The sequence below is a fragment of the Telluria sp. AIW5 genome, from assembly GCF_056680575.1.
The window spans coordinates 2,287,717-2,403,059 of record NZ_CM155289.1 but is presented as its reverse complement, the minus strand read 5'-3'; the positions used below and the strand labels follow the sequence as shown (position 1 = coordinate 2,403,059).

General features: G+C 64.8%; 96 protein-coding genes and 1 pseudogene (2 of these 97 only partly in view). 38 read left to right on the top strand and 59 right to left on the bottom strand.

All coding sequences use genetic code 11. The features are described 5' to 3' along the window. From AC1MEM_RS10540 to AC1MEM_RS10475, 14 genes are all read right to left on the bottom strand, one after another. Positions 1-219 carry the 5' portion of a hypothetical protein gene (locus AC1MEM_RS10540; protein ID WP_499477110.1) on the bottom strand. The gene continues 57 nt to the left of window position 1, outside the view, so only the first 219 of its 276 coding nucleotides appear in the window; its start codon is at positions 217-219; its stop codon lies beyond the left edge, outside the window. 129 nt (positions 220-348) lie between these two features. Next, complete coding sequence (locus tag AC1MEM_RS10535; RefSeq protein ID WP_499477108.1) at positions 349-624, bottom strand: hypothetical protein; 276 nt, start codon at positions 622-624, stop codon at positions 349-351. A 117-nt stretch (positions 625-741) separates the two neighbouring features. Then, positions 742-1,539 (bottom strand): tryptophan synthase subunit alpha, encoded by a 798-nt coding sequence (trpA, locus tag AC1MEM_RS10530; RefSeq protein WP_499477107.1) that lies wholly within the window; start codon positions 1,537-1,539, stop codon positions 742-744. A gap of 108 nt (positions 1,540-1,647) precedes the next feature. Beyond that, complete coding sequence (trpB, locus tag AC1MEM_RS10525; protein WP_499477106.1) at positions 1,648-2,925, bottom strand: tryptophan synthase subunit beta; 1,278 nt, start codon at positions 2,923-2,925, stop codon at positions 1,648-1,650. Further along, positions 2,876-3,601: a phosphoribosylanthranilate isomerase gene (locus AC1MEM_RS10520; protein ID WP_499477105.1), complete on the bottom strand. Its 726-nt coding sequence runs from the start codon at positions 3,599-3,601 to the stop codon at positions 2,876-2,878. Before AC1MEM_RS10520 ends, trpB begins: the two co-directional genes overlap by 50 nt. A 10-nt stretch (positions 3,602-3,611) precedes the next feature. Next, on the bottom strand, positions 3,612-4,412 hold the full coding sequence (gene truA, locus AC1MEM_RS10515; protein ID WP_499477104.1) for a tRNA pseudouridine(38-40) synthase TruA: 801 nt from the start codon (positions 4,410-4,412) through the stop codon (positions 3,612-3,614). Further along, positions 4,409-7,492 carry a motility hub landmark protein FimV gene (locus AC1MEM_RS10510; RefSeq protein ID WP_499477103.1) on the bottom strand — a complete coding sequence of 1,028 codons (3,084 nt, stop codon included), beginning with the start codon at positions 7,490-7,492 and terminating at the stop codon, positions 4,409-4,411. Before AC1MEM_RS10510 ends, truA begins: the two co-directional genes overlap by 4 nt. 381 nt (positions 7,493-7,873) lie before the next feature. Then, positions 7,874-9,001 (bottom strand): aspartate-semialdehyde dehydrogenase, encoded by a 1,128-nt coding sequence (gene asd / locus AC1MEM_RS10505; protein WP_499477102.1) that lies wholly within the window; start codon positions 8,999-9,001, stop codon positions 7,874-7,876. A 25-nt stretch (positions 9,002-9,026) separates the two neighbouring features. Further along, positions 9,027-10,112 (bottom strand): 3-isopropylmalate dehydrogenase, encoded by a 1,086-nt coding sequence (gene leuB / locus AC1MEM_RS10500; protein ID WP_499477101.1) that lies wholly within the window; start codon positions 10,110-10,112, stop codon positions 9,027-9,029. A gap of 13 nt (positions 10,113-10,125) precedes the next feature. Beyond that, the gene (gene leuD, locus AC1MEM_RS10495) at positions 10,126-10,773 is read right to left on the bottom strand and encodes a 3-isopropylmalate dehydratase small subunit (protein WP_499477099.1); all 648 of its coding nucleotides are present in this window, start codon (positions 10,771-10,773) and stop codon (positions 10,126-10,128) included. 40 nt (positions 10,774-10,813) lie between these two features. Then, complete coding sequence (locus tag AC1MEM_RS10490; RefSeq protein ID WP_499477098.1) at positions 10,814-10,936, bottom strand: hypothetical protein; 123 nt, start codon at positions 10,934-10,936, stop codon at positions 10,814-10,816. A 30-nt stretch (positions 10,937-10,966) separates the two neighbouring features. Further along, positions 10,967-12,367: a 3-isopropylmalate dehydratase large subunit gene (gene leuC / locus AC1MEM_RS10485; RefSeq protein WP_499477096.1), complete on the bottom strand. Its 1,401-nt coding sequence runs from the start codon at positions 12,365-12,367 to the stop codon at positions 10,967-10,969. A gap of 231 nt (positions 12,368-12,598) precedes the next feature. After that, positions 12,599-14,485: a chemotaxis protein CheA gene (locus AC1MEM_RS10480; protein ID WP_499477095.1), complete on the bottom strand. Its 1,887-nt coding sequence runs from the start codon at positions 14,483-14,485 to the stop codon at positions 12,599-12,601. Further along, the gene (locus tag AC1MEM_RS10475) at positions 14,485-15,360 is read right to left on the bottom strand and encodes a protein phosphatase CheZ (protein WP_499477093.1); all 876 of its coding nucleotides are present in this window, start codon (positions 15,358-15,360) and stop codon (positions 14,485-14,487) included. Before AC1MEM_RS10475 ends, AC1MEM_RS10480 begins: the two co-directional genes overlap by 1 nt. 384 nt (positions 15,361-15,744) lie before the next feature. Between AC1MEM_RS10475 and AC1MEM_RS10470 the strand changes: the two genes are divergently transcribed. The 3 genes from AC1MEM_RS10470 to AC1MEM_RS10460 all read left to right on the top strand — a co-directional run bounded on the left by AC1MEM_RS10470 (position 15,745) and on the right by AC1MEM_RS10460 (position 18,183). Next, complete coding sequence (locus tag AC1MEM_RS10470; RefSeq protein ID WP_499477092.1) at positions 15,745-16,212, top strand: universal stress protein; 468 nt, start codon at positions 15,745-15,747, stop codon at positions 16,210-16,212. 79 nt (positions 16,213-16,291) lie between these two features. Next, positions 16,292-16,936 (top strand): response regulator, encoded by a 645-nt coding sequence (locus AC1MEM_RS10465; protein WP_499477090.1) that lies wholly within the window; start codon positions 16,292-16,294, stop codon positions 16,934-16,936. 449 nt (positions 16,937-17,385) lie between these two features. After that, on the top strand, positions 17,386-18,183 hold the full coding sequence (locus AC1MEM_RS10460; RefSeq protein ID WP_499477625.1) for a Crp/Fnr family transcriptional regulator: 798 nt from the start codon (positions 17,386-17,388) through the stop codon (positions 18,181-18,183). Between the two features lie 235 nt (positions 18,184-18,418). Here the strand turns inward: AC1MEM_RS10460 and AC1MEM_RS10455 are convergent, their stop codons facing one another. From AC1MEM_RS10455 to ahpC, 8 genes are all read right to left on the bottom strand, one after another. Beyond that, positions 18,419-19,522, bottom strand: coding sequence for an outer membrane lipoprotein (locus AC1MEM_RS10455; RefSeq protein ID WP_499477088.1), 1,104 nt, complete (start codon positions 19,520-19,522; stop codon positions 18,419-18,421). Positions 19,523-19,602: 80 nt separating this feature from the next. Further along, on the bottom strand, positions 19,603-20,277 hold the full coding sequence (pdeM, locus tag AC1MEM_RS10450) for a ligase-associated DNA damage response endonuclease PdeM (protein WP_499477087.1): 675 nt from the start codon (positions 20,275-20,277) through the stop codon (positions 19,603-19,605). Further along, the gene (locus AC1MEM_RS10445) at positions 20,274-22,754 is read right to left on the bottom strand and encodes a ligase-associated DNA damage response DEXH box helicase (protein WP_499477085.1); all 2,481 of its coding nucleotides are present in this window, start codon (positions 22,752-22,754) and stop codon (positions 20,274-20,276) included. Before AC1MEM_RS10445 ends, pdeM begins: the two co-directional genes overlap by 4 nt. Next, on the bottom strand, positions 22,751-24,385 hold the full coding sequence (locus AC1MEM_RS10440) for an ATP-dependent DNA ligase (RefSeq protein WP_499477084.1): 1,635 nt from the start codon (positions 24,383-24,385) through the stop codon (positions 22,751-22,753). The genes AC1MEM_RS10445 and AC1MEM_RS10440 overlap by 4 nt, the downstream gene beginning before the upstream one ends. Further along, a complete protein-coding gene (locus AC1MEM_RS10435; protein ID WP_499477082.1) occupies positions 24,378-25,445 on the bottom strand; it encodes a ligase-associated DNA damage response exonuclease in 1,068 nt (355 codons plus the stop codon). Before AC1MEM_RS10435 ends, AC1MEM_RS10440 begins: the two co-directional genes overlap by 8 nt. 17 nt (positions 25,446-25,462) lie before the next feature. Beyond that, complete coding sequence (locus AC1MEM_RS10430) at positions 25,463-27,169, bottom strand: RecQ family ATP-dependent DNA helicase (RefSeq protein ID WP_499477081.1); 1,707 nt, start codon at positions 27,167-27,169, stop codon at positions 25,463-25,465. A gap of 618 nt (positions 27,170-27,787) precedes the next feature. Further along, a complete protein-coding gene (gene ahpF / locus AC1MEM_RS10425) occupies positions 27,788-29,380 on the bottom strand; it encodes an alkyl hydroperoxide reductase subunit F (RefSeq protein ID WP_499477080.1) in 1,593 nt (530 codons plus the stop codon). A gap of 79 nt (positions 29,381-29,459) precedes the next feature. Further along, positions 29,460-30,023 carry an alkyl hydroperoxide reductase subunit C gene (gene ahpC, locus AC1MEM_RS10420; RefSeq protein ID WP_499477079.1) on the bottom strand — a complete coding sequence of 188 codons (564 nt, stop codon included), beginning with the start codon at positions 30,021-30,023 and terminating at the stop codon, positions 29,460-29,462. Positions 30,024-30,362: 339 nt separating this feature from the next. Between ahpC and AC1MEM_RS10415 the strand changes: the two are divergent. Further along, positions 30,363-31,930, top strand: a pseudogene (locus AC1MEM_RS10415) (IS3 family transposase). 86 nt (positions 31,931-32,016) lie between these two features. Here AC1MEM_RS10415 and AC1MEM_RS10410 read toward each other — a convergent pair. The 5 genes from AC1MEM_RS10410 to uvrA all read right to left on the bottom strand — a co-directional run bounded on the left by AC1MEM_RS10410 (position 32,017) and on the right by uvrA (position 40,874). Beyond that, positions 32,017-33,231, bottom strand: a complete 1,215-nt coding sequence (locus tag AC1MEM_RS10410) for a hybrid sensor histidine kinase/response regulator (RefSeq protein WP_499477077.1) — start codon at positions 33,229-33,231, stop codon at positions 32,017-32,019. After that, complete coding sequence (locus tag AC1MEM_RS10405) at positions 33,228-33,863, bottom strand: chemotaxis protein CheB (protein ID WP_499477076.1); 636 nt, start codon at positions 33,861-33,863, stop codon at positions 33,228-33,230. The genes AC1MEM_RS10410 and AC1MEM_RS10405 overlap by 4 nt, the downstream gene beginning before the upstream one ends. Next, the gene (locus AC1MEM_RS10400) at positions 33,860-34,690 is read right to left on the bottom strand and encodes a CheR family methyltransferase (RefSeq protein ID WP_499477623.1); all 831 of its coding nucleotides are present in this window, start codon (positions 34,688-34,690) and stop codon (positions 33,860-33,862) included. Before AC1MEM_RS10400 ends, AC1MEM_RS10405 begins: the two co-directional genes overlap by 4 nt. Positions 34,691-34,710: 20 nt before the next feature. Continuing rightward, the gene (locus AC1MEM_RS10395; protein WP_499477074.1) at positions 34,711-38,178 is read right to left on the bottom strand and encodes a response regulator; all 3,468 of its coding nucleotides are present in this window, start codon (positions 38,176-38,178) and stop codon (positions 34,711-34,713) included. 122 nt (positions 38,179-38,300) lie between these two features. Next, positions 38,301-40,874 (bottom strand): excinuclease ABC subunit UvrA, encoded by a 2,574-nt coding sequence (uvrA, locus tag AC1MEM_RS10390; RefSeq protein WP_499477073.1) that lies wholly within the window; start codon positions 40,872-40,874, stop codon positions 38,301-38,303. A gap of 144 nt (positions 40,875-41,018) precedes the next feature. Between uvrA and AC1MEM_RS10385 the strand changes: the two genes are divergently transcribed. Both AC1MEM_RS10385 and AC1MEM_RS10380 read left to right on the top strand, forming a co-directional pair. Further along, on the top strand, positions 41,019-41,504 hold the full coding sequence (locus tag AC1MEM_RS10385) for a MarR family winged helix-turn-helix transcriptional regulator (RefSeq protein ID WP_499477072.1): 486 nt from the start codon (positions 41,019-41,021) through the stop codon (positions 41,502-41,504). Continuing rightward, positions 41,501-42,367 (top strand): CPBP family intramembrane glutamic endopeptidase, encoded by an 867-nt coding sequence (locus tag AC1MEM_RS10380; protein ID WP_499477071.1) that lies wholly within the window; start codon positions 41,501-41,503, stop codon positions 42,365-42,367. The genes AC1MEM_RS10385 and AC1MEM_RS10380 overlap by 4 nt, the downstream gene beginning before the upstream one ends. Positions 42,368-42,671: 304 nt before the next feature. Here AC1MEM_RS10380 and AC1MEM_RS10375 read toward each other — a convergent pair whose 3' ends face one another. The 6 genes from AC1MEM_RS10375 to AC1MEM_RS10350 form a co-directional block, all read right to left on the bottom strand. Then, complete coding sequence (locus tag AC1MEM_RS10375; protein ID WP_499477070.1) at positions 42,672-43,946, bottom strand: glycosyltransferase; 1,275 nt, start codon at positions 43,944-43,946, stop codon at positions 42,672-42,674. Positions 43,947-43,968: 22 nt separating this feature from the next. After that, complete coding sequence (locus AC1MEM_RS10370) at positions 43,969-45,036, bottom strand: SDR family oxidoreductase (protein ID WP_499477068.1); 1,068 nt, start codon at positions 45,034-45,036, stop codon at positions 43,969-43,971. A gap of 100 nt (positions 45,037-45,136) precedes the next feature. Then, the gene (locus AC1MEM_RS10365; protein WP_499477067.1) at positions 45,137-45,523 is read right to left on the bottom strand and encodes a VOC family protein; all 387 of its coding nucleotides are present in this window, start codon (positions 45,521-45,523) and stop codon (positions 45,137-45,139) included. Next, a complete protein-coding gene (locus tag AC1MEM_RS10360; RefSeq protein WP_499477066.1) occupies positions 45,520-45,942 on the bottom strand; it encodes a GFA family protein in 423 nt (140 codons plus the stop codon). The genes AC1MEM_RS10365 and AC1MEM_RS10360 overlap by 4 nt, the downstream gene beginning before the upstream one ends. Before the next feature lie 254 nt (positions 45,943-46,196). After that, on the bottom strand, positions 46,197-46,664 hold the full coding sequence (locus AC1MEM_RS10355) for a cyanophycin metabolism-associated DUF1854 family protein (RefSeq protein ID WP_499477065.1): 468 nt from the start codon (positions 46,662-46,664) through the stop codon (positions 46,197-46,199). 1 nt (position 46,665) lies between these two features. Next, a complete protein-coding gene (locus AC1MEM_RS10350; protein ID WP_499477063.1) occupies positions 46,666-48,948 on the bottom strand; it encodes a cyanophycin metabolism-associated ABC transporter in 2,283 nt (760 codons plus the stop codon). 284 nt (positions 48,949-49,232) lie between these two features. Here AC1MEM_RS10350 and AC1MEM_RS10345 point away from each other — a divergent pair, with 284 nt between their 5' ends. The 3 genes from AC1MEM_RS10345 (at position 49,233) to AC1MEM_RS10335 (ending at position 54,851) form a co-directional block, all read left to right on the top strand. Next, positions 49,233-51,404: a cyanophycin synthetase gene (locus tag AC1MEM_RS10345; protein ID WP_499477061.1), complete on the top strand. Its 2,172-nt coding sequence runs from the start codon at positions 49,233-49,235 to the stop codon at positions 51,402-51,404. A 105-nt stretch (positions 51,405-51,509) separates the two neighbouring features. Beyond that, positions 51,510-54,092: a cyanophycin synthetase gene (gene cphA, locus AC1MEM_RS10340; RefSeq protein WP_499477060.1), complete on the top strand. Its 2,583-nt coding sequence runs from the start codon at positions 51,510-51,512 to the stop codon at positions 54,090-54,092. Between the two features lie 135 nt (positions 54,093-54,227). After that, entirely contained in the window at positions 54,228-54,851 is a 624-nt protein-coding gene (locus AC1MEM_RS10335) for a LysE family translocator (RefSeq protein ID WP_499477059.1), read from the top strand. 24 nt (positions 54,852-54,875) lie between these two features. Here the strand turns inward: AC1MEM_RS10335 and AC1MEM_RS10330 are convergent, their stop codons facing one another. Together AC1MEM_RS10330 and AC1MEM_RS10325 are read right to left on the bottom strand one after the other, a co-directional pair. Next, positions 54,876-55,508, bottom strand: a complete 633-nt coding sequence (locus AC1MEM_RS10330; RefSeq protein WP_499477058.1) for a PEP-CTERM sorting domain-containing protein — start codon at positions 55,506-55,508, stop codon at positions 54,876-54,878. Between the two features lie 424 nt (positions 55,509-55,932). Then, positions 55,933-56,313 carry a response regulator gene (locus AC1MEM_RS10325; protein ID WP_499477057.1) on the bottom strand — a complete coding sequence of 127 codons (381 nt, stop codon included), beginning with the start codon at positions 56,311-56,313 and terminating at the stop codon, positions 55,933-55,935. 315 nt (positions 56,314-56,628) lie between these two features. On the opposite strand from AC1MEM_RS10325, the gene AC1MEM_RS10320 reads away from it, so the two are divergent. The 3 genes from AC1MEM_RS10320 to AC1MEM_RS10310 all read left to right on the top strand — a co-directional run bounded on the left by AC1MEM_RS10320 (position 56,629) and on the right by AC1MEM_RS10310 (position 60,857). Then, positions 56,629-57,081, top strand: coding sequence for a response regulator (locus AC1MEM_RS10320; RefSeq protein ID WP_499477056.1), 453 nt, complete (start codon positions 56,629-56,631; stop codon positions 57,079-57,081). A 135-nt stretch (positions 57,082-57,216) separates the two neighbouring features. Further along, entirely contained in the window at positions 57,217-59,889 is a 2,673-nt protein-coding gene (gene mutS, locus AC1MEM_RS10315; protein WP_499477055.1) for a DNA mismatch repair protein MutS, read from the top strand. Then, entirely contained in the window at positions 59,889-60,857 is a 969-nt protein-coding gene (locus tag AC1MEM_RS10310; protein ID WP_499477053.1) for a hypothetical protein, read from the top strand. The genes mutS and AC1MEM_RS10310 overlap by 1 nt, the downstream gene beginning before the upstream one ends. Before the next feature lie 213 nt (positions 60,858-61,070). On the opposite strand, the gene AC1MEM_RS10305 is transcribed toward AC1MEM_RS10310, so the two are convergent. Next, on the bottom strand, positions 61,071-61,613 hold the full coding sequence (locus AC1MEM_RS10305; protein ID WP_499477051.1) for an FKBP-type peptidyl-prolyl cis-trans isomerase: 543 nt from the start codon (positions 61,611-61,613) through the stop codon (positions 61,071-61,073). 101 nt (positions 61,614-61,714) lie between these two features. Here AC1MEM_RS10305 and AC1MEM_RS10300 point away from each other — a divergent pair, with 101 nt between their 5' ends. From AC1MEM_RS10300 to AC1MEM_RS10290, 3 genes are all read left to right on the top strand, one after another. Next, the gene (locus AC1MEM_RS10300) at positions 61,715-62,836 is read left to right on the top strand and encodes a ribosomal protein uL16 3-hydroxylase (RefSeq protein WP_499477050.1); all 1,122 of its coding nucleotides are present in this window, start codon (positions 61,715-61,717) and stop codon (positions 62,834-62,836) included. 3 nt (positions 62,837-62,839) lie between these two features. Further along, on the top strand, positions 62,840-63,319 hold the full coding sequence (locus AC1MEM_RS10295) for a DUF7931 domain-containing protein (protein WP_499477049.1): 480 nt from the start codon (positions 62,840-62,842) through the stop codon (positions 63,317-63,319). 267 nt (positions 63,320-63,586) lie between these two features. Beyond that, complete coding sequence (locus AC1MEM_RS10290) at positions 63,587-63,883, top strand: hypothetical protein (protein WP_499477048.1); 297 nt, start codon at positions 63,587-63,589, stop codon at positions 63,881-63,883. Between the two features lie 247 nt (positions 63,884-64,130). On the opposite strand, the gene bamC is transcribed toward AC1MEM_RS10290, so the two are convergent. The 8 genes from bamC to AC1MEM_RS10250 form a co-directional block, all read right to left on the bottom strand. Continuing rightward, positions 64,131-65,306, bottom strand: a complete 1,176-nt coding sequence (bamC, locus tag AC1MEM_RS10285; RefSeq protein ID WP_499477047.1) for an NlpB/DapX family lipoprotein — start codon at positions 65,304-65,306, stop codon at positions 64,131-64,133. Between the two features lie 42 nt (positions 65,307-65,348). After that, positions 65,349-66,233 (bottom strand): 4-hydroxy-tetrahydrodipicolinate synthase, encoded by an 885-nt coding sequence (gene dapA / locus AC1MEM_RS10280; RefSeq protein WP_499477046.1) that lies wholly within the window; start codon positions 66,231-66,233, stop codon positions 65,349-65,351. 61 nt (positions 66,234-66,294) lie between these two features. After that, on the bottom strand, positions 66,295-66,864 hold the full coding sequence (locus AC1MEM_RS10275) for a class I SAM-dependent methyltransferase (RefSeq protein WP_499477044.1): 570 nt from the start codon (positions 66,862-66,864) through the stop codon (positions 66,295-66,297). Further along, positions 66,864-67,517: a site-2 protease family protein gene (locus AC1MEM_RS10270; protein ID WP_499477042.1), complete on the bottom strand. Its 654-nt coding sequence runs from the start codon at positions 67,515-67,517 to the stop codon at positions 66,864-66,866. The genes AC1MEM_RS10275 and AC1MEM_RS10270 overlap by 1 nt, the downstream gene beginning before the upstream one ends. 63 nt (positions 67,518-67,580) lie before the next feature. Further along, on the bottom strand, positions 67,581-68,204 hold the full coding sequence (locus AC1MEM_RS10265; RefSeq protein ID WP_499477041.1) for an L-threonylcarbamoyladenylate synthase: 624 nt from the start codon (positions 68,202-68,204) through the stop codon (positions 67,581-67,583). Continuing rightward, on the bottom strand, positions 68,201-69,094 hold the full coding sequence (htpX, locus tag AC1MEM_RS10260; RefSeq protein ID WP_499477039.1) for a protease HtpX: 894 nt from the start codon (positions 69,092-69,094) through the stop codon (positions 68,201-68,203). The genes AC1MEM_RS10265 and htpX overlap by 4 nt, the downstream gene beginning before the upstream one ends. A gap of 295 nt (positions 69,095-69,389) precedes the next feature. Then, positions 69,390-70,223 carry a 3',5'-nucleoside bisphosphate phosphatase gene (locus AC1MEM_RS10255; protein WP_499477038.1) on the bottom strand — a complete coding sequence of 278 codons (834 nt, stop codon included), beginning with the start codon at positions 70,221-70,223 and terminating at the stop codon, positions 69,390-69,392. Between the two features lie 347 nt (positions 70,224-70,570). Next, on the bottom strand, positions 70,571-71,449 hold the full coding sequence (locus AC1MEM_RS10250) for an alpha/beta fold hydrolase (protein WP_499477037.1): 879 nt from the start codon (positions 71,447-71,449) through the stop codon (positions 70,571-70,573). A 158-nt stretch (positions 71,450-71,607) separates the two neighbouring features. Between AC1MEM_RS10250 and AC1MEM_RS10245 the strand changes: the two genes are divergently transcribed. The 4 genes from AC1MEM_RS10245 to AC1MEM_RS10230 all read left to right on the top strand — a co-directional run bounded on the left by AC1MEM_RS10245 (position 71,608) and on the right by AC1MEM_RS10230 (position 74,176). After that, on the top strand, positions 71,608-72,132 hold the full coding sequence (locus AC1MEM_RS10245) for a gamma carbonic anhydrase family protein (RefSeq protein WP_499477036.1): 525 nt from the start codon (positions 71,608-71,610) through the stop codon (positions 72,130-72,132). A gap of 3 nt (positions 72,133-72,135) precedes the next feature. Continuing rightward, positions 72,136-73,092: an Hsp33 family molecular chaperone HslO gene (hslO, locus tag AC1MEM_RS10240; protein WP_499477035.1), complete on the top strand. Its 957-nt coding sequence runs from the start codon at positions 72,136-72,138 to the stop codon at positions 73,090-73,092. 18 nt (positions 73,093-73,110) lie between these two features. Then, positions 73,111-73,536, top strand: a complete 426-nt coding sequence (locus AC1MEM_RS10235; protein ID WP_499477034.1) for an acyl-CoA thioesterase — start codon at positions 73,111-73,113, stop codon at positions 73,534-73,536. Positions 73,537-73,669: 133 nt separating this feature from the next. Next, on the top strand, positions 73,670-74,176 hold the full coding sequence (locus AC1MEM_RS10230) for a Dps family protein (protein ID WP_499477033.1): 507 nt from the start codon (positions 73,670-73,672) through the stop codon (positions 74,174-74,176). Positions 74,177-74,301: 125 nt separating this feature from the next. Here the strand turns inward: AC1MEM_RS10230 and AC1MEM_RS10225 are convergent, their stop codons facing one another. Next, positions 74,302-75,927, bottom strand: coding sequence for a methyl-accepting chemotaxis protein (locus AC1MEM_RS10225; protein WP_499477032.1), 1,626 nt, complete (start codon positions 75,925-75,927; stop codon positions 74,302-74,304). Between the two features lie 296 nt (positions 75,928-76,223). On the opposite strand from AC1MEM_RS10225, the gene AC1MEM_RS10220 reads away from it, so the two are divergent. Then, entirely contained in the window at positions 76,224-76,691 is a 468-nt protein-coding gene (locus AC1MEM_RS10220; RefSeq protein ID WP_499477030.1) for an SRPBCC family protein, read from the top strand. Further along, entirely contained in the window at positions 76,678-77,031 is a 354-nt protein-coding gene (locus tag AC1MEM_RS10215) for an ArsR/SmtB family transcription factor (protein ID WP_499477029.1), read from the top strand. Before AC1MEM_RS10220 ends, AC1MEM_RS10215 begins: the two co-directional genes overlap by 14 nt. On the opposite strand, the gene AC1MEM_RS10210 is transcribed toward AC1MEM_RS10215, so the two are convergent. Both AC1MEM_RS10210 and AC1MEM_RS10205 read right to left on the bottom strand, forming a co-directional pair. Beyond that, positions 77,020-77,685 (bottom strand): glutathione S-transferase family protein, encoded by a 666-nt coding sequence (locus AC1MEM_RS10210; protein ID WP_499477027.1) that lies wholly within the window; start codon positions 77,683-77,685, stop codon positions 77,020-77,022. The genes AC1MEM_RS10215 and AC1MEM_RS10210 overlap by 12 nt on opposite strands. 8 nt (positions 77,686-77,693) lie before the next feature. Beyond that, positions 77,694-78,098 (bottom strand): DUF3224 domain-containing protein, encoded by a 405-nt coding sequence (locus AC1MEM_RS10205; RefSeq protein ID WP_499477026.1) that lies wholly within the window; start codon positions 78,096-78,098, stop codon positions 77,694-77,696. Between the two features lie 128 nt (positions 78,099-78,226). On the opposite strand from AC1MEM_RS10205, the gene AC1MEM_RS10200 reads away from it, so the two are divergent. Next, a complete protein-coding gene (locus AC1MEM_RS10200; RefSeq protein ID WP_499477024.1) occupies positions 78,227-78,991 on the top strand; it encodes a DUF3108 domain-containing protein in 765 nt (254 codons plus the stop codon). Between the two features lie 181 nt (positions 78,992-79,172). On the opposite strand, the gene AC1MEM_RS10195 is transcribed toward AC1MEM_RS10200, so the two are convergent. The 5 genes from AC1MEM_RS10195 to pyrG form a co-directional block, all read right to left on the bottom strand. Beyond that, complete coding sequence (locus AC1MEM_RS10195; RefSeq protein WP_499477023.1) at positions 79,173-79,460, bottom strand: hypothetical protein; 288 nt, start codon at positions 79,458-79,460, stop codon at positions 79,173-79,175. Positions 79,461-79,463: 3 nt separating this feature from the next. After that, the gene (gene ftsB / locus AC1MEM_RS10190; RefSeq protein ID WP_499477022.1) at positions 79,464-79,826 is read right to left on the bottom strand and encodes a cell division protein FtsB; all 363 of its coding nucleotides are present in this window, start codon (positions 79,824-79,826) and stop codon (positions 79,464-79,466) included. A 60-nt stretch (positions 79,827-79,886) separates the two neighbouring features. After that, on the bottom strand, positions 79,887-81,170 hold the full coding sequence (gene eno / locus AC1MEM_RS10185; protein WP_499477021.1) for a phosphopyruvate hydratase: 1,284 nt from the start codon (positions 81,168-81,170) through the stop codon (positions 79,887-79,889). A gap of 89 nt (positions 81,171-81,259) precedes the next feature. Then, positions 81,260-82,117 (bottom strand): 3-deoxy-8-phosphooctulonate synthase, encoded by an 858-nt coding sequence (kdsA, locus tag AC1MEM_RS10180; RefSeq protein WP_499477019.1) that lies wholly within the window; start codon positions 82,115-82,117, stop codon positions 81,260-81,262. Continuing rightward, the gene (gene pyrG, locus AC1MEM_RS10175; RefSeq protein WP_499477017.1) at positions 82,114-83,799 is read right to left on the bottom strand and encodes a CTP synthase; all 1,686 of its coding nucleotides are present in this window, start codon (positions 83,797-83,799) and stop codon (positions 82,114-82,116) included. Before pyrG ends, kdsA begins: the two co-directional genes overlap by 4 nt. A gap of 265 nt (positions 83,800-84,064) precedes the next feature. On the opposite strand from pyrG, the gene AC1MEM_RS10170 reads away from it, so the two are divergent. Further along, positions 84,065-85,768 carry a methyl-accepting chemotaxis protein gene (locus tag AC1MEM_RS10170; protein ID WP_499477016.1) on the top strand — a complete coding sequence of 568 codons (1,704 nt, stop codon included), beginning with the start codon at positions 84,065-84,067 and terminating at the stop codon, positions 85,766-85,768. Positions 85,769-85,946: 178 nt separating this feature from the next. Beyond that, a complete protein-coding gene (locus tag AC1MEM_RS10165) occupies positions 85,947-87,638 on the top strand; it encodes a methyl-accepting chemotaxis protein (protein ID WP_499477015.1) in 1,692 nt (563 codons plus the stop codon). 237 nt (positions 87,639-87,875) lie between these two features. Here AC1MEM_RS10165 and AC1MEM_RS10160 read toward each other — a convergent pair whose 3' ends face one another. After that, positions 87,876-89,219, bottom strand: a complete 1,344-nt coding sequence (locus AC1MEM_RS10160; protein ID WP_499477014.1) for an amidohydrolase — start codon at positions 89,217-89,219, stop codon at positions 87,876-87,878. A gap of 299 nt (positions 89,220-89,518) precedes the next feature. On the opposite strand from AC1MEM_RS10160, the gene AC1MEM_RS10155 reads away from it, so the two are divergent. The 3 genes from AC1MEM_RS10155 (at position 89,519) to AC1MEM_RS10145 (ending at position 92,929) form a co-directional block, all read left to right on the top strand. Then, the gene (locus AC1MEM_RS10155; RefSeq protein WP_499477013.1) at positions 89,519-91,243 is read left to right on the top strand and encodes a methyl-accepting chemotaxis protein; all 1,725 of its coding nucleotides are present in this window, start codon (positions 89,519-89,521) and stop codon (positions 91,241-91,243) included. A 657-nt stretch (positions 91,244-91,900) separates the two neighbouring features. Next, positions 91,901-92,506: a caspase family protein gene (locus AC1MEM_RS10150; protein ID WP_499477012.1), complete on the top strand. Its 606-nt coding sequence runs from the start codon at positions 91,901-91,903 to the stop codon at positions 92,504-92,506. A gap of 165 nt (positions 92,507-92,671) precedes the next feature. Continuing rightward, entirely contained in the window at positions 92,672-92,929 is a 258-nt protein-coding gene (locus AC1MEM_RS10145; protein WP_499477010.1) for a hypothetical protein, read from the top strand. A gap of 44 nt (positions 92,930-92,973) precedes the next feature. Here the strand turns inward: AC1MEM_RS10145 and AC1MEM_RS10140 are convergent, their stop codons facing one another. Further along, positions 92,974-93,351, bottom strand: coding sequence for a COG4315 family predicted lipoprotein (locus AC1MEM_RS10140; RefSeq protein ID WP_499477009.1), 378 nt, complete (start codon positions 93,349-93,351; stop codon positions 92,974-92,976). Between the two features lie 225 nt (positions 93,352-93,576). Here AC1MEM_RS10140 and AC1MEM_RS10135 point away from each other — a divergent pair, with 225 nt between their 5' ends. The 5 genes from AC1MEM_RS10135 to AC1MEM_RS10115 all read left to right on the top strand — a co-directional run bounded on the left by AC1MEM_RS10135 (position 93,577) and on the right by AC1MEM_RS10115 (position 98,209). Then, positions 93,577-94,479 (top strand): alpha/beta fold hydrolase, encoded by a 903-nt coding sequence (locus AC1MEM_RS10135; RefSeq protein ID WP_499477007.1) that lies wholly within the window; start codon positions 93,577-93,579, stop codon positions 94,477-94,479. 65 nt (positions 94,480-94,544) lie between these two features. Then, positions 94,545-95,522: a CE1 family esterase gene (locus AC1MEM_RS10130; RefSeq protein ID WP_499477006.1), complete on the top strand. Its 978-nt coding sequence runs from the start codon at positions 94,545-94,547 to the stop codon at positions 95,520-95,522. A 115-nt stretch (positions 95,523-95,637) separates the two neighbouring features. After that, a complete protein-coding gene (locus tag AC1MEM_RS10125; RefSeq protein WP_499477004.1) occupies positions 95,638-96,486 on the top strand; it encodes an oxygenase MpaB family protein in 849 nt (282 codons plus the stop codon). A gap of 79 nt (positions 96,487-96,565) precedes the next feature. Next, a complete protein-coding gene (hisC, locus tag AC1MEM_RS10120) occupies positions 96,566-97,624 on the top strand; it encodes a histidinol-phosphate transaminase (protein WP_499477002.1) in 1,059 nt (352 codons plus the stop codon). Between the two features lie 81 nt (positions 97,625-97,705). Beyond that, positions 97,706-98,209: a LysR substrate-binding domain-containing protein gene (locus AC1MEM_RS10115; RefSeq protein ID WP_499477001.1), complete on the top strand. Its 504-nt coding sequence runs from the start codon at positions 97,706-97,708 to the stop codon at positions 98,207-98,209. 49 nt (positions 98,210-98,258) lie between these two features. On the opposite strand, the gene AC1MEM_RS10110 is transcribed toward AC1MEM_RS10115, so the two are convergent. Further along, positions 98,259-101,447, bottom strand: coding sequence for an error-prone DNA polymerase (locus tag AC1MEM_RS10110; RefSeq protein ID WP_499477000.1), 3,189 nt, complete (start codon positions 101,445-101,447; stop codon positions 98,259-98,261). Between the two features lie 84 nt (positions 101,448-101,531). Between AC1MEM_RS10110 and AC1MEM_RS10105 the strand changes: the two genes are divergently transcribed. Together AC1MEM_RS10105 and AC1MEM_RS10100 are read left to right on the top strand one after the other, a co-directional pair. Then, positions 101,532-102,320, top strand: a complete 789-nt coding sequence (locus tag AC1MEM_RS10105; protein ID WP_499476998.1) for a PhzF family phenazine biosynthesis protein — start codon at positions 101,532-101,534, stop codon at positions 102,318-102,320. A gap of 37 nt (positions 102,321-102,357) precedes the next feature. Next, positions 102,358-103,326, top strand: coding sequence for a Bug family tripartite tricarboxylate transporter substrate binding protein (locus AC1MEM_RS10100; RefSeq protein WP_499476997.1), 969 nt, complete (start codon positions 102,358-102,360; stop codon positions 103,324-103,326). 39 nt (positions 103,327-103,365) lie between these two features. Here the strand turns inward: AC1MEM_RS10100 and AC1MEM_RS10095 are convergent, their stop codons facing one another. Continuing rightward, a complete protein-coding gene (locus AC1MEM_RS10095; protein ID WP_499476995.1) occupies positions 103,366-104,292 on the bottom strand; it encodes a LysR family transcriptional regulator in 927 nt (308 codons plus the stop codon). A gap of 106 nt (positions 104,293-104,398) precedes the next feature. On the opposite strand from AC1MEM_RS10095, the gene metE reads away from it, so the two are divergent. From metE to AC1MEM_RS10080, 3 genes are all read left to right on the top strand, one after another. Beyond that, the gene (metE, locus tag AC1MEM_RS10090) at positions 104,399-106,732 is read left to right on the top strand and encodes a 5-methyltetrahydropteroyltriglutamate--homocysteine S-methyltransferase (RefSeq protein WP_499476994.1); all 2,334 of its coding nucleotides are present in this window, start codon (positions 104,399-104,401) and stop codon (positions 106,730-106,732) included. 125 nt (positions 106,733-106,857) lie between these two features. Continuing rightward, a complete protein-coding gene (locus AC1MEM_RS10085; RefSeq protein ID WP_499476992.1) occupies positions 106,858-109,251 on the top strand; it encodes a TonB-dependent receptor plug domain-containing protein in 2,394 nt (797 codons plus the stop codon). A gap of 344 nt (positions 109,252-109,595) precedes the next feature. After that, a complete protein-coding gene (locus tag AC1MEM_RS10080) occupies positions 109,596-110,888 on the top strand; it encodes a YihY/virulence factor BrkB family protein (RefSeq protein ID WP_499476991.1) in 1,293 nt (430 codons plus the stop codon). Positions 110,889-110,971: 83 nt separating this feature from the next. On the opposite strand, the gene AC1MEM_RS10075 is transcribed toward AC1MEM_RS10080, so the two are convergent. After that, a complete protein-coding gene (locus tag AC1MEM_RS10075) occupies positions 110,972-112,120 on the bottom strand; it encodes an extracellular catalytic domain type 2 short-chain-length polyhydroxyalkanoate depolymerase (RefSeq protein WP_499476990.1) in 1,149 nt (382 codons plus the stop codon). A 323-nt stretch (positions 112,121-112,443) separates the two neighbouring features. Next, entirely contained in the window at positions 112,444-112,842 is a 399-nt protein-coding gene (locus AC1MEM_RS10070) for a VOC family protein (RefSeq protein ID WP_499476988.1), read from the bottom strand. A gap of 258 nt (positions 112,843-113,100) precedes the next feature. On the opposite strand from AC1MEM_RS10070, the gene AC1MEM_RS10065 reads away from it, so the two are divergent. Next, positions 113,101-114,072, top strand: coding sequence for a Bug family tripartite tricarboxylate transporter substrate binding protein (locus AC1MEM_RS10065; protein ID WP_499476987.1), 972 nt, complete (start codon positions 113,101-113,103; stop codon positions 114,070-114,072). A gap of 166 nt (positions 114,073-114,238) precedes the next feature. On the opposite strand, the gene AC1MEM_RS10060 is transcribed toward AC1MEM_RS10065, so the two are convergent. Then, positions 114,239-115,343 carry the 3' portion of an ATP-binding protein gene (locus AC1MEM_RS10060; protein WP_499476986.1) on the bottom strand. The gene runs 245 nt beyond the window's last position, so the window shows 1,105 of its 1,350 coding nt (coding positions 246-1,350); its start codon lies off the right edge, out of view; its stop codon occupies positions 114,239-114,241.

Genomic DNA, 115,343 nt, shown 5'->3' with positions numbered 1-115,343 from the left:
CACGTTATACACCCATGCGCCGAACAGGGTGAGCACGAATCCGAACACAGTGTAGAGCAATGGCATGAGCACTATTGCCAGCAGGGAAGCGCCCGCGCCCTGGACCATCAGGGTGGGAATGGTCATCAACACCACGAGCGGAATGGAAATGACGAAGTACAGGGCCGCCATCACCTTGGCGTTCTGGAGGATGGCGACGCGGACGATTTGCTTCTTCAAGAATGTCTTCCCGTGCAAGATTAAGTAGGGTAAATGTACCGTATAAAATTGCAAGAAGACAAGTAAAAATGCCGGCAGTGGCCTGTGCCAGCTGCCGGCATGGTGCCGTTGCGCGATTGCGCAGCCGGGTCAGCCTTGCGTGACTTCGGCGGTCGTAAATTCAAACCCACCGACACGTTTTGCCACCAGATTGTAGAACCAGGCTGCGAGGAGCGTGCCGAGATAAGCTGCGCCGCCATATACCAATGGAAATACAACCAGGACGGCGACCGCTCCGCCGGTCTGCCCCGCCCGCGCAATATAGAGGGCAAAGACGGCCGCCATCGGCATCGACATGGCCAGGTAAAGCGCGGCCATCATCTTGGCGTTCTGCGATAACGAAACGCTGGTGATCTGTTTCTTCATGCAATGACTCCAGAAAATGTTGAGGTACGGAAATGCAATGTACCCCGACCTGGAGCGACGCCATATGCACGGGCCGGACGTCCCTGCTTGACCGGCCTCAGGAAATGCCCTTGTTGATCAGCTGTCGAGCGCTGCGCGAATGCCGGCGCAGAAGGCCCGTACCGCCTCCGGCCCCGCTTCCTTCGGCGTATTCTCCAGTTCCTGGATGATCCGGCTGCCGATCACGACCGCATCGGCCACCGAAGCGACCGCTTTGGCCGTCTCCGCGTCGCGGATGCCGAAACCGACGCCGATCGGCAGGCTGACGTGTTCGCGGATGGCGGCGACGCGGCGCGCCACGTCTTCGGTATCGATGCTGCCGGCGCCGGTGACGCCTTTCAGCGAGACGTAATAGCTGAAGCCGCTGCCGTAGCGCGCCACCTGCCTGATGCGCTCTTCGGTGGAAGTCGGCGCCAGCAGGAAGATCAGGTCGAGGTCGCTGGCGCGCATGGCGTCGGCAAAGGCTTCGCATTCTTCCGGCGGATAGTCGACGACGATGGCGCCGTCCGCGCCCGCGTCTTTCGCGTTGCGGATGAAGTTGTCGGGACCGATGCGCTCGATCGGGTTGGCGTAGCCCATCAGGACGACCGGGGTATCGGGGTCGGTCTTGCGGAACTCGCGCACGTAGTTGAAGACATCGTTCAGGCCGATGCCGAATTTCAATGCGCGCTCGCAGGCGCGCTGGATGACCGGGCCTTCGGCCATCGGGTCGGAAAAGGGAACGCCCAGTTCCAGGACGTCGGCGCCGCCCGCCACCAGGGCGTGCATCAGCGGGACGGTCATCTCGGGGCCGGGATCGCCGGCGGTGATGAAGGTGACGAGGCCGGTTTTGTTTTGCGCGCGCAGGGCGGCGAAGGTAGATGCGATTCGGGACATGGTGTTTTTTCGTTTGGGTTGGCGGTTGCAGTCGGGTGTGCAGCGGTTCGTCGAACGCGTGGACGGCCGAGCCGCCCACGCGTTCAACGCACGCATGCGTGGCGCGGATCAGCTGAAATCCAGCCCCATCCGCTGCGCTACCGTATGCATGTCCTTGTCCCCGCGCCCCGACAGATTCACCAGGATCAGCTGGTCCTTCGGCAGCGTCGCCGCCAGCTTCACGCCATAGGCGATCGCATGCGAGGATTCCAGCGCCGGGATGATGCCCTCGATGCGGCAGCAGTCGTGGAAGGCCTGCAGCGCCTCGTCGTCGGTGATCGACACATACTCGGCCCGCGCCGAATCCTTGAGCCAGGCGTGTTCCGGTCCGACACCCGGATAATCCAGGCCGGCCGAGACCGAGTGCGTCTCGATGATCTGGCCGTTCGCATCCTGCAGCAAATACGTGCGGTTGCCGTGCAGCACGCCCGGGAACCCCGCGGACAGCGAGGCCGCATGCTTGCCCGAATCGAGCCCCTCGCCCGCCGCCTCGACGCCGACCAATTTGACGCCCGGCTCGTCGATGTACGGATAGAAAATACCCATCGCATTCGAACCGCCGCCGATGCAGGCGACCACGTAATCCGGCTGGCGCCCGGTCATTTCCGGCATCTGCACCCGGCATTCCTCGCCGATCACCGACTGGAAATCGCGCACCATCATCGGGTACGGGTGCGGGCCGGCCACGGTGCCGATGATGTAGAAGGTGTTTTCGATGTTGGTGACCCAGTCGCGCATCGCTTCGTTGAGCGCATCCTTGAGGGTCTTGCTGCCCGACTCGACGGGAACGACGGTCGCGCCCAGCAGCTTCATCCGATAAACGTTCTGGGCCTGGCGCTTGACGTCTTCGCTGCCCATGTAGACCACGCATTCGAGACCGAAACGCGCGCAGATGGTCGCGGTGGCGACGCCATGCTGGCCGGCGCCGGTCTCGGCGATGATGCGTTTCTTGCCCATGCGGCGCGCCAGCAGCGCCTGGCCGATCACGTTGTTGATCTTGTGGGCGCCGGTATGGTTCAGGTCTTCACGCTTGAAGAATACCTGCGCGCCGCCTGCCAGTTCCGACCAGCGCCTGGCGTGGTAGACGGGCGAGGGACGGCCGACGAAATGGGCCAGCTCGTAGCGGAACTCTTCGAGGAATTCAGGATCGTGCGAATAGCGCGCGTAGGCTTCGTTGAGTTCGGCCAGCGCGTGGGTCAGCGTCTCGGCAACGAACGAGCCGCCGTAGGGACCGAAGTGGCCGCGCGCGTCGGGAAATTGATAGTCGGTGGTCTGGAACAGCGCGCCGGGGTGGCGTTCAGCTGCCGCTTCCTGGCTCTCGAGGACTGCTTCCGGGATGGTTTTCATGGGGGTGTTCGCTTTCAATGGTGGCATCGGCGGCCCGCACCGCGGCAATAAAAGCCGCGATCTTGCGGGCGTCCTTGATCCCCTTGCTGGCTTCGACACCACTGCTGATGTCGACCGCCCAAGGGCGTACGCGTGCGACCGCGTCAGTCGCGTTTTGCACGCTCAAGCCACCACTCAAAACGACCCGAGGCGCGAGCTCTTTTGGGATAAGAGACCAATCGAAGACCTTTCCAGCGCCGCCGTAGGCGTCCACGTAGGCATCGAGCAGAAGGCTCGAAAACCAGGGACTGGCGGCGCGGTATGCGAGTTCGCATTCTAGCAAATCGGCGTGCCTTGTGTCCGGCTTGACGCGGTAGGCATGCACGAAGGGCCGCTTCACCGCGTCGGCGATGTGCGCGCACTCTTCCATGGTCTCGTCGCCATGAAATTGCAGCAGAGACACCGGCCCGGCCCCGACCACCGCCCTCACCTCGTCCAGGCTGGCGTTGACGAACAGCGCGACCGAGCTGATGTAGGGCGGCAAGCCCTTTGCCAGCGACGCAAACTGCGCAGGGCTCACGTAGCGCGGGCTCTTCGGGTAGAACACGAAGCCGAGCGCGTCGGCGCCGCTGGATACGGCGGCGCGCAGGTCTTCCTCGCGCGTGATGCCGCAAATTTTGATTCGGGTACGGTGCATGTTCAAAACCTCAAAGCCAGGGGAGCGGAGAGAGGATCTCCTGCGGCAATCCCCACTTCGGATCGTAATCGATTTTCGCGAAGTACAGGCCGTCCGGCATGAAGGTCGGCGCGGCGGCGTCGCGGTTGCGCGCGGCCAGCACCTCGGCCATCCAGTCCGGCTCGTTGCGGCCAAGGCCGACATAGATCAGCGCGCCCACCAGGTTGCGCACCATGTGGTGCAGGAAGGCGCTGGCGCGCACGGTGAAGACGATGATGTCGCCGCGCCGTTCGATCCTGATTTCCTGCATGTCCTTGATCGGCGTGTTCGCCTGGCAGCCCGAGGCACGGAAGGAGGAAAAGTCGTGCAGGCCGATCAGGTGGCGTGCGGCAAGCTGCATGCGCTCGACATCGAGCGGACGGAATACCCAGCCCGCGCGGCCGGCCAGCAGCGCCGAGGGGTGCGGGTTGTTGTACAGCACGTAGTGATAGGTACGCGAGCGCGCCGAGTAGCGGGCGTGGAAGTCCTGGCCTTCGGCATCGGGCGGCACTTCCGCCGCCCAGCGCACCGCGATCGAATCGGGCAGGAAGGTATTCGTGCCGCGCACCCAGCTTTGCATCGGCCGGTCGAGTTCGGTGTCGAAGTGGACGACCTGCTCGACCGCGTGCACGCCGGCGTCGGTACGGCCGGCGCAGGTGGTGGAGAACTTCGTACGGCCGAACTTTTCGAGGGCGATCTCGAGTGCATCCTGGATGGTGTCACGGCTCGGCTGTTTCTGGTATCCATTCCAGCCGGTGCCGACGTACTGGAGTCCGAGTGCGATGCGCCTCACGCCAACTGTGCGCGCATGGCACTGGCGCGGCTGGACTGTTCGACGTTGCCGCCCTTGATGACTTCGTCGAGCAATTCGCGCGCACCTTCCTTGTCGCCGATCTCCTGGTAGGCGACTGCGAGATCGAGCTTGGTTTCCATTTCCATCTGCGCCGCGGTCAGCTCGAGGCCGCTCTCGGCCGGCGCCCCGGGCTCGGCCGGCGCCAACTCGCCGGCGGGCAGGTCGAGGTCGAGACCGGACATGTCGAAACGCGGCACCGGGGTGCCCGGATTCGGGATCGCCGGCACATCGTTCATGGCGAAGGGATCGTCCTGCGGCGCGGCCGGGGCGGCCGGCTGGCCGAAGTCCATCATGTCGAGGTCGAACAGCGGATCTTTCGCCGCTGCCGGCGCTGCGACCATCTCCTGTGCAGGCTCGGCCGTCGGCGGAGTCAGGTCGAAGTCGGTCGAGCCGAAATCGAACACGGGTTCCTGGCGCGCGCCCACCGGGGTGACCGGGGCGGCATCGGAGAGACCGAAGTCCATCGCGTCGAGGTCGAACAGCGGATCCTTCAGGTCCGAGGCCGACGCCGTGGCGGGCACGTCCGGCAGCGGCGGCAGCTCGTCCACGTCGCTCAGTTCAAATTCGCGTGCGAGCTGGGCCATGTCGATGTCGGTGTTCGGGCCGTTCTTGCTGAGGTCGAGCACGAAGGCATCGTCCTCGTCCCTGTCCTCGTCCGCGCGTGACGCCGGCCGGCTGGCCGCCGGCGCGTCGAAATTCATGTCGAAGGACAGGTCGTCGAGGCTCTCGCCGCTGTCGACGGCCGGGGTGGCGGACGCCGGCTCGAGCGGCGCGAACGGCTCCATGTCGAATTCCAGGTCGGGCACGGCGGTGGCGTCGTCGTGCACGGCATTCATGCTGCCGGGGGCGGCGACCGGTTCGAAGGAGAGGCCGCCGAGGTCGAAATCGAGCAGGTTGTCGTTCGCCTTGTCGTCCGCCCTGGCAGCGGCCGGCGTCGCATCGGTGCCGCCCGGCTGCGGCAGCGCGGTGGCGTCGTGGTCGAGGCCCAGGCTGTCGAGATCGAAACCGCTGTCGAGCGGCGCGCCGGTGGCGGCGTCCACGGTCGAGGCCGGCTCGATGACCTCGAGCGGTTCGCCGCGGTTGCGGAAGGCTTGCTCGAGCTGCTGCGACAGCATGGTTTGCGGCCCGGCATCGTCGGCAAGGCTCGCTGCAGCCATCCCTGCGCCTGCTGCGCCCGCCGCGGCGCCAAGGGCTGCGCCGGCGCCCTGGGCATACATCGGATTGGCCGGGTCGAGCGTATGGCCGAGCGCGGCGGCTTGCGCCCACTCGCCACCCTTGCCGCCGGTGAGGCTATAGAGCTCGGTTGCCTGGGTCTCGAAGGCGCGCACGTCCTTGCGCGCCGCATAGATCTCGAGCAGTTTCAGGCGCACCGGATGGCGGTACGGGTCGTTGCGCAGCGCTTCCTTGAGGATGTCCTCGGCCTGGGTGTCGAAGTTGTACGCCAGATACAGCTCGGCTTCGGCGAGCGGGTCGACTTCATTGGTGTCGAGCTGGCTGGCCGAGGGAGCGAAGCTGGAATTGAAGACGCTGTCGTGGGTGTCGACGCTCTGCCCGCCCGTTTCCGCGAACATCGCCTGCGCCGGCTGGGCCGCGCTGCCGAGGATGGTCGGGGTGGCGGGCGTGGTCTCGACGATGACCTTGCGCTTGCGGCGCTGCGACAGGCCGAGCGCGGCCAGCAGCAGCACGGCGGCGCCCGCACCGAGGTACAGGATATTGTCCATCAGCGTGTCGGCCAGGCTCCGCTCGACCGGTGCCGGCGGGGTGACGGCCTTTGGCGCGGTCTTGATCTTCGGTGCCGGTTTTGGCTGGACGTCGGCCTGGGCGACGACTGTGGGCGCGACCGGGGTCGCAGCCGGTGCGCCGGCGGCGCGCTGGGTCGCGGCGGCGCCGGTCTGGCTCTTCACCGTGATCAGCTTCTCGAGGTCGTTGACGTTCTTTTCCAGCTCCTTGACGCGGGTCTGGGCGTCGTTCAATTCCTTTTCCTTCGCCACCACATCTTCCGCGTTGGCGGTGGCGGCGCCGCTGCTCGCGCGCGGCGGCAATGCTTTCGACAGGCGCAGCTGGTCTTGCGATTCGTTGGCGGCGGTCGGGCGTTCCTCGACCTTGGCCGTGATGCGGCCGGTCGCGCTCTGCCCTGCTGCCGACTCGCGCGCCGGGGCGCTGGTGGCGACCTGGCCGGCCAGCTTGGCGCGGTAGGCGTTGAAGTCGGCCGCGTGCGCGACGACGGTGCCGTGCGCCTCGCCGGCATCGAGCCCGCGCATGCTGTCGGCCTCGGGCACGGACAGGATCTGGCCCGACTTCAGGCGGTTCATGTTGTTGCCGATGAAGGCGTCCGGGTTGGCGCGGTACAGGGCGACCAGCATCATGTCGAGCGAGACGTCGACCGGTTTCAATTTGCCGGCGATGCGGCCGAGCGTGTCGCCCGCCTTGACGCGGTAGCGCGAGGCAGCCGCGGCGCTGCGCATGCCGGGCTCGCCCGCGGTTTCTTCGGCGCGTGCGTGCCGTTGCGGGCGCGCGGCCGGCGCCGGGCCAGATTCGGCGGCCTGGCCCGGTGCGGCCGCGGTGCCGCGTGCGGCACGGGCGTTCGATGCGGGCGGCGCACTCGCTGCCACCTGTGCCGACTGGGTCGCGCGCAGTTCCGCCGGGTCGAGCAGGAAGGTGTATTCGCGCACCAGGCGGCCGTTATTCCAGGACAGTTCCAGCAGCAGGTCGACGAAGGGTTCGTTCAACGGCTGCGGCGAGGTGATGCGCACGAACTGGCGGCCAGCGCGCTGCTCGACGGCGAAGCGCAGCGACAGCAGGGCCGGATTGAATTCGACGTTGGCGGCGCGGTAAGCGTCGGCCGACGCGAGTTTCGCGACCAGGCCGGCGGCCTCTTCGTTCGAGACCGCCGTCAGTTCGATCTCGGCGCGCAGCGGCTGGCCCAATGCCGAGAGGACAGTCAGCTTGCCCAGTCCCGCTGCGTTTGCCACCGAAGACAACAGCACTGCACTGGCGACCGCGGCGGTAAGCGTTTTCAACGCGGACGACATGATCTGAGGGCGGCGGTTCAGTGGCATAGAGTTGGACGATGCGAGATGGTTGGCAGGAGGGAAAGGACGGTTTCCCGGAAGTCTCAACATATCATCATGCACTGGAGCATGCAAGCGCTGCGGGGCGTAGGAGGGGCAATCTGTGGGATGGATGAGTGATCGATAATGTTTATATATCGTCTCATGCGGCGCGGGATTATCGGGGGGTTAACAGGTCTGGTCGAATCGCCAAGAACTCGTAGGGTGGGCGCCGCCCACGCGGTGATACGCACGGGCTCCGGTTTCGTGCCGGATGATCTCGCTGCCATGTATCACCGCGTGGGCGGAGCCCACCCTACGTAAAACAAGGCCCGCTGAGCGGGCCTTGTTTTACTTGTCCAGCACGATGCGCAGCATGCGCCGCAGCGGCTCGGCCGCGCCCCACAGCAGCTGGTCGCCCACCGTGAACGCCGACAGGTAATCCGGCCCCATCGACATCTTGCGCAAACGCCCCACCGGAATCGCCAGGCTGCCCGTCACGGCGGCCGGCGACAGGTCGCGCATCGACGCTTCACGCGTATTCGGCACCACCTTCACCCACTGGTTGTGCGAAGCGATGATGTCGTTGATCTCATCTAAGGGCACGTCCTTCGTCATCTTGATCGTCAGCGCTTGCGAGTGGCAGCGCATCGCGCCGATGCGCACGCACAGGCCGTCCACAGGAATCGCGCTGGTACCAAAACCTTCGCCGCGGCCCAGGATCTTGTTGGTCTCGGCGCCCGCCTTCCACTCTTCCTTCGACTGGCCGTTGCCCAGGTCCTTGTCGATCCACGGGATCAGGTTGCCGGCCAGCGGCACGCCAAATTGTTTGGTCTCGTCAGCGGAAAGACCATGCTGGGTCGCCAGCACCGCGCGGTCGATCTCGAGGATGGCGGACGCAGGGTCGTCGAGCAGCGGCTTCACCGCGCCGTTGATCGTGCCGAACTGGGTCAGCAGTTCGCGCATGTGCTGGGCGCCGCCGCCGGAGGCCGCCTGGTAGGTCATGGAGGTCATCCACTCGACCAGGCCCTGCTCGAACAGGCCGCCCAGGCCCATCAGCATGCAGGACACGGTGCAGTTGCCGCCGACGTAGTTCTTCACGCCGCGCGACAGCGCATTCTTGATGACGTCGAGGTTCACCGGATCGAGCACGATGACGGCGTCGTCCTTCATGCGCAGGGTCGAAGCGGCATCGATCCAGTAGCCGTTCCAGCCGCTGGCGCGCAGCTGCGGGAAGACGTCGGACGTGTAGTCGCCGCCCTGGCAGGAGATGATGATCTCGCATTTCGACAGCTCGGCGATGTCGTGCGCGCTCTTGAGCGTGGTTTCGTTCTTCGCCATTGAAGGCGCGGCGCCGCCCGCATTCGAGGTGGTGAAGAACACCGGCTCGATGTGGTCGAAATCGCCCTCGTCCCGCATGCGCTGCATCAGGACCGAACCCACCATGCCACGCCAACCTACCAGGCCTACCAGTTTCATTTTATTCCCCGTTGTTTTGTATAAATTACCCGAGCGCGCGCACCACGGCGTCGCCCATCTGTTGCGTACTGACGCGCTGCGTGCCGTCCTCGTAGATATCCGCCGTGCGCAGGCCTTGCTGGAGGACGCGCTTGACGGCGGCCTCGATGCGGTCGGCCTGTTCGGGCTTGCCGAGCGAGAAGCGCAGCATCATCGCGGCCGACAACATCGTCGCCAGCGGATTGGCGATGCCCTTGCCCGCGATATCCGGCGCCGAACCGTGCGACGGCTCGTACAGCCCTTTGTTGTTGGCATCGAGCGAAGCCGAAGGCAGCATGCCGATCGAACCGGTCAGCATCGCGGCCGCGTCGGACAGGATGTCGCCGAACATGTTGCCGGTGACGATGACGTCGAATTTCTTCGGCGCGCGCACCAGCTGCATGGCCGCGTTATCGACGTACATGTGTTCGAGTTCGATGTCCGGATACTCTTTATGCACGTCGGTGACGATGTCGCGCCAGAACTGGAAGGTTTCCAGCACGTTGGCCTTGTCGACGCTGGTCACGCGCTTGTCGCGCTTCTGTGCTGCCTGGAAGGCGACGTGGGCGATGCGGCGGATCTCGCCTTCGGCATAGCGCATCGTGTCGAAGCCTTCGCGCTGGCCTTTGAAAGGACCGTCGGGGCATTCGCGCACGCCGCGCGGCTTGCCGAAATAGATGTCGCCGGTCAGTTCGCGGATGATCAGGATGTCGAGGCCCGACACCACCTCCGGCTTCAGGGTCGAGGCGCCGGCCAGTTCCGGGTACAGGATCGCCGGACGCAGGTTGGCGAACAGGCCCAGTTCCTTGCGCAGGCCGAGAATGGCCTGTTCAGGGCGCAGTGCGCGCTCGAGCGTGTCATATTGATAGTCGCCGACCGCGCCGAACAGCACCGCGTCCGCTTCCTTCGCCAGTTTCAGGGTCGATTCCGGCAACGGATGGCCGTGCGCGGCATAGCCGGCGCCGCCCACTTCGGCGCGTTCCATCTCGAAGGATTCGCCGAGCGCGTCCAGCACGCGGACGGCTTGCTCCATGATTTCGGGGCCGATGCCGTCACCCGGCAGGATTGCGATTTTGTTCAGATGCGTCGTCATGCTCGTTTTCTTTTTAAATCGTGTTGGCCAGCCAGGGCTGGCGTGCCAGGTGGCGTTCTTCGAAGGCGCGGATCTCGTCGGCGTGGCGCAGCGTCAGGCCGATGTCGTCCAGGCCATTCAACAGGCAGTACTTGCGGAAATCGTCGATCGCGAATTCGAAGCCGATGCGGCCGTCCGCGCTGCGCAGCACCTGGTTCTCGAGGTCCACGACGAGCCTGAAACCGCTGGCTGCTTTCACTTCATTAAACAGCTGGTCGACCTGTGCTTCGGTGAGCACGATCGGCAGCAGGCCGCTCTTGTAGCAGTTATTGAAAAAGATGTCGGCGAAGCTCGGCGCCACGATTGCCCGGAAGCCGTACTGCTGCAGCGCCCAGGGCGCATGCTCGCGTGAGGAGCCGCAGCCGAAGTTTTTACGTGTCAGCAGGATCGAGGCGCCCTGGTAACGCTGCTGGTTCAGCACGAAGTCCGGATTGAGCGGACGATTGGTATTGTCCTGCCCCGGCTCGCCGTGGTCCAGGTAGCGCCATTCGTCGAACAGGTTCGGGCCGAAGCCCGTTTTCCGGATCGATTTCAGGAACTGCTTCGGGATGATGGCGTCGGTGTCGACATTGGCGCGGTCGAGCGGCGCCACCAGGCCTTCGTGTACGGTGAATTTATCCATGTCCTCTTTCCGATTCGCGAAAAAACGCTTTATATGGCGATTACCTGCCGCCGGCGCCGGTGACGACCTGGCCGACCTTCTGCACGTCGCGGCCGATGCCGGAAATCGTGTTGCAGCCCGCGAGGACGAGGGCAACGAGGGAAAGGGCGAATACTTTTTTCATGGTGGTCCTGTGATTCGGTATGTTGATTTCTTAGAGTGCGCGCACGTCGACGAAGTGACCGGCGATACCTGCCGCCGCGGCCATGGCCGGCGACACCAGGTGGGTGCGTCCGCCCTGCCCCTGGCGTCCCTCGAAATTGCGGTTCGAGGTCGAGGCGCAGCGTTCGCCCGGCTCCAGGCGGTCGGCATTCATCGCCAGGCACATCGAGCAGCCCGGCTCGCGCCATTCGAAGCCGGCGGCCTTGAAGATCTGGTCGAGGCCTTCGCGTTCGGCCTGCTCTTTGACGAGGCCCGAACCCGGCACCACCATCGCCAGCTTCACGTTGGACGCCCGCTGGCGTCCGCGCACCACCGCTGCGGCCGCGCGCAAGTCCTCGATGCGCGAATTCGTGCACGAACCGATGAAGACCTTGTCGATGCGGATGTTCGCGATCGGCGTGTTCGGCGTCAAGGCCATGTAGACCAGCGCTTTTTCCATCGCGTCGCGCCGGACGGCATCCTTTTCCTGGTCGGGATCGGGCACGCGGCCGTCGATCGAGGTCACCATCTCGGGCGAGGTGCCCCAGGTGACCTGCGGGCGGACCTGCGCCGCGTCGAGCGTGACGACCATGTCGAACTTCGCGCCCGGGTCCGTGTGCAGCGTGCGCCAGTAGGACACGGCCTGCTCCCATTGCGGACCGGCCGGCGAATACGGGCGGCCTTTCACATACTCGATCGTGGTGTCGTCGACCGCCACCATGCCGGCGCGCGCGCCCGCTTCGATCGCCATGTTACAGACCGTCATGCGCCCTTCCATCGACAGCGCGCGGATCGTCGAACCGCCGAATTCGATGGCGTAACCGGTGCCGCCGGCGGTGCCGATCTTGCCGATCACGGCCAGCACGATGTCCTTCGCGGTCACGCCGGCAGGCAATGCGCCGTCGACCTGCACCAGCATCGATTTCGATTTCTTGGCCAGCAGCGTCTGCGTCGCCAGCACGTGCTCGACTTCCGAGGTGCCGATGCCGTGCGCCAGGCAGCCGAAGGCGCCGTGGGTCGAGGTATGCGAGTCGCCGCAGACCACGGTCATGCCGGGCAGCGTCGCGCCCTGCTCCGGCCCGATCACGTGGACGATGCCCTGGCGCTTGTCGTTCATGTTGAAATAGGTGAGCCCGAAGCTCTTCGCGTTCGCGTCCAGCGTCTCGACCTGCAGGCGCGAGGTCGGGTCGGCGATGCCTTCGCGGCGGTCGGTGGTCGGCACGTTGTGGTCGGCCACGGCCAGGTTGGCGGCGTTGCGCCACAGGCCGCGGTTCGCTTCGCGCAGGCCTTCGAAGGCCTGGGGACTGGTCACCTCGTGCACCAGGTGGCGATCGATGTAGAGCACGGTCGTGCCATCGGTGTCGGCACGCACGACGTGCGATTCCCAGAGTTTGTCGTAGAGCGTTTTTAACATGCTTGTGTCCTGTCGAACCTGCCCGCTGGCATAGTGGATTTTGATTATGCCATATTTGTGCACTGCGGCAGTAACAGGGCAATTTTGCATTATTCTGCTAATTATTTTGCGCCAAGGCAAACAACATTTGCACCCTATGCCCCGCATGCAAATAAAAAAAGCCTGCACAGGGAATGTGCAGGCTTTTATTGCAAGGGCATATTCCGCCCTTTTTCACTCGTTCAGTGCAAATTATGCTGCCATGCGCACCGTACTGCGGCAGCCGTCCATCAGGAAGGACAGGCCCACGACCAGCACCAGCTCGCCTTCAGCCGAACGCGCGGTGCCGGTGATGCCTTCCACCGTCAGCGCCGTCATCGGCTTGATGACCAGGTCGGCCGTGCCGTCCACCGCTTCCACCGCCAGGATATACGGCTGCGGCGCGTTGATGACGATACCGACGCGCTCCACTGCTTCCTCGTAGCCGAGCGAACCGGCGAGCGAGCGCACCGGCAGCGGACGGCCCTGGTCTTTCAGCACCGGGGCGCCGCCGACCATCGAGAAGGTTTCCGGCAGCTCGACCACGCGCTCGACCACCGCCATCGGCAGCGCCAGCGAGGCGCCCGAGGTGGAGACCAGCATGGTCGGCACGATCGACAGTTCGATCGGCAGGCGGATGGCGAACTTGGTGCCGTGGCCGAGCGAGGAATCGATGCGGATCGCGCCGCGGTTCTTTTCCACCGCCGTTTTCACGACGTCCATGCCCACGCCGCGGCCCGAGACCGACGAGGCCACTTCCTTGGTCGAGAAGCCCGGCAGGAACACGAGTTGATACGCATCCTCGTCGGTCTGGGCGCCGTTCTCGCCGATCAGGCCCTTGTCGATGGCCTTGCGACGCAGCTTGATCGGGTCCATGCCCTTGCCGTCGTCCTGCAGCACAATCATGACGCTGTTCGCTTCCTGCCAGGCTTTGAGCAAAATAAAGGCCTTGGCCGGCTTGCCGGCGGCGACACGTTCCTGGGGCGACTCGACACCGTGGTCGAGCGCGTTACGCAACATGTGCACCAGCGGATCGTACAGGCTGTCGACGACGACGCGGTCGACTTCGGTCTCGGCGCCTTCGATGGTCAGCTCGACGTCCTTGCCCAGGTCTTTCGCCAGTTCGCGCACCAGGCGCGGGAACTTCTGGAACAGGCGGCCGACCGGCTGCATGCGGGTTGCCAGCGTGGCGCGCTGCAGTTCGGCCGAATAGCGCGAAGCGCGTTCCAGCGTCTCCGTCAGCGTGGCCATCAGGGTGGCCGCCTGGCCTTCGAACTTGAACTGCGCCAGGCGTTCCAGCAACACGGCAGCCTGGTTGGCGGCCTGCACGGATTCGCCGGCCACTTCCAGCAGCGCGTCGAGTTTGACGGCGTCGATACGGATGCTTTCGTCTTTCGCTGGCGCGCTGGCGGCTGCCTTGGCGTCGCTGCGGCGGTCGACGCCGTCCCAGCTGGCCTTGGCGGCCGCCGGTGCTGCTGCGGCGGCGACTTCGTTTTGTGCGGCAGGCGCGGCAGCTGCAGCGACCGGAGCAGCGGCGGCGACTGGCGCGGCCGCGACGGCGGCGCTGGCCGGCACGACGGCGTTGTACATCGCAGGCCAGTCGAGTCCGTCTTCACCCGGCGCCGAAGCGGCCGGCGCGGCAACAACCGCAGGGGTCGCCGCAGCGGCGGGCGCGGCCGGTGCAGGTGCCGGCGCTGCTGCTGGCGCAGCTTGCGTCTTGCCTTCGATCGCGTCCGTCAGGATGCGTTCGAGGTCCTGGGGCATGGGCGCGAGCTGTTCCGGCGTCGCGCCATTGTTCAGGTCGTTCAACTGGTCGGCGACAAAACCCGAGGCCTGCAGCGCCGCCTCGATCGAGAGCGGCGTGACGGGTGCGGCGCCCGTGCGCAGCGCGTCGAACAGGTTTTCGGTCAGGTGGCAGGCCGCGACCAGCGCGGGCAAGCCCATGAAGCCGGCACCGCCCTTGATCGTGTGGAAGGAACGAAACACCGCATTCAGTGTTTCCTTGTTCTCCGGATCGCGTTCGAGGCGCAGGAGGTGCTCTTCTACATTGACTGCCAGATCCATCGCCTCGACGACGAAGTCCTTGAGCATATCGTCCATTAGAATCCCAGATCGGCAAGAAGGTCGTCGACGTTATCCTGGTCCAGCGCCGCGGACGGCATGGACGGGCCCGACATCAGTTGCACCGGTACGGCTTCTTTTTCGGCCAGCTTGGCGCGCGTTTCCGGCGGAGCGTTGTCGCGCAGCAGCTGGGCGAGTTCGTTTTCCACCGTCTTGGTGATCACGACCACTTTCTTGATCAGCTGGCCGGTGATGTCCTGGAAGTCCTGGGCCATCATGATTTCCAGCAGGCGCGCCTTTTCCGCCTCGGTCGCTTCCGACACGGCAGCGGCGAACTGGCGCGAGTCGCCGGCCAGGGCCTTGAACTCGTCCAGGCTCAGCTTGCCCGCGAACAGGGCGGCCCAGCGGCCTTCCATGTCCTGGGCCTGCTTCGAGAGCTTGTCCTGCGCCGGCATGCCTTCGTCCAGGGTATTCAATACCTTGTTCGCGGCCTGTTCGGTCAGCGTGGCGACGTATTCGAGGCGGTCCTGGGCGTCGTTGATCTGCGAGGACGCCTCGGTCAGCGCGCGGTCGTAGCCCAGTTCGCGCAGCGAGTCGTGCAGCAGGCGCACGATGCCGCCGAGGCGCTCGTACATGTTCTTGTCGCTCTCGGCGCCTTCGCCGGCGGCGACGGAGGGCATGCCGACGCTCGCCACCCCGGCGGTGGCAAGGGCGGAGCCCGCCGCGTTGCCGGTGTCGAGGGCCGCCGCTTCGGCCGGGCGGGTGGAAGCGACCTGGTCGAACAGGGCGTCCAGGTCGTCTTCGTCGGCAGCGGCAGGCGCCACTGCCGCCGCCGGAGCGGGCGCAGGGGCGCTGGCGCGCTGGGCTGCCACTTCGTCGAATAGGGCGTCGAAATCGTCGGCGGCGTCGGTCATAATTCCTGCTTCTCCATGATATGAATGTGTCGCAATCTGCTTGCTTCGGTCCGGTGGACGCGGACTTCCGCGCGCGTCATGCAGTCGCTGGAAGCCCCAAAATCTAGTGAGCGAGTGTAGCAGCGTAGTTGCCGTAGGTAAATCTCTCAAAAAGCAATACGCAGAAATGGACAAGGAATCTTAATTCCAGGACAATAAATCCGTGCATTCCTGAATATTTTCGCAAGTGTGGTGTTGTTTTGTGGTCGCGTCGATTGTGCACCGTTTTTCGAGGCGTTCCGGCGGAGGCGAGCTCGTGTTTGAGCAAAGTCAACAGGTTGCGCTATCGCAAGCCCGGAACGCGAAGCAACAGCCACAATAGCGTGGCATTTCAAGGGGCTCATCATGTACCGGAAAATCCTGATTACCACTGACGGTTCGGCCGTGTCCCAGCACACGGCCTGTGCCGGCGTCAAGTTCGCGCACCAGATGGGGGCCGAGGTGCTGGCCCTGTTCGTCGCCCCGGAATACCAGTATCCGGTGTACGTCGAGATCATTCCCCCCTCCTATCCCAGCGAGGACGAATACATCGCCCAGATGCGGCGGACCGGCGAAGACTACATGGGCAAGATCATGCGCTCATGCGAACAGGCCGGGCTCGTCCACCGCTGCCTGACCGTGTTTTCGGATGCCACCGCCGTCAAAATCGTCGATGTCGCCGAACAGGAGGGTTGCGACCTGATCTTCATGGGTTCGCACGGGCGCAGCGGCTGGGGCCAGATCCTGCTGGGCAGCGTCACGAACAAAGTGTTGTCGCACACGACCAGACCGGTGCTGGTGCACCGGCTGATCAACGAGCCAGCCACAGCCTGACGGCGGCGCCGGCACGCCGCTTGCGGCGTGCACTATATAGAGCAGCCGCGGTGCGCCGCGGCGCGGGGGGATTACATCCATGATTAGAATCGTCATTGCAGATGATCATACGATCATGCGCGAGGGCCTCAAGCGCATCCTCGACGGTGCGCTCGACGTCGAGATCGTCGGCGAAGCCACCAACGGCTTCGAGGTGCTGTCGCTGGTGCGCCAGGGTGGATTCGACCTGCTGCTGCTCGACTTGTCGATGCCCGGGCGCAGCGGCGTCGACCTGATCCGCCAGGTGCGCAGCGAGGCGCCCAAGCTGTCGATCCTGATCCTCACCATGCACGAGGAAGAGCAATATGCGGTGCGGGCGATCCGCGCCGGCGCCCAGGGTTATCTCACCAAGGAAAGCGCGGGCACCCAGTTGGTGGGCGCCATCCGCAAGGTGGCCTCGGGCCGTCCGTATATCAGTACCGAGGTGGCCGAGCAGCTGGCGCTGAACATCATGGCGCCGAACGAGCAACTGCTGCACAAACAATTGTCCGACCGCGAGTTCGAGGTGTTTTCGCTGCTTGTCGGGGGCAAGTCGATCACCGAGATCGCCAACAACCTGCACCTGTCGGTGAAAACCGTCAGCACGCATAAAACGCGCATCATGCAGAAGATGGGCATGACCTCGCTGTCGGAAATGGTGCAGTACGCCGTTGCGCACCGCCTGCTGGCCCCTCTCAAGGCCTGAGCCGTACTCCAGAGGCAACGCCGGGGGCGGTTCTCTTCGGGCTTAAGAGTATTTGACAGCGGCTCGCGTTCGTTTGTGCCATGTGCGCCACGCGCCGCCCCTGGCGCCATGCCGCCGGAAGAAACAGTCATGGCGGGCGCCCATCCGGTGACGCCCCGTAGCAGTAAGAATATTCCTACAGTCCCGCCACCACTCCTACCTACACATTCAGCCCTTGCTGATACCAATGCCGAACTCGTGTTGGCATACTGAATTCAGCGTATCGACTTGCTTGCGATCTAATTTCTCTCCGTAAGCCAAGCCTGCCGCTTGACGAATCCTATTGAAGCACCCGGTGGCGGCACCCGATTCAGACCGCGCCAGCTTGAATTCTTCACTGGAGAAAAAGCATGCAGTCCCCGCAAACGCCAGAACAACGCAACGCCTCGTCGACCATGCATTCCACGCCAATGGAAGCTGGCCGCCAACGCCAGGGCCGCCTGTGGTCCAACCTGAAAGAAGTCTGCGACCTGCTGCACATTCCGGCCGCTGTTTCAATCAATTCCGAAGAATTGCTGTTCCAGCACGTACAGTTCAAGACCGGCCAGCGCGTCCACACCATCGGCCAGGCCTTCGACACCCTGTACATCGTCAACTCCGGCTTCCTGAAAACGGTGCTGATCGACGAGTTCGGCAACGAACAGGTGCTGAGCTTCCCGATGAAGGGCGACATGCTCGGCGTCGACGGCATCCACACCCGCCACTACGCCTCGGAGGCCGTGGCCCTGTCCGACTGCGACCTGATCCTGCTGCCGTTCAAGAAGCTGACCGCCCTGGGCCGCGTGCACATGGAGCTGGAAAACCTGATGTACGGCGTCATGAGCCGCGAACTGGTGCGCGAACAGGCCATGATCGGCATGCTCGGCGCCCTCTCCGCCGAGGCCCGCGTGGCCCGCTTCCTGGTCTCCCTGGCCGACCGCTTCGCCGCCATGGGCTACTCGAGCAAGCTGTTCAACCTGCGCATGACGCGCCACGAGATCGGCAGCTACCTGGGCCTGACCCTGGAAACGGTGAGCCGCACCCTGTCGGCCTTTAACGAAATCGGCCTGATCACGGTCGACCAGCGCACCATCGGCATCAAGGATCCGGAAGCCCTGAAAACCCTGCGCCGCCTGCCACCTTCGCGCTCGCGCACCAAGGCCGCCGGCGCCAAGCAGAAGGCCGAGCTGGATGCCGCTGGGGATGACCAGGTGCTGGCAGCGGTGTGATGCCTGGTATTGCCGGCTGATCCGGCGATGGAAAAGCGGCTTCGACATGGTGGTCTCCTGGTGAAACCTGCATGTCGGAGCCGTTTTGTTTATGAGGCCGCCGGTAGGGTGGGCGCCCCGTGCCCACCGTGATTTGTCCAATGACCAGCGCAAGGCGCGTAGGGTGGCGTATCAAGTCTGCCAACACTGCCCCCGTTCCGCGTGGGCACGGGGCGCCCACCCTACCGCTCTTGGGTCATTGATCCCGCGACAACACCCCATTGTTCACCCGCACCGCATCGCCTGCGCGGAAACCCGGGTCGTTCTCGTACTGCAGGGTCTGCGTCGCGCCGTTGCCCGCATAGCGCACCACGACTTCATAGCGCTGCGAACGGCGCTGGTTGCGCTCGATGTTGTTTCCTACCATCGCGCCGCCGACCGCACCTGCCACCGTGGCCACCTTGCGGCCATTGCCGCCGCCGACCTGGTTGCCCAGCAGGCCGCCGACCACGGCGCCGCCGACCGTGCCGAGATAATTGCCCTGGCCGCTGACCTCAACCACGTTCACCGCTTCCACAGTGGCGCAATTGGTGCAGTAGCGCGCGGTGCGCGGGGCGCTTGTTGCGGCGATCGGACGCTGGGCGCCGGCCAGCAACGGGCGGCCCAGGACTTGCGAGGTGTAGCGGCCGTTGGCGCGGATCGTTGCCGTCACGCGGCTGTCGGGGGCGATACGGTCGTCGCGGCGGATCGTGTAGTCGGCCGCGTATTCGCCCTGGCGCACTTCCGGCAGGAAGAACACGCCGCGCGCACCGGTAATCGTCAGTTCGACCCGCGCGCCTGGCGTGCCGAACACGGTAAAGCCGACCTCGTTGCCTGGGCCCAGGTCTTCGCTGCCGCGCACTTCGAAGCGTTCGATGCGCGGCACGGTGGCGAGATCGCCGCGGCGGTTCGGGCGCTGGGCGCCGTCGCGCACCACCGATTCGGCCAGCACGTCCGTCGCCACGCGGTTGCCCACGCGCAGGTTGGCGGTCACTGCGCTGGTGTTCGTGATGTGGTCGCGGGCGCCGATCGTGTAAGTGCCGACGTATTGGCCGGGTTCGGTTTCCGTCATGTGCACGTTGCGCGTGGCGCCATCGATGCGCAGCACCGCATTGCCGCCGGGCGTGCCGTACAGGTCGAAATGCAGTTCGACGCCCGGCGTCAGGCGCCGCACTTCCTCGACATTGAAACCGCGGATCACGGGGCCCGATCGGCTGTCCCGCTCATATTGCTGGGCATGCGCGACGGTCGGCGCCAGCGTCAGGGAGCACAGCGGTAACAGCGCGGTGACCGTGGCGCACAGGGTATGGCGAAGCTTCATGGTGTGTCTCCTCAAGATAGGCCTGGCAATTGCTCCAGCGTACGTACACCTTACGCCGATGCCAGAAAGGAAACAGTGCGCTAACGAACGCTGTGTACGGCCTCGCCCGAGGTAACGAAAATGGCGTCGCCAGGCGCGCGCGTGACGACGTGGCCCCCGGTAAACGAACCGAAGGAAGGCAGGATCATCCGGTTCGTGCCGACCACGAAGCACGGCAGGCGCAGGGCATCGAAGCGGGTCGCCAGCACCCAGGCCGGGTGGACGTGCCCTGCCAGCGCATAGCCGCCGGCGCCATTGCCGAGATCGAGATCGGGATGGTGGCAGAACGCGAAGGGCCCGACCATGTGCGGCTCGTCGACCAGTTCGATGCCGAGCACCGCCGCCGGGTCGCCCGCATGCTTGTCGTGGTTGCCGCGCACCAGGGTCAGGCGCAGGTCGCGGCGGCGCTCGCGCCAGGCCAGCATTGCCTGCTGGGTGCTGGATGCGTGCGCGGCGCGCGCGTGGAGAAAATCGCCGAGGAAAACGACGTGCCGGGCGCCATGCGCGTCGATCAGGGCGTCGAGGCCGATGAGGTTTTCAGTGGTGGTCCCGCGCGGCACGGGGATACCGAGCGCCCGGAACGAGGCCGCCTTGCCGAAGTGGATGTCGGCAATGATCAGCATCTTTTGCGCCGGCCAGAACACGGCTTTTTCGGGTAACAGGAACAACAGTTCGCCCGCCACATGAATGGCGGAATGCACAACCAACGACGTCATACGGCAGCAGCCTTCTCCAGTTCGCGCAACATGCGCGCCACGCGGTCGTTCAGCTTTTCGGTACTCACCTTTTCGCGGAAACGCTCGACCATCAGCGCAAAGCCGAAAGGCGTCGCGCGTTTGACGACACGATACGCTAGTTTGCGTGCATGGAGTTCGGCCAGGGTGTCACGCAGGCGGGTCAATTCCAGTTCCTGCTCCAGCACTTCGCGCTGGGCCTGGGTCAGCAGCAGGTTGGCCGCGTCATGCTTGCGGAACACCTCGAAAAACAGCGAGGACGAAGCCTGCACCTGCCGGTTCGATTTCGGCTGGCCCGGATAGCCCTGGAACACCAGCCCGGCGATGCGCGCCACTTCGCGAAAGCGCTGCTGCGACAACTGGGTCGCGTTCAGGCTGTCGAGCACGTCTTCGAGCAGGTGTTCGGTCTCGAACAGTCCGACCTCGAGCCCGGTCGCCCCGGCAAATTCGCGCTCCCAGTCGACCGGCTCGGGCGACAGCAGCTCGAACCCGTAGTCGTTGATCGCGATCGAAAAGGTGATCGGCTGGCGCCGCCCGATGCGGTAGGCAAACAGCGAGGCCAGGCCCATGTGCACCGAGCGCCCGGCGAAGGGATACACGAACAAGTGATAGCCTTCGCGGCTCTTCATCGATTCGAGCACCAGGGTGTCGAGCGTCGGCAGCGCCGACCACTTTGCCTGGATGTCGAGCAGCGGCCGGATCGCCTGCATCTCCGGCCCCTCGAAGCGGCCCTCGGCCGCCTGGCGCAACTGCTCCAGCGCGGCGTGCGCCAGTTCGGAGGACATCGGCATCTTCGCCCCCTGCCAGCGCGCGATCGCCCCGCGCGAACCCGTGGCGCGTTTTACAAACGCCGTCATCTCGTGCACCCGGATGAATTCCAGGATGCGCCCGCCGAACAGGAAATGGTCGCCCTGCTTCAGGCGCGAGATGAAGGATTCCTCCATGCTGCCGATCCGGCCGCCGCTCATGTACTTGATCTGGATCGTCGCGTCCGAGACAATGGTGCCGATGCCCATCCGATGGCGCCTTCCGATCGCGGTATCGGGCACGCGGTACACACCCTCCTCGTCGGGCAGCACGCGCCGGTATTCCGGATACACGGTCAAACTCTGGCCGCCGCGCGCAACGAAATCGAGCGCCCACTGCCACTCTTCCTCGGTCAGCTGCCGGTACGACCAGGCACGGCGCACCTCCTGGTAAAACTCGTCGGAGCGAAAACCGCCGCCGAGGGCCACCGTCACCATGTGCTGCACCAGCACGTCGAAAGGTTTATTGGGCACATACCGGCCCTCGATCTTGCGCTCGGCCACCGCCACCTTGGCGCCGGCCGCCTCCAGGATTTCCATGCTGTTGGTCGGCACCAGGGTCACGCGCGAGACGCGGCCGGGCGCATGGCCGCTGCGCCCGGCACGCTGCAGCAGGCGCGCGATGCCCTTGGCGCTGCCGATCTGCAGCACGCGCTCGACCGGCAGGAAGTCCACGCCGAGGTCGAGGCTGGCGGTACAGATCACCGCCTTCAATTCTCCCTTTTTGAGGCCCATCTCCACCCAGTCACGTACCTCGCGCGCCAGCGAACCGTGGTGCAGCGCGATCACGCCGGCCCAATCGGGACGCGCTTCCAGGATGTTCTGGTACCAGATCTCGGACTGCGAGCGGGTATTGGTAAACACAAGGGTTGCGTTGTAATGCTCGATCTCGTCGATCACGGGTTTCAGCATCTGCAGGCCCAGGTGCCCGCCCCAGGGAAAGCGCGACACGTCTTTCGGGATCAGCGAATCGACGACGATCTGCTTTTTCGTGTCGCCCTCGACCAATACTCCGGGCGACTCAGCTTCCACCTCGCCGAGCAGCACCTGGCGCGCGAGGTCGAGGTCGCCCATCGTCGCCGACACGCCCCAGATGACGAGCTTCGGCCGCCAGTGCCGCAGCCGCGCCAGCGCCAGCTGCACCTGCACGCCGCGCTTGCTGCCCATCAGCTCGTGCCACTCGTCGATGATGATCATGTCGAGGTGCTTGAACTGTTCCGCAGCGGCCGCATGGCTGAGCAGCAGCGACAGGCTTTCCGGCGTCGTGATCAGCGCAGAAGGCCAGCTGCGCGACTGGCGCGCGCGTTCGGCCGAACCGGTGTCGCCGGTGCGGGCGCCGACCGTCCAGTCGGGCGCCAGCACGGCGGCCGATTCTTCCAGCGCGCGCTGGGTGTCGGCGGCCAGCGCGCGCATCGGCGTGATCCACAGCACGCGCAATCCTCGCATTGGCCCACCCTTCCGTCCTTTGGTCAGCGCTCCCCTCTGCAGCGCCGCCAGCCAGACCGCATAGGTTTTACCGGCGCCGGTATTCGCATGCAGCAGCCCGGACTGGCCAGCCAGCGCCGCCTTCCACACTTCCTTCTGAAACGGGAAAGCCTTCCAGCCGCGCGAGGCGAACCACTCCTTGACCGTCTTTTGCGCGGGACCGCTCATGCACCCGCGGCGGCCAGCAGGCCTTTCAGGGTATCGAGCGTATCGGCATCCTCGACCGTTTTATCGTCGCGCCGGCGCAGGATGCGCGGGAAGCGCACGGCGATGCCGGCCTTGTGGCGCGAGGACAGCGCGATGCCCTCGAAGCCGATCTCGAACACCATCGTCGGCTTCACCGAGCGCACCGGGCCGAATTTTTCGATCGTCGTCTTGCGGATCGCATTGTCGACTTGCGCGATCTCGGCGTCGGTCAGGCCCGAATAGGCTTTCGCAAAGGGCACCAGCTTGCGCTCCCCTTCTTCATCGTCCCAGACGGCGAAGGTGTAGTCGGTGTAGAGCGAGGCACGCCGGCCATGCCCGGCCTGGGCATAGATCAGCACCGCGTCGATCGAATAGGGATCGACCTTCCACTTCCACCAGGTGCCGACATCTTTCGTGCGGCCCACCCCATACTGGGCGCTTTTCGCTTTCACCATCATGCCCTCGACGCCGCGCGTGCGCGATTCGGTGCGCAAGGCAGCCAGCGCTTCCCAGCCCTCGGCATGGATCAGCGGCGAGATTTTCAACTGCGGCTGGTCGATGGCGGCGACTTGCGTTTCCAGCAGCGCGCGCCGCTCGTGCTGGGGCAGCGCGCGCAGGTCGACGCCGTCGAGTTCCAGCAAGTCGTAGCAGACCAGCACCGCCGGCAGTTCGGCCAGCAGCTTGGCGGACAAGGTCTTGCGGCCGATCCGGCGTTGCAGTTCCGCGAACGGCGCCGGCACGTCGTTCGCATGGTCCCAGACCAGCACCTCGCCATCGACGACCGTCCCCTCGGGCAGGCGCACGCTGCACAGTTCCGGGAAGCGTTCGCTGATGAGGTCTTCGCCGCGCGACCACAGGTAATTCTGCGCGCCGCGCCGCACCAACTGGGCGCGGATGCCGTCGTATTTCCACTCGACCTGCCAATCGTTCAAGTCGCCCAGCGCGGCCGGGTCGCCTTGCAGCTGGTGCGCGAGGAAGAAGGGATAGGGCTGGCCGCCGCGCAGCTTGTGCTCTTCATCCGATTGCGCGGCGATCAGTTGCAGGAATTTGGTGGCGGTCGGGCGCACGCTGCCGTCGGTCCAGCCCATCAGGCGCTGGGCGATCAGTTTGCTGTCGACAGCGGCAATCGCCGCGAGTGCGCGTGTGACCAGCAGTTTCGAGACGCCGACCCGGAAGCCCCCGCCGATCAATTTGCAGAACAGGAAGCGCTCGCGCGTATCGAGCTCGTTCCAGTAGCTGAACAGGGCTTCGCGAATGACGGCCGGGTCGGCCCCGCGCAGGGTGCCGATGCGTTCCGTCATCCATTCGGCGAGACCCACGTCGCTGCGCTTTTCGGGCGGCGGCAGGATGTGGGCGATCGTTTCGGCCAGGTCGCCGACGGCCTGGTAGGACTCCTCGAACAGCCACTCGTCGAGCACCGCGTATTCGATCGCATACTGGCGCAGCAGCTTGGTCGGCACCGCCTGGCGCGGCTTGCCGCCGGCCAGGAAGTACACGGCCCAGGCGGCGTTTTCCGGTGCGGCGGTGGAAAAATAGGCTTGCAGCGCCTCGAGCTTGCGGTTGGTGGCGGTGGTTTCGTCGAGTTCGGCGAACAGGCGGGCGAATTCACGCATCGCTGCCCTCCTTCGCTTCATTTGCTGCCGTCACGGCTTCCGCAGCTTCGGCCGGTTGCGGGGCGATGCCGACGTCGTCATCGTCGTCGCCGTATTCGGTGTCGAAACCGGCGGCGTCCAGGCCCTGCTGGCACAGCCATTTCACCATCACGGGAATCGAGCCATGGGTGACGATGATGCGCTGGGCGCCGGTGGCGGCGATTGCGCTCATCAGGCCCGGCCAGTCGGCGTGGTCGGACAGCACGAAGCCGCGGTCGACGCCGCGCCGGCGGCGAGCCCCGCGCAGCTGCATCCAGCCGCTGGCAAAGGCGTCGCTGTAGTCGCCGAAGCGTTTCATCCAGGCCGAGCCGGAGGCGGACGGCGGCGCGACGACGATGGATTGCTTCAGGGCCGCCTTGTCGACGTCGCTCACCATCACGGTCGGCGGCAGCATGATGCCCCCTTCCCGGTACACCCGGTTGAGCGGCTCGACCGCGCCATGGCAGACGATCGGCCCGATGGAAGGATCCAGGCCAGAGAGGATGCGCTGGGCCTTGCCGAAGGAATAGCCGAAGATCACGCTGGTGCGGCCTTCGTCGACATTCTTCTTCCACCAGCGGTTGATGTCGTCGAAGATCGCCTGCTCGGGTTCCCAGCGATAGATCGGCAGTCCGAAGGTCGATTCGGTGATGAAGGTGTCGCAGCGCACGGGTTCGAAAGGCGCGCAGGTTTTATCGGGCTCGATCTTGTAGTCGCCCGAAGCGACCCAGACCTCGCCCTGGTATTCCATGCGCACCTGGGCCGAACCCAAAACGTGGCCGGCAGGATGGAGGGAGATGGTGACGCCGTTGTGCACGACGGTTTCGCCGTATTCCAGGCCATCGACCTTGATCTCGCCGAGGCGCGAACGCAGCACGTGCACGCCGCTGGCCGCGGTCAGGTAGTTGCCATGGCCGTAGCGCGCGTGGTCGCCGTGGGCGTGCGTGATCACGGCGCGCTCGACCGGCCGCCAGGGATCGATATAAAACCCGCCAGGGACGCAGTACAGCCCCTCCTTGCGCACTACCACCATATCTGCCATGCGGTCCTTTCCCGGTCTTAGGCCGGCTCCACAAAGTCTGCCATAAAGCTCCGGTGCTCGCCGTCCGGGAAGTCGATGCCGACCTGGTCGCCGGCCACCGATACCACCACGCCCTCTCCATACTTCGGCACTTTCACCTTCATGCCCGCTTCGAAATGCGGACCGGCCGGTTCCGGCTCGGGCGTGTGATCGAATTCGTCGTCGCGGATCTCGATGTTTTCCAAATCGATCGAAGGCGGATTCTTGCAGTTATCGCAGCGGCAGCACTTCTCGAATCCCTCGACCTCGTCGCCGAAATAATCGAGCATCAGCTTCCAGCGGCAGAAACCGCTCACCGCATACCCCACCATTTTTTCGAGCGATTCGCGGTCGTGGTCCTGCTTCTGCACATACACCTCGGCCAGCTGCTCGAAGTTGACCGCCTTCGGCTCGTTCGCGGTGATGACGAACTCGAGCTTGCGGTTCTGGCGCACGAACTTGCCGTCCTTGAGCAGCTTGAGGCAGACCTTGATCTTCGCTTCGTTCAGGTCGACCAGCTTTTCCTCGATGCGCTCGGTCGTGACGGCGCCCTCTTCCGCCAGTTCACGCGCGGCCTCGTAGACCGAGCGGATCTCGGCCGCATCAGGATAGTGTTTTACGAGGAAGAACTGCTGCAGGCGCTTGTCGTCCTGCAGGAAGAGCAGCGTGCACTGCGCATCCGCGCCGTCGCGTCCGGCCCGCCCCGACTCCTGGTAATACGATTCGAGATTCGCCGGGATCTGCAGGTGGATCACGAAACGGGTGTCGCTCTTGTCGATGCCCATGCCGAAGGCGTTGGTCGCGACCATGATGCGCCGCTCGTCGTTCATGAACAGGTCCTGGTTGGCCTTGCGCTCGGCGCTCGGCAGCTTGCCGTGGTAGATCGTGACCGATTCGCCCGCTTCTTCGAGGATGCGGTGCATTTCCTCGGCCGCCTTCACGGTCGCGGCGTAGACGATGCCGACGCCCGCCGTTTCCGCGACCAGGCGCCGCGCCTCGGCGAATTTTTCATCGAGATTGGTCACCTGCACCACGTTGTAATGCAAATTCGGCCGGTAGATGCCGGTGTTGATGACGTTCATGCGCGGCCGGTTCAGCTGGCGGCCGATGTCGTCCATGACCTCGTCGGTGGCGGTGGCGGTGAGCGCCAGCACGGTCGGCTGGCCGAGCGCGGCAATCGCGGCGGCCATCTCGATATACGCCGGGCGGAAATCGTGGCCCCATTGGGAAATGCAATGGGCTTCGTCGATCGCGACCAGCACTACCTTCGTTTGCTTCAGCACCGCGAGGAAGTCCGCAGAAGCCAGGCGCTCGGGCGTGCAAAAGACGATTTCGCATTCGCCCGCTGCGATGGCGTCGAGCGCCGCATGTTCTTCCTCGGCGTTCAGGCTGCTGTTGACCTGGCAGGCACGGATGCCCAGCTCCTCGAGTTTACCCAACTGATCCTTCATCAGCGAGATCAGGGGCGAGACGACGACCGTCAAGCCTTTTAACAGATGCGCCGGAATCTGGTAGCACAGCGACTTGCCGCCGCCGGTAGGCATGATCGCCAGCGTGTCCTTGCCATCGAGGACGCTGTCGATGACGCGTTGCTGGCCGTCGCGCAGGCGTTCAAGGCCAAACACGGAACGCAACAGCTTTTTGATGGAATGGCGGCGCACTGCGAGCAGGCCGTTATGCAGGAGTTGGGGGTCGTGTCGGGTCATGTCATGACTGTAATTCGCACCCGCGAACACGGCTATAGGACGCCGGCTAGGTGCCACGTAGGAGCGACTCTCTGAGGCCCTTCCTGCGGCTGAGACAGTGGCGCAAGGCCTTTTCCTACAGAACGGCGGATTGCCCGCCGATGCCGCGCAATGCGGGCTTGCCCCAGAATGGCACCATACCAAACGAAAACACGCCCCCTAGAGAATCGGAGAAACAATCATGATGCGCTCGATCCCAACTACCCTGACCGCACTCCAACTTGCCCTCGCCGGTCTCGCCACCTGGCTGGTATATGAAACGAATACCCTGCAGAGCGCAGCGGTACTGATGTTTCACTGAATCCCGCGTGCTATGCGGCAGCGTCGGCCAGTGATGTCTGGCTGAAATCATTGTCGCAAAACATTGCCCTGTCTGGCGCACGATAACGCCGGGCAACAACGATTGGTAACAGGTTCCAGACCGGTGCAGCGTACGCACCGGCAATTATCAAAATGGCAGCGCCATCCGACCGGATGGCGCTTTTATTTTTTTGGATGCGGGAATGCACGCCGATGAGCCATAAAAAAACGCCATTCCGACTCGCATCGGGATGGCGTTTTTACTTACTGCGCGATGAATCAAGCAGCCTTGGCAGGCATCTCAACCGCGTCGGTTTCTTCCGTCGACAGGCGCATCAGGTAATCAAACGCCGCCAGAGACGCCTTGGCACCCTCGCCCACCGCGATGACGATCTGCTTGAACGGCACCGTGGTGACGTCGCCGGCCGCGAACACGCCCGGGATCGAGGTTTCGCCGCGCACGTCGACTTCGATTTCGCCGTACGGCGACAGCTCCAGCGTACCTTTCAGCCATTCGGCATTCGGCACCAGGCCGATCTGCACGAACACGCCGGCCAGTTCGACAGTGTTGAGGTCACCGCTGGCGCGGTCCTTGTAGCTCAGGCCCGTGACTTTCTTGCCGTCGCCCAGGATTTCGGTCGTCTGCGCCCCAAGGATCACGTTCACGTTCTTCAGGCTGTAGAGCTTGCGCTGCAGTACGGCGTCGGCACGCAGCTCGTTGCCGTACTCGATCAGGGTCACGTGCTCGACGATGCCGGCGAGGTCGATCGCCGCTTCGACGCCCGAGTTACCGCCGCCGATCACCGACACGCGCTTGCCCTTGAACAGCGGACCGTCGCAGTGCGGACAATAGGCCACGCCGTGGTTCTTGTACTGCTTTTCGCCCGGCACGTTGATTTCGCGCCAGCGAGCCCCGGTCGAGAGGATGATCGACTTCGATTTCAGTACGGCGCCATCCTCGGTCTGCACTTCGAACAGGTCGCCGACGCGCTCGAGCTTCGAAGCGCGCTGCAAATTCATGATGTCGACCTCGTAGTGCTTGACGTGCTCTTCCAGCGAGACGGCAAATTTCGGGCCTTCGGTTTCCTTCACGGAGACGAAGTTCTCGATGGCGAGGGTATCGAGTACCTGGCCGCCGAAGCGGTCGGCGACGACGCCGGTACGGATGCCTTTGCGGGCGGCGTAGATTGCCGCGGCCGCGCCGGCAGGACCGCCGCCGACGATCAGCACGTCGAAGGCTTCTTTTTTCGACAGCTCGGCAGCCATGCGCTTGCCGGCGCCGGTGTCGAGTTTCGACAGGATTTCCTCGACGCTCATGCGGCCCTGGCCGAAATGCTCGCCGTTCAGGAACATCATCGGCACGGCCATGATCTGGCGCGACTCGACTTCATCCTTGAACATGCCGCCGTCGATGATCGTGACCTTGATGCGCGGGTTAATCACCGACATCGAGTTCAGCGCCTGCACGACTTCCGGGCAGTTGTGGCAAGACAGCGAAATGAAGGCTTCGAAGACGTAATCGCCATCGAGATGTTTAATTTGTTCGATGACGGCGTCGTCGAACTTGATCGGGTGCCCGCCCACCTGCAGCAGGGCCAGCACCAGCGAAGTGAATTCGTGGCCGAGCGGAATGCCGGCGAAGCGCACGCCGATGTCGGTGCCGACGCGGTTGATGGCAAAGGACGGAGCGCGCACGGTGGCGTCGTCGCTGACGCGGTACGAAATCTGGGTGCTCAACGAGGTGATTTCCCGGAGCAGCTCTTCCATTTCGCGCGCCTTCGGCGAGGCGTCGAGCGATGCAACGATCTCAATCGGCTGCACCACTTTTTCCAAATAGGCCTGTAATTGCTTCTTGAGGGTTGCTTCGAGCATGATTTTTCCTTGAATTCGGTGAAGAGTGGATGCCGGCATACTGCTGGCCGGCATCCCGGTACTGCTAACTACTTACTGCTTAGATCTTGCCGACCAGGTCGAGGGACGGGGTCAGGGTTTCAGCGCCTTCGGTCCACTTGGCCGGGCAGACTTCGCCTGGGTGCGAAGCGACGTACTGGGCAGCCTTCACTTTGCGCATCAGTTCCGATGCGTCGCGGCCGATGCCGTTGTCATGCACTTCCATGACCTTGATCTGGCCTTCAGGATTGATGACGAAGGTACCGCGCAGTGCCATGCCTTCTTCTTCGATCATGACCTGGAAGTTGCGGGCCAGGACGCCGGTTGGGTCGCCGATCAGCGGGTAGTTGACCTTCTTGATCGCGTCCGAGGTGTCGTGCCATGCCTTGTGGGCGAAGTGGCTGTCGGTCGACACGCCGTAGACCTTGACGCCCATCTTTTCGAATTCAGGCTGGAATTCGGCCAGGTCTTCCAGTTCGGTTGGGCAGACGAAGGTGAAGTCGGCCGGGTAGAACATCAGGACGGACCAGGTGCCTTTGAACTGCTCTTCCGTCAGGTCGATGAATTTGCCTGCGTGGAAAGCGGTTGCCTTGAATGGCTTGATCTCGGTATTGATAAGGGACATGGAAGCTCCTGTTGTGTTGTGAATCAAAGTTGATGAATGCAAGTGTAAAGCGCTTGCGGTCGCCTGTAAAATTAATTGATCGGATGAATTCGATTAATTTCTACTATCGCTAGGAGGAAACAAGTCCGGCCATGGCTGGCAGGGCTGGTTAATCTCGCAAGAGACCTGTCAGTGTGCGGGAAACGCGCGGTCTTTGCAACCGCGCGTCCTTTTGAAGAGCTGGGGTCAGGTCTGACATTTAGACACGACCTCGACGGTAGACAGTGGAACACAGTAGAGATCGTGTCCGAATGCCCCCTCTGTCAGGCTAGTTGTCACCTTATATTTTTAGGAGACAACATGAGTAAAATGTATTCTGACGCCTTCATCGAACAAGCCTTGGTGAAGGTGTATTCTCGCGGAAAACGCACCATACAAGACGTTGCAGACGATTTGCACGTCAACGTCTACACGGTCAAGAACTGGATACGCAGAAAGAATTTGTATATGTTGAAAGCCTCTTCCGACAGGGAAAAGCGGCCGCAGGACTGGAGCCGAAGCGAGCAGCTGGTGGCCCTGCACGAAACGCACGCATTGGATGAGGAAGCGCTGCAGGCATGGTGTCGTGAGCGTGGGCTGTTCGTGCACCATCTCGAAGCATGGCGTACGGCCTTCTGCCTGGATGCAAAGCCGGCCGTGGCCACCGATGCACGCGAGGTGCGCAGCTTGCAGCAAGAGAATGACAAATTGAAGCGGGAGTTGGATCGGAAAGAGAAAGCACTGGTGGAGGCCGCAGCGCTGCTTTTACTGCAAAAAAAGTTCAATGCGCTGTGGGAGGACGAGGTCAAATGACCTTGCCCGCAGCGCGGGCCGATATCGTCGCGATGGTCGCCCAAGCCGTTTCCTCGGGAGCGCGCCATACCAAAGCATGTGAAATCATCGGCTTGAGCTTGCGCACATTGCAGCGCTGGAAGCTAGTCGGTGCTGCGCCCGATGGGCGTACGACGCGCGTCCAACAACCAGTTCATGCGTTGACGGCGCGAGAGCGTGAAGAGATTCTCGCTATCGCCAACTCGGCCGAGTTTGGCCAGATGCCGCCTAGCCAGATCGTGCCGCGCCTGGCCGACCAGGGCACTTACCTGGCCTCCGAATCGACGTTCTATCGGGTGTTGCGAAGCGCTGGCCTGGTCAAGCATCGGCAGGCGGCGCGGCCGGTTCAAGAGCGCAGCAAACCGCGCGCCATCTGTGCTACGGCGCCTAACCAGCTCTACAGTTGGGACATTACCTATTTGCCGAGCGGGGTAAAGGGAATCTATTTTTACCTGTACATGTTCATCGATATCTACAGCCGAAAGGTCGTTGGCTGGCAGGTTTATCGGGACGAGCATAGCAACCTTGCGGCCGAGGTCATGCGCGACATCTGTGCACGTGAAAAAATCCAGCCCAACCAGGTGATTCTACATTCCGACAATGGCAGCCCGATGAAGGGCGCGACTATGCTGGCGACCTTGCAGGCACTGGGCGTGATGCCTTCGTTCAGCCGGCCGGCCGTCAGCAATGACAACCCGTATTCGGAGTCGTTATTCAAGACCTTGAAGTACCGTCCCGACTATCCCGGTAAAGCATTTACGGACCTCGCACACGCACGCAACTGGGTGGCCAGATTCGTGCGCTGGTATAACAACGAGCACCGTCACAGCACCATCAACTTCGTGACGCCGACCCAACGTCACGCGGGCCTCCACCACGTGTTGCTGGCAGCCCGCACAGCCGTCTACAACGCTGCACGTGAGGCCAATCCGCTGCGTTGGACCGGGGCCATACGCAACTGGTCGCCGATCAGGGAAGTGCATCTCAACCCCGACCACGCGATCAGCGAAACCACAGCGCCGGCGACCAATATGCCGGCTTTTAGAAGAGCAGCTTAACGGCTGCTCACGCGACAACTAGCTTGACAACCACCGAATGTCAGACCTGACCCCAGCCTTTGCCGTTTGCGGGTTCTGTTGAAAGATTAAGCAGAGACGGCGGCGGGCGCCATGATGACGTCGCACGGCAACGCCAGGCTGAAGGTCGAGCCTTGCCCCGGCGTGCTGGTGACGCTGAGCTCGCCGCCATGGGCCACCGCCAGCTGGCGCGAGATATACAGGCCGAGTCCCAGGCCTTTCGGCTCGCCATTGCGCGCCCCACGCTCGAAAGGCTGGAAGATGCGTTCGACATCTTCCGGCGCGATTCCCTTGCCCTTGTCGATGACGTCGATACGGGCGCACTTGCCTTCGACCACGACGCGCACCTCGACATCGCAGCCCCCGCCGTAGCGAAGCGCATTCGTGAGCAGGTTGACCACGACCTGCTCGATGCGGAACTCGTCCCAGCAGCCGGTGACCGGCGAATGGGGCGCGAGCGTGATCGAGCAGCCGCTGGCGGCGGCCTGCAGCGACAGGTCGCTCACCACGCGTTCCAGCATGCCCATCAGTTCGACCTGGGCCGGGCGCACCGACAGGGTGCCGTTCCTCATGCGCGTGACGTCCAGCATGTCGTCGATCAGGCGGATCATGGCCTTGATCTGGCGCTCGTCGCGCTTGATCATCGCGCCCATCTGCTCACCGGCAAAGGCCTGCAAATTGCCGCGCTTGAGGTGCAGCGTGCGCATCTGCGTCTCTAAAAAGAGCGTGTTCAGCGGCGTGCGCAGTTCGTGCGCGACCAGCGACATGAAATCGTCGCGCATGCGAAGGGACCGCTGCAGTTCGGCCTGCGTGGCATTCAACTCCTGGAGCAGGATTTCCTGCTCGCGCCGGCTCTTTTCCAGCGCTTCCATCTGGCGCCGCGTCTCGCGCCGCTGCTGGTCGAGTGCGACGAAGACGTTCACTTTTCCGCGCACCGCGTCCGGATCGAGCGGCTTGTAGAGAAAATCGACGGCGCCGGTCTCGTAGCCCTTGAAGGCATAGTTCAGCTCGCGTCCGGCGGCCGAGACGAAGACGATCGGGATGTTGCGCGTGCGCTCGGTACCGCGCATGAGTTCGGCGAGTTCGAAACCGTCCATGCCCGGCATCTGCACGTCGAGGATGGCCAGCGCGAACTCGTGTTCGAGCAGCAGCGCCAGCGCCTCCTCACCGGAATGCGCATGGAAGACGAGGCGTTGCTCGTCGCGGATCAGGGCGTCGAGGGCGCGCAGGTTGTCGGGCAAGTCGTCGACGATGAGTAATTTGCTAGGTTCTTGGACGCTCATATTGTTGTCTCCAGCTGTGGCAGCAACGCGCGGATGGCGGCCAGCGGCAAAACCAGGTGCGGGGCGCACAGCCGGATGGCGCCTTCCGGCATGGCGCTGGCCTGCGCGCCTGCCGGGTCCTGGACGATGGTCAGGCCGCCGCGCTGCCTGATCCTTTGCATGCCTTCGGCGCCGTCGACATTGGCGCCGGTAAGTAAAATGCCGGCCAGCGAAGCGCCATAGGCGTCGGCGGCCGACTCCATCAGCAGGTCGATGGCCGGACGCGCATAGTGCACCGGCGGCTCGCAGCTGAGGGAAAAAACGCGATCCTGTTCGATCGACAGATGATAGCCGGCGCCGGCGAAGTACACGGTGCCGGGTTCCACCGGCGCCTTGTCGACGGCTTCGCGCACCGGCAGCGCCAGGCGCGCCGCGAACAATTCGGGCAGGCGGCTTTCGCGGTCGGCGGGCACGTGCAGGATGCAAACCGTCGCCGGCCCGAAGCCGGCCGGCAAGGCGGGCAGCAGGTCGACCAGCGCATCCACGCCGCCGGCCGAGGCACCGATGACGACGGCCTCGATCTTGCGGCCGGCCAGCGCCGCATCGACCGAATGAGCGACCGACTGCGTCACGGATTCAGCAGCAGCACTCATTCCGCCGCCTTGCGGAAGATGCGTTCGCGCCGGGCGATCGGCTCGAAACGGTTGGCGTAAGTCGAAAAGTCGATGCTTTCCTTGCTGCCCAGCGCCAGGAAGCCGCGATGGCAGAGCGACTCGTGGAACAGGCCCAGCACGCGGTTCTGCAGGCGCCGGTTAAAGTAGATCATGACGTTGCGGCAACTGACGAAATGCGTTTCCGAAAACACGCTGTCGGTCGCCAGGCTATGGTCGGCAAAGGTCACGTTCTCCATCAGGAAACGGTCGAACAGCGCCCCGCCATAGGCCGCCGTGTAGTAATCGGAAAACGCGCGCTTGCCGCCGGCTTTTTGATAGTTCTCGGTGTACAGGCGCATCCTATCCAAAGAAAAAACGCCGCGCCGGGCCGCTTCCAGCGATTCCGGAGTGATGTCGGTCGCGTAGATCAGGCTGCGTTCGAGCAGGCCTTCTTCGTGCAGCAGGATCGCCAGCGAATAGACTTCCTCGCCGGTGCTGCAGCCGGCCACCCAGAGTTTCAGCGACGGATAGGTCGACAGGTGCGGCACCACCTGGCTGCGGATGGCCGCATGGTACTCGGGGTCGCGGAACATTTCGGTGACCGGGATGGTGAGAAATTGCAGCAGCCGGGCAAACGCTTCCGGCTGGTGCATGACTTTCGCCTGCAGCTCGGACACGGTCGCACAGTCCATCTCGCGCATGGCGACGATCACCCGGCGTTTTTGCGAGGCGCCAGTGTAGTCGCGGAAGTCGTAGTTGTACTTGAGGTAGACCGCCTCGACCAGCATCCGCAGTTCGATGTCGATGTCGTCCAGGGGATGCTTCATCGGCGAATTGACGTGATGCTTCACACACGCTCCATCGTCGGCATCCAGACCCGCAGCAGCGAGTACAGGCGTGCCAGGTCGATCGGCTTGGCCAGGTAATCGTTGGCGCCGGCGGCCAGGCATTGCTCCTGGTCGTCCTTCATCGCTTTCGCGGTGACGGCGATGATCGGCAGGCGGTTGAAGCGGCCATCGGCGCGGATGCGGCGCGTCGCTTCCAGACCGTCCATGCCCGGCATCATCACGTCCATCAGCACCAGGTCGACGCCTGGTATGTCGTCGAGCTTCGCAATCGCTTCGAAGCCGTTGCGTCCCACTTCCACGTTCGCGCCGCGCTGCTCGAGCGCCGCCGTCAGCGCGAAGACATTGCGCACGTCGTCGTCCACCAGCAGGATGGTGCGCCCTTCGAACACGCGGTCGCGGCCGCGCACGGTTTTCAGCATGTGCTGGCGCTCGGTCGAGAGTTGCGATTCCACTTTATGCAGGAACAGCGTCACCTCGTCGAGCAGGCGCTCCGGGGAACGCGCGCCCTTGATGATGATGGAGCGCGAATACTTCATCAGTTCGGCTTCCTCGTCGCGCGTCAGGTTGCGGCCGGTGTAGACGATGACCGGCGGGAAGGACACCAGCTCCTCATGCGACATGTGCTCGAGCAATTCCTTGCCCTGCATGTCCGGCAGCTTGAGGTCAATAATCATGCAATCGAAAATCTCCGAGCGCAAGAGGGCCAGGGCTTCCTCGCCTGAACCGACGGCATCGATCTGCACGTCCGCGTCGGCGATCAGCTGCACCACGCTGTCGCGCTGGCGTTCGTCGTCCTCGACCAGCAGCACGCGCTTGATCTGCTGCGAGCTCTTCTCCTGGAGTTTGCGGAACACGTCTTCCAGCTGCTCGCGGCTGGTCGGCTTCAATGCATAGCCGATCGCGCCCAGGTGCAGGGCTTCGCCGGCATTGTCCATCGAGGACACGACGTGCACCGGGATATGGCGCGTGGCCGGGTTGTCCTTCAGTTGCTGCAGCACCGACAGGCCGGAACTGTCCGGCAGGCGGATGTCGAGCAGGATCGCGTCCGGGCTTTCGCTGGCGGCCAGTTCCAGGCCTTCGCCGGCGGTGAGCGCCACGAGACACCGGTATTCGAGGTCGTGCGCCAGGTCGAACAGGATGCGCGCGAAGTCGGGTTCATCCTCGATCACGAGCACGGTGCGCGCGCCTGGCACGGTCAATGCGCGGTCGTCCGGGAAGGAGGAGCGGGCCGGGATGTCCTCGACCTGTTCCACGGGCACCGGCGCCGGGGCCGGACGTGCCGGCCGCTGGGCCGGGGCCGCGGCGCGCGGGGCCGGTGGCGCGGCCGACACCATGCCGTTGCGTGGCATGCTCAGCGTAAACGTACTGCCCTGGCCCGGGGTGCTGGCGACGACCAGGGTGCCGCCCAGCAGGCTCGTCAAATCGCGCGAGATCGACAGGCCGAGGCCGGTGCCGCCGAAGCGGCGGTTCGCCGTGCCGTCGGCCTGGTGGAAGGCCTCGAAGATGCGTTCGTGCTGGTCGGCGGCGATGCCGATGCCCGAGTCGACGACCGTGAACTGGACCCAGCCCTCGTCGGTGGCGCTCACCGTCAGGCTGACCTCGCCCTGCTCGGTAAATTTCACGGCATTCGACAGCAGGTTTTTCAAGACCTGTTCGAGGCGCTGGCGGTCGGTATGCAGGCTCGGCGGCACGTTCGGCTCGACCGTGACGGAGAAGCGCAGTTGTTTCTGCTTGGCAAGCGGCTCGAAGGTGCGCCCCAGGCCCTCGACGGTGCGGCGGATCGGCAGGTCTTCCGGCAGCAGTTCCAGTTTACCGGCCTCGACTTTCGAGATGTCGAGGATGTCGTTGATCAGGTGCAGCAGGTCGTTGCCGGCCGAATAAATCGTCTGGGCGAAGCGCACCTGCTCGTCGTTCAAGTTGCCCGGCACATTGTCTGCCAGCAGCTTCGCTAAAATCAGCGAACTGTTCAATGGCGTTCTCAGCTCGTGCGACATGTTCGCCAGGAATTCGGACTTGTAGCGGCTGGCCCGTTCCAGGTCCAGCGCGCGGGCGCGCAGCTGTTCCTGGGCTTCCGTCAGGGCCGCGTTCTTCATGTCCAGGTTCAGGGCCTGCTCCGCCAGCTGGTCGTTGGTCTGCTCGAGTTCGGCCTGCTGGTTTTCCAGGCTGGTCTGCGATTCTTCCAGCGCGCGCGACTGCTCTTCGAGTTCCTCGTTCGCCGTGCGCAGTTCTTCCTGCTGGACTTGCAGTTCTTCGTTCAGGGCCTGGCTTTCCGACAGCGCGTCCTGCAGGCGCTGGCGGTAGACCACCGCGCCGACCGAAGCGCCGACGGCGTCGCCGACCAGCTTCAGGAATTCGATGTCGCGCTCGCGGACGGGGTGCAGGAAGCCGATCTCCATCACGCCCTTGACCTTGCCGAAGTTGTTGAACGGCGCGATCACGATTTCGCGCGGCGCCGTCTCTCCCAAGCTTGATACCACCTTGACGTAATCCTCCGGCAGCTCTTTGACGCGCACCAGGCGGTTTTCGTTGGCGGCCTGGCTCGCCAGCGAGGCGCCCGGTTCGATGATCTTCGCGCGTTCTTCCTCGTTCGAAAAGCCGTAAGCCCCGATGCGGCGCAGCACGCCCTCTTCGTTACGGAAATACATCGCCGCCACGGAGCCGCCGAGATAGCGCACCACGTGGTCGAGCACGGCCTCGGCCAGGGCCTCCAGCGAATTGAGGCCGATGCTTTTCGCCGCCAGCTCGGTCTGGCCGCTGCGCAGCCAGCTCAGGTGGCGCAATTCGGCATTGTGTTCGTTTTCGTACTTGAGGATCTCGCCGTAGCTGGTCGACAGGCGCACCAGTTCGCGCCGGCCGAAGGCGGCCAGCAAACCGCCGACGACGAGGGTGAATAACAGGAAGGAGCCGACGGACCAGGCGATCACGGAGCGCGCGTCCGCGCCGCGTTCGACCAGCAACACGTTTTCGCTGTTGATGAAGGCCGCGAACTGGGCGCGCATATCGTCGGTCAGGCTCTTGCCGCGCCCGCTCATGATCGACTGCACCACGTTCTCGTTGTCGCGGCGGCGCTCGATGACCTCGTTCGTAAACTTGAGCCACTCGGCATAGGCGCCGCGCACGCGGTGCAGGCGGTCGGCCTGGGCCTGGCTATCGTTCACCAGCCGCAGCAAGCCGTCCAGCTCGACGTCGATCTTCGGCTTGGCCACCGTATAGGGCGCGAGGAAGCTCTCGTCGCCGGAGATCACGTAGCCGCGCATGCCGGCTTCCATATCGGCGACCAGCCGGCTGACCTCGTTGCCCTTGCCGATGACTTCCTGCGAGTGTTCCACCCAGTTCAGCACGCTGACCAGGTAGGCGACGATCGCCACGAAGACGGCCGCGCTCAGCACCGAGAGGCCGAGCGGGAGGGCGACGTTACGCGTAAGAATGCGGCGGAACTGGGTGTTATCGAGTGAGGTGCCGGTCATGTCTTGCGAATATCTTAAGAAAAAAGTTCTTAAGTGTAACGCAAACGTCAAGATTTCGGCGGTTCAAGCGTGCGCTGCCCACCCTTCCGGCGCATGCCATCCGTAGGGCCTCCTGCCGGTGTTTAGGGTGCGAGGCAGGGTCGTAAATACGGCGCGGTACGGCTCTTCGCGGCGCGCGCCACCGTTTCCGGCGGGCCGGCTGCGACGACGGTGCCGCCCTCGTCGCCGGCGCCGGGACCGATGTCGATCACCCAGTCGCAGGCGGCGACGACGCGCATCGTGTGCTCGACCACGACCACCGTGTTGCCGGCCTCGACCAGCCGCTCGAGCTGGACGATCAGGCGGTCGACGTCGGACGGATGCAGGCCGGTGGTCGGCTCGTCCAGGATATATAACGTGTTGCCGCGGCCGGTGCGCTGGAGTTCGGTCGCCAGCTTGATGCGCTGCGCCTCGCCGCCCGACAGTTCGGTGGCCGGCTGGCCTAGGCGCAGGTAGCCGAGACCCACTTCGCGCAAGACTTGCAGCGAGCGCTCGACCAGTGCCTCGCCCGCGAAAAACGCCGCGGCCGCATCGACCGTCATGCCCAGCACCTCGGCGATGTTTTTATCTTGATAGGTCACTTCGAGTGTCTGTGCGTTGTAGCGCGCGCCGGCGCAGACCGGGCACGGCGCGTACACGCTCGGCAGGAAGAGCAGCTCGACCATCACCGAGCCTTCGCCGGCGCAGTTTTCGCAGCGGCCCTTGGCGACGTTGAAGGAAAAGCGGCCGGCGTCGTAGCGGCGCGCTTTCGCGAGTTTGGTTGCGGCGAAGAGTTTGCGCACCTGGTCGAACAGGCCGGTATAGGTGGCGAGGTTCGAGCGCGGCGTGCGTCCGATCGGCTTCTGGTCGACCCGTACCATGCGCTTGACCGATTCCATGCCGCCGACGATACGCCCTTCGAGCGGCATGGCCGCTTCCTGTTCCAGGTCGTCGGCTTCCTCGACTTCCGCCGCCGGCGCGCCCTGCCCCAGCTCGCGCGCGACCAGGTCGACCAGCACCTGGCTGACCAGGCTCGATTTGCCGGAACCCGACACGCCGCAGACGGCGGTCAGCACGCCGAGCGGGAATGCGACTTTCAGCTTGTTCAGGTTGTTGCGGGTGACGCCTTCGAGGCGCAGCCAGCCGCTAGGCTCGCGCCGTTCGCGCTGCTCTATCGGTGCCTCGTCGAACAGGTAGCGCCGCGTTTGCGAGGCGTCGATTTTCTTCAGTCCTTCGGGCTCGCCGCTGTAGAGCACCTCGCCGCCCTGCTCTCCCGCGGCCGGGCCGACGTCGACGATCCAGTCGGCGCAGCGGATCACGTCCAGCGCATGCTCGACCACGAACAGCGAATTGCCCGAGGCTTTCAATTGGTCGAGCGCGGTGAGCAGGGCTTCGGTATCGGCCGGATGCAGGCCGGCCGAGGGTTCGTCCAGCACGTAGACGACGCCGAACAGGTTCGAGCGCACTTGCGTGGCGAGGCGCAGGCGCTGGAGTTCGCCGGGAGACAGCGTCGGCGTGCTCCGCTCGAGCGCGAGATAACCGAGGCCGAGGGCCAGCAGCACGTCCAGGCGCGCGACCAGGTCTTCGGCGATGCGCTGGGTGACGATCAGCTGCTCGGGATGCAGTTTCGCGCGGGCCTGGTCGTCCGCCGCCTTGCCGCTGGCATAAGGTTCGAGCATGGCGTGCAGGCGCGCCAGCGGCATGCGCGAGATGTCGGCGATATCGACGCCGCCAAAGGTGACGGACAAGGCTTCCTGGCGCAGGCGCTTGCCGCGGCAGAGCGGACACTCGGTACTCACCATGTAGCGCGCCACGCGCTTTTTCATCGAGGCGCTTTCGGTGGTCGCGAAGGTCTGCAGCACATAGCGGCGCGCGCCCGTAAACGTGCCCTGGTAGCTCGGCGTGTCCTTGCGCTTCAGGGCGGCTTTGGTTTCCGCGGGGGTGAGGCCGGCGTAGACGGGCACGGTCGGCGTTTCGTCGGTATACAAGATCCAGTCGCGGTCCTTCTTCGGCAAGTCGCGCCAGGGCGTGTCGACGTCATAGCCCATCGTAACCAGGATGTCGCGCAGGTTCTGCCCGTGCCAGGCCGGCGGCCAGGCGGCCACCGCGCGTTCGCGGATGGTGAGCGAGTCGTCCGGCACCAGCGACTGTTCGGTCACCTCATACACGCGGCCCAGGCCCGAACACTGCGGGCAGGCGCCTTCCGGCGTATTCGGCGAAAACGATTCGGCGTACAGCAGTTCCTGGCCGGGCGGATAGTCGCCGGCGCGCGAATACAGCATGCGCAGCGAGTTCGACAAGGTGCTGACGCTGCCGACCGAGGAGCGCGTGGTGGGCGAGCCGCGTTGCTGCTGCAGCGCGACCGCCGGCGGCAGGCCGTCGATCTCGTCGACTTCCGGCACCGGCATCTGGTGGAACAGGCGGCGCGCGTAGGGCGAGACCGATTCCAGGTAGCGCCGCTGCGCTTCCGCGTACAGGGTGCCGAAGGCGAGCGAGGATTTACCGGAGCCGGACACGCCGGTGAAGACGACGAGCGCATCGCGCGGGATGTCGAGGCTGACGTTTTTCAGGTTGTGCTCGCGCGCGCCGCGTACGCGCACATAGCCGGGGCGGCCTTGTCCACCCGCCGCGTTTCCACCTTTGCCTGCGGTCTCGTTTGCTTCCGGTCTGCGTCGCATCGCTTCCTTCCGTTCCTGTCGATGCCCCTATTAAAACGTGCTCAGGGGACGGTGACGGTGCGTTGACACACCAATCCCGAGCACACTTCGTCGTTCTGAAAATAAATATATAAGCACTTATGTAATTTGCGCTAGTATTTGAACATGAAAAGAGGACTCGGAACCCAGCTGCGCCACCTGATCGAATTGCTCGACGGCGCCGTCGCAGCCGCCTACGAAGAAGAAGGCATCGATTACCGTCCGCGCTACACGCCCGTGATGCGGGCACTGGCCGGCGGCGCCCCCTGCACGGTCGGCCGGGTCGCCGAGGCCGCCGGCATCACGCAGCCGGCCGCGACCCAGACGGTGGCGCTGATGCTGAAACACGACCTCGTGCGCGTGACGGCGTCGCCGCAGGACGCGCGCCAGAAGCAGGTCGCGCTGTCCGGGCGCGGCCAGGCGCTGCTGCCGCGCCTGCAGCGCTGCTGGAGCGCGACCAGTGCGGCAGCGGCCAGCCTGGATGCGGACCTGGCTTACCCGCTGTCCGCGATCCTGGCCGAGGCAATCGCGGCACTCGAACAACGTCCCTTCGGCGCACGCATCCGCGCCGCGCGGGCCCAGCTTTCCCCCGACGACAAGGAAACATCATGAACACCGCATCGATTACCGCTCCCTCCCCGCGCCGGCGCGACCGGCTGCTTGCGCGTCCTTCCGTGCGCGCCGTGCTGGCCCTGCTGGCGGTGCTGTTGCCGTTTGCGCTGGCACTCTGGCTCTCGAATGTCGTGCCCAAGCCCTGGCCCGCCGACTGGCCGCTGCTGCTCGCAGCAGGCGGTGTGGTCGCCGGTTACTGCTGGTATGTGGGCAAGATCGAAGGACGCGCGGTGACCGAATTGTCGCTGGCGGGCGCAGGGCGCGAACTGGGCAGCGGGCTGGGGCTGGGAAGCCTGCTGGTGCTGGCCTGCACCCTGGTGTTGCTGGCTGCGGGCGCATACTCGATCACGAGCAGCGCGATCACGGGCAGCGCGGCGCCAGGCGTCATGCTCAAGCCCGTGCCCGAGCAGGTCATGGTGGCCTTGTTCGAGGAGATCCTGTTTCGCGCGGTCGTGTTCCGGCTGCTGGAAAAGTCCTGGGGCACCTGGACCGCGCTGATCGGCTCCACGCTCCTGTTCGTCCTCGCCCACCTGCCGAACGAGCAGGTCAGCGCGCTGGCGCTGGTGGCGACGGCCGCCGCCGGCCTGGCCCTGGCAGGCGCCTGGCTCCTCACGCGGCGCCTGTGGCTGGCGGCCGGCCTGCACTTTGCCTGGAACTACCTGTTCGACGCCGTCCTTTCGGTACCGGTGTCCGGCCACACCTCGCGCGGCTGGCTGCAGGTGGCGGCCAGCGGACCGGAGTGGCTGAGCGGCGGCGGCTACGGCATCGAAGGATCGGTGGTGACGCTGGTGGCGTGGAGCCTTGCAGGCATGACCTTGCTGGCGTCCGTGCGGCGCCGTGGTCACTGGCTGCGCAAGCCCTGATCGCGCGGCCCGGGCTGATTCATTGCTACCCCAAGCGACATCGCTGGCGTAACAGGTTCGTAGGGTGGGCGCCCCGCGCGCACGCGGTACGCACGCCTCCCTGTGGCCAGCAACCGCGCCGTCATCCAACCGGTAGCGTAAAGCGAAGGGACGTAGGGTGGGCGGCTCCACCCGACCGGATGCGACTTCGCGGCCTGAACGCCGCCCACGCGTTCAACCAGCCACAGAACAGCCGCGGCCACACTCCAGGCAAGCGTTACAGGCATGCATCTGCCGTACCGCGTGGGCGGAGCCCACCCTACGATCATCGATATGTCGAGCGCCCCAGTGCCTCCAGCGCCCCAACCACCTCCTCCACCCCGGCATCGCCGGCAAAATTGGCCGCCACCGCCCGGCACCGCCCGCGCAAGCCATCGTCGTCAAACAGCGCTTCCAGCCCCGCCACCAGCCGCCGCGTGTTCAGCCGCGTGGCCGGCAGCGACAGCCCGACACCCAGCGCCTCGACCCGCGCCCCGTTGTCGAACTGGTCGTGCGCGAGCGGCACCACCAGCTGGGGCGTGCCGGCATGCAGCGCTTCGGCCGTGGTGCCGATGCCGCCGTGGTGGACCAGCACCGCCACCCGCGGCAACAAGGCGCGTAGCGGCACGTATTCCTGCCACAGCACGTGGCGCGGCAGCGCGGGCGGCAGCTGGTCGCGGTGGGGCGTCAGCAAGACCGCGCGCTCGCCCAGCAGGCGCGCCGCCGCGATGGCGTGTTCAAAATACGCGCGCGCCTGGCGGTTGCCGGTGCCGGGCGTGAACACCAGCGGGCGACCGCCCTGCCCCAGGAAATGGACGAGTTCGCTTGACAAGGCAGCGTCCGGGTCCGGATCGAACAAGGGAAATCCACAGCGCGCAAGCGGGCGCGGCCAGTCCGGCTGCGTGGGCGCGAACCAGTGCGGGAACAGGGCAATCGAGAGGTCGGCGACCGCCACGATGGCGTCGACCAGCGAGGGCATCGGCACGAGGCCGGCGTCGACGCGCGCCGCGTTCACGCCTGGGAGCGCGATCGGATCGATGAAGCGCCGGGCCGCCGCACGCCACAGGCGCCGCCGCACCGGGTGCGGCACCCAGCGCGGTACGCGCCAGGGTCCCAGCATCAGGGGATCGTGCACGGTCGGCAAATTCGATGGCGCCAGAAACGCGGCGGCGATGCGCAGGCCGGGACGCGCCGCGCGGCACAGGTCCGCTTCCGGCAAGGCCAGGGGATGCACCAGCATGGTGCAATTCTCATCGCGCGGCAGCGCGGCCAGGAAGGCGGGCACCGCAGCCATCGCCGGGCGCGTCGCTTCCCAGACGACACCAAAGCCGCGGGTCGGGTGCCACAGGTCCGGGTGATCGAGCACGCCCGGGTCGGCCGGCAAACCGTGGAAGGGCAGTCCGGCGGCGCGCACGAAGGGTTCGTGCTGGACCGGGCCGAGAAAGCTGATGCGGTGGCCGGCACTTTGCAGCGCCAGCCCGATGCGCATGAATGGAAACAGGTCGCCTGCCGAACCGATCGTGACGAGCACGACATGGTGCAGCTTGGATCGGGCTTCCATGGCGCTCACCCGTGACGGAGGGTCAGGGAATCAGGCGCTCGGCGCGCAGGCGTTCGAACAGGTCGAAGAACGAGCCGTCGGTGGCCTGGTAAGCGGCGAAGCCCAGGCGGCGGCTGTTGGCCATGTCCGTCATGACTTCGAGCGGACGCCCGAGGTCGAGGTCGGTATGCCAGGCCGATGCCAGGCGATCGAGGTCCGGTTCGACCAGGCCGTGGCGCGTGGCGATCTCGCGCCAGACGGACGCGTCCTGCGCCATGGCCGCCTCGAGCGGCTGGATCTTGCCGCTGTAGCCGGCGGCCTCGACGCCGAACCAGCCGGCCAGCTTCGGCCACAGCCAGCTCCAGCGGAACACGTCGCCATTGACGATATTAAACGCTTCGTTTTTCGCCGCGTCGGTATCGGCGGCCCAGACCAGCTGTTTGGCCAGCATGCGGGCGTCGGTCACGTCCGACAGGCCCTTCCACTGCGCTTCCGATCCGGGGAACTGGAAGGGACGCCCGGTTTCCTTGCAGATGGTGGCGTAGACGGCCAGCGTCGTGCCCAGGTTCATCGCATTGCCGACGGCCTGGCCGATGATCGTGTGCGGACGGTGCACGCTCCAGGTAAAACGGTCGCGCTCGGCGGCGGCATAGACTTCGTCTTCCTGCGCATAGTAAAAATTGTCGAGCGGCAGGCGCGGCTGGCTTTCGCGCAGCGGCGTATCGGGCAGCGTGCCCGAGCTGGCATAGGCTTCGAACGGTCCGAGGTAGTGCTTCAGGCCCGTGACCAGGGCGACATGGCGCACGCTCTTTTTCGGCGACAGGACGTCGAGCAGGTTGCGCACCAGCGCGGCATTGACGCGGATGTTTTCCTGCTCGGTGTCCTGGCGCATCCAGGTGGTGATGAAGACGTGGGTCGGTGCGATGTCGGCCAGCGCGGTTTGCAATGCTGCCGGCTCCATCAGGTCGGCAGCCACGTGGCGCACGCCCGGCAAATCCTTCGGTGCGCGGCGCGACAGGCCGACGACATTCCACCCCTTGGCCAGCAATTCGCGCGCGACGTGGTTACCGCCGATGCCGGTGATACCCACTACCAAAGCTGTTCGTTGCATGTGATTCCCCCTGCGTTTTCGATGAAACCCATTTTAACTGCGGGTCAAAAACGGCGTGCGCGGGGATGAAAAAGCGTCAATCGTGCGCGGGGAGCTGAACTCACCCCGGCCGGCGCGCGTAGCTCTTCGTCAGGATCTCCCAGCGATGATTGTCCGGCTCATCCCAATAGATATTCCGACCGCCGTGCGCCGTGCCGACCTTGCCGTCGTTGCGGCCGCGCACATCGCCGCGCCAGCCGATACCGGCCTCCTCCAGCCGGCCAAGGATGGCGTCGAACTCGGCATCGCTGACCCGAAAGCAGAAGTGCTCGACCGGAAACGCCTCGTCGGTGGTGATGAAGTCGAGCGTGAGCCCATCGTTCACATAGACGGCGGAAAAGATGCCGAGCGCCGTCTCGTCCCAGGGCACGTCCAGCAGGCCCGCGAGTTTGCGCGCCGAGGCGACCCGGTCGCGTGCGGAAACGATCACATGGTCGAGCTCGATCATCGCCCCTCCTCCCGCGGCGCCGTGCCTTCCGAGCGCGTGCGCGGATACGCCGGCAAGCCGTCGTCGATGCGCATCCAGCTCAGCCGTTCAGCGGCAAACGTATGGTCTTGCGGCGGGGCGGCTTCCGGATCGTCGAGGCTGGCGGTGGCGATGTCGATTTCGCCGGGATGGCGGTCGTCCTGGTACGTAAGCGTGGTGCCGCAGGTGGGGCAAAAGCCGCGCAGCACGTGTTCGCTCGAGCGGAAGGTGGCGGGATTGCCCTGCGAAAAACGCATATTCTCCACCCGCACGCTGAACCAGGCCACCGCCGGGGCGCCGGACATGCGGCGGCAGTCGCGGCAGTGGCACAGCGTGCCGTGGAAGATATCGCCGTCGACGACGTAGCGGATTGCACCGCAATAGCAGCCGCCCAGTAACATGAATGCCTCCGATGACGATGGATTGGGTTCAGCATATGCCAGCGTGGCCGGGGCTTCAAGCGCAGCGCGAACCAGGATTCGTCCTGTTCGATCTGGAGACGATAGTGCACGGCTGCGGTACGTAGGGTGGGCTCCGCCCACGCGGTGCAGTGCCAGGTCAGTCGATCATTCAACCGTATCGGCTTGCTTGCTGTGCACCGCGTGGGCGGAGCCCACCCTACGTGTATGCCCGTGCGGGCCGAGGTGGCCGGCGCTTACAGGAACCGGTCCAGGATCTTGCGGCTGTGCTTGTCGATCTTGAACATGTCGCGCACCAGGAAGTTGATCCCGTGGTTGTCCGCAATCAGCAGCGAGGTCTCGCCGACGCGCCGGATGTCCTCGTCGACCTTCAGCACGAAGGCCGTCTCGCCACGGTCCGTTTTGACATACCAGGTGCAGGGCGTGGCGAAGCTCGACACCTCGCGGATGTGTTCGATCTCGGGAATGAATTCGCGGCCCTCGAGTTCTTCAGCGACCAACGAGCGGATAGCAGGAGGTGCAGTGGCCAGGTCGTCGATCCAGGCGACTTCCTTGCCGCCGTCGCGCACCAGCGAGATGCCGCGCGTGGGCGCCTGGATCGGAAAGGCACGCACGGGAATGATGCCGACGACGTCGACGCCGTCTTCGCCGGTGAACACGAGTTTGCCGAAGCTGTCGCGGCGCAGGTTGAATGGCGTTGTCATATCAGTCCTCGTCCTTGTCATCCATATCCTGGTCCACGTTGCGCGCCTGCGCTTCGTAGAGGCGGTGGTAAGCGCCCTCGCGCGCCATCAGTTCGTCGTGGCTGCCCTCTTCCACCACGACGCCGCGGTCCAGCACCACCAGGCGGTCGGCGCGGTGCAGCGTGGACAGGCGGTGGGCAATGGCGATCGTGGTGCGGCCCTGCACCAGGTTGTCGAGCGCCTTCTGGATTTCCTTCTCCGTTTCCGAGTCGACCGAGGACGTCGCTTCGTCCATGATCAGGATCGGCGGGTCGATCAGCAGGGCGCGCGCGATCGAGATGCGCTGGCGCTCGCCGCCCGACAGGCCCTGGCCGCGTTCGCCGACCATCGAATCGTAACCCTGCGGCAGACGCAGGATGAATTCGTGGGCGTGGGCGGCGCGGGCGGCGGCGATGATCTCTTCGCGCGTCGCGCCCGGCTTGCCGTAGGCGATGTTCTCGGCGATCGTGCCGAAGAACAGGAAAGGCTCCTGCAGCACTAGGCCGATGTTGCGGCGGTAGTCGGCCACCGCAAACGAGCGGATGTCGACGCCGTCGAGCAGGATCGCGCCTTCGGCCACGTCGTAGAAACGGCAGATGAGGTTGACCAGCGTGCTCTTGCCCGAGCCGCTGTGGCCGACGAGACCCACCATTTCGCCGGCCTTGATGTTGAGCGAAATGCCGCGGTTGACGGCGCGGTTACCGTAGCGGAAACCGACTTCGCGCAGTTCGATATTGCCCGACACCTTCGGCACCGTGACCGGGTTGACCGGGTCCGGCACGCTCGAGACGTGGTCGAGGATGTCGAAGATGCGCTTGGCGGCCGAGGCCGACTTTTGCGTGACCGAGACGATGCGGCTCATCGAATCGAGGCGCACGTAGAAACGGCCGCTGTAGGCGATGAAGGACGTCAGGGTGCCGACCGTGATGTCGCCGCGCGAGACCTGCCAGATGCCGAAGCACCAGATCACCAGCAGACCGAGTTCGGTGAGGAAGGAGACCGTCGGCGAGAACAGCGACCAGACCTTGTTCAACTTGTCGTTGACGGCCAGGTTGTGTTTGTTCGCCTCACGGAAGCGCACGGCTTCGCGCTTTTCCTGGGCAAAGGCTTTCACGACGCGGATGCCGGGAATCGTATCGGCCAGCACGTTGGTGACTTCGCCCCAGACGCGGTCGATCTTCTCGAAACCGGTGCGCAACTTGTCGCGCACGACGTGGATCATCCAGGCGATGAAGGGCAGCGGCACCAGGGTGATGAAGGCGAGCCAGGGATTCATCGTGAACAGGATCACGCCGGTCATGATGATCATGAGGACGTCGGACAGGAAGTCGAGCAGGTGCAGGGACAGGAAGACGCAGATCCGGTCCGAGCCGCTGCCGATCCGGCTCATCAAATCGCCCGTGCGCTTGCCGCCGAAAAATTCGAGCGACAGTTTCAACAGGTGTTCGTAGGTGGTCGAGCGCAGGTCCGCGCCCATCCGTTCGGACACCAGCGCCAGCACATAGGTCTTGGCCCAGCCCAGCGCCCAGGCCAGCACTGCCGAGGCCAGCAAGCCGCCCATGTACAGGTAGACCAGGTTGGTGTCGATCTTCTGCCCGTTCTGGTAGGGAATCAGGACATTGTCCATCAAGGGCATCGTCAGGTAGGGCGGAATCATGTGCGCCGCGGTACTGCCCAGCATCAGCAGGAAGCCCAGCAGCAGCTGGCCACGATACGGCACGGCGAAGCGCCACAGCCTGAACAGCGTCCAGGTCGAGGGCGGCGTGTGCACGACCTTGGCGCAGATCGGGCACTCTTCCTGGTCGGGGGCCAAAGGCGCCTTGCAGCTTGGGCAGGTGTGCTGCTCGGGCGCCAGCACCGGCTTGCCGGTTTCGACGCTGGTGACCTGGTCGGCAAAGGCATCGGCGACGCGGATCGCGTGCAGGTTCTGGCCGAGCGTGAAGCGCCAGCCGGCCAGCAGGCCATTCGCATCGACCAGTTCCAGGTGGCCGACGCCGGCGTGATCGTGGTGGCGCAGGGCCAGGCCGGGGCGGAAGGCCCAGTCGCGCCAGGCCGTTTCGCCGGGGGCGCGCGACAGCAGGCGGCGGTTCGTGACCACCAGCACGCCCTTCGTGAAACGTAATTTCGTGTCGAGGTCAACCTCCACGCCAGTTAGAACGTTTTCCCCTGGTGCAAGCTGTTTCCGGACGTCATTGTCCCAACCGTCAGGCAGGAAGCCGGCGCCCAGCGCCAGCGATGTCGGGACAGCGAGTTGTTGAGTTGTCATTAGTGTGGTGCCGCCCGTAACAGGCTTGTTCTGGATAGTGGGGGTAACGCGGTGACTGGCTCAGCGGTTTACATGGAACAGAGGAAAAATCCCGCTGCGGGCCGAGAGCGTTGCCGCCAGTATGCCATTTGGCATAAATTGGCATGGCACTGTAAGCTTCGGGCCGGCAAGTATACAACATGTGCGCTGCATAACCGCGTTTGGGTGCGGTAGCGCACAGGCAGGCAAACATAGGCAACGCCATCATGGTGCACCAGCGGACACCGTGGGCAAGACATCATTACATGACAAAGAAGAAAGATATCAAGTTTCTCCGAGTGACTCACCTGCGCGGCCCGAATATCTGGACCTACCGTCCCGTCATCGAGGCCTGGATCGACATTGGTGAGCTGGAAGACTTTCCTTCGAACAAACTGCCTGGCTTTAACGAGCGCCTGACGACCTGGCTGCCTGCGCTGGTCGAGCACCGCTGCGGCGTCGGCGAGCGCGGCGGCTTCATCGAGCGCCTGGAAAGCGGCACCTGGGCCGGCCACATCCTCGAACACATCGTGCTCGAGTTGCAGAACATGGCCGGCATGAAGACCGGTTTCGGCAAGACGCGCTCCACCAGCGAAACCGGCGTCTACAAGATGGCCTTCCGCACGCGCGACGCCGTCGTCGGCCGCGCCGCACTGGAAGCGGGCCACCGCCTGCTGATGGCCGCTGTCAACGATGAAGCCTTCGACCTGGCCGGCACCGTTGCCGCCCTCACCGAGCTGGTCGACCGCTACTGCCTGGGCCCGTCGACCGCGAACATCGTCGACGCCGCCACCGAGCGCCGCATTCCCTCGATCCGCCTGACCGAAGGCAACCTGGTGCAGCTCGGCCATGGCGCCGCCCAGCGCCGCATCTGGACCGCCGAAACCGACCGTACCAGCGCCATCGGCGAATCGATCGCCAGCGACAAGGACCTGACCAAGACCCTGCTGTCTTCGTGCGGCGTGCCGGTGCCCGAAGGCGCGCTGGTGCGCAGCGCGGACGCGGCCTGGGAAGAAGCCCAGGACATCGGCCTGCCGGTCGTCGTCAAACCCGTCGACGGCAACCATGGCCGCGGCGTGACGCTGAACCTGATGAGCGAGTCCGAAGTGCGCACCGCCTACGCGATCGCCTCGGAAGCGGGCGACAGCAGCGCCGTGCTGGTCGAGCGCTTCATTCCCGGCAACGAGCACCGCCTGCTGGTCGTCGGCAAGCGGGTCGTAGCAGTGGCGCGCGGCGAAGCGCTGTGGGTGACCGGCGACGGTGAGTCGACAGTCAGCGCACTGGTGGCCAGCCAGATCAATACCGACCCGCGCCGCGGCGAGACCGAAGAACATCCGCTGGGCACCGTCAACCCGCAGGACGGCGAAATCCTGCTCGACCTGAAGCGCCAGGGCATGACGCCCGAGTCAAGGCCGCAGGCCGGCCAGAAAGTGCTGATCCAGCCGAACGGCAACGTCTCGGACGATGTCACCGACCTGATCCATCCGGAAGTGGCGCACATGGCGGCCCTGGCCGCGCGCGTCGTCGGCCTGGACATCGCCGGCATCGACCTGGTGTGCGAAGACATCTCGCGCCCGCTCGACGAACAGCGCGGCGCCATCATCGAAGTCAATTCCAGCCCGGGCCTGCTGGCCCACATCAAGCCGGCCTCGGGCGAATCGCGCAACGTCGGCAAGGCCATCGCCCTGCACCTGTTCGCGGACGGCGAGAACGGCCGCATCCCGGTCGTCGGCGTCACCGGCACGCTCGGCACCAGCCTGATCGCGCGCCTGCTCGGCTGCCTGCTGCACGCCGGCGGCAAGCACGCCGGCGTGGCCAACGGCGAAGGCCTGTACCTCGACGGCCGCCAGGTGCACAAGGGCGACTGCACCGGCTTTGCCGCCGGCGAGCGCCTGCTCATCAACCGCAATGTCGAAGCGGCCGTGTTCGAATCGAACGCGCGCAGCATCCTGGCAGGCGGCCTGCCCTACGACCGCTGCGCGGTGGGCGTGGTCACCGACATGGGCAAGCTGGACGACGTGGCCGAATTCCACATCGGCGACGAGGAAGCGCTGGCCAACGTCGTGCGCAGCCAGGTCGACGTGATCCTCTCGGATGGCGCGGCCGTGCTGAACGCCGCCGATCCCGAAGTGGTCAAACTGGCCGAACTCTCGGACGGACGCGTGATCTTCTACGCGATGGACGAACACAACCCCGTGATGGTGCAGCACCGCGCAAGCGGCGAGCGCATCGTCTTTGCGCGCAACAACCACATCATGCTGGTCGATGGCGGGGTCGAGACCCCCTTGCTCGACCTCCGCAAGATCCAGCCGGCCACCGTCAAGCATCCGGCCAGCGTACTGGCGGCAACCGGCGCCGCCTGGGCGCTGGGCCTGCCGCACGACCTGATCTGCGGCGGCTTGCGCGCTTTCGACGCGACCAAAAAAACGGCGTATTGACTTATTGATCAGCAGGACCGGTTCGCCGGAACGAGGGAGCCCGCCGCTCAGTTGCAACACAAGCAAAAGCGGCCGGCGCGACCCACATTAAAGGAATGAAGGTTTATGGAAGTATCTCGCGTACGGGCCTTGCGCGGCCCTAACCTCTGGAGCCACCACACCTCGGTCGAGGCAATCGTCGCCTGCACCCCGGAGGAAGAATCGATCGCCAATCTGCCTGGCTTCGAGTCGCGCCTGCGTTCGCGCTTTCCGCAACTCGGCCAGCTGCAGCCTTTCGGCCACGAAGAAGACGTCCTGGACCCGGTGCCGATGGCCGAAGTGCTGGAAATCGCCGCCCTCGCGCTGCAGGCCGAAGCCGGCTGTCCCGTCACCTTCAGCCGCACCACGGCCACCGTCGACACCGGGATCTACCAGGTCGTGGTCGAGTATTCCGAGGAAGACGTCGGCCGCCTGGCCTTCGTCCTGGCCGAGCAACTCATCGCCGCAGCCCGCGACGACCAGCCGTTCGACCTGGAAGCGGCGCTGACCCAGCTGCGCGACCTCGACGAAGACGTGCGCCTCGGCCCTTCCACCGGTTCGATCGTGCAGGCCGCCATCAACCGCAACATCCCCTTCCGCCGCCTGACCGAAGGCAGCCTGGTCATGTTCGGCTGGGGCAGCAAGCAGCGCCGCATCCAGGCCGCCGAGATCGACGCCACCGGCGCCATCGCCGAGACCATCGCCCAGGACAAGGAACTGACCAAGCGCCTGCTCGACGCCGCCGGCGTCCCGGTGCCGCTCGGCCGCGTCGTGCTCGACCCGGACGATGCCTGGGCCGCCGCCCAGGAGATCGGCCTGCCCGTCGTGATCAAGCCGAAGGACGGCAACCAGGGCAAGGGCGTGACGGTCAACATCACGACCAAGGAACAGATCACCGCCGGCTTCAACTCGGCCAGCGAATTCCGCGACGACATCCTCGTCGAGCGCTACCTGCCGGGCCACGACTACCGCCTGCTCGTCATCGGCGACAAGCTGGTGGCGGCCGCACGGCGCGAGCCGCCGATCGTGGTCGGCGACGGCGTGCACACGGTGCGCCAGCTGGTCGACCATGTGAACCTCGACCCGCGCCGCGGCAACGGTCACTCGACGTCGCTGACGAAAATCCGCTTCGACGACATCGCCCTCGGCAGCCTGGCGAAACAGGGCCTGGAGGCCGATTCGGTGCCGGCCCAGGGCCAGCGCGTCGTCCTGCGCAACAACGCCAACCTGTCGACCGGCGGCACGGCCACCGACGTGACCGACGACGTCCATCCGGAAGTCGCCGAGCGCGCCATCGCGGCCGCGCACATGGTGGGCCTCGACATCTGCGGCGTCGACCTGGTGTGCGATTCGGTCCTCAAGCCGATCGAAGAGCAAGGCGGCGGCATCGTAGAAGTCAACGCCGCGCCGGGCCTGCGCATGCACCTGTCCCCTTCCTTCGGCAAGGGCCGCGACGTCGGCGAAGCGATCATCCAGACCCTGTTCAAGGATGGCGACGACGGCCGCATTCCGGTCGTCGCCGTCACCGGCACGAATGGTAAGACGACGACGGTGCGCCTGATCGCGCACCTGCTCACGGCCTCGGGCCTGCGCACCGGCATGACCAATACCGACGGCGTCTACATCGAAGGCCGCCGCATCGACAGCGGCGACTGCAGCGGCCCGCGCAGCGCGCGCAACGTGCTGCTTCACCCCGACGTCGACGCGGCCGTGTTCGAGACCGCGCGCGGCGGCCTGCTGCGCGAAGGCCTGGCCTTCGATCGCTGCGAAGTGGCGGTCGTCACCAACATCGGCGCGGGAGACCACCTGGGCCTGAACTACATCACCACGCTGGAAGACCTGGCCGTGCTGAAACGCGTGATCGTCCAGAACGTGCGCGAAGGCGGCATGGCCGTGCTGAACGCGGCCGACCCGGTCGTCGCGGCGATGGCCGAGAATACCAAGGGTGACGTCACCTTCTTCGCCCAGGACGGCAGTCATCCACTGATGGCGATGCATCGCGCCCAGGGCCGCCGTGTCGTGTTCGTGGAAGACGGCTTCCTCGTTTGCGCCCAGGGCAAGAACGAAACCCGGATTGCGCTGGCGGAAGTGCCGATCACCCGCGGCGGCGTCATCGGCTTCCAGGTCGAGAACGTGATGGCCGCGGTGGCCGCCGCCTGGGCCGTGAATCTCGACTGGGACAAGATCCGCCTCGGCCTGAAAACCTTTGTCGGCGAAAGCGACAACGCGCCGGGCCGCTTCAACGTCTTCGATTACAAGGGCGCGACCCTGATCGCCGACTACGGCCACAACCCGGACGCCATCGCGGCCCTGGTGTCGGCGGTCGAGAACATGCCGGCCAAGCGCCGCCATGTGGTGATCAGCGGGGCGGGAGACCGCCGCGACCAGGACATCACCCAGCAAACCGAAATCCTCGGCAAGGCCTTCGACGAAGTGCTGCTGTACCAGGACCAGTGCCAGCGCGGGCGTCCCGACGGCGAAGTCGTGGCACTGCTGCGCCAGGGCCTGAACGGCGCCACGCGCACCAGCCATGTGGAAGAGATCAACGGCGAATTCGTCGCCATCGACCGCGCGCTCGCACGTGTGTCCGAGGGCGATTTGTGCCTGATCCTGATCGACCAGGTCGATGAGGCGCTGGCGCATATTGCGAAACGCGTCGCCGAAGCGTAGGGTGGACGGCTCCGCCGTCCACGCGTTGATCGTTGACGGCTTCGATATCGCGCCGGATGATCTTGCGGCCAATTATCACCGCGTGGACGGGAAACCCGTCCACCCTACGGTCATTCACGTCTACTCATAAACCCTATGCTCGCACCCGAACAATTTTTCGGCTTCCTGCTCGCCGCCATCCTGCTCACCGCCTCCCCCGGCCCCGACAACCTGATGGTCCTCGGCCTGGGCATGTCGAAAGGCCGCAAACAAGGCATGGTCTTCGGCCTGGGCTGCGCGCTCGGCTGCCTGAGCCACACCTTCCTCGCCGTGATCGGCGTGAGCGCGATCATCGCCGCCTCGCCCACCTCGTTCACGCTGCTGCGCATCGGCGGCGGGCTGTACCTGGTGTGGCTGGGGATCGGGGCGCTGCGCAGCACCGGCGGGCAGGCCGCCAGCAAGGCGGGCGCACCGCAGTCGCTGAACAGCCTGTTCATGAAGGGACTCGTGGCGAACGCCATCAACCCGAAGGTGGTGCTGTTCTTCCTGTCGCTGCTGCCGCAGTTCGTGATCGCGGCGAACGGCAATGTACCGGGCCAGATGCTGGCGCTGGGCGTGACCTTCACGCTGCAGGCGGCGATCCTGTTCGGGTTGCTGGGTTATTTTTCGGGCGCCGTCGGGGCCTGGCTGGAGCGCAAGCCGGGCGCCGGCAAATGGCTCGACCGGCTGGCGGGGACCGTGTTCGTCGCGCTGGGCGTCAAATTGATCGTGTCGCGCTGATCGTCAGCCGCCCACCCTGCAACATCAGCCTTTGCGCGGCCTGCGCATCCCGATCAATCCCAGTCCCAATCCCAGCATCGCCAGCGTGGCCGGCTCCGGCACCGGTGCCGGATCGTAGCTGATGTCGAGCTGCGCCGAGTAGAATTCGAGCGGGTCGCCCGGGAAGAAATCCTGCAGGTACAAGGTCCAGCTGCCGAAGGTGTCCATGCCGTCGAAGGCGGACAGGGCCTCCTCGGGACGGAAGCTGCCGGCCTGGATGCGTGGGCCGGCGGCGCTTGCCGCCTCGTCGTCGAAGCTCACGCTGACACGTCCTGCCCCGCGTCCGGAGCCATCGTAGGTCTCGAACGGAGCGACGAGGTTGACCTGCGTGCCATCCGGCCCGATCAGCGTCAGCATGAACTCCTGCTCGAACGGATCGCCGATGCCCAGGCAGCGGGTGCCGTTCGGGCCGATCGGCGGGTCGTCGCATTTCGAGAATTCGACCGTAATGTTCAGGTCGGTGACGATGCCGCGCGAGCTGACGTTCAGGGCGCGCGTTGCCTCGGCGCCGTCGATGTCGCCGTAGGTCGTATTCGTGGCGACGACGGCAGCCGAGGCGCCTGCGCAGGCCAGGGAGGTCAGGATTGCTGCGGCAAGGCGGTAGGCGGCTAGGCTCATGTGCTCTCCTTATTGTGATGTGTACAATTAAGCAAGTTTTAAGCCAGCACGAGAAAGCCGAACGATATCAAGCCCTTATTCGCGCGCGCAGCCTGCCGGTCGGAAAGTTTGTAAAATTTCCCGACATGCAGGTGACATAAAGCGTGGCTCAGCCGGCGGGTGCGGGCCTGCGCGGCAGCAGGTCGTGCACGATGAGGTTGAGCCGTTCGATCGACATCGGTTTGCCGATATGCGCCGAAAAGCCCGCCGCGCGTGCCTGGGCGATATCGTAGACTTTCGCAACAACGGGTGTTGCAAGTGGAACGATAGCACTTCCTCATCGCCTTTGTGCGAGAGCAAGATTTTGAGGCCGCCTGGCCGCCCGTCTTGTCCGCGCCCCATGAAGCCTGTGGCCGGGATGGGACATATGGCGCCGCGCCGGGGTTCAGCTGCCGAAATAGCGCAATTCGAAATCGAGCGTCCACTGCACGCGCGACGGCGACAGCGGCGCCTGGATGGTGGCGTCGCATTCGCCCATCCACGCTTCATTGGCGGCATCCGGCCCGTGTTCATTGATGCCGACGACGGCGCTGCCGGGCGCGACCGAGCGTAGCTCCTGCACGAAGTTGCGCTCGCCGCCGCGCCCGGCGCGGCCGATGCTGGTGAAGATGACGTCGAAGCGCACAGTCCCGAGCGCTTTCAACGCGGCGCGCGCGCCTTCGGCGGTGACGGCGATATGGCCCAGGGTGCCGAGCAGGCGGCGGATACCGGCCGGGTCGCCAGCCGGGGGATTGATCACGAGAATGGTTTTGCGGTGGGAAGTCATACAGAAGGGGATTACGCCTGTTTCGCCAAATTCAAGGCCATCTGTCCCCTTTATTTTCCTGTCGTGCCTCCAAGCACGAGTGCAATTTGTAAATAAATGTCGCCAAGTCTGTTTTATAATTGTTAGTCTATTGATAGCATCCTGCCCAGGACGGCGCAGGACATGATCACTGGGCTTGCAAGGCGGGCGCAAGGATGCGGGCGCGCCGGCGCGGGCAATCGGCGGCGGACCGAAACAGGCAATCGTTTGCGGCACATGCGTGAATTCCTTCATACTGCGCACATGGTTGAAGCATCATTTTCCCGAGGAGCCGTTGTGGTCGGTACGTCGAATATCCGCTGGCTGTCGTCAAACAATGTTCCGCCCCGCCCGCCCGGTGCGAACGCGCTCGGCGAGGACGCCCCCCCTGGCGAAGCCGGCCTGGTACGCAAGGTCCTGGTGGTCGACGATGAAGCCGACCTGGCGGACCTGGCGGAGGCCTTGCTCAGCAGCCGCGGACTGGACGTCGTGGTCGCCAACTCGGCCATGGAGGCGCTGCAAATCCTCGCCCGGGACGGCGACATCGACGCCATCTTTTCCGATGTCATGATGCCCGGCATGAACGGACTGCAGCTCGCGGACGCCGTCACCGAGTTCTACCCGCGCGTCAAAATTCTGCTGACCTCGGGCTATACGGTTCCCTCCATGCTGCAGGACCGCGAGCGCAGCTATCTGTTCACGACCAAGCCGTATCGGCTCGATACGATCATGAAGTTGCTGCGCAGCTGAAGCGCTGCGCATGGCGCGGGGCGTGGGGCCGTGGCATCTCGGCATTGGCAGTTCGGCAGCCTGCTGCCCAGCCGATGGTTGTAAAATGTCGGTCCTGGCCGGGCTGCCCGCCCTGCCTTACCGAATTCAACAGAAATGACCACCGTCCCCACCGAAATCAACGCCGCCGCCGCACGCGCAACGTCGGAAAAAGTCACCCCGATGATGGCCCAGTACCTGGGCATCAAGGCCGATTACCCGACCATGCTGGTGTTCTACCGCATGGGCGACTTCTACGAGCTGTTCCACGAAGACGCCGAGAAGGCCGCGCGCATCCTCGGCATCACGCTGACCGCGCGCGGCTCTTCCGGCGGCAACCCGATCAAGATGTGCGGCGTGCCCTTCCACTCGCTCGACGGCTACCTCGGCAAACTCGTCAAACTCGGCGAATCCTGCGCGATCTGCGAGCAGATCGGCGACCCGGCCACCAGCAAGGGCCCGGTCGAGCGCAAGGTGGTGCGCGTGGTCACACCGGGCACCCTGACCGATTCCGACCTGCTCCCCGAAAAGGCCGAGCGCTCGCTGCTGGCGCTCTGCACACTCAGCCAGCGCAAGTCGACGACCGTCGGCCTGGCCTGGCTGTCGCTGGCCAGCGGCGCGCTGCGCCTGATGGAGTTTGCCGGCGACGAGCGCACCGTGAGCGCCCGCCTCGCGCAGGAACTGGAACGCATCGCGCCGGCCGAGATCCTGCGCGCCGACGACGGCGACATGTTCGAAGAGAACCCGTTCGCGCACACCCAGCGCGTGCCGGACTGGCATTTCGACGTGGTCAAGGGCCACAAGGCGCTGGTCGAGCAGCTCGGCGTCGCCACCCTCACCGGCTTTGGCGCCGATGGCCTGGGCGCCGCCTTCGGCGCGGCCGGCGCGCTCTTGCGCTATGCGCAATCGACGCAGGGGCGCGGGCTGCAGCACGTGAAAAGCCTGGCCGTCGAGAGCGAGAACGAATTCATCGGCCTCGATGCCGCCACGCGCCGCAACCTGGAACTGACGGAAACCATCCGCGGCCAGGAGTCGCCGACGCTGTTCTCCCTGCTCGACGGCTGCCGCACCGCGATGGGTTCGCGCCTGCTGCGCCACTGGCTGCACCATGCGCGGCGCGACCAGGCCGTCGCCCGCTCGCGCCATGAAGCGATCGAAGCGCTGGCCCAGGGCGATGCGACTTCCGCGCTGTCGAGCACCCTGAACGAGGTGCCCGACATCGAGCGCATCACGACGCGCATCGCGCTGCTCTCGGTGCGCCCACGCGACCTCGCCAGCCTGCGCGACGGCCTCAAACAGCTGCCCGCCTTGCGCCGGCAAATCGCGCGCTGCTTTATCCCGGGCGATTCCTGCCTGCTGCGCGCACTGCACGACGCCATCGATACGCCGATCCCTTGCCTCGACCTGCTCACCCGCGCGGTGGCCGAGGAGCCGGCCGCGATGGTGCGCGACGGCGGTGTGTTCGCCACCGGTTTCGACAGCGAGCTCGATGAACTGCGCGCGCTGTCGCAGAACGCCGGCCAGTTCCTGGTCGACCTCGAAACGCGCGAGCGCGCCCGCACGGGCATCGCCAACCTGCGCGTCGAGTACAACAAGGTGCACGGCTTTTATATCGAGGTCACCAACGGCCAGACGGATAAAGTGCCGGACGACTACCGCCGCCGCCAGACGCTCAAAAACTGCGAGCGCTACATCACGCCGGAACTGAAAGCCTTCGAGGACAAGGCCCTCTCCGCGCAGGACAAGGCGCTGGTGCGCGAAAAGGCGCTGTACGAAGAACTGCTGACCTGCCTGGCGCCGCACATCGGCGACCTGCAGCGCGTAGCACAGGGCCTGGCCCAGATCGACACCCTGGTCGCACTCGCCAGCCACGCGCTGCGCCACAACTGGTGCGCGCCGCAACTGGTGGATGCACCGTGTTTGACCATCGTCGAGGGCCGCCATCCGGTCGTGGAACGCCAGATCGAGCGCTTCATCGCCAACGACTGCAAGCTGTCCAACGAGCGGCGCCTGCTCTTGATTACCGGTCCGAACATGGGCGGTAAATCGACCTTCATGCGCCAGACCGCGCTGATCGTGCTGCTCGCCTATGTCGGCAGCTATGTGCCGGCGACGAGTGCGACGATCGGCCCGATCGACCGCATCTTCACCCGCATCGGCGCCAACGACGACCTGGCCGGCGGACGCTCGACCTTCATGGTCGAGATGACCGAATCGGCGGCCATCCTGAACGGCGCTACCGAACACTCGCTGGTACTGATGGATGAAGTCGGACGCGGCACCTCGACCTTCGACGGCCTGGCGCTGGCCTGGGCGATCGCGCGCCACCTGATCGACACCAGCCGCAGCTTCACCCTGTTCGCGACCCATTATTTCGAACTGACCCAGCTGCCGGAGAGCCATCCGAGCGCGGCCAACGTGCACCTGTCGGCGGTCGAGCACAAGGACACGATCGTGTTCCTGCACGCGGTGCAGGACGGGCCGGCCTCGCAAAGCTACGGCTTGCAGGTGGCGCAGCTGGCGGGCGTGCCGCCGGCGGTCATCAAGGCTGCGCGCAAGCACCTGGCGCGCCTCGAATCGCAGGCGCTCGATACGACGCCGCAGCGCGACCTGTTTGCGCAGCCATGCGTCGAGGTGGAAGAAGAGACGCCGGCGGAGGCCGCGCCGCCCGTTTCGCCGGCCCTGCTGGAAGCGTTCGACGCGCTCGATCCGGATGCGCTCACGCCGCGCGAGGCGCTGGAACGGCTGTACGAATTGAAGCGACTGGCTGCCATGCGTGGCCCGGCCTGATGCCGCGCCTGCGCCCTCTTCTATTGGCGGCGGCGCTGTCGGCGCTGCTGTCGGCGCCGTCGCATGCGGCGCGCGATGCCGGACGCGATGGTGGCCGCGACACGCATGAAGCGCAGCACTTCGGCGTCATCGGCCACAGCTTCGGCAAACCGGGCGACGAGCGCCTCAAGAAAGCGCTGGCGCAAACGGGCGACAAATCGCTGGCCTTTGTCGTCGTCACCGGCATCAAGGCATCGGGCGAACCCTGCGGCGACAAGCTGTACGGGGAACGGCGCGACCTGATCGAGAAGGCGAAACGTCCCGTCATCGTGCTGCCGGCCGGCAGCGACTGGACCGATTGCCGCAACTCGGCGGGCCGCACCAACGCCATCGAGCGCCTGAACCGGCTGCGCGAACTGTTCCACGGCGAGCCCACTTCCCTCGGCGCGAAGAAGCTGCCGCTCACGCGCTTGTCGACCAGTCCGCGTTTTCGCAGCTATGCCGAGAATGCCCACTGGACCGTGGACTCGGTCCTGTACGCCACCGTGAACCTCCCTGCCAACAACAACCACTACCTCGCTGCGGCCGGGCGCAACAGCGAATACGAAGACCGGCTGGTGGCCACGCGCTTCTGGCTCAACCGCCTGTTCACGCTGGCGCGCGGCGACAAGGTCGATGCGATCGTGATTTTCTCCGAGGGAGACCTGAAGCCGCTGCTGGCCGAGCCGACGGGCCTGCGCGGCCTGTTGCGCCGCGCGCCCGCGGCGCAGGACGGCTTCGCGGCCACGCGCAAGCAGGTGCAGTCGCTGGCGCAGAAATTCGACGGGAAGGTGCTGCTGGTGGACAGCGCACCGCTGCCGAAGAAGGCCAGGCCGGCGATCGAGTGGCGCGGCAATCTCGGGCACGTGTCGGTGGGGGATGAGGCGGTCGAGGTGACGGTGAGGCCGGGGGAGAAGGCCTTGTTCAGCGTGAAGGATGCGGGGGAGTGATTGGGGGGGCGTCAAGGAACGCAGCCAACATGGCGGCGCGTTTCGCGTGGGCATGCCCACCCTACAACGGCGGTGTACCGTACGGGGTCATTGATGCCAATGGCATCAATGACGGGTTCACCGGGCATGCCCACGCGGAGCTTCGCATCACGTTTGCATAGACCGGCGCCCAAACGCAAAACCGGGGACGCACGCCCCCGGAAATCCAACCAATTAATGCAGCGGCTGGCTACGGAAGTGGTCGCCCTCTTCGCTGTCGTCGCCGTCGTCTTCACCGTGGTGGTGACCGTGGGCGCCGTGCACGTGGCCATGGGCGATTTCTTCTTCGGTCGCGGCGCGCACGTCGATGACCGACAGCTCGAAGCGCAGGGCCATGCCGGCCAGCGGGTGGTTACCGTCGAGGACGACCTTGTCGTCGGCGATTTCGGTGACGGTGAAGATCATCGGCTCGTCGTCGGCGCCGTCGGCCATGCCTTCGAACTGCATGCCCACTTCGAGCGGCTCCGGCAGCAGCTTGCGGTCTTCGACCTTGACCAGCTCGGCATCGTAATCGCCGAACGCGTCTTCCGGCTCGACCTGCAGGGTCGACGAATAGCCGGCTTCCTTGCCGTCGAGTTCTTCTTCGATCTTCGGCAGGGTGTTCTCGTAACCGCCGTGCAGGTAGACCATCGGCTGCACGCCTTCTTCGATCAGGTTGTTTTGCGCATCCGACAGCTTGTAGTTCACCGTCACGACCGTATTCTGGGCAATCTTCATCGCACTTCCTTTCGTTGTAAGGAGCGGATTATAACCTTCCTCCGCCGCCGCCCGCGCTGTTACCCGTGCTGTTACACGCTGCGGGCTGGTTATAATGGCACATGAAAAAATTACAGCTCCTCGGGAACATCACTCCCGCCCAGTTCCTGCGCGATTACTGGCACAAGAAGCCGCTTCTGATCCGCAACGCCATCCCCGGTTTCAAGCCCCTGCTCAAATTCGACAAGCTCGTCGAAGCAGCCGCACAAAACCACGTCGAGTCGCGCCTCGTCACGCTCAGCGACGGCCAGTGGGACATGCAGCACGGCCCCTTGACCGAACTGCCGCCGCGCACCCAGCGCGAATGGACCCTGCTGGTGCAGGGCGTGAACCTGCTGGACGAGCGCGCCGACGCCCTGCTGCGCGAATTCCGCTTCCTGCCCGACGCGCGCCTGGACGACCTGATGGTCAGCTACGCCACCGATGGCGGCGGCGTCGGTCCGCACTTCGATTCCTACGACGTGTTCCTGCTGCAGGCGCAGGGCAAGCGCCGCTGGAAGATCAGCGCCCAGCAGGACCTGTCGCTGGTCGAAGGCATGCCGCTGAAGATCTTGTCGAACTTTACCCCGGAAGAAGAATTTGTGCTGGAACCGGGCGACATGCTGTACCTGCCCCCGCACTACGCCCACGACGGCGTGGCCGAAGGCGAGTGCATGACCTATTCGATCGGTTTCCGCTCGCCCTCGTTCCAGGAACTCGGCGAAGCCTTCCTGCAGTTCATGGCCGACTCGATCGACCTGCCCGGCCGCTATGCCGACCCGCACCTGGAACCGGCGAAGAACCCGGCCGAGATCCCGCGCGACATGCTCGCCTCGATCACCGAAGAGCTGAACAAGGTGCGTTGGGACGAGGAAGACGTGACGGTCTTCTTCGGCGAATACATGTCCGAGCCGAAGCACAACGTGTTCTTCACGCCGCCGGCGAAGCGGCTGACGGTCGGGCGCTTCATGGAGACTGCCGCCAAACGCGGTGTGAAACTGCCGGCGAAAACGCTGATGCTCTACCGCTGCAGGCACGTCTTCATCAACGGCGAATCGTTCGCGGTGAGCCGTGCGGACAAAGTTGTCCTCGACGTGCTGGCCAACGAACGGCGCCTGACGGGCGAGCAGCTGGCACAGGCCTCGGACGACGTGCTGGAAGCGCTGTACACCTGGTACGGCGACGGCTGGGTCGAGCTGGGGTAAATAATGGACGAGGCGGCCATCTTCCGTTTCGACACGCGCCGCGAGCTCGATGCGCATTGGCGCGCGCTCCTGGAACGGGCGCAGGGCCGGCTCGACCTGTTCGATCCCGATTTCGCGGCCTACCCGCTGGGCGCGCCGGATGTGGAAGCGACGCTGCGCGCCTTCCTGCACGCCGGCGGCATGCTGCGCCTGGCCCTGCACGAGACGACCCACATCGAACGTGCGTGCCCACGTTTCCTGCGCCTGGTGCGCGACTACGGCGATCGCTTGGCATGCCGCCAGAGCCCGCGTTCGCTGCGCCACCTTTCCGATTCGTTCGCGCTGGCCGACGGCGTGCACGTGGTACGCCGCTTCCACTGCGATCACATGCGCGGCGAGGCTGCTTTCGATGCGCCAGCCGCCGTCGAGCTGCCCGCGCACCGCTTCGAAGCCTTGTGGGAAGAGTCGGCGGTCGCACTCACGCCGACTGTAACGGGACTGTAGAATGTCCCTGAATTTAGCGGTAAAGACTTATCTTGATCTTTGTAGCATCTTGTAACAAAATGAAGCTTATTAATTCACAAAATACTTCCATTTTGGCATGTGTTTTCTATTGCGAAGCAGTAAATTTGGCTATAATATCGGGTTAGGAAGGTTCCGTTGTCTATCAGGCACTGTTACCAGTATGAAAGCACACGAGAATTCCAACGAGCGATAATTACCGGTAATTATTCATCGCAACAAAGTACTTCACTTAATTAAGGAAAAACCATGAAAAAATCCCTGCTGATCGTTTCCCTGATGGCTGTTGCCCTGGCTGCTTGCTCGAAGAAAGAAGACGCTGCAACCACCACCCCAGCTGCTGTTGAAGCACCTGCTGCAACGACCACCACCACCACCACCACCGACGCAGCTGCTCCAGCCGCCGGCACCACCACCGACGCAGCTGCTACCCCAGCTGCTGACGCTGCCAACGCTGCTGCTGCCGCTTCGGCTGCTGCTTCGGAAGCCGCTTCGGCCGCTTCGACCGCTGCTGACGTCGCCGCTTCGGCTGCTCAGACCAAGTAATCAGCTTTCTCTGATTTTGAAAACCGGCCTGCGGGCCGGTTTTTTTTCGGCTGTACGTAAGCGCTGGGGTCAGGTCTGACATTCAGACACGAGCTCTGCCTTATCCAGCCCGGCACCGTCGAGGCTGTGTCCAAATGTCAGACCTGACCCCAGCTTTTTCCTTGAGCACGAGTGCTCACCCTACGCGACTAGTACAGATGTAAAAAAAGCCGGCCACACGGGCCGGCTTTCCTGAAACCAAAGCTGATTACTTCAACTCGTCATTCAGCAGCGACAGGATCTTCGCCCCCGTCGGCGACGTATCCGCCTTGCCGCCATGGTCCTGCACCGTCACGCTGCTGACGCTGGCGTTCGGCTCGGCCTTGACCAGCACGCGGTAGCGCTGCGCTTCCTTGTCCTTGTCCGACGAACCAAAGCTGAACAGGCGCTTCATGAAGCCTTCCTTGTTCGCACCGTCCGGATCGACGTAACGCACGAAGTACACGCCCTGCACGCGGTCGCGGTCTTCGACGGTGAAGCCGACGCGGTCCAGCGCCAGGCCGACGCGGCGCCAGGCGCGGTCGAAACCTTCGTCGACTTCGACGCGGTCGCCGACCAGCTTCGCATGCAGCGGTGCCGCGGCGGCGTTCGCGACGGTCGCTTCGGCGGCTTTCAGCTGGGCCGGCTCGGTGGCGCCGGTCAGGCGCGCGACCAGGCGCGCCAGGAACTGGGCTTCGAGGGCCGGATCCTTCGGGCGCACGGTCCAGGCGGTCGATTCCTTCTGGGCGCCGGTCAGCACTTCTTCGACGCCGCGGTGGCTGATATAGATCTCGGTCGAGCCGTCCGGCAGGCGCTCGAGGCGGGTGCGGTACTTGTCGCGCTCGCCGGTCGAATAGGCGCTGTCGAAGACGCGGCCGAGCGTGTTGCGCAGGAAGTCTTGCGGGATCTTCGCTCGGTTCTCGTTCCAGTCCGTTTCCATGATGCCGGTCGAGGCCGATTCGGTTGCCAGCGTGAAGCCGGCATCCTGCCAGAACTGGCGCACCTGCGGCCACAGCTGTTCAGGCGTCTGCTTGACCACCAGCCAGCGCTGGTCGCCGGCGCGCTCGATGCGCACGGCCTCGGTCGACACCGGGCCCACGGCCGCGCCGCCGGCCGGGATGGCCATCGTACCGGCCTGCGCACCTGCGCTGCCCTGCTGCATGCCGGATGCGGTGGCGACGCCGCGGCCTTCCGGCATGGCGTAACGATTGTCCTTCTGAAGCTGGGTCAGGTCGGGCGGCACGTCCAGCGGCGCGGCTTTCTTGGACGACTTGTAGTCCACCTTGTCGGATTCGAAAACGGTGGTGCATGCCGCCATACTCAGCGCCATTGCGCCCACGGCCAGCACGCGCACAGGCGTGGAAATCTTCGCAAGCGGGAAAGTCGTCTTGTTGCTTTTAGTCATATCGTTACGATGTCAGATCGGTGAACCGAGGCCCGTGGGGCATCAGGATTGCGGAACGATTCCGGCGGCGCGCAAGGCGGCGCGGACGGTGTCGTGGAAAGGCGTCGACAAGGGCGCCAGCGGCAGGCGCAGGCCGGACGGCATCTTGCCCATCTCGGCCAGTGCCCACTTGACCGGCACCGGGTTCGGCTCGACGAACAGTTTGGCGTGCAGGTCGAGCACGCGGTTGTTGATCTCGACGGCGCGGGCGATGTCGCCGGCCATGGCGGCCACGCACAGTTCGTGCATGGCGCGCGGGGCCACGTTGGCGGTGACCGAAATATTGCCGGCGCCACCGCAGAACATCAGCGCCATCGCGGTCGGATCGTCGCCCGAATACACGGCAAACGACTTGTCGACCATGCGCAGCAGTTCGATGCCGCGGCCGATATTGCCGGTCGCATCTTTCACGCCGACGATGTTGTCGATCGGCGCCAGGCGCGCGATGGTCTCGTTGGCCATGTCGGCAACGGTGCGGCCCGGCACGTTGTACAGGATGATCGGCAGCTCGACCGCTTCGGCGATCGCCTTGAAGTGGCGGTACATGCCTTCCTGGGTCGGACGGTTGTAGTACGGCACCACCTGCAGCGAGGCGTCGGCGCCGACTTCCTTCGCGGCGCGCGTCAGCGCAATGGCTTCCGCGGTCGAGTTGCCGCCGCTGCCGGCGATCACGGGAATGCGGCCGGCGACATGGTCGACCGTCAACTTGATCAGTTCGACGTGCTCGTCCGGCGTGACGGTGGCCGATTCGCCGGTGGTGCCGACGATCACGATGCCGTCGGTACCTTCGCTCACGTGCCAGTCGATCAGTGTGCGCAGGCCGTCCTTGTCGAGGCTGCCGTCTTCGAACATCGGCGTGACGATTGCTACAATGCTGCCCTTAATCATAATCAGTGGAACGTGCCGAAAAATAAAAATCTGATTGTAGCGGATCGTCCGCCAATATGGTTCATTCCCGACCAACTAAATGGTCGAGCTTGGCCTCGGTATGCGGGAAGGCGGGCCCTGCCGCGCACAGGCGTTGAACGCGCGCCGGCTTTGGTGCGTTGACGACACCGTCCTCATAAGCCAGCACTTTCAGGGCGCCTCCCGCCGCGATATCCAGCAGTTCGCCCGGGCGCAGCAGGAAGGCCGGATTCGACGGCTTGCCGAAGGCTTCGTTACCCAACGCGAAAGTTTCGTAGATCAGCACGCCGTTCGGCGCCAGGCTGCCCACCAGGTCTTTCAGCAAAGGCCGGTGCAGGTAATTGGTGACGACGATGCCGGCGAAGCGCCCGGCTTCGCAAGGCCAGCGCGCGCCCTCTTCTTCCAGGTCGATTTCCAGAGTGTCGATGCCGGGGCCGGCGCTGCTTGCCAGCGCCTGCGGGTCGCGGTCAGCGGCGAGGACCGGATGGCCGAGCGCCGCGAACAGGCGCGCATGGCGGCCGCTGCCGCAGGCGAGATCGAGCACCTCGCCGGGCGGCACGCTCGTGGCGAAGCGGCGGACCCAGGCGGATGGGGTGTCAAGCGGCGCGTGCATCAGGTCAGCAGCATGGTAATCGGCGAGGCGATCAGCTTCACCGCCTGGCCGCCGAGCCACATGACCGGCTGCACCCAGAAGGACAGCACGTTGAAGTACAACAGCGCCAGCAGGATGAAGAAGCCGTAGGGCTCGATCTTCGCGAACTTGAACGCCAGGCTATTCGGCAGCATGCTGGTCAGCACGCGCCCGCCGTCGAGCGGCGGCAGCGGGAACAGGTTGAAGGCGAAGATCAGGAGGTTCGTCACGATGCCGGCCTGCGCCACCTTGTGCGGAAATTCCTCGTTCACGTTCGTCGCCACCAGCACCACGGCAAAGATCAGCCACAGCAGCGCCATGACGAAGTTGGCGGCGGGACCGGCCAGGGCCACCCAGGCCATTTGCTTTTTCGGATTACGCAGGTTGCCGAACTGGACCGGCACCGGCTTGGCATAGCCGAACACGAAGCCCGAGGTCACATACAGCAGGATCGGAATGACGATGGTCCCGAACAAGTCGATGTGCGACAGGGGATTCAAGGTCATGCGTCCCTGCGCATAGGCCGTGTTGTCGCCGAAATAACGGGCGGCATAGGCGTGGGCGGCTTCGTGCAGGGTAATCGCGAAAAGAACGGGCAGCGCATAGACTGCGATGTTGCGAATGATTTCATCCATAGGGGAGCGATTCTAGCAGAGCCGGGCCCGCTGTCGCTGGCCCGGCTCGGTGGGACGGGCCGGTTACAGGCCGAAGGCGGCCGGGTCGCCGCGACCCTCGCGCACGAGGACGGGTTCGGAGCCGGTGAGGTCGATGATCGTCGTCGGTTCCAGCGTGCCGGCGCCGCCGTCGATCACCAGCTCGATCTGCTTTTCGAGGCGCTCGCGCACTTCGTCCGGGTCGGACAGCATGTGCTCGTCGCCCGGCAGCTGCAGCGTGGTGCCGATCAGCGGCTCGCCCAGTTCCTCCAACAGCGCCAGCGTGATGACGTTTTCCGGCACGCGCAGGCCGATCGTCTTGCGCGACGGGTGCGACAGGCGGCGCGGCACTTCCTTCGTCGCTTCCAGGATGACGGTGTAGGGGCCGGGCATGGTGGCCTTCAGCAGCCGGTACTGGACATTGTCGACACGCGCGTACTGCGCGATTTCGGACAGGTCGCGGCACAGCATCGTCAGGTGGTGCTTGTCGTCGATGCCGCGCACGCGGCGCAGCTTTTCGACGGCGCCCTTGTCGTCGAGTTGGCAGACCAGCGCGTAGGCCGAGTCGGTCGGCAAGGCGACCACGCCGCCGGAACGGAGGATCTGCGCCGCCTGCGCGATCAGGCGCTTCTGGGGATTCTCGGGATGGATCTGGAAAAACTGGCTCATCGTGCACCTCCCTGGCGCAAAGCTTGCAAAGCCGCGATGCGTTCTTCCATCGGCGGGTGGGTCGAGAACAGCGCGCCCCAGCCGCGGCCATTGCCGGAAATGCCGGAAGCGCTCATCGACGAGGGCAAGGCGCCCGGGTGCAGGCCGCCGAGGCGCGCCAGTGCATGCTGCATCGGCAGCGCGCTGCCCAGCAGGGTGGCCGAACCGGCGTCGGCGCGGAACTCGCGCTGGCGCGAGAACCAGGCAACGATGATGGACGCCACCAGGCCGAAGACGATTTCGCAGACGAACACGGTGACCATGTAGCCGATGCCGGGGCCGCGGTCGTTGTTACCTCGCAGCAGGACCTTGTCGACGAAGAAGCCGACCACGCGCGACAGGAAGACGACGAAGGTGTTCACGACGCCCTGGATCAGGGTCAGGGTCACCATGTCGCCGTTCGCGATGTGCGCCACTTCATGGCCGAGCACGGCTTCGACTTCGTCGCGGTTCATGCCTTGCAGCAGGCCGGTGGACACGGCGACCAGGGCGGAGTTCTTGAAGGCGCCGGTGGCAAAGGCGTTCGGCTCGCCGTCGTAGACCGCCACTTCGGGCATGGCGATGCCGGCGCGTTCGGCCAGCTGGCGCACGGTATTCACGAGCCAGAGTTCGGTGGAATTTTGCGGCTGCTCGATGACGCGCGCGCCGGTCGACCATTTGGCCATCGGTTTGCTCATCAGAAGCGAGATGAAGGAACCGGTGAAGCCCACCACCAGCGCGAACACGGCGAGCGCGCCGACATTGATTCCTTCCGCGCTCACCGCACGTCCGACCCCGAGCAGGTTCAGGACGACCGTCAGCACCAGCACAACCGCGAGGTTGGTGGCGAGGAATAAAACAATGCGCTTCATGGGGTGTGCCTCCGGGGCAGGAATGAGATTAACAGGCTGCCAAGATAAGGGTGCCAGAGGGAAAATTCAAGGGCGGAGGCTTATGGCGGGCTTAAAACGGGCCGGCTATCGTTGCAGGTTCGGTAGGGTGGGCGGCTCCGCCCGCGCACTCGATGACCCGCGACGCTGGCGCCGCCCACGCGTTCAACCAGCGCCGGAAACCTCGCGTCGATGCATGGGATGGTTGAACGCGTGGCGGCGCATAGGCCGCGTCAATTCAAAGTTGTACGGTGGAGCCGCCCACCCTACGACGCCTTCAAAACCAGTCGTGCCAGACCGGCGTCACGTTTGCCGGCAACGGCGGCAGGGCGTCAAACTCCACCCTCGCCTCCCCCGGCGCATGAAAATCTGTTCCGCGCGATGCCATGAAACCATAGCGCCGCGCCACCTCGGCATAAGTCGCATACTGGTCCGGCGTATGGCTCCCGGTCACGACCTCGATCGCATTCCCGCCGAGCTGCTTGAATTCGTCGAACAGCACGCCCTCGGCCGTCGGCGTGAACTTGTAGCGTCCCGGATGCGCGATGACGGCAACCCCGCCGGCGCTGCGGATCCAGCCCAACGCTTCCGGCAACGAGGCCCAGCGGTGCGGCACATAGCCCGGATTGCCTTCCGTGAGGAAGCGCTTGAACACTTCCGAGGTCGTCGCGCACTTGCCGCATTCCACGAGGTAGCGCGCGAAATGGGTGCGCGAGAGCAGGTCCGGATTGCCGACGAACTTCAATGCCCCTTCGTAGGCGTCGGGAATGCCGGCCTCTTCCAATTGAGTCGCGATTTCCCGTCCGCGCGCGTCGCGTCCCGAGCGGGTCTTGGCCAGGCCCGCCAGCAGGTCCGGATTATCCTCGTCGACCTGCAGGCCGACCAGGTGGATGGTCTGGTTCGCCCAGGTCACGGAAATCTCGACGCCGGGCACGAAACGCATGCCCACCTCACCTGCGGCCGCGCGCGCGACCTTGATGCCGCCGACTTCATCGTGGTCGGTCAGCGCCCACACATCGACCCCGCCCCGGCGCGCGTAAGCAGCCAGGGCGGCGGGCGCGAGCACGCCGTCGGAGACATTGGAATGGCAGTGGAGATCGACTTTCAGCATGGTGCGGCGCGCTTTTCTGGACGAGCAAACATTGTACGCCGCATTGCGCGGGCTGGCTGCACGGTGTCCGCCTGGCGGCCGCTAATGCTGGCGTCTCAGCCTCAATACGACATGTGCAAGGCGGCGCTGGCGTGCAAATATCCTTTGCACTTCATGGCCTCGTTGCAAATTTCGTCTGCATGATGAGAGCGATCGCTGAAGGCGTGGACCGGATAACAGTCCCCCGGACTGTTATCCCCCGTCCACCCTGCGGCGTTTCCCGTAGGGTGGGCATGCCCACGCGGCTTTAACATACCGCTAACAGAACAGGCAACAGCCCCACCTGCCCAAGCACACCGTCCGCAAAATCACTTCGCCAAAAACGCTTCGATCAACTCCGCCAACACCTTCGGCTGGTCGTGATGCACCATATGCCCCGCGCCCGCCACAATATGCGCTTCGACGGACGCCATATGCGCCAGGCGCCGGTCCACTTCCGCCCGCATCTCTTCCTGCGGCCCCATCCAGCGCCACATCTCCGTCTGCGCCGCCTCGATCCACAACACCGGCGCGCTGATGCGTTTCCACATCGCGATCATCTCGTCGAGGTGATACAGCAGCGGCCCGCTCATCTTGTGCGCCGGGTCGCCGAGGATTTCGTACTCGCCCGCAGCGTTCTGCGCCGACCAGTGTTCGGCCAGGAAAGCCGCGCGCTCAAGCGGCAGCCGCGGATTGGTCTTCTGCAAGCGTCCCGCCACCTCTTGCAAACTGGCATACCCGCGCATCACCGGCGGATTGCGCAGCTCATCGAGCCATTTCGCCATCCGCTTGGGCGCCTGCTCCGGCCGCGCGCCCATCAGCCCGATGCCTTCCAGGTTGATGAGTTTGGTAACCCGCTCCGGCCGCACGCCCGCATACATGCTGACGATATTGCCGCCCATGCTGTGGCCCAGCAAATTCACCGGCGCGTCTGGCGAATAGTGCTCGAGCAAGGCATCGAGATCGGCCACGTAATCCGGGAACCAGTACGTATCCGAATGCGTGCGCTCGGAAAGTCCGAAACCGCGCCAGTCGTTGGCGATCACATGCCAGTCGCCCTGCAGGTGGTCGACCACGAACTGGAACGAGGCCGACATATCCATCCAGCCATGCGACATGAACAGTGTCGGCGCGCCCTCGCGGCCCCAGTGGCGCACATGGGTGCGCAGGCCGCGGATGGTCAGGAATTCGGAACGGGATGGGTGCATGGCGAAATTTTCAAGAGAAAAAAGTACGGTCGTTCGGATTATACGCATGCCCTTGGATTCCTGCCGACCGCCCCCATTTGCCGACGATTAGCGAAGATGGGCGACGGCGGACGCGAGGGCGTAAAATAGCGTCACTTCAACCTTCCGCGAGCACATCCATGGCGATTTACCAGCTGGGCGAGTATGCGCCCGAGATCGATGCATCGGCGTTTGTCGCCGATTCGGCCAACCTGATCGGCAAAGTGACCCTCGAGGCGAACGCCTCGGTGTGGTTCGGGGTCACGATTCGCGGCGACAACGAGCGCATCACGATCGGGGAAAACAGCAATGTCCAGGAAGGCACGGTGATGCACACCGACATGGGCTACCCGCTCGTGATCGGCAAGGGCGTCACCATTGGCCACCAGGCCATGCTGCATGGCTGCACCGTCGGCGACGGTTCGCTCATCGGCATCCAGGCCGTGATTTTGAATGGCGCGAAGATCGGCAAGGGCTGCCTGGTCGGCGCCGGCGCCCTGGTTACCGAAGGCAAAGAGTTCCCGGATAACTCGCTGATACTTGGTACGCCCGCGAAAGCGGTACGTACCCTCACGGAAGAAGACCTGCTGCGCCTGCAAGGCAACGCCGCCAGTTATGTGGCGCGCGGCCAATTGTTCAGGACGCAGCTCAAGCAAATCGGATAGACAATGACGACAGTAGACACCAAGGACACCCTGCAGAAATTCATCTTCGACAACGCCGCCGTGCGCGGCGAGCTGGTCGAGATTTCCGACACCTGGCGCGAGATCCAGGCCCGCCACGGCTACCCGAAAGCCGTGCGCTCGATGCTGGGCGAAATGGTGGCTGCCGCCGCGCTGCTGTCGGCCAACCTGAAATTCAACGGCTCGATCGTGATGCAGATCCACGGTCACGGGCCGGTGCGCTTGATGGTGGTCGAGTGCGACGCCGACCTGCGCATCCGCGCCACGGCAAAACTGGCGCCGGACGCCGACGTGGCGGACGACGCCACCATGACCGACCTGCTCAACGTGAATCGCCTCGGGCGCTTCGTCATCACGCTCGACCCGCTCGAGAAGATGCCGGGCCAGCAGCCCTACCAGGGCATCGTCCCGCTCGACGGCGAGAACGTCGCGACCGTCATCGAAAACTACATGATGCGTTCCGAGCAGCTGGACACGCGCCTGTGGCTGGCGGCCGACGACAAGGTCTCGCGTGGCATGCTGCTGCAAAAGCTGCCGCGCCATAGCGGCAAGGATGATCAGACCGTGCAGGCGAGCGAAGAGGAAGACCTCGAAACCTGGAACCGCGCCGTCGTGCTCGGCAGCACGCTGAAACAGGAAGAGCTCTTGAGCACCGACATCGAGACCCTGCTCAATCGCCTGTTCTGGGAAGAGGCGATCCGCGTGTTCGACCCGCAGCACCCGCAATTCCACTGCAGCTGCACCCGCGAAAAAGTCGGCAACATGCTGAAAATGCTGGGCCAGCCGGAAGTCGAATCGGCGCTGGCCGACCTGGGCGAACTGGGCATCAACTGCGACTTCTGCGGCAAGCACTATTCCTTCGACAAGGTCGACTGCGCGCAACTGTTCGCCACCGCGACGACGGCCGACGCATTGACGCCTGCCGGCGAACTGAAACATTAAGCTGAAAGACGATTGACGATGCGCGACACGCCCCGCTCCGCCTTCCCCCACCTGCTCGCGCTACCGACGCGCTGGATGGACAACGACAGCTACGGGCACGTCAACAACGTCAACTACTACAGCTTCTTCGACACCGCGGTCAATCGCTACCTGATCGACCGCGGCGTGCTCGACATCCACAAGGACGATATCGTCGGCTTCGTGGTCGAAACGAGCTGCTCCTACTTCAGTTCCATCTCCTTCCCCGATACGATCCACGTCGGCGTGCGCGTTGCCAAACTCGGCAATTCGAGCGTGCGCTATGAACTGGCCCTGTTCCGCGACGACGAGCCGCTGCCCTCGGCGGCCGGGCATTTCGTGCATGTGTACGTGGACCGGCGCAGCAACACGTCGGTACCGATCCCGCCGCAGGTGCGCGAGGTGCTGCAGGCACTGGCTTCCTAGCCAAGCGATACGAATGTCCCGGAATTGAAACGGGTCAGCCGGTCATCCAGCTTTCCGGCCGGTGCTAAGCTGTTGCATTGTTAGCAGTGTTGAAGTTTCAACAAAACACTGTCCTCACTACAGGAGAAATGCAATGCACATGGATACCGGCATCAACACCGAGGACCGCGCAAAAATCGTCGCCTCGCTCTCGACCGTCCTGGCCGACGCCTACATGCTCTACCTGAAGACGCACAATTTCCACTGGAACGTCACCGGGCCGATGTTCTCGTCCCTGCACGTGATGTTCGAGGAGCAGTACACCGAGCAGTGGAATGCGCTGGACGACATCGCCGAACGCATCCGCGCCCTGGGCCACTTCGCACCGGCCACCTACAAGCGCTATGCCGAGCTGTCGAGCATCAGCGAAGAGCCGGAGGTGCTTTCGGCCAAGGAAATGATCCGCCAGCTGGTCGACGGCAACGAAATCCTGACCCGCACCCTGCGCGCGGGCGTGAAAGTCGCCGACGAGCTCGACGATTTCCCGACCGCCGACATGCTGACGACCCGCATGGAAGTGCACGAGAAGAACGCCTGGATGCTGCGCTCCTTCCTCGAGCAGGGCGCCGGTTCGATGCAAGGCGACGCTTCGTCGGACTAAGCAAAAACCTGGGGTCAGGTCTGACATTTGGACACGGCCTCAACAATAACAGGCCGAATAAGGCAGAGGTCGCGCCAAGGCGGAAGTCCGAATGTCAGACCTGACCCCAGCTGTCTCCAGCTATCTCAGGCTGCCCTGACGGATGCCGTCACGCGACGTGGCGCCGCCCCCCGGGACGGTCGCGCCACGGCAACCGGGGCGCCGGCGAGGGTGAAGTGGGACACCAGCTGTTCCAGGCGCGCCGACTGTTCCTGCATGCTGGCCGCGGCTGCGGCGGCCTCTTCGACCAGCGCCGCGTTTTGCTGGGTGGTCTGGTCCATCTGCAAAATCGCCTCGTTGACCTGGTCGATGCCGATGCTCTGCTCGCGGCTGGCGGCCGTGATGCCGGCCATGATCTCGGTCACCCGCGCAACGCTGGCGACCACCTCGCCGATGGTGGCGCCGGCCTGCTGCACCAGGGTCGTCCCGGTGTTGACCTGGGCGACCGAGTCGCCGATCAGCGCCTTGATTTCCTTGGCGGCCGTCGCCGAGCGCTGCGCGAGGTTGCGCACTTCGCTCGCCACGACGGCAAACCCGCGGCCCTGCTCGCCGGCCCGGGCCGCCTCCACCGCCGCATTCAGCGCCAGGATATTGGTCTGGAAGGCGATGCCGTCGATGACGCCGATGATGTCGACGATCTTGCGCGATGCCGTGTCGATCGCGCCCATGGTGTCGACCACCTGCCCCACGATCTGGCCGCCGCGCACCGCCACCGTCGAGGCGTCCTGCGCCAGCTGGTTGGCCTGCGTGGCGCTGTCGGCGTTCTGGCGCACGGTCGAGGTCAGTTCTTCCATCGAGGACGCGGTTTCCTCGAGCGCCCCGGCCTGCTGCTCGGTACGGGCGGACAGGTCGAGGTTGCCGGTGGCGATCTCGCTCGATGCGCCGGCGATCGCGCGGGTGCCTTGCTGGACCTCGGACACCACCCTGACCAGGCCGTCGTTCATGGTGTGCAGGGCCTGCAACAGGTGCCCGACCTCATCCGTGCGCTGGCGGTCGAAGCTGCTCGTCAGGTCGCCGCCGGCGACGGCTTCGGCCACCCGTACCGCGTCCTGCAGCGGACGGGTAATCGAGCGCGTGATCGCCACGGCGGCAAACGCGCCCAGCAGCAGTATGAAGCCGCTGAGCAGCAGGGACAGGTGGGCGCGCCCTTCGAAGTCGGCCTGGATCGCATCTTTCATCTGGTCGATCGTCTTGCGCTGCAAGGCCAGCAGGTCCTGCAGCGCGGCGGAATAGGCCTGGGCGGCCGGGTCGAAGCCGTCCGTGTAGAGGCGCTCGGCAGTGGCGGCGTCGCCGGCCTTCTTGGCGTCCATCACCTGCACCTTGAGTGCCTGGTATCTGGCGCGCAGGGATTTGACGTTGGCGAGCTTTGCCTTCTCTTCCTCCGAGGTCAGCAGCGGCTCGATTTGCTTGATCAGTTCGGTGGACGTGGTCACGCTGTCCGCGATCGTCTTGGCGAACACGGCGCTGAGCGTGGTATCGGTGCTGCGCGCGATCAGCGAAGTACGGGCGATCGCGGAATAGGTCATCGTGTTCCAGCTCGAGACCAGGCGCTCCTTGGCCAGCGGCACGGCCATCATCTCCTCGGTCGCGCGGGCGCTGGAGCGGGCCGCCAGCAGCGCGGACGCGGTGGCGATGGTGGCGAGTACCAGGATGAGCGCAAAGGCAAGGGTCAGCCGGGTGCCGATACGCAGGTTGTTGAAGAAGTGATTCATGGGTGAGTCGTCTCTTTCTTGATTACGTATAAAAACTCAACAGGAAAAACAGCTGCAGGAATAATCTTGCTCAAGTAAATATACGCTTGGGGTAAGGGAGCGTCGACAAAGCGTTACGTTCCCTCCAGAAATTCTTGTGTTCGGCAGTTATTGGTTGCCTGTTCGCAACAAACCGGAAGCATTGCAGGGTCCCATTCATGCGCGCGCCGCCGCCCGCCCCCCCGGCTTGCACTTCCCGGTAAAACATGCAACCATTCGGTTGCGTGATATTTCCCTAATCAATCGGAGACCCAGACATGAGCGCCAGCACCAGCACCGACCGCATCGAACGCAGCATCGACATGAAGGCCCCGCGCGCGCGGGTATGGCGCGCGCTCGTCAACGCCGAGGAATTCGGCAGCTGGTTCGGCGTCAATTTGAAGGACCAGGCTTTTGTTGCGGGCGGACAGGTGCGCGGGCACATCACCCATCCCGGCTACGAACACCTGCAATTCGAAGCACGGGTCGAGCGCGTCGATGCCGAGCAACTGCTGTCGTTCTACTGGCACCCGTACGCGATCGAACCCGGCGTCGACTACACGCAGGAAGCGCCGACCCTGGTCACGTTTACGCTGCAGGACACACCGGACAGCGGCACCCGCCTGACCGTCGTCGAATCCGGTTTCGACAAGGTGCCGGCGCAGCGCCGCCTGGAGGCCTTCCGCATGAACAGCCAGGGCTGGGATGCGCAGGTCGGGCACATCGCGCGCCATGTCGGCGGCTGACAAGCAACCCGGACAGCTGGCCGATGTGTTCGCGGCCCTGGGCGACCCGACCCGCCTGCAGCTGGTCTCCCTGCTCTGCGCGGGCAGCCTGCTGTCGATCGCCCAGCTCACCACGAGCACGGCCATGAGCCGCCAGGCGGTGACCAAACACCTTCAGGTGCTGGCCGATGCGGGACTCGTGCGCGACGAAAAAAGGGGGCGCGAGCGGCGCTGGCAGCTGGCGCCGGAACGCATCGACGAGGCGCGGCGCAGCCTCGACGCCATCGGCCGCCAATGGGAAAACGCGCTCGGCCGGCTCAAGGACTTCGTCGAGTCGGACGGCCCGGATTCAGCTTCCTGAAGGAGGCCCCGCCGATGCGTTGTTGAACACCGCCAGCTGCGCGGCGAATGCGCGCTGCCAGGCCGGCCGCGCTTCGGCGCGCGCGATATAGGCCGCGAGCTTCGGATACTCGTCCAGCAAGCCCGATGCGCCCAGGCGGCGCAGCACCGTCACCATCAGCAGGTCGGCGGCGCTGAAATTCCCGTCGAGCCAATCGTCGTTCCCGAGGTAAGCCGACAGCTCGGCCAGGCGCTTGCGGATGCGGTCCTTGACGCCAGGCAGCCGCTGCTGGGTCCAGGGTTCGTTACCCTCGGTAATAACCGCAATCTGGAGCTCGAGGATCGGCGGCTCGATCGTGTTCAGGGCGGCGAACATCCAGGTGATCGCGCGCGCCCGCGCGTCGGCCTCGGGCGGCAGCAGTCCGGCATGCTGCTGCGCGATATGCAGCACGATGGCGCCCGATTCGAACAGGGCCAGCTCGCCTTCTTCATAGGTCGGAATCTGGCCGAAGGGATTGACGGCGCGATGCGATGCTTGCTTCATCGCGTCGAAGGACACCAGCCGCACCTCGTAGGGCTGGCCGACTTCCTCCAAAGCCCAGCGCACGCGCATGTCGCGCGCCAGGCCGCGGCCGCGGTCCGGGGATTTTTCGAAGGCAGTGATGGTGGGCGTCATGGGAACACTCATGCCTGCGGCAGGATGTAGTCGAATTCGTAGAAATGCTTGCGCTCCTCGATGCGGATGCGCATGGTGCCGGCAATGCCCGCCAGTTCGCCGGTGCCGGAATCGGGCACGACCGTAATCGACAGCGACTGCGCGCCGCGCGCCATCGTGCCGGTATGCTGGACGACGAAGCTGCCGCTGCGGCCCTGCAGCGTGCCGCTCACGCGCTCGACCGCCACGTAGCCGGCCGAGCCTTCGGTGGTCGTCATCGCCGAGAGCATCTCGCCGACGCCTGTCCCCTCGAGTGCGCCGTGGTAGTGCTTGTCGATCGCCATGCGCCCGGTCGTGACACCGTCGCGCACCTCGGGCTGGCCTTGCGGGGTGACGGTCACATCGAACGGTCCTGTGGCATGTTGCTGGCTCATGGTGCGCTTCCTTTTACGTGAAGAGATAGCGAACATTCTAGGCCGTTTTCGGCGCCCGGTGACAATTGAAGGGAAACTGGCGTTCGATTCTGGGGCACAATTATATTTTTGCGGAAAGGCAAAAATATATGCATGCGTTCAAGCGTCTTGCACTCTCCCTGCTGCTGCTGGCTCCCGCCGGCGCCGCGTTTGCCAACCACGTCGCCGACGATGTCGACGTCGGTACCGCCCTCCCCCGTTTTGCGCTCGTCAAGGAAGGCACGCACCGCTACCTGCGCTTCATGAAGCTTGGCGAGGCCAGCACGCCGGCCGACATCTGGACGCGCGAAGTGACATTCGAAGAACGCGGCGGCAAGCAGCTGCTGCGCATCCGCCAGCGCTGGGATGGCGTGGCGCCGACGCCTTCGGTGCGCCTGATCGACTCCTGGTTCGACGCCGGCACCTTCCGCCCGCGCACCCATGAACGCATCACCGAACGCGAGGGCAAGCGCGTGGTCGAAGGTTTTGCCTTTGCACCGGACCGCATCACGGGCATGGCTGGCCTCGCCGACAATACGCAGAAGGACTTGTCGGTCGCCTCGCCGGAGCCGACCTTCAATTTCGAAGCCGATATCGAATTCCTGCAGGCGCTGCCGCTGGCGCCGGGTTACGAGGCGCGCATCAATTTCTACCATCCCGGCGGCCCGACGCCGCCGCAGCGCTACACCTTCAAGGTGACCGGTGCGGCCACGATCGCGGGACCGGCGGGGCCGGTCGATTGCTGGGTGGTGACGACGGATTACAACAGGCCGGGGTCGGTGTCGACCTTCTGGTTTGCCAAGGGCACGCAGCTGATGGTGCGGCAGGAGGCGAAGATGGGGGAGCGGACGCTGGTGAAGGCCTTGATCGAATAGCGGCGACGTGGCGCGGCAGATCGACGGCTGGTTGAACGCGTGGGCGGCAGAGCCGCCCCCTACGGGTCTGATCGACCTGCACGACACATCGCCACAGGCCTGTGTGCGACGCATAGCCCCGTAGGGTGGGCGGGTTCCCCGCCCACGCGTTCAACGCACAGGCGAACAATCGTGGCGAGATTCAGTGCGCCGCGCCAGGCATATGCAAATCGATCACCTTCATGATCGCCAGGGTCGTGGCCATGCTCATCTCCCCACTGGCAAACGCCTGGCGCAACTCGGCCTGCGGCAAGCCGGCGGCCGCGGCCAGGTGCGCCGTGCCTTCCGCGCGCGCGGCGTGGGCAAAGGCGTCGATGAGGATGGCGCCACCGCCGCTGTCGAAGGCGGCAGCCAGGCAAGCGGCGAGCGCCTCGAGGGTCGCCAGCTGCGGCGCAGGATCGCCCTGCGCTCGATCGTGATCGGTATCCATGGATTAGTGCGACTCGACGGCCTCGTGGCCGCCCTTGCCCGCTTTCGGCGGTGGCGGCGGCGGCGGGACGGTCATCGACTCGGTCGGCTTTTCGTCCTTGCGCAGTACCTGCACGAAGATTTCGTTCTGCTTGATCATGCCCAGTTCCAGGCGCGCGCGTTCCTCGACCGAGCCGAGGCCCTCGCGCAGGTCGCGCACTTCCGATTCGAGCTTGGCGTTGCGCGCCTTGAGCCCGTCGGTATGGACCTGCGCCAGCTTGACCTGGTCCTTCATGTCGGAGACGGCCAGCATGCCGCCCTTCCCCAGCCACAAAGGGTACTGGATCAGCAACAGCAGGGCGGCGAGAACGAGCGTAATGATGCGCATGGCGGGCAGTATTGGAACGCGGGCCGGACCACGATGGCCGGCCCGCGAAGGTACGACAGATTACTTCAGATTGTAGAACGCGTCACGGCCAGGATAGCTGGCGACATCGCCGAGGTCTTCCTCGATGCGCAGCAGCTGGTTGTACTTGGCCATGCGGTCCGAACGCGACATCGAGCCGGTCTTGATCTGCAGGGCGTTCAGGCCCACCGCGATGTCGGCGATGGTCGAGTCTTCGGTCTCTCCCGAACGGTGCGAAATCACGGCGGTGTAGCCGGCGCGCTTGGCCATCTCGATGGCGGCGAAGGTCTCGGTCAGGGTGCCGATCTGGTTGATCTTGATGAGGATCGAATTGGCGATGCCCTTCTGGATGCCTTCCTTGAGGATCTTGGTGTTGGTGACGAACAGGTCGTCGCCCACCAGCTGCACACGCTTGCCCAGTGCTGCGGTCAGCGTCGCCCAGCCTTCCCAGTCGCCTTCATGCATCGCGTCTTCGATCGAGATGATCGGGTACTTGTCGCACCAGGTGGCGAGCATGTTGGTGAAGTCGGTCGCGGAGAGCGACAGGCCTTCGCCTTCGAGAACGTACTTGCCGTCCTTGTAGAATTCGCTCGCGGCGCAATCGAGGCCGATGGCGATTTGCGTGCCGGCCTCGTAGCCTGCCTGCTCGATCGCCTGCATGATCAGCTTGATGGCTTCTTCATGGTTGGTCACCGATGGGGCAAAGCCGCCTTCGTCGCCGACCGCGGTCGACAGGCCCTTCGAGTGCAGGATCTTTTTCAGCGTGTGGAACACTTCGGCGCCGTAGCGGATCGCTTCCTTGAACGACGGGGCGCCGATCGGGATGATCATGAACTCCTGGATGTCCAGGTTGTTGTCGGCGTGCGCGCCGCCGTTGATGACGTTCATCATCGGCACCGGCATCTGCATCGCGCCCGAACCGCCGAAGTAGCGGTACAGCGGCAGGCCCGCTTCTTCAGCGGCGGCTTTCGCCACGGCCATCGAGACGGCCAGCATCGCGTTGGCGCCCAGGCGGCTCTTGTTCTCGGTGCCGTCCAGGTCGATCAGGGTGCGGTCGAGGAAGGCCTGTTCGTTGGCGTCCAGGCCCATGATGGCTTCGCTGATCTCGGTGTTGATGTTCTCGCAGGCCTGCAGCACGCCCTTGCCGAAGTAACGCTTCGGATCGCCGTCGCGCAGTTCGATCGCTTCGCGCGAACCGGTCGACGCGCCCGACGGCACAGCCGCACGGCCCATCACGCCGGACTCCAGCAGGACGTCGCATTCGACGGTCGGATTGCCGCGCGAGTCAATGATCTCGCGGCCGATAATATCAACGATAGCACTCATGTTTACATCTCCAAAGGTGAAAAATCGTCTCGCACATGAAAGTCGAGGCGCCTGTGAGAGCGCCTCGACGTTCGAGCTAATTGGTTACATCAGATCTTGAAGCTGTTCTCGAGGAAGCCCGCCTTCTTGACCACGCGGTCGATGTCGACCAGGGTCGTGAGCAGTTCCTTCATGCGCGCCAGCGGCACCGCGTTCGGGCCGTCCGACATCGCGTTGGCCGGATCCGGATGGGTCTCCATGAACAGGCCCGCGATGCCCGCGGCGACTGCCGCGCGCGACAGCACCGGGATATGCTCGCGCTGGCCGCCCGAGGACGTGCCCTGCCCGCCCGGCAGCTGCACCGAGTGGGTGGCGTCGAACACCACCGGGCAGTTCGATTCGCGCATGATGGCGAGCGAACGCATGTCCGAGACCAGGTTGTTGTAGCCGAAGGAGGCACCGCGTTCGCAGGCCATGAAGTTGTCTTCGTTCAGGCCGGCCGCGCGTGCCGCGTTGCGCGCCTTGTCGATCACGTTCTTCATGTCGCCCGGGGCCAGGAACTGGCCCTTCTTGATGTTCACCGGCAGGCCCGAACGGGCGCAGGCGTTGATGAAATCGGTCTGGCGGCACAGGAAGGCCGGGGTCTGCAGCACGTCGACGATGCTCGCCACTTCAGGAATCTCTTCCTCGGTGTGGACGTCGGTCAGCACCGGCACGCCGATGGTGCGCTTGACGTCGGCGAGGATCTCCAGGCCCTTCTCGCGGCCGGGGCCGCGGAACGAGGTGCCCGACGAGCGGTTCGCCTTGTCGAAGGACGATTTATAGATGAACGGGATGCCGAGTGCCGAGGTGATTTCCTTCAGCGTGCCGGCGACGTCCATCGCCATCTGGCGCGATTCGATCACGCAGGTACCGGCGATCAGGAAGATCGGCTGGTCCTGGCCTACTTCAAAGCCGCAAAGCTTCATGCTGCGTCTCCTTGCAAAGCAGGTGCATTCGCCGCAGTCTGGGTATTGGCCGACTGGTGCGCGAGCGCAGCCTGGATGAACGACGTGAACAGCGGGTGGCCGCTGCGCGGGGTCGACTTGAATTCAGGGTGGAACTGTACGCCCATGTACCACGGGTGCGAATTTGGACCGGTGCGCGGGAGTTCCATGATTTCGCACAGGTCTTCGTTCGGGGTACGCGCCGCGACGACGAGGCCGGCCGCTTCCACCTTCGGCAGATAGTGGTTGTTGGCTTCGTAGCGGTGGCGGTGGCGCTCGGTCACGACGCTGCCGTAGATCTCGGCGGCCAGCGTGCCCGGGTTCACCGCGCAGGTCTGGGCGCCCAGGCGCATGGTGCCGCCGAGGTCCGAGTTCTCGTCGCGCTGCTCGACTTTACCGTCGTGGTTCTGCCACTCGTTGATCAGGGCGACGACCGGCTGGTCGGTTTCCAGGTCGAATTCGGTGGAGTTCGCGTTCGGCAGGCCGGCCATGTGGCGCGCGTATTCGATCAGCGCGACCTGCATGCCCAGGCAGATGCCGAGGTAAGGGATCTTGTTTTCGCGGGCATAGCGCGCGGCCATGATCTTGCCTTCCACGCCGCGCTTGCCGAAGCCGCCCGGGACCAGGATGGCGTCGTACTTGCCCAGCTGCTCGCAGCCGCTCGTTTCGATCTCTTCCGAGTCGAGGTATTCGATGTTGACGCGGCTTTCGGTATGGATGCCGGCGTGGCGCAGTGCTTCGGTCAGCGACTTGTACGATTCCGTCAGGTCGACATACTTGCCGACCATGCCGATCGTGACTTCGTGCTTCGGGTTTTCCAGCGTGTGGATCAGTTTGGTCCACATCGACAGGTCGGCCGGCGGGGCTTCCATGCCGAGCGCTTCGAGGATGATGTCGTCCAGGCCCTGGTCGTGCAGCACCTGCGGCACTTTATAGATGGTGTCGACGTCCCAGACCGAAATGACGGCCTGCTCTTCGACGTTGGCGAACAGCGAAATCTTGGCGCGCTCGTCGTCCGGGATGCGGCGGTCGGCGCGGCACAGCAGCGCGTTCGGCGAAATGCCGATCTCGCGCAGCTTCTGCACGCTGTGCTGGGTCGGCTTGGTCTTCAGTTCGCCGGCCGATGCGATGTAGGGCACCAGGGTCAGGTGCACGAAGGCGGTCGACTTGCGGCCGGCGCGCAGCGACAGCTGGCGCGCCGCTTCAAGGAAGGGCAGCGACTCGATGTCGCCGACGGTGCCGCCGATTTCGACCAGCGCGACGTCGACGCCTTCGGCGCCGCGGCGGATGTAGTCCTGGATCTCGTTGGTGATGTGCGGGATCACCTGCACGGTCTTGCCGAGGTACTCGCCGCGGCGTTCCTTGCGGATCACCGATTCATAGATCTGGCCGGTGGTGAAGTTGTTCACCTTTTTCATGCGGGTGCTGATGAAGCGCTCGTAGTGGCCGAGGTCGAGGTCGGTCTCGGCGCCGTCGTCGGTAACGAAGACTTCGCCGTGCTGCATCGGGCTCATCGTGCCCGGATCCACGTTAATGTAGGGATCGAGCTTGAGCATCGTGACTTTGAGGCCGCGCGATTCGAGGATCGCAGCGAGGGAAGCGGCCGCGATTCCCTTGCCCAGGGAAGACACGACGCCGCCAGTGACGAATACAAATTTGGTCATTGTGCTGAAGGTGCCGAATGGCACGCGCGGGAAATAGAAATTATACCTTAAACGGGCGCCAACATTGTCATGACCAGACCGCCGTCGGGCTGACGCTGCCGTTTCCACGCCCCGGCACGCAGCCCGCAAGCGCGAACTGTTTCGCAATGGCAACACCTCTCCTCCCGCTGCCCCCTGCGCCTATGGATATAGCTGAGATGCAATTGCAATTGCCATGAGACAAGGTTACATTCGATCTTCACTTATTCGGATAGGCAGGAATGTGATGGGCTTTTTCAATAACCTCAACATCGGCAAGCGGCTCGCGCTCGGCTTTGCACTGACCCTGGCGATGGTGATCCTGATCGCCACGGTCGCCATCGGCCGCCTCAACAGCGGCGCGGCCAGCACGGCGCAGGTCCTCGCCGAACCGCTGGCCAAAGAACGCTTGATCACCGAGTGGTACATGCAGATCTTCGCCGCGGTACGCCGTACGGCCGCCATCGCCAAGAGCAGCGACGCATCGCTCGGGCCCTATTTCAAGGAAGACGCCAGCCAGACCGGCGCGCGCTCGAGCGCGCTGATCAAGCAGATCGAGCCCCTGATCACGGCCGGCGAAGAAAAAGCCCTGTTCGACCGCATCGGCGCGCAGCGCAAGGCCTACTCGGCCGCCCGCGACGAAGCCGTCAAGGCCAAGGCGGCCGGCGACGAGGCGCTGGCCGGACGCATCCTCGACGAACGCTTCACCCCCGCGGCGAAAGCCTACCAGGAATCGGTGCAGCAGCTGGTCGCCATGCAGCACGCGAACATCGCCACCACCGCGCGCACGATCGGCGAACGTGCCGACAGCAGCGAAAACGTGATCGCCACGCTGGCCGCGCTCTCGGTGCTGGTGGGCGCCCTCTCCGCCTGGCTGCTCACGCGCGGCATCGTGCGTCCGATCCGCGAAGCGGTGACGCTCGCCGAAACCGTCGCCAGCGGCAACCTGACGCGCCGCATCGACGCCACCGCGAAGGACGAAACCGGCGCCCTGCTGCGCGCATTGCGCCACATGAACGACAGCCTCGTGAAAATCGTCAGCGAAGTACGGGGCGGCACCGACACCATCAGCGGCGCCTCGGGCGAGATCGCCGCGGGCAATATGGATTTGTCGTCGCGCACCGAACAGCAGGCCGCCTCCCTGGAAGAAACCGCCGCCTCGATGGAACAGCTGACCGGCACCGTGCGCCAGAACGCCGACAATGCGCGCGAAGCGAACCAGCTCGCCATCACGGCATCGAACGTGGCCGTCCAAGGCGGCGCCGTCGTCGGCAAGGTCATCACGACCATGGGTTCGATTAATGAGTCATCGCGCAAGATCGTCGACATCATCGGGGTCATCGACGGCATCGCCTTCCAGACCAATATCCTGGCGCTGAACGCGGCAGTCGAAGCGGCGCGTGCCGGCGAACAGGGCCGCGGTTTCGCGGTCGTCGCTTCGGAAGTGCGTACCCTGGCCCAGCGTTCGGCTGCGGCGGCCAAGGAGATCAAGGGCCTGATCGGCGACTCGGTCGAGAAAGTCGACCTGGGGGCCAAACTGGTCGACCAGGCCGGCGCCACGATGGAGCAAGTGGTGGAATCGATCCGCCGCGTCACCGACATCATGGCCGAGATCACCCACGCGACGCAGGAGCAGACCGGCGGCATCGAGCAGGTCAACCGCTCGATCGGCCAGATGGACGAAGCGACCCAGCAGAACGCGGCCCTGGTCGAGGAATCGGCAGCGGCGGCGACCTCGATGCAGGAGCAGGCGGCGAAGCTGGCGCAAGTGGTCGGCGTGTTCAAGCTGGACGCCCAGGCGGGGGCACCGGCGGCCACGGTTGCAGCGCGTGCGATCGCGGTCCGTCCGACACCGGCGGTGCGTGCGGCGAAGGCGCCGGCAGCAGCCAGGCCGGCCCTGAAGCCGGCGGCGCGTGCGACGGCAAAGGCCGACGAGTGGGAAGAGTTCTGACCGCCGTCCCTGATGGAAAATGATCGATGAAGCCGCCCGCATCCCGGGCGGCTTTTTTTCGTCCTGAACGCGCGCACTGTCGCATTTTGAAATACGTAGTTTCCGTAGACATACGCCAATTACCATTTGGCAATGTAAAATTCCGGGCTCAAACAGCGTATGAGAAAAGGTTATAGGAATGAAAGCATTTGCTAACTTGAACATCGGAAAACGCCTGGGCGCCGTCTTTACGCTGGTGCTTGCGCTGACCGTATTGATCGCCGGCGCCGGCATCTGGCGCCTGAATACGATCGCCGATGCCACCAACGCCATGATGGCCGCGCCCCTGGCCAAGGAACGCCTGATGAGCGAGTGGCATACCCAGACCTTCGCCGCGGTACGCCGCACCGCCGCCATCGTCAAGAGCAGCGATACGAGCCTGGTGGAATTCTTCAAGGCCGACGGCGCCAAGACTTCCGGCCACACGACCGAGCTGATCAAGAAAATCGAACCGATGCTCGAAGGCGAGCAGGAGCACGCATTGTTCGACCGCATCAGCGCGATGCGCAAGGCCTACACCGATGCCAAGAACAAGGCGGTCAAGGCGCGCGCGGACGGCGACCCCGACGGTGCGGCCCGCGTCCTGACCGAGGAATACATGCCGGCCGCGGATGCCTACGAAGGCACCCTGGCCGAACTGGTCAAGCTGCAGCAGGATCGCATCGACGCCACCGCTGCCGGCATCAAGGCCGATAACCAGCACAGCGCACGCATGATCGGCCTGCTGACCGCGGTCGCGGTGGCGCTGGGCGCGCTCTTCTCCTGGCTGCTCACGCGCGGCATCGTGCGTCCGATCCGCGAAGCGGTGACGCTCGCCGAAACCGTCGCCAGCGGCGACCTGACGCGCCGCATCGACGCCACGACGAAGGACGAAACCGGCGCCCTGCTGCGCGCATTGCGCCACATGAACGACAGCCTGGTCAACATCGTCAGCGAAGTACGCGGCGGCACCGACACCATCAGCGGGGCCTCGGGCGAAATCGCCGCGGGCAATATGGATTTGTCTTCGCGCACCGAACAGCAGGCCGCCTCGCTGGAAGAAACCGCCGCCTCGATGGAACAGATCACCGGCACCGTGCGCCAGAACGCCGACAATGCGCGCGAAGCAAACCAGCTCGCCATCACCGCATCGAACGTGGCGGTCGAAGGCGGCGCCGTGGTCGGCAAGGTCATCACGACCATGGGTTCGATTAATGAGTCATCGCGCAAGATCGTCGACATCATCGGCGTCATCGACGGCATCGCCTTCCAGACCAATATCCTGGCGCTGAACGCGGCAGTCGAAGCGGCGCGTGCCGGCGAACAGGGCCGCGGTTTCGCGGTCGTGGCTTCGGAAGTGCGCACCCTGGCCCAGCGTTCGGCCGCGGCGGCCAAGGAAATCAAGGGCCTGATCGGCGACTCGGTCGAGAAAGTCGATTTGGGGGCCAAACTGGTCGACCAGGCCGGCGCCACGATGGAGCAGGTGGTGGAATCGATCCGCCGCGTCACCGACATCATGGCCGAGATCACCCACGCGACCCAGGAGCAGACCGGCGGCATCGAGCAGGTCAACATCGCCATCGGCCAGATGGACGAAGCGACCCAGCAGAACGCGGCCCTGGTCGAGGAATCGGCAGCGGCGGCGGCGTCGATGCAGGAACAGGCGGCCAAACTGGCGCAGGTGGTCGGCGTGTTCAAGCTCGATGCGCAGGCGGCTCCGGCAGCCGCCACCACGCGTGCGCCCGCGGTCCGTCCGAAGCAGCTCGCGCGTGCCGCCAGGGCGCCCGCTGCGGCGGGCGTGAAGCCGGCGGCGCGTGCCACGGCCACGGCCGATGAGTGGGAAACGTTCTGATCGCCTTGGTCGATCAAGGTGATCGATGAAAGCCGCCCGCATGCCGGGCGGTTTTTTTTTGGCCGTCCCAGGCGTGCATGCGATGTACCGCGTGGACTCAAGAGTCCACCCTACGATTCATCGCTGTTCGTAGGGTGGAGTCCTGACTCCACGCGGTACAACATCCGAATGATCGATCCGCATCCACAAACAAAAACGCCGGCATCGCGCCGGCGTCTTCGTGATTACGTCATTACCTTACTTCTTCTGCCCCGGCTTGAGCAGGTCCAGCAAAATCGCCGTCTCCGCCGTAATGAACGAACGCACGGTCGGCTTGAATTCCGGCGCCCACTGCGGCGAGTGCGTGCCCGGCGGGTACTTGCCGGCCTTGCGCGCGGCCGCCAGCTTGCCCGGCTCCACTGCGCCCACGTGCAGCAGCACGGCCTTGACGCCGGCCTGGCCGTAATTCGCAAAATCTTCCGAGGTCATCTTGGCCGGCATTTCGACCACGTTCTGGGCGCCCAACGCTCCCTGCACCGCGGCCACCGCGCGTGCGGTCAGCTCCGGATCGTTGTAGACCGAGTCGGCGCCGGGCACGATGTCGACTTCCGGCTTCTTCGGTGCGCCGGCGGCCATTGCTTCGCCTTCGACTTCGCGCACGATGCTGGCCAGGACGCGCTGGCGCACTTCCGGCTTGAAGGTACGCACCGTCAGCAGCAGCTTGACCTGGTCCGGCACGATGTTGGCCTGGGTGCCGCCGTGGATGCTGCCGACGGTGATGACGACCGGGTCGGCCGGGTTGTTCTCGCGCGAGATCAGGGTCTGCAGCGCCATCACGATACGCGCCGACATGACGACCGGGTCGCGCGTTTCCTGTGGCGTCGCGCCGTGGCCGCCCTGGCCGTGGACGGTGATCGTGACCGTATCGGCCGAAGCGCGGAAGTGGGCGGAATGCCAGCCGACCTGGCCGGCCGGCAGCGTGCCTTCGTCGTGCAGCGAGATCGCGTAGTCAGGCTTCGGGAAGCGCTTGAACAGGCCATCTTTCAACATCGCGGCCGAACCCTTCAACGGCTCTTCGGCCGGCTGGCCGACCAGCATCAGCGTGCCGCTCCAGGCCTTGCGGTTTTCCGCCATCAGCTTGGCCGTGGCATACCAGGCCGACATGTGGACGTCGTGGCCACAGGCGTGCATGGTCGGCACGGTCTCGCCGGCCGCGTTCTTGGTGGTGACGGTGCTGGCAAAGGCCAGGCCGGTCTTTTCCTGCACCGGCAGCGCATCGAGTTCGGTGCGCAGCATGGCGATCGGGCCGGGACCGTTTTTCAGGATCGCGACGATGCCGGTGCCGCCGATGCCGGTGGTGACTTCGAAGCCCAGCGCCTTCACGCGCTCGGCCAGCTTCTTCGCGGTCTGGACTTCGTTGAAGGCCAGTTCAGGATTGCGGTGCAGGTCCTGGTAGAGGGCTTCGATGCTCGGGTAATCCTTGTCCAGCTGGGTCGTGAATTCCGGCGGCAGGGCTGCTGCCTGGGCGGATACCTGGACGGCGCCGGCGACGGTCGCGCCGGCCAGCAGGAGGTGTTTCAGGAGACGGTTCGATGGTTTCATGGTCTGGTCAGAATGAGCGCCATGCGGCGCGGGTGACACGGAATCTAGTCCAGATTCCCCGGGGCCGCAAGCCTAACAAATCAGATGCAGCAAAGCAATATTTAACAATTAACGTGGCAAGGCTGACAGCGAAAGTGTCGTAAAAATTGCCGTACATCACTTTTTTGTAGCCTTGGTAAGGGCACCGGCCTTAAAATCCGCTTTTCCCAGCGGCATTCCTGTCGCTTCATGGCCGCTCGTGCTGGTTCGGCCGCCATGCCTTCCAATTCACGAATACCAGTCACCAAAGGAATGCTGTAATGGGCTTCATCTCGAACATCAAGATCGGCAAGCGCCTCGGACTCGGCTTCGCGCTGATCCTCGCCATGACCGTGCTGATCGCACTCGCCGGCATCTGGCGCCTCACCCAGGTGGCCGACAAGACCCGCAACATGATGGCCGCGCCGCTGACGAAAGAACGCCTGATCACCGACTGGTACAGCCTGAACTTCGCGTCGATCCGCCGCACCTCCGCCATCGTCAAGAGCACCGACCCGGCGCTCGGCCCCTACTTCAAGGAAGACTCGGCCGCCTCGGTGAAGAAGGCCGCCGAACTGCTCAAGGGAATCGAGCCGCTGATCGAAGGCGAGGCCGAGAAAGCCCTGTTCGCGAAGATCCTCGAGCAGCGCAAGGCCTACAGCGCCTCGCGCGACGGCGCCGTCAAGGCCAAGGCCGCCGGCAACGAAGAAGAAGCGGCGAAAATGCTCGACGAGAAATTCACCCCGGCCGCCAAGCTGTACCAGGACCTGCTGCAGGAACTGGTCGTCATGCAGCGCTCGAGCATCGACGCGACCGCCAAGGCGATCGACGCCAATGCCAGCCGCAGCATCACCGTCATCTCGCTGCTGACCGCCGTCGCCGTCCTGCTCGGCGCGATCCTGTCGTGGCTGCTCACCACCGGCATCACCCGTCCGATCCGCGCTGCCGTGGAGCTGGCCGAAACCGTGGCCGGCGGCGACCTGACCCGCACCATCGCCACCAATAGCAAAGACGAAACCGGCGCCCTGCTGCGCGCCCTGGGCCACATGAACGACAGCCTGGTCAAGATCGTGTCCCAGGTGCGCAGCGGCACCGATACCATCGCCACCGGCTCGGCTGAAATCTCGGCCGGCAACCTGGACCTCTCGAGCCGCACCGAACAGCAAGCCGGCGCCCTCGAAGAAACCGCGGCGTCGATGGAAGAACTGACCACCACCGTGCGCCAGAACGCCGACAACGCGCGCCAGGCCAACCAGCTGTCGATCACGGCGTCGGAAGTGGCGCAGCAAGGCGGCGCGGTGGTCGGCCAGGTCATCACGACCATGGGTTCGATCAACGAATCGTCGCGCAAGATCGTCGACATCATCGGCGTCATCGACGGCATCGCCTTCCAGACCAACATCCTGGCGCTGAACGCGGCAGTCGAAGCGGCACGTGCCGGCGAACAGGGCCGCGGCTTCGCCGTCGTCGCTTCCGAAGTGCGCAACCTGGCGCAGCGTTCGGCCGCGGCGGCGAAGGAAATCAAGGTCCTGATCGGCGACTCGGTCGACAAGGTCGACGTCGGCGCCAAACTGGTCGACCAGGCCGGCGCGACGATGGAGCAGGTCGTCTCCTCGATCCGCCGCGTCACCGACATCATGGCCGAGATCACCGCCGCCAGCCAGGAACAGACCGGCGGCATCGAGCAGGTCAACCAGGCCATCGGGCAGATGGACCAGGTCACCCAGCAGAACGCCGCCCTGGTCGAAGAAGCGGCAGCCGCCGCCGCCTCGATGCAGGACCAGGCCGCAACGCTGGCGCAAGTGGTCGGCGTGTTCAAGCTCGACCGCGCCCATGACGTCGCGCTGCCGGCGCACCAGGCAAGCCGCCCGGCAATCAAGAAGGCCGCGGCAACGCCTGCGCGCATTGCGGCCAGGCCTGCCGCCGCCGCACGCAAGGACAAGTTCGTCAACAAGACGCCGTCCAAACCGGTCGCGGCCGGTGGCGGCGATTGGGAAGAGTTCTGACTTCCTGCTGACCTGATCAAACGAAGCCAGGCATCGCGTCTTGATGCCGTTCAGTGAAGGAGGCCGCTGCGATTCACATCGGAGCGGCCTTTGTTCTTGAGGTCGACGCGCGGGCATGCCCGCCCTACGGTGCGCCACCGTCGTCATTGTTGGTCGAGACCGCTGTGTAACGTAGGGCGGGCATGCCCGCGCGTTATGCTGGCCCGGGCAGCTCATATACACCTTGGAGCAGTGGCAATGGGTCTTTTGGCCTGCGGCCAGGGCACCGGCGCCGACGCGTGGCAAACCTTCTAAACGGTTTTCACCGTTCTCCCCGCCTCGACAAAAAGCCGTCCGCATTGCCGGGCGGTTTTTTTATGCCCCTGTAGCAAGCTGTGCAGCCCATACCACAGGGCGTGAAAATCTTTCAATAAGGTTATTGACCAAGAAATACAAAAAGAGCATCCTTTTTGTCGTATTCCGCATTCTGGTCCCGCCGAAAACTACTCAAAAACAGGCTCAGCGACGAACGAACAAGCGGCTGCCCCCCTTTGCATACGCGCTGGCCTTGCTGCCGCCGCCTGCCCCGCCCAGTCGGTGCAACCCCAGGCCGGCACGCTCCGGCCGCCCTCCACGCCCCCGACTCCCGCCGCGCCAAAGGCCGCGCCGCCGCGCGTGGTGGCCCCGACATCCCGGCCGGCACGCGGGGACATTACCGAAGGCAGCCTCGAGGTGCGGGCCTTCCGTTTCTCGGGCGACCTCACCGGCCTGCCCGAGGACGAGGTGTTCTATGCCGGCCATGGCTATATCCACCCCGGTTCCTCGGTCGGCTACTGGATTCCGACCGACGCGAATGTCGACGATCCGCGCGGCTGGCTGTCGAACATCGACATCGCGCGCTTCATGGCGAACAACCCGGCGCGCCAGCAGCTGCTGGTGTCCGACAGCTGTTTCTCGGGCTCCCTCACCCGCGAAGGCGTGGCCGAGGAACAGCGCACCGGCTTGAACCGGAACGCCATCCTGATGCGCCGCTCGGTGGTGGCGATGTCTTCCGGCGGCGAAGAAGTCGTGGCCGACAGCACGCTCGACGGGCACTCGCCCTTCACCTATTACCTGCTGCACCAGCTGCAGGAGGCGAAAGGCGAAATCCCGGCCCGGGACATGCTGCTGTCGATTCGCGACAAAGTGACCAACAACGCCGGCCAGGTGACTTCCTACGGCATCATCATCTCTTCGGGACACGCAAGCGGCGGCGAATACCTGCTCAATCCGAAGACGAATTAGGTCTTGGCGGATGCGGGGCGCGCGCCGCCCGCAGGCCGCTTTGCGAGTCGGTCACAGGTGCGCGGTAGGCCGCGGCTGAGCAGCGTCAGCGGCATTGGTGCAAGGCCCTGCGGTCGGCATGCCTTACTATTCCAGCATGATTCGACTGATTCAGGAGAGCGGGAAATGCTAAAACTCGGAACCGACGACGCACTGATCGACAAACTGGGCGCGCTCGCCGCGCATGCCGTCGAGGAAGCACTGGCTTCCGGCCTGCGCTGGGACCAGGCCATCACCGCCTTCGGCATCGCCAGCAAGGCGATCGCCGCCCAGGCAGCCAGCCAGGGCAACGGCACGCTCGAGCAATGCACGGCGCACGCGCAGGAGCGCCTGAAGTTCGGCATGGAGCAAAGCGCCGACGTACTCAAGGCCTGGCTCAGCTGAGCTGGCCAGGCCGGGGCGAAGCTCAGGCAGCCCTCAGTCGGCCCTCAGTCAGCTACAACGTGCCACATATCCTTCATCTTGTCGCCCTTGCGCTCGCCCGGTTTCGTATCCTTGGCGAACAGGTACAAAGGCTTGCCCTTGTAGGCCAGCTGTGTCGTGCCGTCGTCGCGCCTGACCGTCGAATAGGGTGAGGTAACGCTCGATTCGGTCACCATCACCGGCGGCCACATCTTGGCGCATGCTTCGTTGCACGCGCTCTTGCCGGAGCCGGCGGTGTCCTTGTCGAACGTGTAGACCGTCATGCCCTTGGCGTCGGCAAGCACGCCGTCGGCCTTTTTCATGCCCGATTGCGCGAGCGCGCTGCCGGTCGAGAACACGAGCACAGTGCCCAGCGCTGCGAGTACGGGGTGGATCGCTTTCATGGCTGTCTCCTGCAAATGATGGTGGAGCTTCAGTATAGGACGCGTGTGGACGAATTGTTACCGCAACGTGAAGCAGGATTCGGCGCCTCGCCCGACCGGACGAACAGGCGACATCCGGTGACAATCTGTGAATTTTTAGCAACTTAAATCGACTACACTGGGTGCTGGATGGCCAGCGCGGGTTTGTTGCCGGCCCCGTCTGTCGGATAACGCTGAGGAGCCCGGATGAACTTCACGATGTTTTCGCGCCGCACATGGCTGACCACCACGCTGGCGGTGCTGGCCGCCCTTCCGCTCACGCACGTGCTCGCGGCGCCTTTCGCCTCGCAGCGCATCACCGTGCGCACCGAGGGCTCGGGGCCCGACGTCGTCCTCATCCCGGGCCTGAACTCCTCGCCGCGCGCCTGGGCCTCGACCGTCGCCGCGCTTCCGGGCTACCGCTATCACCTGGTACACATCGCGGGATTCGCCGGCAAGGCCGCCGGCGGCAACAAGGAAGGGACGGTGGCCGCCCCGGTTGCGGACGAGATTGTCCGCTACATCAGGGAGTCAAACCTCGGGCAGCCCGCCGTCATCGGCCATTCGATGGGCGGCACCATCGGCATGATGCTGGCGAGCCGCCACCCGGACGCGCTGTCGCGCCTGATGGTGGTCGACATGGTTCCTTACCTCGGCAGCTTCTTCGCCGGTCCCGGCGCCGCGCCGGCCAGGGTGGAAGCGGTCGCCGACGGGATCGCCGCCGGCATGCGCGGCGCCAGCCCGGAGCAGCGCTCGAAACGGGCCACCGAGACCATCGTCGGCATGGTCGACACGGAAGCGATGCGCCCCGGGGCGATCGAGGATTCGATGAGCAGCGACGTTGACGTCGGCATCCGTGCCTATCGCGAACTGATCGTCACCAACCTGATTCCCGAGCTGTCGAAGATGACGGTGCCGGTCACGGTGCTGTACGTCCAGCCAAAGAGCGTACCGCTGCCGGCCGAGCAGTTCGACGGCGTCTACAAGGCTGCGTACTCGCCCGTTCAACACCTGACCCTGAAGCGCATTCCCGACAGCGCCCACTTCATCATGTGGGACCAGCCGCAGCGCTTCCAGGCGGAAGTGAAGGCGTTTCTTTCGGCGCCTTGAAGGTGCGGCATGCAAAAGACCGCAGGACAAGCATCAGTTTACTAACCGTTCAAGAGAGGTGAGGTATGGGTCGACGTAGCGCGTGGTTCTTCTGCCTGCTCGCCGCGGGACTGGCAGCGCCGGCGTGTGCGGTTACCATCAGCGACCATCTGCTGGCGCGTCCCGAAGGGCAACGGCATTTCATCGCCGTCGAGGCGGAAGGAAAGCCGAAGGCGAAGCGTCCCCTTCTTATCCTGCTGCACGGCCATGGCGGCAGCGCCGCCGTGATGGTCGGCCTGAAATCCTTCGCCGGTTACAAGACGCAGGCGTGGACGGCGTTGGCGGAACGCGAAAACATGCTGATCCTCGCCCCCGATGGTGTGAAGGGGAGCGACGACAAGCACTCGTGGAACGACTGCCGCAGCGATGCCGCCACCAACACGACCACCGACGACGTCGGATTTATCGGCGCGCTGATCGACACCGCGATTGCCAGGTTTGACGCCGATCCGAAGCCTGTCTACGTGTACGGTGTATCGCATGGCGGCGCGATGGCCTACCGCGCCGGGATCGAACTGGCGCCCCGGCTTGCCGCCATCGGCGTGCAAAGCGGCCTCATGGCGGCACAGAGTGCGTGCCCGCCACCATCGCACCCATTGTCGGTATTCATCGAACACGGCACGGCCGACGAGATCGTGCCCTATGCCGGCGGAAAAGCCGGCAGCTGGATGCTGCATGGACGCGGCACCACCCTCGGCGCCGAGCAAACGGTCACCATCTGGCGAACGCTCGCCAAATTGCCCGACACGGCAGCGACGAACCGCTTCCCGCACCTCCGTCCCGACGACCCGACTTCCGCCACACGGTATGTCTGGGGAGCCGACCCCGCGGGCGTCCAGGTCGAGTTCTTGCGGATCGATGGCGGAGGACATATCGAAGCGGCCAAAAACGACGAGCTTCCCTGGCTGCTGCGCAAACTCCTGGGCAACATGAATCACGACGTCGATACGGCCGAGGAAACCTGGGCTTTTTTCAAGACGAAACGCAGCACCGCCGCGCATTGAACCTTCCCTTGCGTGCCGGGGAGCGCGTCCCGGGCTCCCGGCGCCTCCGTGATGGCGGCAAGCTCCGGTGAACCGGGGTAAGCTGTATCGCGGACTTTGTGGAGGAACGCCGGCGATGCTGGAAACGATACGCGAGCTGCTGCGCCCTCCCCCAGGCATGGCCTTCGACTTCAGCCAGCCGCCAGGCGAGCCGGCGCTGGCGCCGCCGGACGGCGTCGCCTGGCGGGTGTTCGCCAATCCGGTCTCGCTGTTTATCGGCGGCGTGGCCGCGGTGCTGCTCGAACTGGCCGAACCATCGGTACGTTCGGGCGTCTGGAACGCGGGGGGCTTCCAGCGCGATCCGGGCATGCGCCTGCGCCGCACCGGCTTTGCGGCCATGATGACGGTGTATGGCCCGCGCCCGGCGGCGGAAAAGCTGATCGCGCAGGTGGTGCGGGTGCACGGCCAGGTGCGCGGCACCACGCCCGATGGCCTGCCCTTTCACGCCAACGATCCGCGCCTGCTCGACTGGGTGCAGGCGAGCGCCGTGTTCGGATTCACCGAGGCTTATCACCGCTACCTCCACCCCCTGTCGCCGGACGAGAAGGATGCCGCCTTCGTCGAAGCCCAGCCCGCCGCCCGCCTGTACGGCGCGACCGGCGTGCCGCGCTCCTGGGCCGCGTGGGAGGCGCTGCTCGACACGGCCGCGCCGGGGCTGGAGGGTTCAGGCATCCTCGCCGAGTTTTTGCGCATCATGGCCGAGGCGCCGCTCGTGCCCGCGCCGCTGCGTCCGCTCCAGCGGCTGCTGGTGCGCGCCGCGGTGGAGATCACGCCCGAGCCGGTACGTTCGCTGCCGCAGTTACGGGGACGTGGTTTGCGCTTCGGCGAGGCAAGGGCCGTTCGCACGCTGACGCGGGTGGCCGCGCTGCTGCCATTAGGCGATACGCCGCCGCTGCAGGCCGCCCGGCGGCTCAACAAAATGTGAGGGTCATCCCGGCCCCGTATAATCCTCCGTCGTTGAGCTGTTCCCGCCGCCTTGATTAGTGTGCATTGGAGAAGATGTAATGAGCCGTTTCTGGAGTGATATCGTCCACGACCTCGTACCTTATACGCCGGGCGAGCAGGTACAGATACCTGGACTGATCAAGCTCAACACCAATGAAAACCCGTATGGCCCGTCGCCCCGGGCGGTGGCCGCAATGCAGGCCGCCGTTGGCGATGACCTGCGCAAGTATCCGGACCCGTCGAACACGATGGTGAAAGATGCGGTGGCGCGCCGGTTTGGGCTGGAACGCGAACAGGTCTTCGTTGGCAACAGCTCCGACGAGGTACTGGCACACACCTTCCACGCGCTGCTCAAGCATGACAAGCCGCTGCTGAGCCCGGACATCAGCTACAGCTTCTATCCGACTTACTGCAGCCTGTACGGCATCGAGCATGTGCTGGTGCCGCTCAACGACCGCTTCGAGATCGAGGTCGAGGCGTACCAGCAGCCGTGCGGCGCGATCATCATCGCCAACCCGAACGCACCGACAGGCATCGCACTCCCTTTGGCGAGCATTGCCATACTGGCGGCCATGCATCCGGACCAGGTGCTTGTGATCGACGAAGCTTACGTGGACTTCGGCGCCCAAAGCGCCGTGACGCTGCTGGATCGCTACAGTAATGTGCTGGTCATCCAGACCTTGTCGAAGTCACGTTCGCTGGCCGGCCTGCGGGTCGGCTTCGCAGTCGGCCATCCCGACCTGATCGCAGGCCTGGAGCGCGTCAAGAACAGCTTCAACTGCTATCCGCTGGGCCAGGTGCAGCAAGCCGGCGCAGTGGCCGCGCTGGACGATCAGGCCTACATGGAACAGACTGCGCGCGCCATCATTGCCAGCCGCGGCTGGTTGACGGCGCAGATGCAGGCGCTGGGCTTTGAAGTGCTGCCCTCGCATGCCAACTTCATCTTCGCGCGCCACCCGCAGCACGACGGCGCCAGGCTGGCAGCCGAACTGCGCCAGCGCGCCATCCTCGTGCGACACTTCAATCGACCGCGCATCGACCAGTTCCTGCGCATCAGTATCGGCACGGATGCGGAATGTGCGGCGCTGGTCGATGCGCTCGGGTCGATACTGGCCTGAGGCGCCCGCCTCCTGAAGTCGGGCGAAAAGCGCGCGTGCCCGGCATGCGAGATCATCAACGACTACCGTCTCGCCGACATCGTGGCGGACCGGTTCGACGCGGGGGTCCGCCTCGGTGAACAGGTCGCGCAAGACATGATTGCTGTGCGTATCGGGCCGGACTTCGAGCAATGCGTGGTTGGTGCGCCTGCGTATTTCAAGAAATACGGGAAGCCCAGGACGCCGCATGAGCTGAACGCACATCGTTGCATCGCATTGCGCCTGCCGACGTCCGGAGGTGTCTGGTCGTGGCCCTTCGAAAAAGAGGGACGCGAATTGAAGGTACGCCCGGGCGGACAACGGGCCTTCAACACGATGACGCTGCAACTCGACAGCGCCCTGGCGGGCCTTGGAATGGGTTACCTGCCTGAAGATGTCGTCAAGGAACACCTGGCAGCCGGACGACTGGTCCGGGTGTTGGCAGACTGGTCGGCACCAATGTCCGGCTACCACCTTTACTATCCAAGCCGGCGCCAGCCGACACCGGCCTTTTCCTTGCTGGTCGCGGCCCTGCGTTTTCAAGCGGGGAAGATACGTGATGAATAGCCCGGTTCCACGTGTCGAACGGTGTTTTTAGCCTCTGGCTCGCTCATCCTCAGCAAAAATCCCGGCTATTCGTCGCCAGCCTGCCCAGCAAATGCGACATATCCACCAGCCGCTTCGCCACCAGGTGCTTCACCTGCCCCTGGCTCTGCCAGATCCCGTACACCCCCAGCAGGTTCGCGCCCAGCACCTCGCGCCGCTGGTGTTCGACCAGGTCCGGCCAGACGATCACGTTGACGTTGCCCGTCTCGTCTTCCAGCGTCATGAACAGCACGCCGTTCGCGGTGCCGGGACGCTGGCGCACGGTCACCAGGCCGCAGCCGCGCGCGAGCTGGCCGTCGGCGTATTCGTTCAGCACGGACGCAGGCATGAAGCGCTGCGCCAGCAATTGCTTGCGCAGCAGCGCCACCGGGTGCCGTCCCAAAGTAAGGCCTTGCGCGCGGTAGTCGCCGACGATCTCGTCGCCTTCCGACGGCGCGGCCAGCACCGGCATCTCTTCCTCCGGCGTGGTCGGGCGCAGCAGGTCCTTGTCGGGCACGGCGCCGACCGCCTGCCATAAGGCTTCCCGGCGATGCCCGGCGAGCGAGCGCAGGGCGTTGGCGCCGGCCAGCACCTGCAAGTCGCCGCGGTCGAGCCCTGCCCGCCTCGCCAGGTCGGCCACGCTATCGAAAGGCCGGATCGCGCGCGCGTCCTCGATGCGCGCCGCGGCCTCGCGGCTCATGCCGCGCTGGAGGGACAAACCCAGGCGCACCGCGGGCTGGCGCGTCGGGTCGTGCAGCTCTTCCAGCGTCGACTCCCAGCCGCTGATGGCGATATCGACCGGCCGCACTTCGATGCCGTGGCGCCGGGCGTCCTGCACCAGCTGCGAGGGCGAGTAAAAACCCATCGGCTGGCTGTTCAACAGCGCGCATAAAAACGCGGCCGGCTCGTGGCACTTCATCCAGGAGCTGGCATAGGCCAGCAGCGCAAAGCTGGCCGCGTGCGACTCGGGAAAACCGTATTCGCCGAAGCCCTGGATCTGGCTGAAGATCGCTTCCGCGAACTCGAGTTCATAGCCGCGTTCGAGCATGCCGCGCACGATGCGGTCGTAATAGTGTTCCAGTCCGCCCTTGCGCTTCCAGGCGGCCATCGCGCGCCGCAGCTGGTCGGCTTCACCCGGCGTGAAACCGGCGCCGAGGATCGCCACCTGCATCACCTGCTCCTGGAAGATCGGCACGCCCAGCGTGCGCCCGAGCGCGGCCTTCATTTCCTCGCTCGGATAGCGCACCGGTTCGAGGCCCTGGCGCCGCCGCAGGTAGGGATGGACCATGCCGCCCTGGATCGGCCCCGGGCGCACCACCGCCACCTCGATCACGAGGTCATAAAAAACGCGCGGCTTCATCCGCGGCAGCATGCTCATTTGCGCGCGCGACTCGATCTGGAAGACGCCCACCGTATCGGCCGCGCAGATCATGTCGTAGGTCGCCTTGTCCTCTAGCGGGATGTCCTGCATCTCGAACAGGCTGCCGTGGCGCAGGCTGACCAGTTCGAGCGCGCGCCGCAGCATCGACAGCATGCCCAGCGCCAGCACGTCGACCTTCATCAGGCCGAGTTCCTCGAGGTCGTTCTTGTCCCACTGGATGACGCTGCGGTCGGCCATGGTCGCGTTCTCGATGGGGACGAGCCTCGACAGTTTTCCCTGGGCGATGACGAAGCCGCCCGGGTGCTGCGACAGGTGGCGCGGGAAGTTCAGCAGCTGGGTGGCCAGGATCGCCCACTGGCGCGACAGCGGCGCTTCCGGATCGAGGCCGCTCTCGGCTAAACGGTTCAGCAGGTCCGCCTTGTTGTCGAACCAGCGGTGGGCCTTGCAAACCTTTTCGATGATCCCGAGGTCGACGCCGAGTGCGCGGCCGCTGTCGCGCAGCGCGCTTTTCGGGCGGTAGCTGATCACCACCGCGGCCAGCGCGGCGCGGGTGCGGCCGTACTTGTTGTAGATGTACTGGATGACCTCTTCGCGGCGCTGGTGCTCGAAGTCGACGTCGATGTCCGGCGGCTCGTTGCGCTCCTTCGAAATGAATCTTTCAAATAAGAGGTTGGCGCGCGCCGGATCGACTTCGGTGATGCCGAGGCAGTAGCACACGGCCGAATTGGCGGCCGAACCGCGCCCCTGGCACAGGATGTTGTTCGAGCGCGCGAAGTGGACGATGTCGTAGACGGTGAGGAAGTAGTGTTCATAGCCCATCTCGGCAATCAGGCTTAACTCGTGCTCAACCTGCGCCTGCACCTTGGCCGGAATCCCTTCTTTAAAACGCCGGTGCGCGCCGATATAGGTTTCGGAGCGCAGGAAGCTCGATGCCGTGTGCCCCTTCGGGACGACTTCGTTCGGGTATTCGTAGCGCAGCTCGTCGAGCGAGAAGCGACACAGGGAAGCGATACGGAGTGTCTCGTTCAAGGCCTCGCGCGAATAGATGTTCGCCAGGCGCAGGCGGGCGCGCAGGTGCTGCTCGGCGTTCTGCGCGAGACCGTAACCGCATTCGGCCACCGGCTTGTTCAGGCGCGTGGCGGTGAGCGTGTCCTGCAAGGGCTTCCTCGACCGGACATGCATCACGACGTGGCCGAGGGCGACGATCGGCAGGCGGTGCTGCCAGCCGACTTCCTCGATCGTGACCCGGTGCGCATCGTCGAAGGCGCGGTGCAGCAGCACGAGACCAAGCCAGGCGCGGTCCGGAAACTGCGCCGCCACCCAGCGCGCTTGTTCATGCAGGCGGTCGACGTCTTTCGGCTCGTGGCCCGGATAATGCGGCAGCAGGATCGCCAGGCAGTCGGGCATGCCTTTCAGGTGCGCCAGTTCCGGCGGCGGGTTGGCGATGTCGTCCGGCGTGAGGAAATAGGTCCCCTTCTCGCTGCGCGTGCGCCCCAGCGTGATGAACTCGGACAGGTTGCCGTAGCCGTTGCGGTTCCGGGCCAGCAGGATCAGGGACAGCGCAGGATCGCCCCCCGGGTGCTTCAAATGAAAATGGGCGCCGACGATGAAGGGCAGCGCCGCCTTCTTCGCCTCGGCATGGGCGCGCACCACGCCGGCGAGCGAACACTCGTCGGTCAGCGCCAGCGCCGCATACCCCAGCTTCACCGCCCGCGCCACCAGCTCCTCGGCGTGGGAAGCGCCTTGCAGGAAGGTGAAGTTCGAGAGGCAGAACAGCTCGGCATAATCAGGCAAATGAGCGGGCAGGCTCTGGGCCGGCGGCTGGGGTATCGATGACATCGGCAAGTTAAAATGTGATGAACACACCAACTACTGTATAAAAACACAGTATAACCGACGAGATCAACTTGGCAATCATTTTCCATGCGGACACTAAAATTCAGCTGTTTCGGTAAGGACCAGGGCGGCGGCAATCCGGCGCTGGTGGTCATTGATGGTCCTGTTGACGCCGCGACACGCCTGGCTCTGGCGCGTGAGCGGGCGCTCACTTGCGTCTTTCTCGACCCCGCCGGCGAACCCGATGTGGCCGCCACGCTCGATTTCATTTACCCGCACATGCGCAGCCCGCTCTGCCTGCACGCGACGCTGGCGGCGGCGCGGGTGCTGTTCGAGCGGCATGGCGACGACACACCACTCACGGTGACGACAGCCATGCATGGCCAGCGCCTGACCCTGTCGCGCGATGGTGCGGATGTATTCGTCAGGCTGGCCCCGCAGCAAGCGCCGCAGGTCGACATCGACGCCGCCCTGCCCGCCCGCCTGCTCGATGCGCCCGGGCTCCAACTGGCCAGCGCGCCCCTCATCGCCTCGGTCGGCAGCCCGAAGCTGCTGCTGGAAGTGGCGGATGCCGATACCTTGCACGGACTAAGGCCCGACCTGGAAGCGATTGTCGCCTGGGGCCGTGAACACGGCGTCAGCGGCTGCTACGTGTGGTGCCGTGTCGGCGAAGCGGAATACGAGGGCCGCAACTTCAACCACCTCGAGCCAGCGCTGGAAGACAGCGCGACCGGCGTCGCCGCCGGTGCGCTCACCGTCGCGATCAAACATGGCCTGCTGCTGCGCCAGGGCCGCGCGACGGGACGCGATTGCCTGATCCGGACCATGGTCGCAGGCGGCGCCGTGCTGGTCGGCGGACGCGTCGAAGCGTGTTAAAGTTGGTTACTACAAACATAACGCCAATGGAGACACCATGACCTTTTCGACGCTCACCCGCCGCTGCATCGCCGCACTCGTATTTTCCGCTCCGATCGCCGCGTTCGCCTATCCCACCGGCCCCGTCGAATGGGTCGTTCCCTACGCCCCAGGCGGCGGTTCCGATGTCGTCGCGCGCGTGATCGCGTCGGAAATGACGAAGACGCTCGGGCAGCCGATCATCATCAACAACAAGCCGGGCGCCGGCACGAATATCGGCGCGGCCTATGCCGCCAAGGCCAAACCCGATGGCCAGGTCGTGCTGACGGCCGATACGGCAACGCTCTCCACCAACCAGTTCTTGTACAGCAAGCCCGGCTACAACGCCGAACAGGACTTCGCGCCCGTCGGCCTGATGGCGCGCTTCCCGATGATCCTGGTGGTCAATCCCCAGGTCCCCGTGAAAAACCTGCAGGAGTTCACGGCGTGGGTGAAGGCGCAGCATGATCCGGTCGCGTACGCCACTCCCGGCGCAGGCAGCCCGCATCATCTCGCCACCGAGCTGTTTTCCGATCTCGCCCACCTGAAACTGACGCACGCGCCCTATAAAGGCGCGGCGCCCGCGGTGCAGGATGTCATCGGCGGCCAGGTGCCCTTCATGTTCGTCGATACCGCCAGCGGCGGCTCCCACATCCGCGCCGGCAAACTACGGGCGATCGGCGTGGCGAGCCTGAAGCGCGTGCAGAATTTCGACACGATCCCGACGCTGGCCGAGCAAGGCATGGCGGGCTTCGAAGCCTACGCCTGGCAGGGCATGGTGGCGCCGGCCAAAACGCCGGCGGCAACCATCGAGACGCTGAACAAAGCCTTGATCAAGGCGATCAACACGGAGGCGGTCAAGGCGCGCTTCCAGGCGCTCGGACTGGAAGCCATTCCCGGCAGCCCGGGCGAGATGGCGGCGTATGCCAAAGCCGAACGGGAAAAATGGGGCAAGGTCATCAAGGCGAAGGCGATCACCCTCGATTGACCGGGGCCGCCGCTGGCCCAGCGGCCGATCAGGACCGCGTCACAGCAACCTGATCCCCGGCAGCGCCAGCAGCGAGGTCTCGCGCATCACCTGCACGAAGTCGGCCAGGTAGGCGCTGCCTGCCAGCCGCTTCGGCACTACCGCATACAGGCGCGCGGTCAGGCCATCGGGGCCGATGCGCTGGCGCGCCACGTAGCCGCGCTCCAGGTAACCGTTCACCGCCCACAGCGGCAGCGCCGCGAAACCGCGGCCGCTGGCCACCAGCTGCAGCATCCCCACCGTCAGCTCGGTCGTCCTGCGCGGCGGCTCGACGCCGGCCGGGCGCAGCACCTGGCGCACCAGGTCGAGCATCTCGTCCGGCACCGGGTAGGTGATCAGGGCCTGGCCGGCAAAATCCTGCGCTTCGAGATACGGCTTGGTCAAACAGGGATGGCCCAGCGGCAGGATCGCGACCATCTCGAATTCGAACAGCGGATGAAACACCATGTCCGTTTCGCTCTCGTCCAGTTCCGAGACGATCGCCACTTCCGCGCGGTCCTGGTGCAGCAGGCCGACCGGGTCGGCCTGGAAACCGGACACGATGTCCTGCTCCACTTCGGGCCAGCGTTCGCGCAGCGCATCCATCGACGGCATCAGCCAGTCGAAACAGGTGTGGCACTCGACCGCGATGCGCAGCTTGCCGCTGCCGTCGCTGGCCATGCGCGCCAGGTCGCGTTCGGCCGAACCGACCAGCGGCAGCACCTGCGTCGCCAACTCGAGCAGGCGCTGGCCAGCCGCCGTGAACGCGACCGGCGTCGACTTGCGCTCGAACAGGCTGGCGTCGTACTGGCGTTCCAGCGCCAGCACCTGGTGCGACAAGGCCGACTGCGTCACGTTCAGCAGCTGCGCCGCGCGCGAAATGGTGCCCGCCTCCTTCAGGGCCAGCAGGGTGCGCAGGTGGCGCAGTTCGAGGATCGAGGTTCCCATCCACACTCCATGAATATTTTTCACATGATTAGCAAAATTTGTCGTTTGAATTATGCACCAGCTCTGCCGATAATCGATAGTCTCATTCATACAGATTTCGATAATCATGATAAAAACTCATACTCTCGGCTATCCCCGCATCGGCCTGCAACGTGAACTGAAGTTTGCCCTGGAGCGCCACTGGCGCGGCGAGATCGATGCCGCGGCGCTGGAAGCGGTCGGCGCCGCGCTGCGCGAACGCCACTGGGCGGAACAGGCAGCTGCGGAGCTCGACTTCGTCAGCGTCGGCGACTTCGCCTTCTACGACCACGTGGCGAACCACATCCAGCTGTTCGGCTGCGAGCCGGCACGCTTCGGCTTCGACGGCAGCGAAACGGCGCTGGCACGCTACTTCACGCTGGCACGCGGCGTCGCGCACGAGCATGCGGACGGCATCTGCTGCGGCAGCGCGCAGCCTGGAGGCACGGCAGCCCTGGAAATGACGAAGTGGTTCGACACCAACTACCACTACCTGGTGCCGGAGTTCGATGCCGCCTCCACCTTTGCGCTGGCCTCCGAACGCCTGCTGGGCGAGGTGGCCCAGGCGCGATCGCTCGGCCACCGCGTAAAAGTGGCGCTGATCGGTCCCCTGAGTTTCCTCTGGCTGGGCAAGACGCGCGACCCCGGCTTCGACAAACTCGACCTGCTCGACGCCCTGCTGCCGGCCTACGTCCAGCTGCTGGTGGAATTGAAGGCGGCCGGCGCCGAATGGGCGCAGCTCGACGAGCCGATCCTCGGCCTGGGCCTGCCGGGTGCCTGGATCCTCGCCTTCGAGCGCAGCTACCAGCGCCTCAACACGGCCCAGCTTCCGCTGCTGCTGGCCACCTATTTTTCGCCGCTCGAGGAAAACCTCAGCATGGCCTGCAAGCTGCCGGTCGCCGGCCTGCACGTCGATGCGGTACGCGCCGGGCACGAGCTGCAATCGATCGCCGACTGGCTGCCTGCGCACAAGCTGCTATCGGTCGGCATCGTCGACGGCCGCAACATCTGGCGCACCGACCTCGACGCCGCATTGGCGCGGCTCCTGCCGCTGGCCGCGCGCCGCGGCGGCGAACTCTGGCTGGCGCCTTCCTGCTCGCTCCTGCACGTGCCGCTGAGCCTGCGCGAGGACGCGGCGATCGACCCCGAACTGCGCGGCTGGCTGGCCGGCGCCCGCGAAAAACTGGGCGAGCTGCAGGTCCTGCGGCAAGCGCTGGCAGAGGGCGAAGGCAGCGTCTGGCTCGACCTGCGCGAGGCGCGCGCGGCGTGCGAGGCGCGCCGCACCAGCGCGCGCGTGCGCCGGCCCGAAGTCGCCGCGCGCCTGGCGGCGCTGGCGCCCGATGCCGACCGCCGCACCAGTCCCTATCCGGTACGCGAGGCCGCGCAGCAGGAACGCTTCGGTTTGCCGCTGTATCCGACGACGACCATCGGCTCCTTCCCGCAGACGGCGGCGATCCGCGCCGCGCGCGCCGCCTTCAAACGCGGCGAACTGGCGCAGGGCGACTATGAAGCGGCAATGCGGCGCGAGATCGGCCACGCGGTCAGCGAGCAGGAAGCGCTCGGCATCGACGTGCCGGTGCACGGCGAGGCCGAGCGCAACGACATGGTCGAATATTTCGGCGAACAGCTGGACGGCTTTGCCTTCAGTGCCAACGGTTGGGTGCAGTCCTACGGCTCGCGCTGCGTGAAGCCGCCCGTGCTGTTCGGCGACGTCGCCCGCCCCGCCCCGATGACGGTGGCCTGGAGCGCCTATGCCCAGGGCCTCACGGCGCGTCCGATGAAAGGCATGCTGACCGGGCCGGTAACGATCCTGCAATGGTCCTTCGTTCGCGACGACCAGCCGCGCTCCACCACCGCGCTGCAGATTGCGCTGGCGATCCGCGACGAAGCGCAGGACCTGGAAGCGGCCGGTATCGGCATCATCCAGATCGACGAGCCGGCGCTGCGCGAAGGCCTGCCGCTGCGGCGCGCAGCCTGGGACGGCTACCTGGACTGGGCCACGCGCGCCTTCCGCATCGCCGCCTGCGGCATCCAGGACACGACCCAGCTGCACACCCACATGTGCTACGCCGAGTTCAACGACATCCTGCCGCAGATCGCCGCGCTCGACGCCGACGTCATCACCATCGAGACCAGCCGTTCGGACATGGAACTGCTGCGCGGCTTCGGCAGCTTCGCCTACCCGAACGCCATCGGGCCCGGCGTCTACGATATCCACTCGCCGCGCGTGCCGTCCGCCGACGACATCCTGCGCCTGATGCGCAAGGCGGCCGAAGTGATCGCGCCGCGGCAGCTGTGGGTGAATCCCGACTGCGGCCTCAAGACGCGCGCCTGGCCGGAGACCCGTGCGGCACTCGCGAACATGGTGGAGGCGGCGCGCCTGCTGCGCAGCGAGAGTGCACTCGGCGGGCAGGCGGCGTGATGAAAAAGGCGCGTTCTTGCTCCTAACGCGCCCTATTTCGGTGCAAGCGTTGTGTTTACGTCACATCCAGTGGTTGAGACTGTTAAGATTGTTTAGCATGCAATTTTGACCTTTGGAGAAGTTGCGTGTTCCAACAAAAACAATTACACCGTGCGGTGCTGCTCGCCCTGTACGGCAGCGCCGCCCTGGCCCTCGCCCCTGCGGCCTCGGCCCAGACCGCAACCCCTGAAGCCGCGCAAGCGGACGCCGTCCAGAGCGTGCACGTGGTCGGCACCCGCCGTACCGGCGCCGCATCTTCCACCGACACGCCGGTCCCGGTCGACATCATCCCGATGACGCGCCTGGCCGAGCAAGGCAGCCAGTTCGACCTGGCGCAGACGCTGACCAACATCTCGCCCTCGTTCAATTCCACCCGCCAGAGCGGTGCCGACGGCGCCGACCTGGTCGACTCGGCCGCGCTGCGCGGTCTCGGTTCGGACCAGACCCTGGTACTGGTCAACGGCAAGCGCCGCCACACGACGGCCCTGGTCAACCTGTTCGGCGCGCGCAACCGCGGCAATACCGGCACCGACATGAACGCGATCCCCCTGCTGGCGATCCGCAACGTGCAGGTGCTGCGCGACGGCGCGGCCGCCCAGTACGGGTCGGATGCGATCGCCGGCGTGATGAACATCGAACTGAAGAAAAGCCTGGGCTGCGAAGCCGTGGCCGGCTACGGCCAGTATTCGAAAGGCGATGGCGAGAACTACCTGGCCTCGGCCTATTGCGGCGTGTCCATCGGCGGCGGCACCTTCGGCGTGACCGGCGAATTCCTGTCGCGCGACCGCTCGAACCGCGCCGAAGCGGACAGCCCGCGCATCATCGGCGACAGCCGCACGGAAAACCAGACCATCTACATCAATGGCGAGATCCCGGCCGGCCCGGGCCGCCTGTACACGACGCTCGGCGTGCAGCGCCGCGACGCCTCCTCGGCCGCGTACGCGCGCGGCGGCGTCGGTTCGGACGACATCCCGTCGCGCAATTCGGCGGCCATGTACCCGGACGGCTTCGTCCCCTTCATCAACGGCGACCTCGACGACCGCTACGGCACCCTCGGCTACCGCCTGCAGCTGGGCGAGTGGAATGCCGATTTCTCGCAGACCTATGGCTACAACCGCCTCGACTACACGATCGCCAACACCCTGAATGCCTCGATCGCAAACCTCGACCTGCTCAACGGTGGTCCCGGCAAGAGTCCGAGTTCGTTTGGCGCCGGTGGCTTCTCGTTCCGCCAGCTGACCACCAACGCCGACTTCAGCCGCTTCTACGGCGGCGTCTTCCAGGGCCTGAACGCGGCCTTCGGCTTCGAGTACCGCAACGAGAACTACAAGATCTTCGCCGGCGAACCGGGTTCCTACATCGACGCCGACGGCGTGGGCGTGGGCGGCAACGGCCGCAGCCAGGGCTTCCCGGGCTTCCAGCCTGCCGACGCCACCAGCCGCAGCCGCCACAGCACGGCCGCCTACATCGACCTCGAGGCCGACATCACCGACCGCCTGAAACTGCAGGGCGCGCTGCGCCACGAGCGCTTCTCGGACTTCGGCTCCACCACCGACGGCAAGCTGGCCGCCGCCTTCAAGCTCGGCGGGAACGTCCTCCTGCGTGGTTCGGTCAGCACCGGCTTCCGCGCGCCGTCGCTGCAGCAAGTCTACTTCTCCTCGACCTTCACCGACTTCGTCAACGGCGAGCCGGTCGACGTGCTGCTGGCGCCGAACGGCGGCGCGGTGGCGAACGCCGCCGGCATTCCACAGCTGAAGGAAGAGAAGTCGAAGAGCGCCACCTTCGGCGCCACCTGGACCCCGACCCAATCGACCTCGGTGACGGCCGACCTGTACCGCATCGACATCGACGACCGCATCGTGCTCTCGGGCCGTTTCGACGCCGACAATTACCCTGCCCTCGGCGCGACCCTGCAGGGCCTCGGCGTGGGCCAGGCCCAGTTCTTCGTCAACTCGGTCGACACCTCCACCAAAGGCCTGGACATCACGGCCTCGCACCGCATGCCATTGGCAGCGGGCCGCCTGAACACCTTCCTCGCGCTGAACTTCAGCAAGACCGAAGTGACGGGCGTGCACGCACCGACGGCACTGGAAGGCTTCGAAGACGTGCTGCTGTCCGAGCGCGAGCGCCTGTTCATCGAACAGGGCGGCCCGCGCCGCAAGGCCACGCTCGGCTTCGAGTACACCCAGGGCAAATTCGGCTCGGACTTCCGCATCATCCACTTCGGCCCGCAGACGCTCGGCACCTTCTCCGGTCCGCCGGTACCGAACGCCTATTACAAACCGAAGACCTCGGCCGACCTGTCCTTCAGCTGGTCGTTCAGCGAGAAGACCCGCCTGACCGTGGGCGGCACGAATATCTTCAACGTGCATCCGACCCCGCAGGATCCGAACGAGACCGACAACGGCTTCAAGTACGAGAGCGTGCAGTTCGGCCTGAACGGCGCGGCCTACTTCGCGCGCCTGTGGCACAAGTTCTGATGCTGGCTTGATTGCAAACGGCGCCGCAGGGCGCCCGTTGAACGCGGCAGATGAATGACGGGGGCACGCGAGTGCTCCCGTTTTTTTTTGGGTACCAGGGGGCTGCGGTCCTTCAAGAATGCAGCCTCAGTACGACAGTGGCATTTTCAGTCGCAACAATCCTATTTCGCTTCTGCAGACGGTGAGTCACCGTACTGAACCTTACTAACGGAAGGCTTACGGTAAAGCTTTCAAGGAGGTTCGCTACTGGACCAAGAGCTGAACCTTAAGAAATCGAAGAAAACGAGCCATTTTGCCGTCACGTCAAGGCGGCCCGGCACGAATGCCGACCACATGAGGACAATATGACCACTACCGATCATGAAATGCATGAAGCCGAAACCCGCCTGGCTGCCGCCGAGTCGAGAACGCATGAGCAATCCAACATGTTGAAATCGAAGGCTTCAGACGCGCTTTCCTCTCCGTACGTACGTGGCGCCGCTGTGCTGGGAATCGCGGCGGCGGGCTATGCGCTCGTCAGGCGCAAAAAAAACCCTGTATCCAGGATGGCACCAGTACGCCGCGACGACACTGGCGAACTTCTGAAGGTGGGTAGTTTTCTTCTTTCCCTGGTCGGGTCTTTTGCCTCGGCCATGAACAGTGCCAGCGTCGATACACCCGCCGCGGTCCAGAAAGAAACAGAACCTGCTCCGACGCGTTCGGAGGATTTCAAATTCAAATCGGATGCGAAGGACGCCGAACCAGCCACAAGTACGCCCCCGCGCCCGAAGTTCGAGCAAACCTCAGCGAGCTGGATTGGCAGGCAGTGGCAAATATTCCTGGCGGCGGCAAACGCATGGATGGATGATTACGCGCCGAGTATGGGGGCAGCGCTTTCGTATTACACGCTGTTTTCCCTGGCGCCGCTACTCGTCCTCGTCATCGCGATTGCCGGGCTGGTATTTGGACAGGACGCTGCACAAGGCGCAATTATCGCGCAGCTTCAAGGCATCATGGGTCAGGAAGGGGCGACGGCTGTGCAGGGCTTGCTGAAAGCTGCGCGTGAACCGTCCACCGGGATAGTCGCCAGTATCGTTGGCGGTTTTCTTTTGCTGCTGGGCGCAACTGCGATTTTCGCCGAGCTGCAAACTGATCTGGACCGCATCTGGCAGGTGCCGGCGAAAGAGAAACCGTCGGGCATCTGGGGCTGGTTGCGCAGCCGCGTATTATCCTTCGGACTGGTTCTCGGACTCGCTTTCATGCTGATGATTTCACTCGTCGTCAGCGCCGCGCTCGCAGCGACAAGCGAATGGTTGGGCGGGGGCGGCGCAGCGGAAAGCGTTTTGGCAAATTTATTGAATTTCACCGTGTCGTTCGCCCTCTTCACAGTTCTGTTTGCGATGATCTACAAGATCATGCCGACCGCGAAGATATCCTGGCACGATGTCTGGATGGGGGCGGCAGTAACAGCCTTGCTCTTCAACGTAGGCAAATCATTGATCGGGTTATACCTTGCGAAATCGAGCGTGGCTTCGGGCTTTGGCGCAGCGGGCTCTTTCGTGATTCTCGTCGCGTGGTTCTACTATTCCGCGCAGATTTTCCTGTTTGGCGCTGAATACACGTGGGTGTACGCAAACAGCAAAGTACAGAACGGGTAGCCCGGGCCGCCGCCGGTTGCCCCAGGGAAATGCAGGAAGAGATGAACCCGTTGCGATGTCGGCCGTACGCACATCCAGGATGCCTACGGCCGGCCGGTCACGCGCTGCACCATCACGTAGAGCACGGACATCTGCAAGCCGCTCTTGAGCGCATAGTTCGGATCGTATTGATTGGCGTAGCCCCACCAGTCGAAGCATGCCTTCGGATTGGTCGGGCCGGGCGCACTCGAGGCAATGGTGTCGGGATACACGACCACGAGTTTGTTCGTATCGGCCCACTCGTTGATGCCGGCCTGGGCAACCCAGCGATTTCCGATAAACGACTCCGCTTGCTGACAGCCATGCAGCGCCAGGACCAATCCGCAGGTTTTCCCTTGCGCGCAGGCTTTGGGAACAAACACTTTCCCGGTCGGGCTCATCGAGACGTTCGGCGACGCCCCGAACTCGGTCTGGTCGAAGGTCGACAAGCTCCCCGCCAGTTTTCCATTATTACGTGGATTGAGCGGACCGAGGAACATCGTCAGCCAGGTTTTCACCGAATCGTACGCCGCGCCATTGACCGCGCAGTTCACCATGTAGGGGCTCCCCTGCGTGCCGCACGGGAGCTCGCCGTTTGGAGACTCCCAGCCGTGCGCGGCGGGGAACGCATGATCGAACCGGACATTCGCACCGTAATACTGGTATTCCGAATGGAGGTCGGCCATCTCGCGCGGGTTGACGACGGTGTCCCGCGTGCCGGACCAGAGGTAGACAGGCTGGCCTTTGAGATGGGAAGACCGGTCGATGGAGCCAAGGCGCGACTGCGCATCCAGGTAGGCGACGGAGGCCGCAAGCGTGCTGTTGTACGACGCCTGGTTGGTCGGGAGCGTCTGGCCGCCACAGTTTGCCAACGCTCCTGCGGCGCCCGCGAGCCCCGCACACCAGTACACACCGGCGGCATAGATTGCCGCGCCCTTGAAGGTCGACGAGTGGGCGACGTGCATCTGCACTGCAGCGAAACCGCCCGACGAAATACCGGCGACGAAGACTTTCGCCGGGTCGATCTGGTAGCGCGGAAGTTTCACGACGGCGGTCGTGACCGATGTGGGGTTCGCTGTGATGGCCCCGGACGCGGCCAGTGTTGTCGGCGGCGAAGAGGCTTGCGCCGCCGTGGCGTCGGCTCCACCTCCAGCCAGGGCGAGCGCAAGAATGGCTCGCAGCGCCAGGCCTGACTTCAATGCATTCGCACTCATTGTCGCCTCCTCCCGCCAATCAGAGAACGTACCAGGGTGACTGCGCCGGCTTCGTTTTCACGCACACGCAATATTGTCGTGTTTGTTCGATTATATCGACCGTCGATTCCGGGGGCGCGCGTTAGGCCTTGGGCACGCAGGCGGCAAAGGAGATGGTGCGAACACGCGGCGGGCCGTTGTAGGGCACAGGCATGGGGTCAGGTCTGACATTTAGACACGACCTCATCCAGATATTCGCGCGTCAATCAGGTCGACGGCTGCAAATTCGCGCCCAAGGCAGAGGCCGTGTCCGAATGTCAGACCTGACCCCAGGGTGTTTGTTATCAGGTCTGCGGCGCCATCCAGACCAGGTTCCACAAATGGCCATCGAGATCCTCGAAGCCCTGGTCGTACATGAAACCATGGTCCTCGGGCGGATGCGGGGTGCGGCCGCCGGCGGCGACGGCTTTCGCGATCAGGCTGTCCACTTCTTCCCGGCTGTCGCAGCTCAGGCAAATGATGACCTCGTTCGCCTCCCGGGCTTGCACCAGCGGCTTGTCGATCAGGGACCTGAAGAAGGCCTCGGTCATCAGCATGACATGAATACTGTCCTTCACGACATCCATGAAAGCCGCATTTTCATTGCTGAATCGTGGATTGATGCTGAAACCGAGCGCGGAAAAGAATGCTTTGGATTTGGCCAGGTCCTTGACCGGCAGGTTGAAGATGATTTCCTTTTTCATGGCGTCCTCGCGCAAAAGTGGATGGGATAAGGTGTTGTGCATTCTGACGACGAATGAGGATGCCTGATTTCGACACATGGTCGAAAAAATGATGAATGCCCACGATCGCCAGCGCGTCCACCGCGCGGCGTTCCCTATCGTCCGCATTCCTGATCCCCCGCGCCACCGGGCGCAGGCCTTGCCGAATGTGTTGCATGGCCATCGCTTCGTGTAAAATCCATGTGGTCAGATGGACAATTCAACCAAAGGATGTCGGATATGAAGCTATTCTCCAAATCGCTCGCTGTCGCTTTTGCTGCCTCGGTCGTATCGCTGAGCGCCCTCGCCCAGAACTGGCCCGACAAGACGGTCAACGTCGTCGTGCCATGGCCGCCGGGCGGTCCATCCGACATCGCTGCGCGTCCGTGGGCCAAGCACATGACCGAAGCGCTGGGCCAGACCTTCGTCATCGATAACCGCGCCGGTGGCGGCGGCAATATCGGCACGGCGGCGGTGGTCCGTTCCCCGGCCGACGGCAACACCTTGCTGATCACCTCGAGCGCGCCGATTGTCATCAATCCAAGCGTCTACAAGAACATGACTTTCGATCCGCTGAAGGACCTGGCGCCGGTCAGCAACCTGCTGCGCGTGCCGCTGGTGCTGGTGGTGAATCCTTCGGTGCCGGCCAAGAACCTGAAGGAACTGATCGCCTACATCCATTCGAAGAAGGGTTCGTTCTCGTTCGGCTCCTCGGGCAACGGCACGCCGCAGCACCTGACCGGCGAACTGTTCAACAGCGTGCAGAAACTCGACATGGTGCACGTGCCGTATAAAGGCTCGGCGCCGGCGATTTCCGACCTGCTGGGCGGCCACATTGCGGTCATGTTCGATAGCACGATCGCCATCATGCCGCACATTAAGAGCGGCAAGGTGCGCGCGATCGCCATCTCCAGCGCCAAGCGCTCGCCGCTGCTGCCGGACGTACCGACCTTCGCCGAATCTGGCATTCCACAGATCGAGTCCTACGCCTGGTACGGCCTGTTCGCGCCGGCCAAGACGCCGAAGGCCGTGATCGACAAGATCAATGCCGAGACCATCAAGTTCATGAAGTCGCCGGAATTCGCCAAGGTGCGTGCCGAGACGGGTTCGGAAATGCTGGCGGATACGCCTGAGAATTTCGGCAAGTTCGTGCATGCTGAATCGGCCAAGTGGTCGAAGGTGGCCAAGGATAGTGGCGCGACGGTGGATTAAGTTTGATGATTGCGGGCGCACTCCGGTGCGCCGCAATTGAAAAAGGGACTGGTCGAACCAGTCCCTTTTTTTGTTCGGGCCTCGTAGGGTGGGCGCCCGTGCCCACCAGAACGACGAGCAAACGCGACGCAAGCGTCCGGTGGGCACGGGGCGCCCACCCTACGGGTCACGCCGCTTTCGGCAGCGGGAAGCTCACGCTGGCCGCCAGCCCGCCGAGCCGCTCGGACTTGTCCAGCGTTAGCGTCGCACCATGCCGGTCCGCGATCGACTTGATGATCGCCAGCCCCAATCCGCTGCCCGCCGCTTCGCTGCCGGCCACGCGATAAAAACGGTCGAACACGCGCTCGCGCTCCTCGGGCGGGATACCCGGGCCGCTGTCCTCGACGCTGATGATCGCACGTTCCTTGTCCTTGTCGGCGCGCACAGCGATATCGACCGTGCCGCCGCCCGGCGTGTATTTGACGGCATTCTCGACCAGGTTGCGCAGCAAAATGTGCAGGGCGTCGGGCTGGCCCTCGATGGAAACCGGGTCCGCATGCTGCAGGCCGAGGTCGACCTCCTTGGCTTGCGCGAGACCGACCAGGTCGCCCGCCGTGCGCCGCGCCAGTTCGGCCAGGTCGACCGGGCGCGTGGCGGCGCCGTTCGCGGCCGAGGCTTCCTGGCGCGCCAGCACCAGCAGCTGCTCGACCATGCGGGTGGCGCGGTCGATGCCGGCGGTGATGCGGCCCACCGCCACCTTGCGCGCTTCGGGATCGGCGGCGCGGTCCAGGCTTTGCGCCTGCAGGCGCAGCGCGGCGAGCGGCGTGCGCAGTTCGTGGGCGGCGTCGGCGACGAAATTCTGCTGGGCGTCGAAGGCCGTGCGCACGCGCCCGAACAGCAAATTCAGTTCGTGTACCAGCGGGCGCACCTCGTCGGGCAGGCCGGCTTCGGACACGGGCGACAAATCGTCGGCCTGGCGCTGCGCCACCTGCTTGCGCACGCGCGCCACCGGCTCCAGCGAACCGCTGACCACCCACCACACGACCAGCATCAGGATCGGCATCATGACCGCGATCGGCCCCAGCGTGCGCAGGGCCAGGTTGCCGGCCATGTTGCGGCGCACGGCCAGGTCCTGCGCGACCTGCACGGTCTGGTTGTTGGTCTGGATCGAGAACAGGCGGTAGGTGGTGCCGTTCGCCTTCACGTTGGAAAAGCCGAGCACCGCGCGCTGCGGCAGGCGCGCGCGCGAAACGGAATGGAAGACCTGCACGCCGTCCGGGGACCACATCTGC

Coding starts and splice junctions, on each gene's coding strand:
- AC1MEM_RS10535 (WP_499477108.1), bottom strand. CDS start 624: ATGAAGAAACAGATCACCAGCGTTTCGTTATCGCAGAACGCCAAGATG.
- trpA (WP_499477107.1), bottom strand. CDS start 1,539: ATGTCCCGAATCGCATCTACCTTCGCCGCCCTGCGCGCGCAAAACAAA.
- trpB (WP_499477106.1), bottom strand. CDS start 2,925: ATGAAAACCATCCCGGAAGCAGTCCTCGAGAGCCAGGAAGCGGCAGCT.
- AC1MEM_RS10520 (WP_499477105.1), bottom strand. CDS start 3,601: ATGCACCGTACCCGAATCAAAATTTGCGGCATCACGCGCGAGGAAGAC.
- asd (WP_499477102.1), bottom strand. CDS start 9,001: ATGAAACTGGTAGGCCTGGTAGGTTGGCGTGGCATGGTGGGTTCGGTC.
- leuB (WP_499477101.1), bottom strand. CDS start 10,112: ATGACGACGCATCTGAACAAAATCGCAATCCTGCCGGGTGACGGCATC.
- leuD (WP_499477099.1), bottom strand. CDS start 10,773: ATGGATAAATTCACCGTACACGAAGGCCTGGTGGCGCCGCTCGACCGC.
- AC1MEM_RS10490 (WP_499477098.1), bottom strand. CDS start 10,936: ATGAAAAAAGTATTCGCCCTTTCCCTCGTTGCCCTCGTCCTCGCGGGC.
- leuC (WP_499477096.1), bottom strand. CDS start 12,367: ATGTTAAAAACGCTCTACGACAAACTCTGGGAATCGCACGTCGTGCGT.
- AC1MEM_RS10480 (WP_499477095.1), bottom strand. CDS start 14,485: ATGGACGATATGCTCAAGGACTTCGTCGTCGAGGCGATGGATCTGGCA.
- AC1MEM_RS10475 (WP_499477093.1), bottom strand. CDS start 15,360: ATGACCGACGCCGCCGACGATTTCGACGCCCTATTCGACGAAGTGGCA.
- AC1MEM_RS10470 (WP_499477092.1), top strand. CDS start 15,745: ATGTACCGGAAAATCCTGATTACCACTGACGGTTCGGCCGTGTCCCAG.
- AC1MEM_RS10465 (WP_499477090.1), top strand. CDS start 16,292: ATGATTAGAATCGTCATTGCAGATGATCATACGATCATGCGCGAGGGC.
- AC1MEM_RS10460 (WP_499477625.1), top strand. CDS start 17,386: ATGGAAGCTGGCCGCCAACGCCAGGGCCGCCTGTGGTCCAACCTGAAA.
- AC1MEM_RS10455 (WP_499477088.1), bottom strand. CDS start 19,522: ATGAAGCTTCGCCATACCCTGTGCGCCACGGTCACCGCGCTGTTACCG.
- pdeM (WP_499477087.1), bottom strand. CDS start 20,277: ATGACGTCGTTGGTTGTGCATTCCGCCATTCATGTGGCGGGCGAACTG.
- AC1MEM_RS10445 (WP_499477085.1), bottom strand. CDS start 22,754: ATGAGCGGTCCCGCGCAAAAGACGGTCAAGGAGTGGTTCGCCTCGCGC.
- AC1MEM_RS10440 (WP_499477084.1), bottom strand. CDS start 24,385: ATGCGTGAATTCGCCCGCCTGTTCGCCGAACTCGACGAAACCACCGCC.
- AC1MEM_RS10435 (WP_499477082.1), bottom strand. CDS start 25,445: ATGGCAGATATGGTGGTAGTGCGCAAGGAGGGGCTGTACTGCGTCCCT.
- AC1MEM_RS10430 (WP_499477081.1), bottom strand. CDS start 27,169: ATGACCCGACACGACCCCCAACTCCTGCATAACGGCCTGCTCGCAGTG.
- ahpF (WP_499477080.1), bottom strand. CDS start 29,380: ATGCTCGAAGCAACCCTCAAGAAGCAATTACAGGCCTATTTGGAAAAA.
- ahpC (WP_499477079.1), bottom strand. CDS start 30,023: ATGTCCCTTATCAATACCGAGATCAAGCCATTCAAGGCAACCGCTTTC.
- AC1MEM_RS10410 (WP_499477077.1), bottom strand. CDS start 33,231: ATGAGCGTCCAAGAACCTAGCAAATTACTCATCGTCGACGACTTGCCC.
- AC1MEM_RS10405 (WP_499477076.1), bottom strand. CDS start 33,863: ATGAGTGCTGCTGCTGAATCCGTGACGCAGTCGGTCGCTCATTCGGTC.
- AC1MEM_RS10400 (WP_499477623.1), bottom strand. CDS start 34,690: ATGAAGCATCCCCTGGACGACATCGACATCGAACTGCGGATGCTGGTC.
- AC1MEM_RS10395 (WP_499477074.1), bottom strand. CDS start 38,178: ATGACCGGCACCTCACTCGATAACACCCAGTTCCGCCGCATTCTTACG.
- uvrA (WP_499477073.1), bottom strand. CDS start 40,874: ATGCGACGCAGACCGGAAGCAAACGAGACCGCAGGCAAAGGTGGAAAC.
- AC1MEM_RS10385 (WP_499477072.1), top strand. CDS start 41,019: ATGAAAAGAGGACTCGGAACCCAGCTGCGCCACCTGATCGAATTGCTC.
- AC1MEM_RS10380 (WP_499477071.1), top strand. CDS start 41,501: ATGAACACCGCATCGATTACCGCTCCCTCCCCGCGCCGGCGCGACCGG.
- AC1MEM_RS10375 (WP_499477070.1), bottom strand. CDS start 43,946: ATGGAAGCCCGATCCAAGCTGCACCATGTCGTGCTCGTCACGATCGGT.
- AC1MEM_RS10370 (WP_499477068.1), bottom strand. CDS start 45,036: ATGCAACGAACAGCTTTGGTAGTGGGTATCACCGGCATCGGCGGTAAC.
- AC1MEM_RS10365 (WP_499477067.1), bottom strand. CDS start 45,523: ATGATCGAGCTCGACCATGTGATCGTTTCCGCACGCGACCGGGTCGCC.
- AC1MEM_RS10360 (WP_499477066.1), bottom strand. CDS start 45,942: ATGTTACTGGGCGGCTGCTATTGCGGTGCAATCCGCTACGTCGTCGAC.
- AC1MEM_RS10355 (WP_499477065.1), bottom strand. CDS start 46,664: ATGACAACGCCATTCAACCTGCGCCGCGACAGCTTCGGCAAACTCGTG.
- AC1MEM_RS10350 (WP_499477063.1), bottom strand. CDS start 48,948: ATGACAACTCAACAACTCGCTGTCCCGACATCGCTGGCGCTGGGCGCC.
- AC1MEM_RS10345 (WP_499477061.1), top strand. CDS start 49,233: ATGACAAAGAAGAAAGATATCAAGTTTCTCCGAGTGACTCACCTGCGC.
- cphA (WP_499477060.1), top strand. CDS start 51,510: ATGGAAGTATCTCGCGTACGGGCCTTGCGCGGCCCTAACCTCTGGAGC.
- AC1MEM_RS10335 (WP_499477059.1), top strand. CDS start 54,228: ATGCTCGCACCCGAACAATTTTTCGGCTTCCTGCTCGCCGCCATCCTG.
- AC1MEM_RS10330 (WP_499477058.1), bottom strand. CDS start 55,508: ATGAGCCTAGCCGCCTACCGCCTTGCCGCAGCAATCCTGACCTCCCTG.
- AC1MEM_RS10325 (WP_499477057.1), bottom strand. CDS start 56,313: ATGACTTCCCACCGCAAAACCATTCTCGTGATCAATCCCCCGGCTGGC.
- mutS (WP_499477055.1), top strand. CDS start 57,217: ATGACCACCGTCCCCACCGAAATCAACGCCGCCGCCGCACGCGCAACG.
- AC1MEM_RS10310 (WP_499477053.1), top strand. CDS start 59,889: ATGCCGCGCCTGCGCCCTCTTCTATTGGCGGCGGCGCTGTCGGCGCTG.
- AC1MEM_RS10305 (WP_499477051.1), bottom strand. CDS start 61,613: ATGAAGATTGCCCAGAATACGGTCGTGACGGTGAACTACAAGCTGTCG.
- AC1MEM_RS10300 (WP_499477050.1), top strand. CDS start 61,715: ATGAAAAAATTACAGCTCCTCGGGAACATCACTCCCGCCCAGTTCCTG.
- AC1MEM_RS10295 (WP_499477049.1), top strand. CDS start 62,840: ATGGACGAGGCGGCCATCTTCCGTTTCGACACGCGCCGCGAGCTCGAT.
- AC1MEM_RS10290 (WP_499477048.1), top strand. CDS start 63,587: ATGAAAAAATCCCTGCTGATCGTTTCCCTGATGGCTGTTGCCCTGGCT.
- bamC (WP_499477047.1), bottom strand. CDS start 65,306: ATGACTAAAAGCAACAAGACGACTTTCCCGCTTGCGAAGATTTCCACG.
- dapA (WP_499477046.1), bottom strand. CDS start 66,233: ATGATTAAGGGCAGCATTGTAGCAATCGTCACGCCGATGTTCGAAGAC.
- AC1MEM_RS10275 (WP_499477044.1), bottom strand. CDS start 66,864: ATGCACGCGCCGCTTGACACCCCATCCGCCTGGGTCCGCCGCTTCGCC.
- AC1MEM_RS10270 (WP_499477042.1), bottom strand. CDS start 67,517: ATGGATGAAATCATTCGCAACATCGCAGTCTATGCGCTGCCCGTTCTT.
- AC1MEM_RS10265 (WP_499477041.1), bottom strand. CDS start 68,204: ATGAGCCAGTTTTTCCAGATCCATCCCGAGAATCCCCAGAAGCGCCTG.
- htpX (WP_499477039.1), bottom strand. CDS start 69,094: ATGAAGCGCATTGTTTTATTCCTCGCCACCAACCTCGCGGTTGTGCTG.
- AC1MEM_RS10255 (WP_499477038.1), bottom strand. CDS start 70,223: ATGCTGAAAGTCGATCTCCACTGCCATTCCAATGTCTCCGACGGCGTG.
- AC1MEM_RS10250 (WP_499477037.1), bottom strand. CDS start 71,449: ATGCACCCATCCCGTTCCGAATTCCTGACCATCCGCGGCCTGCGCACC.
- AC1MEM_RS10245 (WP_499477036.1), top strand. CDS start 71,608: ATGGCGATTTACCAGCTGGGCGAGTATGCGCCCGAGATCGATGCATCG.
- hslO (WP_499477035.1), top strand. CDS start 72,136: ATGACGACAGTAGACACCAAGGACACCCTGCAGAAATTCATCTTCGAC.
- AC1MEM_RS10235 (WP_499477034.1), top strand. CDS start 73,111: ATGCGCGACACGCCCCGCTCCGCCTTCCCCCACCTGCTCGCGCTACCG.
- AC1MEM_RS10230 (WP_499477033.1), top strand. CDS start 73,670: ATGCACATGGATACCGGCATCAACACCGAGGACCGCGCAAAAATCGTC.
- AC1MEM_RS10225 (WP_499477032.1), bottom strand. CDS start 75,927: ATGAATCACTTCTTCAACAACCTGCGTATCGGCACCCGGCTGACCCTT.
- AC1MEM_RS10220 (WP_499477030.1), top strand. CDS start 76,224: ATGAGCGCCAGCACCAGCACCGACCGCATCGAACGCAGCATCGACATG.
- AC1MEM_RS10215 (WP_499477029.1), top strand. CDS start 76,678: ATGTCGGCGGCTGACAAGCAACCCGGACAGCTGGCCGATGTGTTCGCG.
- AC1MEM_RS10210 (WP_499477027.1), bottom strand. CDS start 77,685: ATGACGCCCACCATCACTGCCTTCGAAAAATCCCCGGACCGCGGCCGC.
- AC1MEM_RS10205 (WP_499477026.1), bottom strand. CDS start 78,098: ATGAGCCAGCAACATGCCACAGGACCGTTCGATGTGACCGTCACCCCG.
- AC1MEM_RS10200 (WP_499477024.1), top strand. CDS start 78,227: ATGCATGCGTTCAAGCGTCTTGCACTCTCCCTGCTGCTGCTGGCTCCC.
- AC1MEM_RS10195 (WP_499477023.1), bottom strand. CDS start 79,460: ATGGATACCGATCACGATCGAGCGCAGGGCGATCCTGCGCCGCAGCTG.
- ftsB (WP_499477022.1), bottom strand. CDS start 79,826: ATGCGCATCATTACGCTCGTTCTCGCCGCCCTGCTGTTGCTGATCCAG.
- eno (WP_499477021.1), bottom strand. CDS start 81,170: ATGAGTGCTATCGTTGATATTATCGGCCGCGAGATCATTGACTCGCGC.
- kdsA (WP_499477019.1), bottom strand. CDS start 82,117: ATGAAGCTTTGCGGCTTTGAAGTAGGCCAGGACCAGCCGATCTTCCTG.
- pyrG (WP_499477017.1), bottom strand. CDS start 83,799: ATGACCAAATTTGTATTCGTCACTGGCGGCGTCGTGTCTTCCCTGGGC.
- AC1MEM_RS10170 (WP_499477016.1), top strand. CDS start 84,065: ATGGGCTTTTTCAATAACCTCAACATCGGCAAGCGGCTCGCGCTCGGC.
- AC1MEM_RS10165 (WP_499477015.1), top strand. CDS start 85,947: ATGAAAGCATTTGCTAACTTGAACATCGGAAAACGCCTGGGCGCCGTC.
- AC1MEM_RS10160 (WP_499477014.1), bottom strand. CDS start 89,219: ATGAAACCATCGAACCGTCTCCTGAAACACCTCCTGCTGGCCGGCGCG.
- AC1MEM_RS10155 (WP_499477013.1), top strand. CDS start 89,519: ATGGGCTTCATCTCGAACATCAAGATCGGCAAGCGCCTCGGACTCGGC.
- AC1MEM_RS10145 (WP_499477010.1), top strand. CDS start 92,672: ATGCTAAAACTCGGAACCGACGACGCACTGATCGACAAACTGGGCGCG.
- AC1MEM_RS10140 (WP_499477009.1), bottom strand. CDS start 93,351: ATGAAAGCGATCCACCCCGTACTCGCAGCGCTGGGCACTGTGCTCGTG.
- AC1MEM_RS10135 (WP_499477007.1), top strand. CDS start 93,577: ATGAACTTCACGATGTTTTCGCGCCGCACATGGCTGACCACCACGCTG.
- AC1MEM_RS10130 (WP_499477006.1), top strand. CDS start 94,545: ATGGGTCGACGTAGCGCGTGGTTCTTCTGCCTGCTCGCCGCGGGACTG.
- AC1MEM_RS10125 (WP_499477004.1), top strand. CDS start 95,638: ATGCTGGAAACGATACGCGAGCTGCTGCGCCCTCCCCCAGGCATGGCC.
- hisC (WP_499477002.1), top strand. CDS start 96,566: ATGAGCCGTTTCTGGAGTGATATCGTCCACGACCTCGTACCTTATACG.
- AC1MEM_RS10110 (WP_499477000.1), bottom strand. CDS start 101,447: ATGTCATCGATACCCCAGCCGCCGGCCCAGAGCCTGCCCGCTCATTTG.
- AC1MEM_RS10105 (WP_499476998.1), top strand. CDS start 101,532: ATGCGGACACTAAAATTCAGCTGTTTCGGTAAGGACCAGGGCGGCGGC.
- AC1MEM_RS10100 (WP_499476997.1), top strand. CDS start 102,358: ATGACCTTTTCGACGCTCACCCGCCGCTGCATCGCCGCACTCGTATTT.
- AC1MEM_RS10095 (WP_499476995.1), bottom strand. CDS start 104,292: ATGGGAACCTCGATCCTCGAACTGCGCCACCTGCGCACCCTGCTGGCC.
- metE (WP_499476994.1), top strand. CDS start 104,399: ATGATAAAAACTCATACTCTCGGCTATCCCCGCATCGGCCTGCAACGT.
- AC1MEM_RS10080 (WP_499476991.1), top strand. CDS start 109,596: ATGACCACTACCGATCATGAAATGCATGAAGCCGAAACCCGCCTGGCT.
- AC1MEM_RS10075 (WP_499476990.1), bottom strand. CDS start 112,120: ATGAGTGCGAATGCATTGAAGTCAGGCCTGGCGCTGCGAGCCATTCTT.
- AC1MEM_RS10070 (WP_499476988.1), bottom strand. CDS start 112,842: ATGAAAAAGGAAATCATCTTCAACCTGCCGGTCAAGGACCTGGCCAAA.
- AC1MEM_RS10065 (WP_499476987.1), top strand. CDS start 113,101: ATGAAGCTATTCTCCAAATCGCTCGCTGTCGCTTTTGCTGCCTCGGTC.